Source organism: Mesorhizobium sp. B2-4-12 (assembly GCF_006441575.1).
In the GTDB taxonomy this organism is placed as follows: Bacteria; Pseudomonadota; Alphaproteobacteria; order Rhizobiales; family Rhizobiaceae; genus Mesorhizobium.
On record NZ_VFVC01000008.1, the window covers coordinates 1 to 111,906 of the forward strand.

General features: G+C 63.5%; 110 protein-coding genes, 7 pseudogenes and 1 riboswitch. Of the genes and pseudogenes, 52 read left to right on the plus strand and 65 right to left on the minus strand.

The genetic code is table 11. The features are described 5' to 3' along the window. A partial coding sequence (locus FJ934_RS07005; RefSeq protein ID WP_246671447.1) for a WYL domain-containing protein occupies positions 1-287 on the plus strand: 287 nt, incomplete at its 5' end. 62 nt (positions 288-349) lie between these two features. On the opposite strand, the gene FJ934_RS07010 is transcribed toward FJ934_RS07005, so the two are convergent. Further along, positions 350-1,042, minus strand: coding sequence for a DUF1013 domain-containing protein (locus tag FJ934_RS07010; RefSeq protein WP_140608138.1), 693 nt, complete (start codon positions 1,040-1,042; stop codon positions 350-352). A gap of 77 nt (positions 1,043-1,119) precedes the next feature. Here FJ934_RS07010 and FJ934_RS27915 point away from each other — a divergent pair, with 77 nt between their 5' ends. After that, positions 1,120-1,296, plus strand: coding sequence for a hypothetical protein (locus FJ934_RS27915; protein WP_181165541.1), 177 nt, complete (start codon positions 1,120-1,122; stop codon positions 1,294-1,296). A gap of 337 nt (positions 1,297-1,633) precedes the next feature. Here FJ934_RS27915 and FJ934_RS07015 read toward each other — a convergent pair whose 3' ends face one another. Both FJ934_RS07015 and FJ934_RS07020 read right to left on the minus strand, forming a co-directional pair. After that, a complete protein-coding gene (locus FJ934_RS07015) occupies positions 1,634-1,774 on the minus strand; it encodes a DUF1127 domain-containing protein (protein WP_064987068.1) in 141 nt (46 codons plus the stop codon). A gap of 293 nt (positions 1,775-2,067) precedes the next feature. Continuing rightward, entirely contained in the window at positions 2,068-3,078 is a 1,011-nt protein-coding gene (locus tag FJ934_RS07020) for an NAD(P)H-quinone oxidoreductase (protein WP_140608140.1), read from the minus strand. Positions 3,079-3,200: 122 nt separating this feature from the next. On the opposite strand from FJ934_RS07020, the gene FJ934_RS07025 reads away from it, so the two are divergent. The 3 genes from FJ934_RS07025 (at position 3,201) to FJ934_RS07035 (ending at position 5,025) form a co-directional block, all read left to right on the plus strand. Continuing rightward, a complete protein-coding gene (locus tag FJ934_RS07025) occupies positions 3,201-3,395 on the plus strand; it encodes a DUF1192 domain-containing protein (RefSeq protein ID WP_140608142.1) in 195 nt (64 codons plus the stop codon). Between the two features lie 87 nt (positions 3,396-3,482). Beyond that, positions 3,483-4,730: an MFS transporter gene (locus FJ934_RS07030; RefSeq protein ID WP_140608145.1), complete on the plus strand. Its 1,248-nt coding sequence runs from the start codon at positions 3,483-3,485 to the stop codon at positions 4,728-4,730. Positions 4,731-4,761: 31 nt separating this feature from the next. Next, positions 4,762-5,025, plus strand: a complete 264-nt coding sequence (locus tag FJ934_RS07035; protein WP_027031521.1) for a metalloregulator ArsR/SmtB family transcription factor — start codon at positions 4,762-4,764, stop codon at positions 5,023-5,025. 34 nt (positions 5,026-5,059) lie between these two features. Here the strand turns inward: FJ934_RS07035 and FJ934_RS07040 are convergent, their stop codons facing one another. The 5 genes from FJ934_RS07040 to FJ934_RS07060 form a co-directional block, all read right to left on the minus strand. Beyond that, positions 5,060-5,524, minus strand: coding sequence for an SRPBCC family protein (locus tag FJ934_RS07040; RefSeq protein ID WP_140608147.1), 465 nt, complete (start codon positions 5,522-5,524; stop codon positions 5,060-5,062). After that, a complete protein-coding gene (locus tag FJ934_RS07045; protein WP_226890426.1) occupies positions 5,521-5,802 on the minus strand; it encodes a hypothetical protein in 282 nt (93 codons plus the stop codon). Before FJ934_RS07045 ends, FJ934_RS07040 begins: the two co-directional genes overlap by 4 nt. Positions 5,803-5,815: 13 nt before the next feature. Next, entirely contained in the window at positions 5,816-6,151 is a 336-nt protein-coding gene (locus tag FJ934_RS07050; RefSeq protein WP_140608149.1) for a metalloregulator ArsR/SmtB family transcription factor, read from the minus strand. Between the two features lie 5 nt (positions 6,152-6,156). After that, complete coding sequence (locus tag FJ934_RS07055) at positions 6,157-6,813, minus strand: glutathione S-transferase family protein (RefSeq protein ID WP_140608151.1); 657 nt, start codon at positions 6,811-6,813, stop codon at positions 6,157-6,159. Positions 6,814-6,911: 98 nt separating this feature from the next. After that, the gene (locus tag FJ934_RS07060) at positions 6,912-7,766 is read right to left on the minus strand and encodes an alpha/beta hydrolase (protein ID WP_140608153.1); all 855 of its coding nucleotides are present in this window, start codon (positions 7,764-7,766) and stop codon (positions 6,912-6,914) included. A 91-nt stretch (positions 7,767-7,857) separates the two neighbouring features. On the opposite strand from FJ934_RS07060, the gene FJ934_RS07065 reads away from it, so the two are divergent. From FJ934_RS07065 to FJ934_RS07075, 3 genes are all read left to right on the plus strand, one after another. Beyond that, positions 7,858-8,379: a helix-turn-helix domain-containing protein gene (locus FJ934_RS07065; RefSeq protein ID WP_140608155.1), complete on the plus strand. Its 522-nt coding sequence runs from the start codon at positions 7,858-7,860 to the stop codon at positions 8,377-8,379. 77 nt (positions 8,380-8,456) lie between these two features. Further along, on the plus strand, positions 8,457-8,690 hold the full coding sequence (locus FJ934_RS07070; RefSeq protein ID WP_140608157.1) for a hypothetical protein: 234 nt from the start codon (positions 8,457-8,459) through the stop codon (positions 8,688-8,690). A gap of 194 nt (positions 8,691-8,884) precedes the next feature. Beyond that, positions 8,885-9,316 carry a heme-binding protein gene (locus FJ934_RS07075; protein ID WP_140608159.1) on the plus strand — a complete coding sequence of 144 codons (432 nt, stop codon included), beginning with the start codon at positions 8,885-8,887 and terminating at the stop codon, positions 9,314-9,316. A gap of 3 nt (positions 9,317-9,319) precedes the next feature. Here the strand turns inward: FJ934_RS07075 and FJ934_RS07080 are convergent, their stop codons facing one another. The 3 genes from FJ934_RS07080 to FJ934_RS07090 all read right to left on the minus strand — a co-directional run bounded on the left by FJ934_RS07080 (position 9,320) and on the right by FJ934_RS07090 (position 11,152). Then, positions 9,320-9,721, minus strand: coding sequence for a hypothetical protein (locus tag FJ934_RS07080; protein ID WP_140608161.1), 402 nt, complete (start codon positions 9,719-9,721; stop codon positions 9,320-9,322). A gap of 346 nt (positions 9,722-10,067) precedes the next feature. After that, positions 10,068-10,250 carry a 50S ribosomal protein L32 gene (gene rpmF / locus FJ934_RS07085; RefSeq protein ID WP_008834724.1) on the minus strand — a complete coding sequence of 61 codons (183 nt, stop codon included), beginning with the start codon at positions 10,248-10,250 and terminating at the stop codon, positions 10,068-10,070. 140 nt (positions 10,251-10,390) lie between these two features. Beyond that, complete coding sequence (locus tag FJ934_RS07090; RefSeq protein WP_140608163.1) at positions 10,391-11,152, minus strand: transglycosylase domain-containing protein; 762 nt, start codon at positions 11,150-11,152, stop codon at positions 10,391-10,393. A 220-nt stretch (positions 11,153-11,372) separates the two neighbouring features. On the opposite strand from FJ934_RS07090, the gene FJ934_RS07095 reads away from it, so the two are divergent. The 3 genes and pseudogenes from FJ934_RS07095 (at position 11,373) to FJ934_RS07105 (ending at position 15,548) form a co-directional block, all read left to right on the plus strand. Further along, positions 11,373-12,290, plus strand: a complete 918-nt coding sequence (locus FJ934_RS07095; RefSeq protein ID WP_140608165.1) for a polyprenyl synthetase family protein — start codon at positions 11,373-11,375, stop codon at positions 12,288-12,290. Between the two features lie 55 nt (positions 12,291-12,345). Then, positions 12,346-13,102: pseudogene (locus tag FJ934_RS07100) on the plus strand (SDR family oxidoreductase). Between the two features lie 109 nt (positions 13,103-13,211). Beyond that, on the plus strand, positions 13,212-15,548 hold the full coding sequence (locus FJ934_RS07105) for a response regulator (RefSeq protein ID WP_140608167.1): 2,337 nt from the start codon (positions 13,212-13,214) through the stop codon (positions 15,546-15,548). Positions 15,549-15,562: 14 nt separating this feature from the next. Here FJ934_RS07105 and FJ934_RS07110 read toward each other — a convergent pair whose 3' ends face one another. The 4 genes from FJ934_RS07110 to FJ934_RS07125 all read right to left on the minus strand — a co-directional run bounded on the left by FJ934_RS07110 (position 15,563) and on the right by FJ934_RS07125 (position 19,123). Next, positions 15,563-16,330 (minus strand): Stf0 family sulfotransferase, encoded by a 768-nt coding sequence (locus tag FJ934_RS07110; RefSeq protein WP_181165542.1) that lies wholly within the window; start codon positions 16,328-16,330, stop codon positions 15,563-15,565. Positions 16,331-16,515: 185 nt separating this feature from the next. Further along, the gene (locus tag FJ934_RS07115; protein ID WP_140608171.1) at positions 16,516-17,370 is read right to left on the minus strand and encodes a lytic transglycosylase domain-containing protein; all 855 of its coding nucleotides are present in this window, start codon (positions 17,368-17,370) and stop codon (positions 16,516-16,518) included. Positions 17,371-17,375: 5 nt separating this feature from the next. Continuing rightward, positions 17,376-18,629 carry a flavodoxin-dependent (E)-4-hydroxy-3-methylbut-2-enyl-diphosphate synthase gene (gene ispG, locus FJ934_RS07120; protein ID WP_140608173.1) on the minus strand — a complete coding sequence of 418 codons (1,254 nt, stop codon included), beginning with the start codon at positions 18,627-18,629 and terminating at the stop codon, positions 17,376-17,378. Positions 18,630-18,943: 314 nt separating this feature from the next. Continuing rightward, a complete protein-coding gene (locus FJ934_RS07125) occupies positions 18,944-19,123 on the minus strand; it encodes a YdcH family protein (RefSeq protein WP_140608175.1) in 180 nt (59 codons plus the stop codon). A gap of 240 nt (positions 19,124-19,363) precedes the next feature. Here FJ934_RS07125 and FJ934_RS07130 point away from each other — a divergent pair, with 240 nt between their 5' ends. Then, positions 19,364-19,567 (plus strand): YdcH family protein, encoded by a 204-nt coding sequence (locus FJ934_RS07130; protein WP_140550905.1) that lies wholly within the window; start codon positions 19,364-19,366, stop codon positions 19,565-19,567. Positions 19,568-19,578: 11 nt separating this feature from the next. Here FJ934_RS07130 and FJ934_RS07135 read toward each other — a convergent pair whose 3' ends face one another. Then, positions 19,579-20,367: an IclR family transcriptional regulator gene (locus tag FJ934_RS07135; RefSeq protein ID WP_140608177.1), complete on the minus strand. Its 789-nt coding sequence runs from the start codon at positions 20,365-20,367 to the stop codon at positions 19,579-19,581. Between the two features lie 169 nt (positions 20,368-20,536). On the opposite strand from FJ934_RS07135, the gene FJ934_RS07140 reads away from it, so the two are divergent. The 10 genes from FJ934_RS07140 to FJ934_RS07185 all read left to right on the plus strand — a co-directional run bounded on the left by FJ934_RS07140 (position 20,537) and on the right by FJ934_RS07185 (position 29,025). Continuing rightward, positions 20,537-21,367 carry a transporter substrate-binding domain-containing protein gene (locus FJ934_RS07140; RefSeq protein WP_181165550.1) on the plus strand — a complete coding sequence of 277 codons (831 nt, stop codon included), beginning with the start codon at positions 20,537-20,539 and terminating at the stop codon, positions 21,365-21,367. A 71-nt stretch (positions 21,368-21,438) separates the two neighbouring features. Further along, complete coding sequence (locus FJ934_RS07145; protein ID WP_140608181.1) at positions 21,439-22,104, plus strand: amino acid ABC transporter permease; 666 nt, start codon at positions 21,439-21,441, stop codon at positions 22,102-22,104. A gap of 1 nt (position 22,105) precedes the next feature. Further along, positions 22,106-22,756, plus strand: coding sequence for an amino acid ABC transporter permease (locus FJ934_RS07150; protein ID WP_140608183.1), 651 nt, complete (start codon positions 22,106-22,108; stop codon positions 22,754-22,756). Positions 22,757-22,760: 4 nt separating this feature from the next. Beyond that, positions 22,761-23,555, plus strand: a complete 795-nt coding sequence (locus FJ934_RS07155; protein ID WP_140608185.1) for an amino acid ABC transporter ATP-binding protein — start codon at positions 22,761-22,763, stop codon at positions 23,553-23,555. Between the two features lie 69 nt (positions 23,556-23,624). Then, entirely contained in the window at positions 23,625-24,086 is a 462-nt protein-coding gene (locus FJ934_RS07160; RefSeq protein WP_140608187.1) for a RidA family protein, read from the plus strand. 25 nt (positions 24,087-24,111) lie between these two features. Beyond that, positions 24,112-25,317: an aminotransferase class V-fold PLP-dependent enzyme gene (locus FJ934_RS07165; protein ID WP_140608189.1), complete on the plus strand. Its 1,206-nt coding sequence runs from the start codon at positions 24,112-24,114 to the stop codon at positions 25,315-25,317. A gap of 405 nt (positions 25,318-25,722) precedes the next feature. After that, positions 25,723-26,262, plus strand: a complete 540-nt coding sequence (locus FJ934_RS07170) for a sigma-70 family RNA polymerase sigma factor (protein WP_140608191.1) — start codon at positions 25,723-25,725, stop codon at positions 26,260-26,262. Continuing rightward, positions 26,259-27,170: an anti-sigma factor gene (locus FJ934_RS07175; protein ID WP_140608193.1), complete on the plus strand. Its 912-nt coding sequence runs from the start codon at positions 26,259-26,261 to the stop codon at positions 27,168-27,170. Before FJ934_RS07170 ends, FJ934_RS07175 begins: the two co-directional genes overlap by 4 nt. A gap of 287 nt (positions 27,171-27,457) precedes the next feature. Further along, positions 27,458-27,955, plus strand: coding sequence for a 5-(carboxyamino)imidazole ribonucleotide mutase (gene purE, locus FJ934_RS07180; RefSeq protein WP_140608195.1), 498 nt, complete (start codon positions 27,458-27,460; stop codon positions 27,953-27,955). Beyond that, the gene (locus FJ934_RS07185) at positions 27,952-29,025 is read left to right on the plus strand and encodes a 5-(carboxyamino)imidazole ribonucleotide synthase (RefSeq protein WP_140608197.1); all 1,074 of its coding nucleotides are present in this window, start codon (positions 27,952-27,954) and stop codon (positions 29,023-29,025) included. The genes purE and FJ934_RS07185 overlap by 4 nt, the downstream gene beginning before the upstream one ends. On the opposite strand, the pseudogene FJ934_RS07190 reads toward FJ934_RS07185, so the two are convergent. Next, positions 29,003-29,485 (minus strand): annotated as a pseudogene (locus FJ934_RS07190) (lysozyme inhibitor LprI family protein). The gene FJ934_RS07185 and the pseudogene FJ934_RS07190 sit on opposite strands and share 23 nt — an antisense overlap. Before the next feature lie 242 nt (positions 29,486-29,727). Here FJ934_RS07190 and ykgO point away from each other — a divergent pair. The 3 genes and pseudogenes from ykgO to FJ934_RS07205 all read left to right on the plus strand — a co-directional run bounded on the left by ykgO (position 29,728) and on the right by FJ934_RS07205 (position 31,717). Continuing rightward, entirely contained in the window at positions 29,728-29,853 is a 126-nt protein-coding gene (gene ykgO / locus FJ934_RS07195; protein ID WP_006327841.1) for a type B 50S ribosomal protein L36, read from the plus strand. A 108-nt stretch (positions 29,854-29,961) separates the two neighbouring features. Then, on the plus strand, positions 29,962-30,561 hold the full coding sequence (locus FJ934_RS07200) for a hypothetical protein (protein ID WP_140608199.1): 600 nt from the start codon (positions 29,962-29,964) through the stop codon (positions 30,559-30,561). A gap of 87 nt (positions 30,562-30,648) precedes the next feature. Continuing rightward, a pseudogene (locus FJ934_RS07205) lies at positions 30,649-31,717 on the plus strand (alpha/beta hydrolase). Positions 31,718-31,755: 38 nt separating this feature from the next. Here FJ934_RS07205 and FJ934_RS07210 read toward each other — a convergent pair. The 3 genes from FJ934_RS07210 to FJ934_RS07220 all read right to left on the minus strand — a co-directional run bounded on the left by FJ934_RS07210 (position 31,756) and on the right by FJ934_RS07220 (position 34,581). Continuing rightward, positions 31,756-32,409, minus strand: coding sequence for a L,D-transpeptidase (locus FJ934_RS07210; protein ID WP_140608402.1), 654 nt, complete (start codon positions 32,407-32,409; stop codon positions 31,756-31,758). A gap of 277 nt (positions 32,410-32,686) precedes the next feature. Then, the gene (gene pyk, locus FJ934_RS07215) at positions 32,687-34,120 is read right to left on the minus strand and encodes a pyruvate kinase (protein WP_140608201.1); all 1,434 of its coding nucleotides are present in this window, start codon (positions 34,118-34,120) and stop codon (positions 32,687-32,689) included. Continuing rightward, on the minus strand, positions 34,117-34,581 hold the full coding sequence (locus FJ934_RS07220; RefSeq protein ID WP_181165551.1) for a DUF1036 domain-containing protein: 465 nt from the start codon (positions 34,579-34,581) through the stop codon (positions 34,117-34,119). The genes pyk and FJ934_RS07220 overlap by 4 nt, the downstream gene beginning before the upstream one ends. Positions 34,582-34,850: 269 nt before the next feature. Between FJ934_RS07220 and FJ934_RS07225 the strand changes: the two genes are divergently transcribed. The 3 genes from FJ934_RS07225 (at position 34,851) to FJ934_RS07235 (ending at position 37,576) form a co-directional block, all read left to right on the plus strand. Next, the gene (locus FJ934_RS07225; protein ID WP_140608205.1) at positions 34,851-35,654 is read left to right on the plus strand and encodes an N-formylglutamate amidohydrolase; all 804 of its coding nucleotides are present in this window, start codon (positions 34,851-34,853) and stop codon (positions 35,652-35,654) included. Between the two features lie 10 nt (positions 35,655-35,664). Further along, positions 35,665-35,973, plus strand: a complete 309-nt coding sequence (locus FJ934_RS07230) for a DUF1244 domain-containing protein (protein WP_140608207.1) — start codon at positions 35,665-35,667, stop codon at positions 35,971-35,973. 427 nt (positions 35,974-36,400) lie between these two features. After that, complete coding sequence (locus FJ934_RS07235) at positions 36,401-37,576, plus strand: MFS transporter (protein ID WP_140608209.1); 1,176 nt, start codon at positions 36,401-36,403, stop codon at positions 37,574-37,576. Here FJ934_RS07235 and FJ934_RS07240 read toward each other — a convergent pair. Further along, positions 37,540-37,963: pseudogene (locus FJ934_RS07240) on the minus strand (hypothetical protein). The gene FJ934_RS07235 and the pseudogene FJ934_RS07240 sit on opposite strands and share 37 nt — an antisense overlap. Positions 37,964-38,115: 152 nt before the next feature. On the opposite strand from FJ934_RS07240, the gene FJ934_RS07245 reads away from it, so the two are divergent. Continuing rightward, positions 38,116-39,075, plus strand: coding sequence for an SDR family oxidoreductase (locus FJ934_RS07245; RefSeq protein WP_140608211.1), 960 nt, complete (start codon positions 38,116-38,118; stop codon positions 39,073-39,075). A gap of 52 nt (positions 39,076-39,127) precedes the next feature. On the opposite strand, the gene FJ934_RS07250 is transcribed toward FJ934_RS07245, so the two are convergent. The 5 genes from FJ934_RS07250 to FJ934_RS07270 all read right to left on the minus strand — a co-directional run bounded on the left by FJ934_RS07250 (position 39,128) and on the right by FJ934_RS07270 (position 47,067). Next, entirely contained in the window at positions 39,128-39,286 is a 159-nt protein-coding gene (locus FJ934_RS07250; RefSeq protein WP_140608213.1) for a DUF3309 family protein, read from the minus strand. Positions 39,287-39,406: 120 nt separating this feature from the next. Continuing rightward, positions 39,407-42,583, minus strand: coding sequence for an efflux RND transporter permease subunit (locus FJ934_RS07255; RefSeq protein WP_140608215.1), 3,177 nt, complete (start codon positions 42,581-42,583; stop codon positions 39,407-39,409). 73 nt (positions 42,584-42,656) lie between these two features. Then, a complete protein-coding gene (locus FJ934_RS07260) occupies positions 42,657-43,829 on the minus strand; it encodes an efflux RND transporter periplasmic adaptor subunit (RefSeq protein WP_140608217.1) in 1,173 nt (390 codons plus the stop codon). A gap of 809 nt (positions 43,830-44,638) precedes the next feature. Then, on the minus strand, positions 44,639-45,769 hold the full coding sequence (locus tag FJ934_RS07265; protein ID WP_140608404.1) for a patatin-like phospholipase family protein: 1,131 nt from the start codon (positions 45,767-45,769) through the stop codon (positions 44,639-44,641). A 209-nt stretch (positions 45,770-45,978) separates the two neighbouring features. Then, entirely contained in the window at positions 45,979-47,067 is a 1,089-nt protein-coding gene (locus FJ934_RS07270) for a citrate synthase/methylcitrate synthase (protein WP_140608219.1), read from the minus strand. 93 nt (positions 47,068-47,160) lie between these two features. Here FJ934_RS07270 and FJ934_RS07275 point away from each other — a divergent pair, with 93 nt between their 5' ends. Further along, complete coding sequence (locus FJ934_RS07275) at positions 47,161-48,303, plus strand: citrate synthase (RefSeq protein WP_140608221.1); 1,143 nt, start codon at positions 47,161-47,163, stop codon at positions 48,301-48,303. An 18-nt stretch (positions 48,304-48,321) separates the two neighbouring features. Here the strand turns inward: FJ934_RS07275 and phaR are convergent, their stop codons facing one another. Together phaR and FJ934_RS07285 are read right to left on the minus strand one after the other, a co-directional pair. Continuing rightward, complete coding sequence (phaR, locus tag FJ934_RS07280; protein ID WP_140608223.1) at positions 48,322-48,930, minus strand: polyhydroxyalkanoate synthesis repressor PhaR; 609 nt, start codon at positions 48,928-48,930, stop codon at positions 48,322-48,324. A gap of 81 nt (positions 48,931-49,011) precedes the next feature. Beyond that, a complete protein-coding gene (locus tag FJ934_RS07285; RefSeq protein ID WP_140608225.1) occupies positions 49,012-49,239 on the minus strand; it encodes a hypothetical protein in 228 nt (75 codons plus the stop codon). Here FJ934_RS07285 and FJ934_RS07290 point away from each other — a divergent pair. From FJ934_RS07290 to FJ934_RS07320, 7 genes are all read left to right on the plus strand, one after another. Beyond that, entirely contained in the window at positions 49,226-50,404 is a 1,179-nt protein-coding gene (locus FJ934_RS07290; protein ID WP_140608227.1) for an acetyl-CoA C-acetyltransferase, read from the plus strand. The two genes, FJ934_RS07285 and FJ934_RS07290, sit on opposite strands and share 14 nt — an antisense overlap. 89 nt (positions 50,405-50,493) lie before the next feature. Continuing rightward, positions 50,494-51,219, plus strand: a complete 726-nt coding sequence (gene phbB / locus FJ934_RS07295; RefSeq protein ID WP_140608229.1) for an acetoacetyl-CoA reductase — start codon at positions 50,494-50,496, stop codon at positions 51,217-51,219. A gap of 727 nt (positions 51,220-51,946) precedes the next feature. After that, entirely contained in the window at positions 51,947-55,450 is a 3,504-nt protein-coding gene (locus tag FJ934_RS07300) for a helicase-related protein (RefSeq protein ID WP_140608231.1), read from the plus strand. Positions 55,451-55,463: 13 nt separating this feature from the next. Next, positions 55,464-55,850, plus strand: a complete 387-nt coding sequence (locus tag FJ934_RS07305; protein WP_140608233.1) for an RNA-binding S4 domain-containing protein — start codon at positions 55,464-55,466, stop codon at positions 55,848-55,850. 236 nt (positions 55,851-56,086) lie between these two features. Continuing rightward, positions 56,087-56,425 carry a ferredoxin FdxA gene (fdxA, locus tag FJ934_RS07310; protein WP_140608235.1) on the plus strand — a complete coding sequence of 113 codons (339 nt, stop codon included), beginning with the start codon at positions 56,087-56,089 and terminating at the stop codon, positions 56,423-56,425. Between the two features lie 370 nt (positions 56,426-56,795). After that, entirely contained in the window at positions 56,796-57,377 is a 582-nt protein-coding gene (locus FJ934_RS07315; protein WP_140608237.1) for a CarD family transcriptional regulator, read from the plus strand. Between the two features lie 142 nt (positions 57,378-57,519). Then, positions 57,520-59,115, plus strand: coding sequence for a DUF262 domain-containing protein (locus FJ934_RS07320; protein WP_140608239.1), 1,596 nt, complete (start codon positions 57,520-57,522; stop codon positions 59,113-59,115). 200 nt (positions 59,116-59,315) lie between these two features. On the opposite strand, the gene FJ934_RS07325 is transcribed toward FJ934_RS07320, so the two are convergent. The 3 genes from FJ934_RS07325 to FJ934_RS07335 all read right to left on the minus strand — a co-directional run bounded on the left by FJ934_RS07325 (position 59,316) and on the right by FJ934_RS07335 (position 61,882). After that, positions 59,316-60,086: an amino acid ABC transporter ATP-binding protein gene (locus FJ934_RS07325; protein WP_140608241.1), complete on the minus strand. Its 771-nt coding sequence runs from the start codon at positions 60,084-60,086 to the stop codon at positions 59,316-59,318. Further along, the gene (locus FJ934_RS07330) at positions 60,083-60,763 is read right to left on the minus strand and encodes an amino acid ABC transporter permease (RefSeq protein WP_140608243.1); all 681 of its coding nucleotides are present in this window, start codon (positions 60,761-60,763) and stop codon (positions 60,083-60,085) included. Before FJ934_RS07330 ends, FJ934_RS07325 begins: the two co-directional genes overlap by 4 nt. Positions 60,764-61,108: 345 nt before the next feature. After that, the gene (locus FJ934_RS07335) at positions 61,109-61,882 is read right to left on the minus strand and encodes an amino acid ABC transporter substrate-binding protein (RefSeq protein WP_140608245.1); all 774 of its coding nucleotides are present in this window, start codon (positions 61,880-61,882) and stop codon (positions 61,109-61,111) included. Between the two features lie 319 nt (positions 61,883-62,201). Here FJ934_RS07335 and FJ934_RS07340 point away from each other — a divergent pair, with 319 nt between their 5' ends. Continuing rightward, positions 62,202-63,065, plus strand: coding sequence for an RNA polymerase factor sigma-32 (locus FJ934_RS07340; RefSeq protein WP_140608247.1), 864 nt, complete (start codon positions 62,202-62,204; stop codon positions 63,063-63,065). Positions 63,066-63,270: 205 nt separating this feature from the next. Here FJ934_RS07340 and FJ934_RS07345 read toward each other — a convergent pair whose 3' ends face one another. The 4 genes from FJ934_RS07345 to thiB all read right to left on the minus strand — a co-directional run bounded on the left by FJ934_RS07345 (position 63,271) and on the right by thiB (position 68,534). Then, positions 63,271-64,677 (minus strand): M48 family metalloprotease, encoded by a 1,407-nt coding sequence (locus FJ934_RS07345; RefSeq protein ID WP_246671448.1) that lies wholly within the window; start codon positions 64,675-64,677, stop codon positions 63,271-63,273. Between the two features lie 322 nt (positions 64,678-64,999). Then, the gene (gene thiQ / locus FJ934_RS07350) at positions 65,000-65,782 is read right to left on the minus strand and encodes a thiamine ABC transporter ATP-binding protein (protein ID WP_140608251.1); all 783 of its coding nucleotides are present in this window, start codon (positions 65,780-65,782) and stop codon (positions 65,000-65,002) included. Further along, on the minus strand, positions 65,775-67,397 hold the full coding sequence (gene thiP, locus FJ934_RS07355) for a thiamine/thiamine pyrophosphate ABC transporter permease (RefSeq protein WP_140608253.1): 1,623 nt from the start codon (positions 67,395-67,397) through the stop codon (positions 65,775-65,777). The genes thiQ and thiP overlap by 8 nt, the downstream gene beginning before the upstream one ends. 138 nt (positions 67,398-67,535) lie before the next feature. Then, the gene (gene thiB / locus FJ934_RS07360) at positions 67,536-68,534 is read right to left on the minus strand and encodes a thiamine ABC transporter substrate binding subunit (RefSeq protein ID WP_140608255.1); all 999 of its coding nucleotides are present in this window, start codon (positions 68,532-68,534) and stop codon (positions 67,536-67,538) included. A gap of 44 nt (positions 68,535-68,578) precedes the next feature. Next, positions 68,579-68,693, minus strand: a riboswitch (TPP riboswitch). An 87-nt stretch (positions 68,694-68,780) separates the two neighbouring features. On the opposite strand from thiB, the gene FJ934_RS07365 reads away from it, so the two are divergent. From FJ934_RS07365 to FJ934_RS07380, 4 genes are all read left to right on the plus strand, one after another. Continuing rightward, positions 68,781-69,425, plus strand: a complete 645-nt coding sequence (locus tag FJ934_RS07365) for a thiamine diphosphokinase (RefSeq protein WP_140608257.1) — start codon at positions 68,781-68,783, stop codon at positions 69,423-69,425. A 1-nt stretch (position 69,426) separates the two neighbouring features. Then, positions 69,427-71,247 carry an ABC-F family ATP-binding cassette domain-containing protein gene (locus FJ934_RS07370; RefSeq protein ID WP_140608259.1) on the plus strand — a complete coding sequence of 607 codons (1,821 nt, stop codon included), beginning with the start codon at positions 69,427-69,429 and terminating at the stop codon, positions 71,245-71,247. Positions 71,248-71,325: 78 nt separating this feature from the next. Further along, the gene (locus tag FJ934_RS07375) at positions 71,326-71,568 is read left to right on the plus strand and encodes a type II toxin-antitoxin system CcdA family antitoxin (RefSeq protein ID WP_140608261.1); all 243 of its coding nucleotides are present in this window, start codon (positions 71,326-71,328) and stop codon (positions 71,566-71,568) included. Further along, a complete protein-coding gene (locus tag FJ934_RS07380) occupies positions 71,568-71,867 on the plus strand; it encodes a CcdB family protein (protein ID WP_140608263.1) in 300 nt (99 codons plus the stop codon). The genes FJ934_RS07375 and FJ934_RS07380 overlap by 1 nt, the downstream gene beginning before the upstream one ends. Positions 71,868-71,898: 31 nt before the next feature. Here FJ934_RS07380 and FJ934_RS07385 read toward each other — a convergent pair whose 3' ends face one another. Further along, positions 71,899-73,653, minus strand: coding sequence for a hypothetical protein (locus FJ934_RS07385; protein ID WP_140608265.1), 1,755 nt, complete (start codon positions 73,651-73,653; stop codon positions 71,899-71,901). A gap of 76 nt (positions 73,654-73,729) precedes the next feature. Beyond that, positions 73,730-75,028, minus strand: coding sequence for an adenylosuccinate synthase (locus tag FJ934_RS07390; RefSeq protein ID WP_140608267.1), 1,299 nt, complete (start codon positions 75,026-75,028; stop codon positions 73,730-73,732). A gap of 213 nt (positions 75,029-75,241) precedes the next feature. Between FJ934_RS07390 and FJ934_RS07395 the strand changes: the two genes are divergently transcribed. Next, positions 75,242-76,144, plus strand: a complete 903-nt coding sequence (locus FJ934_RS07395; RefSeq protein WP_140608269.1) for a DMT family transporter — start codon at positions 75,242-75,244, stop codon at positions 76,142-76,144. A 4-nt stretch (positions 76,145-76,148) separates the two neighbouring features. Here FJ934_RS07395 and FJ934_RS07400 read toward each other — a convergent pair whose 3' ends face one another. The 8 genes and pseudogenes from FJ934_RS07400 to glmM all read right to left on the minus strand — a co-directional run bounded on the left by FJ934_RS07400 (position 76,149) and on the right by glmM (position 86,700). After that, positions 76,149-77,366, minus strand: coding sequence for a cytochrome c (locus FJ934_RS07400; protein WP_140608271.1), 1,218 nt, complete (start codon positions 77,364-77,366; stop codon positions 76,149-76,151). Continuing rightward, a pseudogene (locus tag FJ934_RS07405) lies at positions 77,363-79,082 on the minus strand (GMC family oxidoreductase). The gene FJ934_RS07400 and the pseudogene FJ934_RS07405 overlap by 4 nt, the downstream one beginning before the upstream one ends. 2 nt (positions 79,083-79,084) lie before the next feature. Next, positions 79,085-79,693: a gluconate 2-dehydrogenase subunit 3 family protein gene (locus tag FJ934_RS07410; protein WP_226890429.1), complete on the minus strand. Its 609-nt coding sequence runs from the start codon at positions 79,691-79,693 to the stop codon at positions 79,085-79,087. 536 nt (positions 79,694-80,229) lie between these two features. Continuing rightward, positions 80,230-81,831 (minus strand): phosphoglycerate dehydrogenase, encoded by a 1,602-nt coding sequence (gene serA, locus FJ934_RS07415; protein WP_140608273.1) that lies wholly within the window; start codon positions 81,829-81,831, stop codon positions 80,230-80,232. A gap of 64 nt (positions 81,832-81,895) precedes the next feature. Beyond that, positions 81,896-83,071 (minus strand): phosphoserine transaminase, encoded by a 1,176-nt coding sequence (locus FJ934_RS07420; protein WP_140608274.1) that lies wholly within the window; start codon positions 83,069-83,071, stop codon positions 81,896-81,898. A 201-nt stretch (positions 83,072-83,272) separates the two neighbouring features. Continuing rightward, the gene (locus FJ934_RS07425; protein WP_140608276.1) at positions 83,273-84,046 is read right to left on the minus strand and encodes an outer membrane protein; all 774 of its coding nucleotides are present in this window, start codon (positions 84,044-84,046) and stop codon (positions 83,273-83,275) included. Between the two features lie 195 nt (positions 84,047-84,241). Then, entirely contained in the window at positions 84,242-85,075 is an 834-nt protein-coding gene (locus FJ934_RS07430) for an outer membrane protein (protein WP_140608278.1), read from the minus strand. A gap of 272 nt (positions 85,076-85,347) precedes the next feature. After that, complete coding sequence (gene glmM / locus FJ934_RS07435; RefSeq protein ID WP_140608280.1) at positions 85,348-86,700, minus strand: phosphoglucosamine mutase; 1,353 nt, start codon at positions 86,698-86,700, stop codon at positions 85,348-85,350. Between the two features lie 366 nt (positions 86,701-87,066). On the opposite strand from glmM, the gene FJ934_RS07440 reads away from it, so the two are divergent. Continuing rightward, a complete protein-coding gene (locus FJ934_RS07440; RefSeq protein WP_140608282.1) occupies positions 87,067-87,930 on the plus strand; it encodes a hypothetical protein in 864 nt (287 codons plus the stop codon). 482 nt (positions 87,931-88,412) lie between these two features. Here the strand turns inward: FJ934_RS07440 and ftsH are convergent, their stop codons facing one another. From ftsH to ybgC, 9 genes are all read right to left on the minus strand, one after another. After that, positions 88,413-90,341, minus strand: a complete 1,929-nt coding sequence (gene ftsH, locus FJ934_RS07445) for an ATP-dependent zinc metalloprotease FtsH (RefSeq protein ID WP_140608284.1) — start codon at positions 90,339-90,341, stop codon at positions 88,413-88,415. A gap of 105 nt (positions 90,342-90,446) precedes the next feature. Next, positions 90,447-91,853, minus strand: coding sequence for a tRNA lysidine(34) synthetase TilS (gene tilS / locus FJ934_RS07450; protein WP_140608286.1), 1,407 nt, complete (start codon positions 91,851-91,853; stop codon positions 90,447-90,449). After that, positions 91,853-92,980, minus strand: a complete 1,128-nt coding sequence (gene ybgF, locus FJ934_RS07455; RefSeq protein WP_140608288.1) for a tol-pal system protein YbgF — start codon at positions 92,978-92,980, stop codon at positions 91,853-91,855. Before ybgF ends, tilS begins: the two co-directional genes overlap by 1 nt. 177 nt (positions 92,981-93,157) lie before the next feature. After that, the gene (gene pal, locus FJ934_RS07460) at positions 93,158-93,664 is read right to left on the minus strand and encodes a peptidoglycan-associated lipoprotein Pal (RefSeq protein ID WP_140608290.1); all 507 of its coding nucleotides are present in this window, start codon (positions 93,662-93,664) and stop codon (positions 93,158-93,160) included. Positions 93,665-93,909: 245 nt separating this feature from the next. After that, entirely contained in the window at positions 93,910-95,181 is a 1,272-nt protein-coding gene (gene tolB, locus FJ934_RS07465; protein ID WP_226890710.1) for a Tol-Pal system beta propeller repeat protein TolB, read from the minus strand. Between the two features lie 79 nt (positions 95,182-95,260). Beyond that, positions 95,261-96,421 (minus strand): energy transducer TonB, encoded by a 1,161-nt coding sequence (locus FJ934_RS07470; RefSeq protein ID WP_140608294.1) that lies wholly within the window; start codon positions 96,419-96,421, stop codon positions 95,261-95,263. A 7-nt stretch (positions 96,422-96,428) separates the two neighbouring features. Further along, a complete protein-coding gene (gene tolR, locus FJ934_RS07475; RefSeq protein WP_140608296.1) occupies positions 96,429-96,881 on the minus strand; it encodes a protein TolR in 453 nt (150 codons plus the stop codon). 11 nt (positions 96,882-96,892) lie between these two features. Continuing rightward, a complete protein-coding gene (gene tolQ / locus FJ934_RS07480; RefSeq protein ID WP_140608298.1) occupies positions 96,893-97,603 on the minus strand; it encodes a protein TolQ in 711 nt (236 codons plus the stop codon). Positions 97,604-97,874: 271 nt separating this feature from the next. Beyond that, positions 97,875-98,354 (minus strand): tol-pal system-associated acyl-CoA thioesterase, encoded by a 480-nt coding sequence (gene ybgC, locus FJ934_RS07485; RefSeq protein WP_140608300.1) that lies wholly within the window; start codon positions 98,352-98,354, stop codon positions 97,875-97,877. On the opposite strand from ybgC, the gene FJ934_RS07490 reads away from it, so the two are divergent. After that, positions 98,354-98,560 (plus strand): hypothetical protein, encoded by a 207-nt coding sequence (locus tag FJ934_RS07490; RefSeq protein ID WP_181165545.1) that lies wholly within the window; start codon positions 98,354-98,356, stop codon positions 98,558-98,560. The two genes, ybgC and FJ934_RS07490, sit on opposite strands and share 1 nt — an antisense overlap. A 167-nt stretch (positions 98,561-98,727) precedes the next feature. Then, a complete protein-coding gene (locus tag FJ934_RS07495) occupies positions 98,728-99,240 on the plus strand; it encodes a dihydrofolate reductase family protein (protein WP_140608302.1) in 513 nt (170 codons plus the stop codon). A 223-nt stretch (positions 99,241-99,463) separates the two neighbouring features. Here FJ934_RS07495 and FJ934_RS07500 read toward each other — a convergent pair whose 3' ends face one another. The 8 genes from FJ934_RS07500 to FJ934_RS07535 form a co-directional block, all read right to left on the minus strand. Then, positions 99,464-100,360 carry a metallophosphoesterase gene (locus FJ934_RS07500; protein WP_140608304.1) on the minus strand — a complete coding sequence of 299 codons (897 nt, stop codon included), beginning with the start codon at positions 100,358-100,360 and terminating at the stop codon, positions 99,464-99,466. A gap of 128 nt (positions 100,361-100,488) precedes the next feature. Next, the gene (gene ruvB, locus FJ934_RS07505) at positions 100,489-101,526 is read right to left on the minus strand and encodes a Holliday junction branch migration DNA helicase RuvB (RefSeq protein ID WP_140608306.1); all 1,038 of its coding nucleotides are present in this window, start codon (positions 101,524-101,526) and stop codon (positions 100,489-100,491) included. Beyond that, a complete protein-coding gene (locus tag FJ934_RS07510; RefSeq protein ID WP_140608308.1) occupies positions 101,523-101,927 on the minus strand; it encodes a type II toxin-antitoxin system VapC family toxin in 405 nt (134 codons plus the stop codon). Before FJ934_RS07510 ends, ruvB begins: the two co-directional genes overlap by 4 nt. Beyond that, a complete protein-coding gene (locus tag FJ934_RS07515) occupies positions 101,924-102,205 on the minus strand; it encodes an AbrB/MazE/SpoVT family DNA-binding domain-containing protein (RefSeq protein WP_140608310.1) in 282 nt (93 codons plus the stop codon). Before FJ934_RS07515 ends, FJ934_RS07510 begins: the two co-directional genes overlap by 4 nt. A 64-nt stretch (positions 102,206-102,269) precedes the next feature. Then, a complete protein-coding gene (ruvA, locus tag FJ934_RS07520; RefSeq protein ID WP_140608312.1) occupies positions 102,270-102,890 on the minus strand; it encodes a Holliday junction branch migration protein RuvA in 621 nt (206 codons plus the stop codon). 13 nt (positions 102,891-102,903) lie between these two features. Beyond that, positions 102,904-103,416, minus strand: coding sequence for a crossover junction endodeoxyribonuclease RuvC (ruvC, locus tag FJ934_RS07525; RefSeq protein WP_140608314.1), 513 nt, complete (start codon positions 103,414-103,416; stop codon positions 102,904-102,906). A 96-nt stretch (positions 103,417-103,512) separates the two neighbouring features. Beyond that, positions 103,513-104,046 (minus strand): DUF1465 family protein, encoded by a 534-nt coding sequence (locus FJ934_RS07530; RefSeq protein ID WP_140608316.1) that lies wholly within the window; start codon positions 104,044-104,046, stop codon positions 103,513-103,515. Positions 104,047-104,427: 381 nt separating this feature from the next. Continuing rightward, positions 104,428-104,808, minus strand: coding sequence for a hypothetical protein (locus FJ934_RS07535; RefSeq protein WP_140608318.1), 381 nt, complete (start codon positions 104,806-104,808; stop codon positions 104,428-104,430). A 337-nt stretch (positions 104,809-105,145) separates the two neighbouring features. Between FJ934_RS07535 and FJ934_RS07540 the strand changes: the two genes are divergently transcribed. Further along, positions 105,146-105,697 carry a DUF2269 family protein gene (locus FJ934_RS07540; RefSeq protein ID WP_140608320.1) on the plus strand — a complete coding sequence of 184 codons (552 nt, stop codon included), beginning with the start codon at positions 105,146-105,148 and terminating at the stop codon, positions 105,695-105,697. Positions 105,698-105,703: 6 nt separating this feature from the next. Here the strand turns inward: FJ934_RS07540 and FJ934_RS07545 are convergent, their stop codons facing one another. The 3 genes and pseudogenes from FJ934_RS07545 to FJ934_RS28310 all read right to left on the minus strand — a co-directional run. Continuing rightward, complete coding sequence (locus FJ934_RS07545) at positions 105,704-106,474, minus strand: sulfite exporter TauE/SafE family protein (protein WP_140608322.1); 771 nt, start codon at positions 106,472-106,474, stop codon at positions 105,704-105,706. A gap of 123 nt (positions 106,475-106,597) precedes the next feature. Beyond that, positions 106,598-107,321: pseudogene (locus FJ934_RS07550) on the minus strand (methyltransferase domain-containing protein). Between the two features lie 67 nt (positions 107,322-107,388). Next, positions 107,389-107,517: pseudogene (locus tag FJ934_RS28310) on the minus strand (Lrp/AsnC family transcriptional regulator); the annotation flags it as partial. A 200-nt stretch (positions 107,518-107,717) separates the two neighbouring features. On the opposite strand from FJ934_RS28310, the gene FJ934_RS07560 reads away from it, so the two are divergent. The 5 genes from FJ934_RS07560 to FJ934_RS07580 all read left to right on the plus strand — a co-directional run bounded on the left by FJ934_RS07560 (position 107,718) and on the right by FJ934_RS07580 (position 111,780). Continuing rightward, a complete protein-coding gene (locus FJ934_RS07560) occupies positions 107,718-108,365 on the plus strand; it encodes a thiamine phosphate synthase (RefSeq protein ID WP_140608324.1) in 648 nt (215 codons plus the stop codon). Position 108,366: 1 nt separating this feature from the next. Next, positions 108,367-109,407 (plus strand): tetratricopeptide repeat protein, encoded by a 1,041-nt coding sequence (locus FJ934_RS07565; RefSeq protein ID WP_140608326.1) that lies wholly within the window; start codon positions 108,367-108,369, stop codon positions 109,405-109,407. Between the two features lie 151 nt (positions 109,408-109,558). Further along, positions 109,559-110,125, plus strand: coding sequence for an elongation factor P (gene efp / locus FJ934_RS07570; RefSeq protein WP_019861758.1), 567 nt, complete (start codon positions 109,559-109,561; stop codon positions 110,123-110,125). An 86-nt stretch (positions 110,126-110,211) separates the two neighbouring features. Then, a complete protein-coding gene (locus FJ934_RS07575) occupies positions 110,212-111,012 on the plus strand; it encodes an inositol monophosphatase family protein (RefSeq protein ID WP_140608328.1) in 801 nt (266 codons plus the stop codon). A gap of 81 nt (positions 111,013-111,093) precedes the next feature. After that, the gene (locus FJ934_RS07580) at positions 111,094-111,780 is read left to right on the plus strand and encodes a hemolysin III family protein (protein ID WP_140608330.1); all 687 of its coding nucleotides are present in this window, start codon (positions 111,094-111,096) and stop codon (positions 111,778-111,780) included. The last annotated feature ends 126 nt before the right edge of the window (positions 111,781-111,906 follow it).

A 111,906-nucleotide genomic window follows, 5' to 3' on the forward strand; every position in this document is an offset into this window, starting at 1 on the left:
TCAAAGGCGGCATGACGAAACTCCTCGCCCTTGTCATTGTCGGTTTCATAGTGATCCAGATCATCAGGCCACTCGGCCTGTGGTTCTGGGGCAAGGTGTGGACGCTGGTCGCTTGGTGCGAGATGCGCGACGATTTCCGCGCCTTCCGCATCGACCGCATCGCCTCGGTGGTCATCGCCGGCCGCATCTTCAAGCCGGAGCGCGGCAAGCAGCTTGCCGATTTCTACCGCGCGGTGGAGCGCAGCGAGGACTACGGCATGGCGCCGGACCGTGCGGCGCGAAGCTGAGAAAAGGATCCCAATAAAAAAGCCCGCGCGAAGCGGGCTTTTTTCATTGGTCTATCGCAATCCTATTCGTCGTCGGTGTCCTCGTTCTTGGACTTCAGCGCCGAGAGCTTGGCGAACACGGCATTGGCGTCAAGCTCGGCATCCTCGTCCTTCGGCTTTTCTGGAGCCGGCACCAGCCGCTCGGTCAGAGCCGCCGGCAAAAGCGTGTCGCCGACCGGCTGCGCCTGTTCGCGGCCGCGCGAGGCGCGGTTGACTTCCATGTCGAGGTCGATCTGCGAGGCGAGACCCAGCGTAACCGGGTCCATCGGTTGCAGATTGGCCGAGTTCCAGTGCTTGCGTTCGCGGATCTGCTCGATCGTCGACTTGGTCGTGCCGACGAGGCGCGAAATCTGCGCGTCCTTGAGTTCGGGATGGTTGCGCACCAGCCACAGGATGGCGTTCGGCCGGTCCTGACGCTTCGAAAGCGGCGTGTAGCGCGGCCCCTTGCGCTTGGATTCGGGCACCCGCACCTTGGGGTCGGAAAGCTTCAGCCGGTGGTTCGGATCCTTCTCGGCGCGCGCGATCTCGTCGCGGGTCAGCTGGCCGGTCATGATCGGATCCATGCCCTTGATGCCTTGCGCCGACTCACCGTCGGCGATCGCCTTGACCTCGAGCGGATGCAGCCCGCAGAATTGCGCGATCTGCTCGAAGGAGAGCGCGGTGTTGTCGACCAGCCAGACGGCGGTCGCCTTGGGCATCAGCAGCGTATTGGCCATTTTAAAAAATCCTTCTCGTTCGCCCGCGTTCCCGCGCGGGCGGTGGTTTAGAGCCACCAAAATGGGAAATTCGCGGCTTGTATAACCGTTCCCTTGCTGTTTCGCAACGTTTTTGGATGCACCCACCTGAAACCACAACCGAGCGGCTACCGGGATCGCTCCGCGCTCTTGAGAAGCGCGACAAGCTGGCTCTGCTGGCGCGTTCCGGTCTTGGCGAATATGCGTTCGAGAAAGGTTCGCCGGCCTTTTGGTGATGTTGGCGCTTGCCGCGGCCTCCATCAGGGCTCGCCCCGCAAAAGAGCCGAAGCCAGCGCGCCGCGGCTGGCGCCAGGTCGAACAGCCCGCCGAACGGCGCAGCGGCAGGATGTGAGGGATTAGGGTGGCAGCCTGTGAGCGGCAGCCGGAACACAATGAACCGGACCAGGGATTCAGGTATTGCCGCGCATGGACAAAGGCCCACTGGAACAGCCATTCGCAAAAAACAAACCCGCTGGACGATGTCCAGCGGGCTCGGAACCGGAGACGACAAACGTCTGCGACAGCTCTACTTCCCGGCATGAGACCGGCCCTGCGGCCGGGTCACGCTTGAAATCAGATCGCCTGACGGGCGATCCTTTCGATGTCGGCGCGGTTGATGCCGAGGTCGCTGAGCTGACGTGCGTTGAGACGGTTCAGTTCGCGCACGGTCTCGTTGTACATGCGCCAGTTACGGAAAGCGCGGATCGGGTTCATGATAGTCCTCCAAATGGGGTGTTCGTTTCGATGCTGCACAGATAGTCATCATCGATCAGGACTTGAACGGCCGATTTTGCATAGCAATGATGCAAATGCTGCATTGCAGCATTAAGCTTCTGTTCACTTTGTAAGCAAGGACGAAACGCCGAGAACGCGTCCCGATTCAGGTCAGGCCCGAGTCGAAAACGGCAGGCTCCGAGAACCTTGAGCGCAGCGTCCTAAAAGTACCTGAACGCCGGAAGCACGGGAGACTGCCGTTTGGAGGCCGGCCTCGCCTGGATCGATGCGTCCTAGCCGACGTCGAGCACGATCTTGCCGATATGATCGCCCTCCTCGATCCGCTCATGCGCCCGCCAGGCATCGGTAAGCGGGAAGATCATATCCATGACGGGAGCAACCTTGCGGGTGCCGAGCAACGGCCAGACCTGCGCTTCCAGCGCCGCTGCGATCGCCGCCTTGAATTCGACGGTGCGCGGCCTCAGCGTCGACCCCGTATGGGTCAGCCGCTTGACCATGATCTTGGAAAAGTCGGCGGTCGCCATTGCGCCGGCCTGAACGGCGATCTGGACGATACGGCCCTCGACGGCCGCGGCCTCGTAGTTTCGCTGGACATAGTCGCCGCCGACCATGTCGAGGATGACATTGGCGCCCTTGCCGCCTGTCGCCCCTTTCACCGCCGAGACAAAATCCTCCTCCCGGTAGTTGATCGCGCGGTCGGCACCGATCTTCAGGCAGGCGTCGCACTTCTCCTTGCTGCCGGCGGTGGTGATGACATAAGCGCCGAAGGCCGAGGCAAGCTGGATCGCCGTCGTGCCGATGCCGGACGAGCCGCCATGCACCAGCAGCGTCTCGCCTTTCTTCAGGCCGCCGCGTTCGAACACATTGTGCCAGACGGTAAAATAGTTTTCCGGCACAGCGGCCGCTTCCGTGTGGGTGAAGCCGGCCGGCAGTGGCAGCACGCTGCCGGAGTGAACCTTGACATATTCGGCGTAGCCGCCACCGGGGGTAAGGGCGCAGACCCGGTCGCCGATGCGCCAGCGCGATATCCCGTCGCCAAGGGCCGCCACTTCGCCCGACACTTCGAGGCCCGGCAGATCCGATGCTCCCGGCGGAGGCGGATAGGCGCCCTTGCGCTGCTGCACATCGGGCCGGTTGACGCCGGCGGCATGCACCTTGATCAGGACTTCGCCGGGGCCGGGCTGCGGCACCTCGCGCGTTTCCGGTTTCAACACCCGTGGGCCGCCCGGCTCCGAGATCGTGATGGCCGTCATCTTCGCCGGAATTGTCTGTCCGCTCGCCATAGTATTTCCCGTCTTCCTCGCCGCTTTTCGATCGGCTGTTTGCATCGACGTCCCTGCCCTATGTATGCTCATTGCCAAATCAGGCAAATGGCCAATCTGGCGTGAGCAAGGGAGGAGCGACGATGGCGATCTTCGACGACGAACCCAGGAAGAAGGCGCGCCCGCACGAGATCGGGCAGGACCTGGCATTGCTTTCCGCCGGCGAACTGTCAGAGCGCATCGGCATCCTGCGCGACGAGATCGCCCGGCTCGAGGCCGAACTCAAGGCAAAGGACAGCACCAAATCAGCCGCTGAGGCGCTGTTCCGCCGCGGATAGGCTGCAGGTCGAAGGTCCGCCGCCGAAAAGCCCGAATGGGACTGTCTTCAGACCTGCCTCCCTCCCAGAGTCCAGCCGGATCAAAAAATGCTCGCAACCTACAGACCGATCCTTTCCCTGCTTCGCGGCACCGCATTCCTGCTGGCGGCATCCGGCCTGCACGGCCTGCTTTTGCCGCTGCGCGGCCAAGTGGAAGGCTTCTCGACTGCCTCGCTCGGCCTGATGGGCACGGCCTGGGCCGGCGGCTTCGTCACCGGCTGTTTCTTCGCACCGCGCCTGGTGCGCCGTGCAGGCCATGTCAGGGCGTTTGGCGCCTTCGCCGCGGCGGGCGCGATCATTGCGCTACTGACTGGCCTCGTCATCAATGAATCTATCTGGATCCTGCTGCGCGCCTTCACCGGCTTCACCATGGCCGGCGCCTTCATGGTCATCGAGAGCTGGCTGAACGAGAAAGCCACCAACGAGAACCGCGGCACCGTCTTCGGCCTCTATATGATGGTCACCTACGCCTCGATCATGGGCGGGCAGATGATCGTCGCCGGCGGCGACGTGAAATCGGCTTCCCTGTTCATGATCACCGGCATCCTGTTCTGCCTGTCGCTGATCCCGACCGCAGTGTCGACGGCATCGTCCCCCAAGCCATTGCAGGACGTCAAGTTGGACGTCAAAAGCCTCTATGCGAATTCGCCCGTGTCGGCGATCGCCTGCCTGCTGATCGGCATCGCCAACGGCGCCTGGGGCACGCTTGGCGCGGTTTATGGCGCCCGCATCGGCATCTCCACCGCCGAGATCGCCTTGATGATGAGCCTGGTGGTGGTTGCCGGCGCCGCCATGCAGCTTCCGGCCGGGCGCCTGTCCGACAAGACCGACCGGCGTTTCGTGCTGGCCGGTGCCGCTTTCGGCGGTGCGCTGGTTGCGGTTCTCATCTTCCTGTTCGAGCCGCGCTCCGCCAGCTTCGTCATCGTGCTGACTGCCGCCTACGGCGCTTTCGCCTATACGCTCTATTCGATCGCCGTGGCGCATGCCAACGACCACGCCAGTGCCGAGGATTTCGTCAAGGTCTCGGGCGGCCTGCTGCTGCTCTATGGTTTCGGCACCATGATTGGTCCCTTGCTGGCGGCAGCGCTGATGGGCTGGATGCGACCGGAGGGCCTGTTCCTGGCCACCGCCTTCGCGCATTTGTCTCTGGCCGGCTATACCCTGCTGCGCATCAGCCGCCGCGCTCCGGTGCCGATCGAGGATCGCGACGCCTTCAAGACGCAACCGGCAGACCGCTCCGTGACCCCGGAAGCATTGCGGCTCGATCCAAGAAGAAAAGCAGAAGCAAGCAGTTGAGATTTGAAAAACTTTGCCTCACAAATGAGGCATGATGTTTTCCGACGCCTTCATGGCGATCGCCGACCCCAATCGGCGCCATCTTCTGGAAGAACTTCGACGCGGTCCGAAGACCGTCAACGAATTGGCGGCTGGGCTACCAGTCTCGCGCCCGGCCGTATCACAGCATCTGAAAGTGCTGCTCGATGCCGGACTGGTCAACGCCAAGGCTGAAGGTACGCGGCGGGTCTACACGGTAAGCAACGCCGGCTTCCTGAAGCTCAACATCTGGCTCGATCAGTTCTGGGAAGCCTGATCCACATCGCCTGATCAGCAACGCACCTCGAAAATCAGGCTTGCCCGTCCAGGAAAGCGCCAAGCGCGTCGAGCAATTCGCCCGTTCCATGCTCGCGCGGGGCTGACGTGTCGTGGCCGTCGAGGAAGACACCCTGCTCCGTCATCACAAGCCGCGTGCCCCCGCCTTCCGCCACGAACTGGATTGTCGCCAGCGACACCGAGACGCGGGTTTCGCCGAACAGCAGCTCATAGCTGTAGACGATGCGCCGGTCTGGCACGATGTCCTGATAGACCGCGTTGAAGAAATGCATCTGCCCATCGCTCGGACAACCGGCATTGACCTCTTTGCCGCCGACGCGGAAGTCCATTTCGTGGCGGCTGGGCGTCGGGTCGTGGGGATCGACGAACCAGTGCCGCTTGGCGTCCGGATCGCTGAACGCCGAGAAGACTTTCGCCGGAGCCACCGGGTAGCTCCGCTCGACGACAAAGGTGGAATGAACAACGGATCGTTCGGTCATGGAGTGGGTCCTCGTTGGTCAACTCGACTGGTTCTGTGGAATGCAGACCCCGCCACGATAGGCAGCGCCGAAATAGACCTCGACGCTGCGCAGCCGGTCGCCGCGAAACGAGTGTCCGGCCAGCACCGGGCGAAATAGGTCGCGCGGCCGATGGCATCGTCACAGGGGCTGGTGAACGTGAAATCGTCCGCCAGTACCGTCTCGGCGACATCACGCTCATTTGCCTGGTAGATGGCAAAATAAAAGCGGATCGATTCCGCTCTGCTTTTGGCGGACATGGCCATTCCTCCTTCAGCTTTCGTCCTTGGTTTGCGCGAGGAAATCGCCGAGCCGATCCAGCCGGCGCTCCCAGGAGAGGCGACGCTCATTGATCCAGTGCTCTGCCGATCTCAGCGCCTGAGGCTCGATCTGGCACGTACGCACCCGTCCAACCTTTTGGGTGCGCACCAGGCCGCTCGCCTCCAGGAGATTGAGGTGCTGGACGACGGCCGACAGCGACATCGCCAGTGGCTCGGCCAGTTGGCTGACGGAGGCGGGGCCGCGCGACAGCCGGTCGACCATCTGCCGCCGCGCCGGATCGGCGAGCGCCTGGAACATCAGGTCGAGCTGGGCGGGATCGTGCAGCATCGCGGTCAGCCGTTGTTGTAGGGGAAGAATTTGAAGTAGGGCTGCGCCTCCTCGATCACCCTGCTGAAGGCGGGACGCTGCAACAGGCGGTCATGGTAGCGCTTGACGGCAGGATATTTGTCGCCGAACGGCTCGACCTTGTTGGCATAGAAGAGCGCGGGAGAAGCCGCGCAATCGGCCATTGTAAAGGTGTCGCCCATCGCCCAGGTCTTCGACCGCATCTCCTGCTCGATGATGGCGTAGGAGTTGCGCAATTGACCGCGCGCCTGCTCGACGCCGAACGGATCGGTCTTGTCCAGCGGCCGCAACCGATCGCCGACGATCTTCTGCATCGGCTCCTGCACATAGAAATCATAGAAGCGGTCGGCCTGGCGGACGGCCAGCGCCAGATCGATGTCGGCCGGAACGAGCTCGACCGGCCCTGGATAGTGCGCGGCCAGATATTCGACGACGATGGTCGATTCCAGCACCGTGCGGTCGCGCGCATCGTCGCGCAGCGCCGGCATCTTGCCGGTCGGCGAAATTTTCAGGAAGGCCGCGCGCGATTGCTCGTCGCCGAGATCGACGATGACCGGCACGAAAGGCGTGGCGTTCTCGTAGAGCGCGATCAACGGCTTCCAGCAGAAAGAGGCCAGGGGATGGAAATGCAGCGTCAGGGACATTCTTTACTCGTCTGTTTCCGGTTCATCGGTGGCCGGCCGGCGCTTTCGCCGGATCAACACTGAAGCATTTACTTAACTATTGCGGCGAACTTCGTCCGTCAAGACCTGCCGCCGCCTCGGTTGGCGTGGACGTGGGCGACGATTGCCGCCGATATCTTCGTCCAGTCGTCCGGATGCAGCTCATGGCCGCCGCCTTCGACACGAAGGAGTTTCGCACCGGCGACCGCCCCTGCCAGCGCCTCGCCGTGCTCGATCGGAAAGATCGGATCCGCCGTGCCGTGAATGACCAGCAGCGGCGCCCTCATCTCGTGCAGGCGGCCATTCCATCGGTCGGTGCCCTTGAGCAGGAAATGATTGGTTGCCCTCAGGAACCCGCCGGACCTGATATAATCCTGTTCGATGAAAGCGCGCGTCCGGGCCGCATCGAAGGGATGCGCAACGCTGGCGATCGCCCTGGCATCCCTGACCATGAAGTCGATCACCTGGCGGCGGTCCGACCAGTCGACATCGGCGCCCTCGGCCGAATGCTCGGTATAGGCATCGCTCGGCCGCGGCAGATGCGAGGTGTCCATTCCCATCGGCGAGCTGCTGATCGTGGTCAGCGACGCGACGCGGGAGGGATGCTTGAGCGCCGCAAGCTGCGCGATCATACCGCCCATCGACATGCCGGCGACATGGGCCTCGCCGATGCCGTGGCTGTCGAGCACACCAATCGCATCGTCCGCCATGTCGTCGAATGTGTAGGGCGGCGCGCCCGGCGGATATTTGGTCGAGCGGCCGGTATCGCGATTGTCATAGCGGATCACGTAGAGCCCGGCACCCGCGAGCTTCCGGCAAAAGGCCTCCGGCCACCACAGCATCGAAGCCATTGCGCCCATGATCAGGAGCAGCGCGGGATTTTCACGGTCGCCGAAGGCTTCCGATACGATCTCGGGGCGATCGATCGCAGTCATTTAGATCCTCCCATACTGATTGCATTTTGAAATCAGTTGCACGATAATAAAACTGATACGATAATGCAACTGGTTTTGCGGAGAGAATCGAATGAGCCTCGATCGCCGGTCCGGCTGCCCGATCAACCTGTCGCTGGAAGTGTTCGGCGACCGCTGGAGCCTGATCATCCTTCGCGACATGATTTTCGGCGGCAGGCGCCATTTTCGCGAACTGCTCAACGGATCGATGGAAGGCATCGCCTCCAACATCCTCGCCGACCGCCTGAAGCGACTGATGGAGCTTGGCATGCTGACCAAGGCCGACGACCCCAGCCACAAGCAGAAGGCGATCTACAGCCTGACCGAGATGGCCATCACGCTGGTGCCGATCCTGGCCCATCTCGGCGCCTGGGGTCGGGTCTGGCTGCCGACCAGCGATGAACTCTCGATCCGCGCCGAGCTTCTGGAAAAGGGCGGACCGCCGATGTGGGAGAAATTCATGGACGAACTGCGCCACGAGCATCTCGGCACGCCGCTCGACACACCGTCCGGCCCTTCTGTCCGCGCGACGCTGCGGGCCGCCTATGAAGCCGTGGTTGCCAGCAAGGCTCTCAGCGCCGGCCCGACCACGTGACCAACTATTTTCCCCGCTAAGAGGCCGGCTCTGCTACAACTATGGAAAATCACACGTGACGGGATTGGATAAGGCTCTTGGTTGAGAACTCTAGGGATACTGCCCGCGCGCGCGCCGATCTGCGCTTCAAGAAGCAGGAAGAGGCGGCGACAGTCCGCCAGAAAGCGATGGCGGAATACGCCGCGGAGAGTGACGCGCGCAAGGCCAAGACCGACAAGCTGAGGGCGCTGCGGCTCGCCAAGGAAGCCGAAGATCTTGCCAACACACCGGCAGTGCCCGCAAAGAAGCCCGCGCGCGCCAAGAAAAAGTAACACGCACTTCCCCGGCTGCCTCGCCAATGGCCTTGAGCCAGTGGCCGTCGACTGCATTGAGATCACGGCATCGGCGCCGTCCAGATAGGGCAGTCCTTCATCCCGCCTTCTCGCAAGAAGCATTTTCAACCCAAACCGGGATTGCGTCGTCCGGCCGGTCGCCGATGATTGTCCATTTCAAACAGGAGACTGCCATGACCGCGCTGCCGCTCGAAAAAGCCATTGAGATCATCGACGCCGCCTTCGCCAAGGGCGCCGACCTCAAGTTCAAACCGCTGGGCGTCTCCGTGCTCGATGCCGGAGGACACCTGGTCGCCTTCCAGCGCCAGGACGGCGCCTCGTTCCTGCGCCCGCAAATGTCGGCCGGCAAGGCCTATGGCGCGCTGGCCATCGGCATGGGCTCGCGCCGTGTCGAGGCCTTCGCCAAGGAGCGCCCGCATCTCATCGCTGGCATCTCCGACGTGTCGGGTGGACGCGTGCTGCCGGTGGTCGGCGGCGTCCTGATCCGCGACAAGGCCGGCACCGTCCTTGGCGCCGTCGGCATTTCCGGCGACACATCCGACAATGACGAGGCAGCGGCCATCGCTGGCATCGAGGCCGCCGGCTTCACCGCCGATCCGGGCTGAGCCTCAATTCAAATTGATGTCCCGGCTGGCTGATCGCATCGAAACCGCGAATCCGGCCAGCACATCGAACAGCGCGATGATCGTCAGCGTGAAGAAGATCGAGTGCGCGGCGCCCTTGACCAGCAGGAACTCGACCAGGAAGGCGACGAAGACCAGCGTCGAGAGAAGATGGTCCATGATCGAGGCGGTGGTCGTGCGCGCCGACTTCACCATTTCGAGGAACAGGAAGATCAGCCCGATCAGCACCATCAGGTCGCCGAGCGTCATCGAGAATACCCCGCCCGACATCATGCGGAACGAGAAGACCTCGCTCGCCCACGGATCGTCACCGCCGCCGAATATCCCGAGCAGGCCGAGATTGTAGAGCACGAAAGGCACGATCAAAAGCGGGACGGCACCGAACATCTGGCGTCTCCATATGGGGGCACCTTCTGTAGAATGCGCCACAGGCATGCCGTCAAGATTTTTCGTGCGCGGCCGCAAACACGGTCGAAGACCGGATGCAACAACCATGTCAGCCGGTTGCCCGGCCGACATGGGAGCAGCCGACAGAGACTTCGACACCTGAAATAGCCGGCGCGCACGGCGGCACCGATGACATTGAAGAGATATGGCCCGCGTCGTCGAGGCGATATCGCGTGCCGGCGCGATCTCGACGATGTCCGTGCCGACGAGACGTCCCTTGCCGACCAAACGCAAAAAGACCGGCCAGAGGCCGGTCTTTTGCAACTCAAACCTTAAAAAGCTTGTCTCAGCTTTCCTTGGGCGTCAGCACCTGGCGACCGCGATACATGCCGGTCTTCAGGTCGATGTGGTGCGGGCGGCGCATTTCGCCGGAATTCTTGTCCTCAACATAGGTCGGGGCCTTGAGGGCGTCGGCCGAGCGGCGCATGCCGCGCTTGGACGGAGAGGTTTTGCGTTTCGGAACGGCCATGGATATGCTCCACTACATGGTCAAAAGCCCCGCCCGCCCTCGTGAAAGGGCCATGTCGGGGCCTAAATCTGAGAAAGTCGGGTGCCTATACACGCCTGACATCGTTTTGGCCAGCACTGCGGTGAATTTTTTTGAGTCGGCTACTCGAGACAGCCGACATAAGCGCCGGAACGGCCGGCACGCCGCTCGATCAGATTGGCGAGTCTCCGAAGGCCCGGCCCCGGCTTTGCCGGATTGCGGGCGATCGGATTGGGCAAGGTGACGGCCAGCAGTGCCGCCTGCCGTCTGGACAACTGCTTTGCCGGAATGCCGAAATGATGCTGCGCCGCCGCCTCGATTCCATAGATGCCCGGCCCCCATTCGGCGATGTTGAGATAGATTTCCATGATGCGCCGTTTCGACATCACGGCGTCGAAATAGACGGCCAGCGGCAGTTCGACGACCTTGCGCACCGAGCCCAGCGGCCGCGACCACAGGAACAGGTTCTTCACCGTCTGCATGGTAATGGTCGAGGCCCCGCGCGTCGCCTCGCCAGCCAGCGCATCGTCGACGACGCCCCTGAGTTCGCCGAGATCGACGCCGCGATGGAAGCAGAACTGTCCGTCCTCCGACATGATGACGGAATGGGCCAGCACCGGCGCCACATCGTCGATCGACACCCAGCGCCGGTCATAGCCGGAGAAGGTCGCCAGGTCCTTCAGCATCAATGTCGAGACCGGGTGCACGAAGGGCGGCAGATAGAGGAATGTCAGCACCGCCGGGATAAGCGCCAGCACGGCGGCCACGACAATGCCGCGCCGGACCCAGCGCCTGAGACTGCGGCGGTTTATGCCGCGCGATCTCGTCGCCATGTCCAGCTTTTCGGTTTCATGATCGACGATCGGTTCCGCCAAGCCGCCCAACCCGTGCTGTGGAGCGCGTTGCGAGATCGCTCCTGTCAGTCATTCGGCGGCGTTGTCGAGAACCGGAGCCGTGCGTACAGTCGAGTACGTGAGCACCGGAAGCGCGGGAAACGCCGTCAGATGACCGTAGGATTGGAGTTTCCCAACGGGCTCTTACCGCTCCGGCATAATGGCGCTTGGCTTCTTGCGCAACGTCTGAGTGTCGGCTACCGGTCCGGCCATGACGAATGACGACGAAATGGCGTTCGAAATGGCGCTCATCAGGCGGGCCGCCGCCGTCGAGGTGCTGCTGCGGCGGTTGCTCGACGACCGACCGCTTTCGGGCGAGATCACGCGGCCCGATCGTCTGATGGCGGCGATGCGCCACGGCGTGCTGAACGGCGGCAAGCGGCTGCGCCCGTTTCTGGTCATGGAAAGCGCTGCCCTGTTTTCCGCCGATGGCGAAGCGGCGCTGCGCGTCGCGGCGGCCCTCGAATGCGTTCACTGCTACTCGCTGATCCATGACGACCTGCCGGCGATGGACGACGATGACCTGCGCCGCGGCCAGCCGACCGTGCACAAGGCGTTCGACGAAGCGACAGCCATCCTGGCCGGCGACGCATTGCTGACGCTGGCCTTCGACATCATCGCCGGCGAGGCGACCCTGCTGCCGGCCGAGCGGCGGGCCGCTTTGGTGCTGGCGCTTGCCCGCGCCGCCGGCGCCGGCGGCATGGTCGGCGGCCAGATTCTCGACCTCGAAGCCGAGCGCATCCCGCCCGACGAAACCGGCATCATAAGGCTGCAGGCGATGAAGACCGGGGCGCTGATCCGCTTCGCTTGCGAGGCGGGTGCCATCATCGCCGGCGCTTCGGCGGAAGACCGTGAGCGACTGGCCGAATTCGGCTCGGCGATCGGTCTTGCCTTCCAGCTTGCCGACGACCTGCTCGATCTGACCGCCGACATCAAGCAGATGGGCAAGGCGACCGGCAAGGACGCCGCCGCCGGCAAGGGAACGCTGGTGGCGCTGCACGGCGCCGACTGGGCGCGCGGCCAGCTGCACGGCCTTGTCGGCCAGGCGCACGCGCTGCTCGAACCCTATGGCGACAAGGCGGCCCTGCTGAGGCAAGCCGCGACCTTCGTGGCCATGCGCAACAGCTGACGGCACCACCGGCGTTCGTGGTACATGGCAAGAGGCAAACGGGAGATCAGCTTCGATGTCATCCAGTCTGTTCGATCTCAGCGGACGCCGGGCGCTCGTCACCGGCTCCTCGCAAAGGCATCGGGTTCGCCTTGGCCAAAGGCCTGGCGCAAGCCGGCGCCAGTGTGGTCCTCAACGGCCGTGACGCCGCAAAGCTTGGCGCTGCGGCGTCGCAGATTCCCGGCGCGCAAACGCTCGCCTTCGACGCCACCGATCATGAGGCGGTCCGCTCGGCGATCGACAATTTCGAGCTGTCCGGCGGTCCGATCGACATATTGGTCAACAATGCCGGCATGCAGTTCCGCACGCCGCTCGAGGACTTTCCCGCCGATGCGTTCGAGCGCCTGCTGCAGACCAATGTCGCCAGCGTCTTCCATGTCGGTCAGGCGGTCGCGCGCCATATGATCAGGCGGGGCCGCGGCAAGATCATCAACATCGCCTCCGTGCAGACGGCACTTGCCCGCCCCGGCATCGCGCCCTACACGGCAACCAAGGGCGCGGTCGGCAACCTGACCAAGGGCATGGCGACCGACTGGGCCAGACACGGCCTGCAATGCAACGCCATCGCGCCCGGCTATTTCGATACGCCGCTCAACGCGGCCCTCGTCGCCGATCCAGCCTTCAGCGCCTGGCTCGAAAAGCGCACGCCGGCCGGCCGCTGGGGCAAGGTGGAAGAGTTGGTCGGGGCCTGCGTGTTCCTCGCCTCCGATGCCTCGTCCTTCGTCAACGGCCACATCCTCTATGTCGATGGCGGCATCACCGCATCGGTCTGATCCGCGGCCGCCACAGGAAACCAGCAATCACGCCAACGAAATCTTAATGTAAATGAAGCGTAATCCGGTCATTAAAATTTAAAATAATGCGTATGTGTTGGGGTTGCGCATGCCGGAATATTCTTCCTTCATCCGGTTTGTCCGGATTCGTTATCTTTCAGGATTGCTGATTTTCGCGCTCGCTTCCACGGCCATCATGGTTGCGCTCGACCGTGTCAATGCCTTTCGCCATGACGTCGATGCGCTGAGCAGCAATCTCGTCGTCTTCACCCGCGACCTGCGCAACGCGACCAGCTTCGCCGAGACCACCGGCTCCGCCTGGCGCAACGAAACGCGCGATGCGCTGACTGCTTCGGCGCGCGCTCATTCCGAACGCCTGACCAGCGAGATCGACACACTGACCGCCCAACTCGCCGCGATACATCAGCGCCTGTCGGTCAAGACCATCGACGAACTCGAAGCCTCCTCGGTCAACGGCGACCTGTTCTGGTCGCCGCGCGACATGGTGCGCAACCTCAACCTGATGTCGGTGGCGCAGAAGGCGGATGAATGGAGCTATCGGGAAATCCGCAACCAGAACGACCTATTTGTCCAGCCGATGCTGGTGCGGGTCCGTACCGCATTGGACGAAGAGCGCCATCTGGCCGACGCTTCCAGCGACAGGCTGCTTTTGTGGGCGAGCGGCCTGCTGTTCGGCGTCCTGGCCATCGTCGCCTTCTGGATCTTCCGGCCGATGGAACAGGCGATCCGCCGCGCCTTCGCCCAATCAGCCGAATCCCTGTTCAAGGCCGAGGCCGCCGACCGCGCCAAGTCCGAATTCCTGGCCAATATGAGCCACGAGATCCGCACGCCGATGAATGGCGTGCTCGGCATGGCCGAATTGCTGGCCAAGACCGAATTGACCCCACGCCAGAAGACCTTCACCGACGTTATCGTCAAATCCGGCAATGCGCTGCTCACCATCATCAACGATATCCTCGATTTCTCCAAGATCAATGCCGGACAGCTGACGCTTGATCCCGCCCCTTTCCGTCTCTCCGAAGCGGTCGAGGATGTCGCGACACTGGTCTCGGCGCGTGTCGCCGAGAAGAACCTCGAGCTGATCGTACGTGTCGACCCGCGCCTGCCGGCCTATGTCGTCGGCGACGCCGGCCGCTTCCGCCAGATCGTCACCAATCTGGTCGGCAATGCGGTGAAGTTCACGGAAAAGGGTCATGTGCTGATCGATGTCGGCGGCGAAACCGTCAACGACGTCGTCCAGCTCAAGCTGCGCGTCGAGGACACCGGCATCGGCATCCCGGCCGAGAAACTGCAGAACGTGTTCGAGAAATTCGCCCAGGTCGATGGCTCCTCGACCCGCCGTCACGAAGGCACCGGCCTTGGGCTTGCCATCGCCGCACGCCTCATCGATCTGATGGCCGGCAAGATCGGTGTCGAGAGCGAGATCGGACGAGGCTCCGTCTTCTGGTTCGCCGTGCCGCTGCCCGTGCACCGTGCCGAGGCGCGCGACGCGATCGTGCCGGTCGACGTCACCGGCGCGCGAGTGCTGGTCATCGACGACAATCCGGTCAACCGCGAGATCCTGCTCGAGCAGCTCAGAAGCTGGAGCTTTGACTGCGCCGCCGCTGAAAGCGGCGCCGTGGGGCTGGCCTTCCTCGATCGCGCCTGCCAGTTGGGCGCCAGCGTCGACTGCATCATCCTCGACTACCAGATGCCCGGCATGAATGGTGCCGATGTCGCCCGGGCCATCGCCGCCGACAGCCGACTGTCGGCCATCCCGATCGTCATCCTGACCTCGGTCGACCAGGTCGATTTCGGCAAGATGATCATCGACTTCGGTATTGCCGCGCACCTGACCAAGCCGGCGCGCTCGGCGGTGCTGCTCGGCACGGTCATTTCGGTCATCCAGAAGGCCCGCTCGCAGGTCGGCAAGGCGCAATTCGTTCGCGAGCCGATCCAGCCACCGCCGGCGGCTCCGCCTGCGTTCACGGTCATCCGGGGGCCAGCCGTGCCGGTCGTGACAGCGCCGGAATCGACTCTCACGCCGAACGGCCCGATAGACATCCTCATTGCCGAGGACAATGACGTGAACCAGCTGGTGTTCGGCCAGATCCTCAACGGGCTCGGCCTCAGCTACCGCATTGCCGGCAACGGCCGCACGGCGGTCGAGATGTACCGGTCGCTGCATCCGAAACTGATCCTGATGGATGTCTCGATGCCCGAGATGAACGGTTACGAGGCAACCCGCGCCATCCGCGCGATCGAGGCTTCGTCGGGCGGCCGCATCCCGATCGTCGGCGTCACCGCGCACGCGCTGAAAGGCGATCGCGACAAGTGCATCGAGGCCGGTATGGATGACTATCTGCCCAAGCCCGTCTCGCCCGATCGCCTCGGCACCAAGATCGGCACATGGCTCAGCGAGACAGTGGTGGCCAAGACCGCCTGAAGCGCGTCATTGCGTCAGGCGAGTGCGTCCAGATGGTAGCGGCGCATCCAGTCCAGGCTTGTCTCGTCGGCGAGCTTTGCGACACCGGGTCTGACATCCTCGGCATTGGGGGCTCGAACGCCCAAGGCTTCGCAGATGCCCAGCAATGCCGCGGCCGGGTCGGCGGAAAGGCGTTCGTAGCCAACCCGCAGCGGCGTGATGCCTTGCTCCGCGAACCACCTGTTCCAGGCTCGATCATAGGCCTCCAACTCGGTGAGCTCAGCCTTGATGCGCTGAAAGTCATACTGCGGTTGCCCCGGAAGCCCGACTCTCTCGATCTCGGTCCCATCGGGAGCGACGTGCCAAAGACCGGTTTGCCGTGCCTTCACCAGGGAGACAGCTTGCGCGAGCTTGTTCGCGCGCGATAAATGTACGTAGAGAACACGGCCAAAGGCCTTTTCGAAACGCGCTCTGTCCGACGCAAGCCCGGGGAAAATCTGGTCGAGTATGGCTGAAAGCTCGTCCAGGTTTTCACGCATCAGGCGCAGGCCGAAGACATCCGTCCCGCCCTTGCCGGCCCTGCCCTTGCCGGCAATGATAGCCGCGTTGAGATAGGCGACGTTGAATTCAAGCTCGCCCATTGTGTCGCGACCGGGCAGCTTCCAATCCTCTACCCACTCCGACATATCCTGCCGTCGGTAGAATGAGTGAGGATCGCCGGCAGTCCGGGTGGACGCCAGTAGCTTGCACAGCAAAGTGCTGCCGGTTCTCGGCGTGCCGCAGATGATGTATGCATCGAACATCCCGCTGCCCTTGTCCTCATCGCAGGCAGGGCAACCCCGGCCAATCCACGTCCCGGTAGGCGAAATTGTTGCCGGATGCGAAGGGCGCATTACAGCGGGATGAGCAGGCTGGTGTCGACTTCCAGAGGATGTCCGGGAATTCGACTACCTATGGTTCAATGTGGGATTCGGCCGCTACAGTGTCATTACCGGTTGCGCACCACCACGCAGGCGCCGCCGACGCTCTGCAATTTCTGGCAGATGAAATTGGCGGCGGCACGGTCGTCCACCCCGATCCTGACGGCATAGATGCCGCGCCGGCCCATCGGCGTGCGCACCCGGCTGACCACCGGATCATGGCTGGCGAGCAGGGCCGGAAACCGGCTCCTCACGCGCAGCCACTGGTTGATCGCGGCGCCGCGGCGGAAATTGCCGGCAACCTGGATGCCCCAGGGCTTCACGTTGATCGAGGCCATCGCCACGGTCCGCGACATGATCACCGGCAGCTTGCGGCAGGCGACGGCGAAATCCGTCTTGGCGTCGAGCGGCTCGACCTTTCCGCCATAGGCACGGTCGGAGAACTTGTCGACCGGTTCGCCCATGATGTCGAAGACATAGCTCTCGGTCTCCATCGGCAGGAAGCCGCCCGAAGCTAGCCAGCGCGACACCCGGTTTTCGCCGGCATTGTAAGCGGCGGCGGCGAGGCCAAGATTGCCATAGCTGGTTTTCATTTCAGCCAGGTACTTCGCCGACGCCGGGATCGCCTGGGTGATGTCGAAGGAATTTTCGAGCCCCCGCATCTTGGCCGTGCCCGGCATGAACTGGGCGATGCCCTCGGCGCCGACCGGGCTGACGGCGTTAGGATCGAAACGGCTTTCCTTCCAGATCAGCCGGGCGAAGAAATCCCTGGGCAGGCCGTTCTGGTCGGCATAGGCCTGGATCAGATTGCAGACCCTGTCGATCAATCTCTGCTTGGCCGATTGCGGCGGGTCGGCCTGAACAAGCGCCGGCCAGCCCAGCCCACATAACACGATCAGCGTCGCCCAGGGGAAACGCTGCATTGGACTTACTCTGCCGCGGCCTTGCCGCCGCGACCGAACCGCTGCTCGATATAGTCGGCGACCATTTTCTCGAAATCCGCCGCGATCGAAGGGCCGCGCAGCGTCGCCGCCTTCTTGCCGTCGACGAAGACCGGCGCCGTCGGCGTCTCGCCGGTGCCGGGCAGCGAAATGCCGATATCGGCATGCTTGGATTCACCTGGCCCGTTGACGATACAGCCCATCACCGCGACCTTGAGGTTCTCGACGCCGGGATATTTCTCGCGCCACACCGGCATGTTCTTACGCAGATCCGCCTGGATGTTCTGCGCCAACTCCTGGAACACGGTGGAAGTCGTGCGGCCGCAACCGGGGCAAGCCGCGACGATTGGCACGAACTGCCGGAAGCCCATGGTCTGCAGCAATTCCTGCGAGACCTGCACCTCGCGCGTGCGGTCGCCATTGGGCTCCGGTGTCAGCGAGATGCGGATGGTGTCGCCGATCCCTTGCTGCAGGAGAATGCCCATGGCGGCGGACGAGGCGACGATACCTTTCGAGCCCATGCCGGCTTCGGTGAGCCCCAGATGCAGCGCATGGTTGGAGCGGGTAGCGAGTTCCGTGTAGACGGCGATCAAATCCTGCACGCCGCTGACCTTGGCCGACAGGATGATCTTCTCTCGGGCAAGGCCGATCTCTTCGGCCATCTCGGCCGACAGGATCGCCGACTGCACGATCGCCTCGCGCGTTACCTCCTGCGCCGTCAACGGGAAACCCTTGTCCTGGTTGTCGTCCATCAGCCGCGTCAACAGATCCTGGTCGAGCGAGCCCCAGTTGACGCCGATACGCACCGGCTTGTCGTGCTTGATCGCCATTTCGACGATCGCCGCGAACTGCCGGTCCTTCTTGTCCTTGAAGCCGACATTACCGGGGTTGATGCGGTATTTGGCCAGCGCCTCGGCGCAGGCCGGATGATCGGCCAGAAGCTTGTGGCCGATATAGTGGAAATCGCCGACCAGCGGCACATCGATGCCGAGGCGCTGAAGCCGCTCATGAATATGCGGCACGGCGGCGGCGCTCTCGTCGCGGTCGACGGTAATGCGCACGATCTCGGAGCCGGCACGGTGCAGCGCCGCCACCTGCGCCACCGTCTGGTCGACATCGGCCGTGTCGGTATTGGTCATCGACTGCACGACAACGGGCGCGCCGCCGCCGACGACCACGCCGCCGACGTCGACGCCGACCGAGGTGCGGCGGGGGAAGGGAAAGGAAAAATATCCGGTCATGCCGGCAGCCTTTTGTCTCTGAAGCGCCATGCACCCACGTGGACGCATAGGGCGCTCCGGGCCTATACGCTGAAGTCCGGGCATGAGGTGGAGGAGCAAAGATCGCTTGTCAATGGCGATAGGTCGCCACTGGCAGCAATTGAGCCTCGCGACGGACCTGAAAACAGGGCGCGACCCAGCGCGGCCGAGACATGGAACGTATGAGAGGATATCGGCTACCGGCTTGTAGCGCAGCGCTCAAAGCTCACCACGCCGGCGGCTTTTACCGCCGGCAAGCAAGACCGCAAGAGGTGAGCGGCTATATCAGGTGAGGGTCAATGCGTGGTCGGTTGCGCCCTGAGTTTCTCAATCGCATCCTTGATTGCCAGCTTGCGTCGCTTGAGATTCACGATTTCGAGGTCGTCCACCGACGGGTGGTTCATCGCGTCATCGATTTCACGTTCAATGTCGCCGTGTTTCCGCTGCAACTCATCAAGATGGGATGCAAGAGACATGATTGGTTCTCCCTTTCATGGTTTCCTCGATTGCAGCCGTCAAAGGCACGTCCACCGCAGGTCGCTTCTGTGACGGCACGGTGACACTGTGCCACCTTCGGACAGCGATGTCGAATGATCCGTGGTAGCATTCCACGACAATGTGAAATGTGGTATGGGCTGCGCGCCGGTGGCAGAAATTTGCCGCCCCCGCCCAATCAGGCCCAGTTTTGGGTGCCGCAGACGTGCAGACGGTAAAGAATGTCCGATCAGGAACAGGCCGATATTCGCCTCGAATTTTCCCGGCTGAAGCAGGAACACGCCGATTTCGACGCGGCGATCAACGCGATGATCGCCATGAATTGCGACCCGCTGCAGATCCAGCGCATGAAAAAAAAGAAGCTGGCACTGAAAGACCGGCTCATGAAGCTGGAAGACAAGATCATTCCCGACATCATCGCTTGAGGCGCGTTCGCCTATCCTGCGATCGAGAGCCTGGCCGCGCGGTCGCGCAGCAGGCCGATGAGGCTGCCGGTCCGCTCCTGCGACGTATCGATCGGGACCACCAGGCACATCGTCGCCTCGACCTTGCCTGGCGCTGAAAAGACCGGCACGGCAAGACATTTGGTGTAGGCATCGACCAGACCCGAGGTCACGCAGTAGCCGGTGACGCGCGCCTTGGCGATGTCGGCGATAAAATCGTCGAGCCGCAACTTGCGGCCGTCGGGCAGCACGAGATCGTCTTCCGATACCATGCCTTCGATCGCGGCCCTCTCCAGCCCCGCTAGAAGCAGCCGGCCGGACGCGGTCCAGGGCAGCGGTATCTGCAGGCCAGTGGCCGAGCTGATGCGGAACGGCCTGCTGCCCGGGCTTGAATGGACGATGGTGTAGCGGCCGCTCTGCAGCATGCACAATTCCGAGGTCTCGCCCGTCTCGCGTGACAGATTGTCGACCTCCTGGCGCCCGCGCCGCAGCAGGTCGTTGCCGCGCACATAATCCATTCCATAGAGATAGAGCTTCTTGCCGAAATAGACGCGGTTGCCATCGCCGGCCATTTCCAACAGGCCAGCATCGACCAGCGATCGCACCAGCGTATAGGTCGTCGAGCGGGGTGCGTTCACCCCCTTGGCAAGATCGCCGATCCCGATCGCCCTCTGCGTCGTGTGCAGAAACTCCAGAATCTCGAGCACCCGGTTGAGGCCCTTTTCACGGGAGCCCGAGATCTTCTCGCTGTCTGAAACAGCCAAGGCACTGCCATCTTGCATTGTCGATTCCTGGTGTTAGTATCTGTCTTGTACAGGATACATGCGTCTCTTGTAAGAGACAATCGGAATGATCACTGTCGCGTGTATGACCTGTGCGTAGGGGAACACAACATGAAGGGAGGTCGCCGTGAACGACACATCCGGAAGACGTGATTTTCTGAAATTGGGAATGGCGGGACTTGCGACGGCCGGCGTGCTGGCAACCGTCGATGCCCAGAAGGCCGCCGCCCAGGCCGCATCCGAAAGCCTGCTGCGCACCGTGCTCGACCGCGGCAAGCTCATCGTCGGCACCGGCAGCACCAACGCGCCCTGGCATTTCGAGAACGACGCCGGCGAATTGGTCGGCATGGACATCACCATGGGGCGGATTCTGGCCAAGGGGCTTTTCGACGACCCGACCAAGGTCGAGTTCGTCATGCAGGATCCGGCGCAGCGCATTCCCAACGTCACCACCAACAAGGTGGACATCACCATCCAGTTCATGACGATGACGGCGCAGCGCTCGCAGCTGATCAACTTCACCAGGCCATACTATGTCGAGGGCGTTGCGCTGCTGACGCTTCCCAGCGCCGAGAACAAGACCTTCGACAAGCTGCTTGCCGGCGGTTCGGCGACGCGCATTTCCATCCTGCAGAATGTCGATGCGGAGTCCTCTGTCCACTTCGCCTTGCCGCAGGCGCAGGTGATGCAGATCGACACCCAGGCCAACGTGCTGCAGGCGCTGGAATCCAAACGGGTCGACGCCGCCGCGGTCGATCTCTCCACCGTGCGCTGGCTCGCCTCGCGCAATCCGGACAAATATTTCGATGCCGGCAAGAGCTGGTATTCGATGCTCTATGGCGCCGCGGTCCGGCAAGGCGATCTGGACTGGCTGACCTTCGTCGACCAGACCTTCACCATCGCCATGTTCGGCCACGAGACGGCGCTATACGACGCCGCCTTCAAGCAATATTTCGGCCAGGAGCCGCCGCCGCGCCACCCCGGCTTCCCGGTCATCTGATCCAGCAGGCGGAAGGGGCGGCACCCTTTCCGCCTGGCTTCTTCCGACGCCCTTCACACCGAGGCGAACGCATGGGCTATGCCCTCAACTTCAACCTGATCTGGCGGCACTTCGACAAGCTGTGGGGCGGCCTGCTGCTCAGCCTCGAGCTTGCCGTGATCTCGATCGCCATCGGCATCGTCATCGGGTTGGTGCTGGCGGTCTGGTATGTCTCGGCCGGGCGCGTCGTGCGTGCGACGATCGCCGCCTATGTCGAATTCATCCGCAACGTGCCGCTGATCCTGCTCGTCTATCTCGTCTTCTACGGCCTGCCGACCGTGGTGGACCTTGCCTACAGCGCGCCGACCTCGTTTGTCCTGACGCTGTCGGTCTATAGCGGCGCCTATCTGGTCGAGGTGTTTCGCTCGGGCCTCGAGGCTGTTCCACGCGGCCAGCTCGATGCCGGCAAGGCCATCGGTCTGACGCCCTGGCAAAGGCTGCTCCACGTGCGTCTGCCGACCATGCTGCGCATCACGCTGCCGGCGCTCTCCAACACCTTCATCTCGCTGTTCAAGGACACCTCGATCGCCTCGGTCATCTCGGTGCCGGAACTCACCTACGGCGCCCAGTGGATCAACTTCAACACTTTCCGCATCGTCGAGGTCTACCTGGTCACCACGGCAATGTATCTGGTGACCGGCTATACGCTGCTTTTCGCGCTGAGACTCGTCGAGCGCCGGTTCAGGGCGGCGCGCTGAGATGCTGAGCCAGATCCTCTACGCCCTGCCCTTCCTCGCCCAAGGCTTCGCCGTGACCCTGTGGGTGTCGCTGCTGGTCGTGGTGCTCTCGCTCATCGCCGGCGTCCTGCTCGGCGTCGGCCTGGTCTATGGCCCTGCCCCGTTGCGCTGGGCGGTGCGCATCTTCTCCGATACGATCCGGGGCATTCCGATCCTGGTGCTGATGTTCTTCGTCTATTACGGTCTGCCGGCGATCGGGCTTCATCTGCCGTCCTTCTGGGCCGCGGTGCTGGCGCTCACTCTGTTCAAGACGGCGCAGGTGGTGGAATATGTGCGCGGCGCCGTCGCCTCCATTCCCAAGGGCCAGTCGGAAGCGGCGATGGCCATCGGGCTGACCTTCCCCCAGCGGCTCACCTCGGTCATCTTTCCGCAGGCCTTCAGGCGCTTCCTGCCGCCCTGGATCAACGGCGTCACTGACGCGGTCAAGGGCAGCGCGCTGGTCTCGCTGCTCGGCATCACCGACCTGATGCAGGCCATCAACCAGGTCATCGGCCGCACCTATGAGGCGATGCCGCTCTATATACTGGGCGCGCTCATCTACTTCGCGGTCAATTACGCGCTTTCGCTCGCCAGCCGGCGGCTCGAGCGGCGCTTTGCCTTCATCCGGGAATAGCACCATGTCCGACGCCACAAACGCCAGTCCCGCGCTGCTCGACGTGCGCGATGTCTCCAAGGCCTTCGGCGCCGTGGAGGTTCTGCGCTCCGTCAGTCTTCAGGTGAAGCGCGGCGAGGTGGTGACGGTCATCGGCCCCTCGGGCAGCGGCAAGACCACGCTGCTGCGCTGCGTCAACTTCCTCGAAAGCTACGACAGCGGCTCCATCCGCATCGACGGCAGGGAGGTCGGCTATCGCGAGGCTGGAACACGGCAGCGCCGCAGCGAACGCGACCTTGCCGCCATGCGCGCCGAAACCGGCATGGTGTTCCAGAGCTTCAACCTGTTTCCGCACCTGACGGCGGCCGGCAACATCATGCTTGGGCTCACCAAGGTGCGCGGAAAGAGCCAGTCCGAGGCGCGCAAGGCCGCCGAACACTGGCTCGGCCGCGTCGGCCTCGCCCACAAGGCCGACAGCTTGCCGGCGGAGCTGTCCGGCGGCCAGCAGCAGCGTGTCGGCATCGCGCGCGCCGTGGCGATGGAGCCGAAGATCCTGCTGCTCGACGAGATCACCTCCGCCCTCGACCCCGAACTGGTCGGCGAGGTGCTGGCCGTCGTGCGCAGCCTTGCCGAGGACGGCATGACCATGCTGATGGTGACGCACGAAATGGCCTTTGCCCGCGATGCTTCGAGTCGCATCGTCTTCATGGCCGATGGCGGCGTCAGCGCCGTCGGCCCGCCGAAAGAGATCCTCGCGGCGGAGACCAGCAACGAACGCCTCCGCACCTTCCTGGCGCGCTTCCGCGCCTCGCATTTCTGACATTGGACGGCCGACGCCGCTCATTTTTGAATATCGGATGGCTGAAGCCAACCAAGGGAGCCTTCTTCCATGACGCCTTATACCCGGCTTGCCGAACTCGGCCTGACGCTGCCCGAGCCGCCGATCCCCATAGCCAATTTCGTCACCCATGCCGAGAGCGGCCGGCTGATCTTCCTGTCCGGCCAAGGGCCGCTGCGCGCCGACGGCACGCTTTGCACCGGCAAAGTCGGCGAGGATGTGAGCGTCGAGCAGGCGTATGAACATGCCCGCCTGACCGGGCTCAATCTGCTTGCGGTCATGCATGCCGCCGCCGGCGATCTCGGCCGTATCGTGCGCGTCGTCAAGCTGCTCGGCTTCGTCAACGCGACGCCGACCTTCAGCGACCACCCGAAGGTGATGAATGGCTGTTCGGACCTGTTCGCCGATGTCTTCGACAAGGTCGGCGGCCACGCGCGCTCGGCGATTGGCGTCGGCTCGCTGCCTGGAAACATCACGGTCGAAATCGAGGCGGTCGTCGAGATCGCCGCCTGACCTGCCACACACGGGATCCACTCACATGAAGACCTATTCCGATAACGGCTCCAACACCACCATCCGCGAACGGCTCGGCTTGCGGCCGATCATCAATGTTTCCGGCACCATGACCACGCTCGGCGCATCCATCATCGTCCCCGAGGCGATCAGCGCCATGGCCGAAATCGCCTCGCAATGGGTGGAGATGGACGATCTGCAGCGTGCCGCGAGCACGGTTGTCGCACGCCTCACCGGCGGCGAGGCCGGTTTCATCACCGCCTGCTGCGCCAGCGGCATCACCATGGCGATCGCCGGCGCGATGACGGGAACCAGCCTGCTCGCCATCGAGCGCCTGCCCGACGACACCGGCGAGCTCAAATCGGAGGTCGTCATCCAGCTAGGCCACATCGTCAATTACGGCGCGCCGATCGACCAGTCGGTCCGCGTGGCCGGCGCCAAGGTGGTGCCTGCCGGCACTGTCAGCGTGACGCAGGACTATCACGTGCGCGAGGCGATCAACGACCACACCGCGGCGGGCCTTTACGTCGTTGCGCATCACACGGTGCAGTACGGCATGCTCTCGCTGGAGCAGTTCTGCGAGATTTGCCACGCCAGGGGCGTGCCGGTGATCGTCGATGCCGCTTCCGAATACGACCTGCGCGGTTTCCTGGCACGCGGCGCCGACATCGTCATCTACAGCGGCCACAAATTCCTGAGCGGGCCGACCAGCGGCATCGTCACCGGCCGCAAGAACCTCGTGCGTGCCGCCTATCTGCAGAACCGCGGCGTCGCGCGCGCCATGAAGGTCGGCAAGGAAAGCATAGCCGGCACCATGGCGGCACTGGAGGCCTGGGAGAAGCGCGATCACGCCGGTATCCGCCGGCGCGAGGAAGCCGTGCTCAATCTCTGGAAAGGCGCTTTGCAGGGCCTGCCGGGCATATCAGCCGAGATCATCCCCGATCCGACCGCCAATCCGCTCGACCGCTTGCAGGTCTTCGTGCGGCCGGAAAGCCGCTTCACCGCCGCCGGCCTTGCCTCGGCGCTGGCCGCGGGTTCGCAGCCGATCATCGTGCGCAACCACGAGGTCGAGCGCGGCCATTTCTTCCTCGACCCCTGCAACCTTCATCCCGGCGAAGCAGACATCGTCGCCGAACAGCTACGGGCCATACTGACCGCGAAGGATCGTCCAGCCGACGCGATGAAAGCCGCGCGCAAGGATTCATCAGGCGCTTTGCGCTGGCCGGATTGACTGCCAGACACCGACCACCGGTAAAATTCACCGGTTGCATCAGGCCGATCACGCGACTGTGAACCGGCGGCGGGAATAAATTGGGGTCGCGACAAGTCTCCTCGGCATGCGCCACTGCTGGCGCTGAGGAGATCGGCATGGCCCATCGCGCGGACGGCGGCAAATATGGTCGCGGCTTCAGCCGTCGCCATATGCTGGCGTGCATGAACGTCACCGCTCTTTCCCCTACGGCGCCCCGCCTTCACGTAGCGCTTGACACTGGTGACGCAGATGAATTCACTTTCGCCACAGCAGGCGGCGTTGCCTGTTTCGGCGGGTCTCGCCCGCGCAGGCAGGACGAAATCAGCGTCCTTGCTTGAAAGCGCACGGCCTGTTCCTCCCGGAGTATCGGATTATGGTGCTGCTTTGAGCGAGAGGGCCCTGGCGCAACGCTTCAACGAGGTGGTGCTGCCGCATCTCGGCGACGCGCTGTCACTTGCCCGCTGGCTGACCGGCAACGCCGCCGATGCCGAGGATGTCGTGCAGGATGCCTGCATCAAGGCGCATGCCGGCATATCGGGCTATGCCGGCGGCAGCGCCCGCGCCTGGCTGCTGACCATCGTGCGCAACACCTCCTACACCTGGATGTCGCGCAACCGGCCGCGCGCCATTATGGCCGTCGGCGACCTCGGCGATCTCGACGACATGGCGGCGGCCCATGGCACCAGCCTGCCGGACGAGGATGGCCCGGAGGCGAGCCTGATCGCCAGGGCCGACACGGCCGCACTAGAAGCGGCGATCGCGGCGCTGCCGCAGCCATTTCGTGAAACGCTGGTGTTGCGCGACATCAACGGCCTCAGCTACCGCGAGATATCGGCCATGCTCGACGTGCCGATGGGCACGGTGATGTCCAGGCTGGCGCGCGCCCGCGGCCTGCTTGCGTCCGACCTGGGGAGAGCGCCATGACCAGCCATGACGATGGACTGCCCAATGATCCCGAAGGTATCAGGCTTATGATCCACGCCCTTGTTGACGGAGAACTCGATGCCGCGGCCGCCCTTGCCGTGGAGCGCCGCATCGCCGCCGACCCCCGGCTTGCCGCCGAACATGCCCGTATCGTTGCCTTGCGCGCCACGGTCAGTCGTTTGCCGCGCCCCGACGTCAGCGACGCCTTCCGGGCCCGTATCGCGGCGATCGGCATGGCAGCCACCGAACAGCAGGAGCAAGCCGAGGCGACAGAGCCACAGCAGCGCGCACCGTTGGCGCCGCCGGGATCGATTGTGGGCGCCGGCGCGGGCCAGAGACGGGAAGCCGGGACACGCCCGTCCCAGACGCGGTCGTCGCCGGGGGCACGCCGCTTCGGCTCGTTCGACTGGCGCGCTCTTGCCGCGTCTATCATGATCAGCGCCGTGCTGGCCAGTGGAGCCACGCAATGGGTGATGCAGAGCGGCGCGGATGACGGCTTTGCCGCGGCCGTCGCCAGCGGCCATCGCCGCAGCCTGCTTGCCGCCAGCCCGACCGACATCGTCTCGTCCGATCGCCATACGGTCAAGCCGTGGCTCGATGCCCGCATCGGCGTGTCGCCGCCGGCGCCGGACCTTGCCCAGGACGGCTACGCGCTGATCGGAGGTCGGGTCGAGGTGATATCAGGCCGGCCGGTGCCGGCACTGGTCTACCGCCACCGCGAGCACCTGATCACGCTGGTCGCCGAACCGCAGCAGCGCGGCAGCGTGACCCAGCCCAACGACCTTTCCTCGGGCGGCTTCTCGATGGTGCAATGGAGCGACGGCGCCTTCTCCTACTGGGCGATCTCCGACATGGAGCGGCCGGAACTCGACGACTTCGTCGCCCGTTTCCGCAAGGCGGCGGTATGACCCAGTTTCAGGAAAACGGCCCAAACGATCCTTGTGGACGCGAGCATTCGCGCCGCCGACGGCTGGGAAGACCGGCGGTCGCTGGTTCGGTCGCGTGAACAGGAGCTGCCCATTCGGGCAAGAAACGTTTCATCCGGTTATTCTCGTTGCCGGCCTATGAAGCTCTCGCCAGACACTTGATGAACCGACACCGGCGCGGGTTTGCCGGGGCGCGGCCAACGCTGCTCATCCTTGCCGTCGCCTCCGATTTCCGCTAAGGCGCGCCTTTGTCGCCGGGGAGCAGAAGCTTGAACGATCAACGCGCCGACGTCGCCATCATCATGGGCAGCCAGTCCGACTGGGCGACCATGCGCCAGGCCGCTGAAACGCTGGAAGCGCTTGGCATCCCGCACAAACGGCTGATCATCTCGGCACACCGGACCCCCGACCGGCTCTATGACTTCGCCAAGGGCGCAAAGGCCGCCGGCTACAAGGTGATCATCGCCGGCGCCGGCGGCGCCGCCCACCTGCCCGGCATGACAGCCGCGATGACGCCGCTGCCGGTATTCGGCGTGCCGGTGGAATCGAAGGCGCTGTCGGGGCAGGATTCGCTGCTCTCGATCGTCCAGATGCCGGCCGGCGTTCCGGTGGGAACACTGGCCATCGGCAAGGCGGGTGCCGCCAATGCAGCCCTCTTGGCGGCCGCCGTGCTTGCGCTGAATGACGACAAGCTCGCCCAGCGGCTCGATGCCTGGCGCGCCTCGCAGACTGCCAAGGTCGCCGCCGAACCGACGGATACACCGTGAGCCTGCCCGCCGGATCGATCATCGGCATCATCGGCGGCGGCCAGCTCGGCCGCATGCTGGCGATGGCGGCCGCCCGTCTCGGCTACCGCACCATCGTGCTGGAGCCGCAGCCGGATTGCCCGGCCGGCCAGGTCGCCAACCGGCAGATAACGGCCGCCTATGACGATCCGGCCGCCCTTGCCGAACTGGCGGCGGCAAGTTCCGTTGTCACCTATGAGTTCGAGAATGTTCCGGTTGCCGCGGCACAAGCGCTCGCCGCCAGGGTCGCGGTCTATCCGCCGGCACGCGCGCTGGACGTGGCGCAAGACCGTGTGAGCGAGAAAACATTCCTGAATGGCATCGGCATTGCCACCGCCGATTTCCGGCGGGTCGACACTGACGACGAATTGACGGCGGCGCTGAAGGCATTCGGCGGCAGCGGCATCCTGAAGACGCGGCGCATGGGCTATGACGGCAAGGGCCAGCGCGTCTTCCGCAACATGGAAGCCGGCGGTTTCGCCGGCACCTGCGAGGCGATGGGCAATGTGCCGCTGATCCTGGAAAGCTTCGTGCCGTTCGAGCGCGAGATCTCGGTGATCGCGGCGCGCGGGCTGGACGGCACGGTCGCCGCCTATGATCCGGCCGAGAATGTGCACCGCAACGGCATTCTCCACACATCGACTTTGCCGGCTGCCGTCATGCCCAAAACGGCTGAGGCAGCACAGGCGGCGGCGGCGAAGATCCTGTCGGCGCTCGACTATGTCGGCGTCATCGGCGTCGAATTCTTCGTGCTGGCGGACGGTTCGCTGCTCGCCAACGAGATCGCGCCGCGTGTCCACAATTCCGGCCATTGGACCGAAGCCGCCTGCATCGTTTCGCAGTTTGAGCAGCACATCCGCGCCGTTGCCGGCCTGCCGCTCGGCAGCCCGGACCGCCATTTTGATTGCGTGATGGAAAACCTGATCGGCGACGACGTGCTGCGCGTCCCAGCCCTGCTCGCCGAGCCCGGCCTGATGCTGCATCTCTACGGCAAGGCGGAGGCAAGGCCCGGCCGCAAGATGGGTCATTTCACCCGGATCGGCCGCCGGTAAAGCCGCTCACGCACGCCCTGCAATGGCTGCCCAAGGACGGCAAACTACTCCACCTCGTCGCTGTCGTCGGGACTGGCGCAGCTCGCATCGCCCTTCTGGCAATTGGCCGAGCGGCGAGCTGCTTGATGCGCTCGTTGGTCAGCCTGGTCAGGCATTGCGAAACCTCCAGCGCATGGATGGAGCCGCCCTGACTGGCGGCCGTGGTATGCGCGCATTCGACGTCGCGGAAGGCGATCCAGGCGCGCTGTGCCGCCTGCAGCAATCTCTTGTCATCGGCATCGTCGGAGCCGATCAGGTCCTAATAAGCCTTGTTGAGCCTGGCGTCGGCCGCCTGGTAGTCCTCGCCGGCACAGATGTTCATCATCTGCTGGCTGTCGTCGGAGCGGTCGCATTCCTGGGCGCGGACGGCTGCGGTCGCCGCCAGCACGACCAGCCAGGCATACAGGAATGTTCGGCGCATGCTCGTCCCCAAATCACTTCAAATCTACGGCATCATTCCAGCCGGCCCGGAACCGTGCAATGCCGCAGGGCCGACATGGCGGATATTTGATGATAGTGGGATGCGCGGCATGCTTGCGGTTGACTTACGGTTGACATGGGCAAGCCTCCTCGTTTATGAGCCACCCACCGTTCAAAAGGCGCGTCTTCTGGCGCGCCTTAAAATTTCGACCCGGGACCGGGTCCACATCGACAGGCAAGACCATGAAGATCAAGAATTCGCTCAAGGCGCTGAAGGCGCGTCACCGCGACAACCAGCTGGTTCGCCGCAAGGGCCGCGTCTACATCATCAACAAGACCGCTCCGCGCTACAAAGCGCGCCAGGGCTGAGCTTTCGGCTGGAGGCTGACCGCCTCCGCCATTGATGCTTGTCGGCCTGCCGACCGTTTTCACGCAAAATCACTTTGATGTTCCGCCGCCCGGGACTAGAGTCGGGCGATGCGGATTCTTTTTGCATTTCTGATCGCGTTGCCTGTTTCTTTGTCCGTGCCCGCCTTGGCGGACGATCAGGCCACCGCACCGGCGGCCCCGGAAGCTCCGGCCGCGCCGCTGACGAAACAGGCCCGGCTTGACAAGCTGTTCGCCGACCTCAAGCGCGAGCGCAATGAAAAGGCCGCCGAACGCATCGCCGGCAATATCTGGAACGAATGGTTCCACTCCGGCAGCGCTTCGATCGACCTGATGATGCAGTGGTCGCAAAAGGCGATCGAGAACCAGAAATTCGACGTCGCGCTCGATTTCCTCGACCAGGTGGTGACCTTGCAGCCGACCTATGCCGAAGGCTGGAACCGGCGCGCCACGGTGCATTTCATGATGAAGAACTACAGCAAGTCGATGTCCGACATCGATCATACGCTGCAGTTGGAGCCCCGCCATTTCGGCGCGCTTGCGGGCCTGGCGCAGATCATGGCTTTGACCGGCCATAAGCAATCGGCGCTCGAAGCCTGGCAGAGGGTGCTGGCAATCTATCCGATGATGCGGAGCGCCCAGAACCAGGTCGCCACCCTTTCGGAAGAGCTCGCCGGCGAAGGAATTTGACTAGGCAGTAGCGAATGGGGATTAGGCAGTAAGCTGAGATGCCCTTTCCCCTACCGCCTACCGCCTACTGCCTACTGCAGAATCTCCATGAACCTTCTCTACACCGCCTTCGCCTTCCTTCTGGCGCTTGTCTTCGTCCTTGTCGGCGTCACCCGGATCGGCTCGTGGCTGATCGAACGCCGTAATCCGTCCATCGGTGAATTCGCCGACATCCGCGGCGCCCGTATTCACTACGTCCATATTCCCGCCCCCGCCAACGCGGACCTGCCGCCGGTCGTCTTCATTCATGGCGCCAGCGCCAATCTCAGGGATCAAATGCTGCCGCTGAGGCCGCTGCTGGAAGGCCGCGCCGAAATGCTGTTCTTCGACCGGCCGGGATTCGGCTGGTCCGGGCGCGGACCGGGCACCAATGAAGACCCGTCGGCGCAGGCCAATACCCTCGCCGCGCTGATGGATCATCTGCGCATCCGCAAGGCAGTCATCGTCGGCCATTCCTTCGGCGGCGTGGTGACATCGGCATTCGGCTGCGAACATCCCGACAAGATGCTCGGACTGATCTTCCTGGCGCCGGCGACCCATCCGTGGCCGGGCGGCGCGACATCTTGGTACTACGACCTGACCATGCTTCCGGTGATCGGCCGGCTGTTCTCCGAAACGCTGACCTATCCCGCCGGAACAGTGCGGATTGCCGATGCCACGACCTGCGTCTTCTCACCCAACAAGGTGCCGGACGACTATATCGACAAAGCGTCGATCCCGCTGGTGCTGCGGCCGGCAGCCTTCCGCGCCAATGCCAGCGATGTTGCCGGGCTCTACCGCTATGCGCTCGGCGCCGCGCCACGCTACAACGAGATCAAGGCGCCGACCGTGGTCATCTCCGGCGACCGGGACAAGGTCGTCTACGCTCACATTCCATTCCGTCGGCCTGGTGCGCGACATCGCCGGCGCCGAACTCGTCTGGGTGGGCAATCTCGGCCACAAGCCGGACTGGATCGCCCCTGACCTCGTCGTCGGCGCCATCGAAAAGGTCGCCGGCAAGGACATCGATCTTGAGGCGATGGCCAGGGCAGTGGAAAGGCGGATCGCCGGCGACGCCGACGGGGCGGGCCGATGTGCCGATATCAAGCTGCCGGAGACCGAGCTTGCACCGACCTGAGGCGGGAAGATGCCTCCTCAGGCAGGCAGCGCCACAAGTTAGATCACCAGCAGCGGCGTTTTGCCGGGAACGCGCTGGTAAAGATCCATGACGTCCTGATTGAACATGCGTACGCAGCCGGACGAAGCGGATTTGCCGATGGACTTCCAATCCGGCGACCCGTGAATGCGGTAAAGCGTGTCGACGCCATCCTTGAAGATGTAGAGAGCGCGAGATCCGAGCGGGTTGCTGACGCCGGGCTCCATGCCCTGGCGCCATTTTTCCAGCTTCCGATCCCGGCGGATCATAGCCGAAGGCGGCGTCCAGGTCGGCCATTTGCGTTTCCACTGGACGATCGCACGTCCCTTCCAGGAATAGCCCTGGCGACCCAGGCCGACGCCATAGCGCATGGCCTTGCCACCCTTGAGCACCAAGCAGAGGAACTTGTCGGTCGTATTGACCACGATCGTTCCAGGTTTCTCGCCCGTCGGATCGTCGACCATCTGTCGCAGAAACCGTTCGTCGACCTTGGTGAAGGGTATAGCCGGCAACGCATGGCCGCCATCCCCGACCGCGCTGTACATGCTCGCATAGTCGGGCGACACCGGGCCCATGATTTCAGGCGCGGCCTGTTCGATCGGCGCCTTTTCCGGTGTCGGCTCAAACGGCGCGGGATTGAAGGAACTGGCCGCGCTGATCGGCTGTCTGGGCATCTGGGCATAGGCCGAGATCGCCGAAACCCCGACAAGCGACAGCCCGGTCAGCAGCGACCGCGCGAAACGAGAGATGACATTGAAGTACACTTTCAAAATGGGAGATGCTGGCGGGTAGGGCGACTGTTAGCGCCACTCGACCGCGTCTTGTAGAGGCGATCACGGCAAGCCCGTGTCCAGACAGAGGCCAGGACCATTGTCCAAGCCTCTGTTGTATCGCTGCCACAGTGAGCTACGCACAGGGCGCGAGATATGCTTCCGTCAGGAAAGGCTGGGCTTACCGGCCGGCTGCTTCCGATCCGACATAGGCGATGCGCAGCATATTGGTCGATCCCGGCGTCCTGAGCGGCACGCCGGCGGTGATGATGACGCGATCGCCCGGCTTGCCGAATTCCTCTTCCAGCGCAATGCGGCAGGCGCGGTTGACCATGTCGTCGAGATCGGTGGCGTCGGGCGAGACGACGCAGTGCGTGCCCCACAGCAGCGACAGCCGTCTGGCCGTGTTGAGGATCGGCGACAGCGCCACGATCGGCACCTGCGGCCGTTCGCGCGCCGCCCGCAGCCCGGTGGTGCCGGACGCGGTATAGGTGATGATCGCCGACAGTTTCAGCGTTTCGGCGATTTCGCGGGCGGCCAGCGAAATCGCGTCCGCCCCGGTCGCTTCCGGCTCAGAGCGCTGGGCGTTGATGATGCCGGCATAGGTCGGGTCGGTTTCGACCTTGGTGGCGATGCGGTTCATCATCGCCACCGCTTCCACGGGATAGGCGCCCGCCGCCGATTCGGCCGACAGCATGATGGCGTCGGCACCCTCGAAGACGGCGATCGAAACGTCGGACACTTCGGCGCGGGTCGGCACCGGCGCGGTGATCATCGATTCCAGCATCTGCGTGGCGATGACCACCGGTTTGCCGGCGCGCCGCGCGGCGCGCGTGATCTGCTTCTGGATGCCGGGCACGGCTTCCAGCGGCATCTCGACGCCAAGGTCGCCACGGGCGACCATCAGCGCGTCGGACAGGTCGATGATCTCGGCCAGCCTGGCAACCGCCTGCGGCTTTTCGATCTTGGCCATGATCAGAGCCCGGCCGCGCGCGATCTTGCGCGCTTCCGCCAGATCCTCCGGCCGCTGCACGAAGGACAGCGCGACCCAGTCGACGCCCGTAGCAAGCACGGCGTCGAGATCCTTGCGGTCCTTCTCGGTCAACGCGCCGACTGGCAGGTCGGTATCGGGCAGGCTGACGCCCTTCTTGTCGGAAATCGTGGTGCCGGCGACGACAGTGCAGGTGATCGACTTGCCGTTGCTCTTCACCGCCTTCAGCTCGAGCTTGCCATCGTCGATCAAAAGGCGATCGCCAGCCTCGACCGAACTCAGGATTTCGGGGTGCGGCAGATAGACCCTGTTCGACGTACCGGGCTCGGGATTGTCGTCGAGCGTGAAGGTCTGGCCGGATGTCAGCACTTCCTTGCCATTGGCGAACTTGCCGACACGCAGCTTGGGGCCCTGCAGGTCGGCCAGGATGCCGATCGGCCGGCCAACCTTTTCCTCGACGGCGCGGATACGGCCCACCAGCGTCCGCATCAGCTCGTGATCGGTGTGGCTCATGTTGATGCGGAACACATCGGCGCCCGCTTCGAACAATTTCTTCAGCATCTCCTCGGAGGAGGAGGCGGGGCCGATTGTGGCTAGGATCTTGACCTTGCGGCTACGTCTCATTGACTATTGATTCCCGGGGTGGCTGGGGCGCCTCCCGTTGCGGGCTCATCGGTCAGCTGGACCATCCAGCTTGCCTGCTCGCCCGTGTCATATTCCTGGAATCCGGCGCGCTGGAAGCCCCGGGCGACGCAGTCGTTTACGCCGGCGATCTTGAACTCTTTTTCAGCCACACACATGTTGATCGGGCCGTCCCAGCGTCCACCACGCTCGGCGTCTTCTGCATAAAGATAGTAAAACCTTGATGACAGCGGCCCTTCGATCAACGTCTTGCAACTCGATCCTTCAATGTGCCACCAGCCCTCGGTGATCCAGCCGGCCTTGGCACGATAGCCAATGCCGACGCCGACCAGGTTCTGCGTGGCGTTGCAGACGCGGAAATCGGCGCGTGCCGGCGAAGCCATGACCATTGCCGACATGCCGACGGTCAGGATCAGGAGCGGCATGGCAAAGGCAGGGCGCATGCGCTGCCTGCCGGCGGAACCCATCCGAAAACCCCTCAAGAACCACATCTGCATCTCTCTGCGCCCTTTTCGGAAAAGTCCGAGCGCATGTCAACGCGCCGTTTTGACCAATTCCAATCGATTTAGGAAGGCTCCCGGCGCGCTTTCCGTCGCCCCTTGCCAGATTTCGGCGGAAACCTTGGCCAAACAACGGCATTGCGCACGCGTCGTCTTCGTGGAATGACGATAGCACCCTCCCCGGAAGCCAGCGAACAGACCATTTCCTGCCAATGACCCGATCCACAGTTTTCGCGCCGTTCGACCTTGTCGAGGGCGACCGCAAGCGAGGCATCGTGCTCCTGGCCGATCATGCCCGCCGCGACCTGCCCGACGACTATGGCAGCCTCGGACTGCCGGCTGCCGAGTTCGACCGCCATATCGCCTATGACATCGGCGTCGAGGCGGTGACGCGCGAACTCGCCGCCTTGCTCGACGTGCCCGCGGTGATCGCCAATTTCTCGCGGCTTTTGATCGACCCCAACCGCGGCGAGGACGATCCGACCCTCATTCGCCAGCTCTATGACGGCACGATCGTGCCGGGAAACTATCCCATGGCGCCGGAGGAACGCGAAAGACGGCTCGACCGCTTTTACCGGCCTTATCACGACGCCGTTGCCGCAATGATCGCTTCGGTCGCGCAGGCTTCCGGGCAGGCGCCGTTCATCTTTTCGGTGCATTCCTTCACGCCGGTCATGCAAGGGATCCAACGTCCTTGGCACGTCGGTATCCTGTGGGACCGGGACGACCGGGTTGCGCGGCCGCTGATCGATATGCTCGGTGAGGATAAGACCCTCGTCGTCGGCGACAATGAACCCTATGACGGCGCGCTGCGCGGCGACACCATGTTCAAGCATGCCATCGTCAACGGCTATGCCCACGCGCTCATCGAGATCCGCCAGGATCTGATATCGGACCAGAAGGGTATCCTCGCCTGGGCCGAGCGCCTGGCCCCGATCGTTGACGCCATCGACCGCCGTGCCGATATACATGTGGTCAGGCAATTCGGCTCGCGCACGGGCCGGTTTAAGCCGTAAGGAGCTTACGATGACCGAACTCAATGACGAGCAGAAGCGCGACTTCGAGGCCGCGGCCTTCCGCCGGCTGGTCGAGCACCTCAGGGACCGCAGCGATGTGCAGAACATCGACCTGATGAACCTTGCCGGCTTCTGCCGCAATTGCCTGTCGAACTGGTATCGCGAGGCGGCGAATGCCGAGGGCGTCGATCTCAGCAAGGACCAGTCGCGCGAGATCGTCTACGGCATGCCCTATGCCGACTGGCAGGCGCTCAATCAAACCGAAGCTTCGGATGCCAAAAAGGCCGAGTTCGAAGCGAGGCGTCCCAAGGACCACTAGCGAACCTTAGACGGCCACCAGCCTCCGGCACCTACTTCCGACGCGGGACGAAGTTTGCGGCTTCGTCATTCTAGGGCGAAGCAGTCGGGAAGCGACGCGGCGCAGACCCTAGAATCCATTCCGTGACGGCTGCCGAAGAGCACCGCGGTCCAGAATATGATCGTAACGGCGCAACCAGGGAACATTCTGCATCTAGCGGCGCTCCTCGGTCACGGCATGGATCCTCGGGTCTGCGCCGCGTCGCTTCGCTCCTTGCTTCGCCCGGAGAGGCGTTTCTGCCAACCTCCAACGCCGCAGCCTGCCTCGAACGAGGCCGACCCCTTGGTCGCTCCCTTTGGTCCAAACACTTCCTTTTGCGCGGTGCTTGACTGAAAATTGAATCGATCTAATTTGCCGCGCAAAGCCATTTTCTGACCGGATTCGCCTTATGAACGCGTCGAACGCCATGCAGACTGCCATTCGCGGGCGATGGGCCGTGGCCGCTGTTTTCCTCGCCAATGGCTTCCTGACCGGCAGTTGGGCGCCGCAGATCCCGGTGTTCCTGACCCGGCTGGACATTTCGAAATTCACGCTCGGCCTGCTGATCCTTTTGTTCGGCGCCGGCGCGGTCACCGCGATGACCTGGTGCGGCCACCTGATCTCCAAACACGGCTCGCGCACCGTGCTGCGCTGGTTCGGTCTCTGCGGCAGCCTCGGCCTGCTGGTCGTGGCGCTGGCGCCCAACGTGCCGCTGGCGGCCATCGCCATGTTCATCTTCGGCGGCTCGATCGGCGGCATGGATGTCGCCATGAACGCCAACGCGGTGGTCGTCGAACGAAAATTGTCCCGCGCAATCATGTCCTCCTCGCACGGCTTCTGGAGTCTCGGCGGCTTCGCCGGCGGAGCGCTTGGCGGCTTCGCCATCCAGAATTATGGCCATCTCGCCCACGCCGCCGTGGTGACGGCGCTTGCCTTCGCGGCAATCGCGGCGGCGGTGCCTCATGTCGTGGCCGAACATAAGCCGCAGGCTGCCGAGCATCACAAATTCACCTTGCCGGCGAATTCGCTCGTCTACCTGATCGGCCTGATGGCGCTGCTGACGATGATTTCCGAAGGTGCCGTGCTCGACTGGGCGGCGCTGTATCTGCGGCAGGAACTCGGCGCCGACCTTGCCGTTGCCGGTCTCGCCTACGCCGCCTTCTCCGGCGTCATGGCGATCATGCGTTTCTTCGGCGATGGCGTGCGTAACCGTTTCGGCGCGGTGACGACACTGCGCGGCTCGGCCGTTGTCGCCGCCACCGGTATGCTGGTCGCCGGCCTGTCGCCCTCGCCCTGGCTCGCCATCGCGGCCTTTGCGCTTTGCGGCTTCGGCATCGCCAACATGGTGCCGATCATCTTTTCGGCCGGCGGCAACCAGGAAGGCATGTCGTCGGGCACCGGCATGAGCGTCGTCACCACCATGGGTTATTCCGGCATTCTGGTGGCGCCGTCGGCGATCGGCTTCGTCGCCGAGCATTTCAGCTTCGGCCCGATCTTCATCGCCATGGCGGGCTTGCTGATCGTCGTGTTGCTGATGGCCGGACTGGCTCACCGGGCCGAATTCGCGCCCGCACCCGCCGAATAGCGCTTCAGTTCCTCATGGAGAAAATCCGCCACGCGGCCGATGCGCACGCTGCCGCGCACATCGCGATGCATGGCGAGCCACATTGGCAGGTTCGGCAGCGGCAGGCCGGGCAGCACCTTCTCCACCAGCGGATCCCGCTCGGCCAGCCGTTGCTGGCCGAGGCCGATACCGTTTTCCCGTCCGCAACGCTTCCCACTCGCCTGCTCGCTGACCGCCTTGCCGCGTTCGAACAGCGGGGCCGGCTTCCGTGAGCGCATAGCGTCTTCGCCCGCGCCGGGACTGCGTGACGCCAGCGCCTCCTCCAACTCCCGATCTGCCGCCAAGCGTCGGCTGAGTGGCGGATAACTTTCGCGCTGCTGCCGACAGGCTGCCGGTTTCCGCCACCATGACGAAGCTCTCGATCGGGTTCTAGTCGATATCATCCATTCAAGAATGAATATCAAGCCTACGTTCATGGCCAATTTCAATTCATCAATGAGGCACTCATATTCGCCATGCAAACAGCGATACGGACTGCAACACCAACCACGAGTACTGACATGACCAAGATCGCAATTCTCGGCGCCAACGGCCGGCTCGGCCGCGTGGTTGCCAAAGCCTTCATCGATGCCGGCTTCGACGTCCGCGCCGTCACCCGCACCGGCAAGGTGCCTGCTGAACTCAAGGGCGCCACGGCGGTTGCCGGTGATGCGCTGGACCGTCAATCGCTGATCCGCGCCACCGAGGGCGTCGATATCGTCTTCAACGGCCTCAGCCCGATCTACACCGACTGGAGCAAATGCTTGCCGATGGCGCGGAACGTCATGGCGGCCTGTTATGCGAACAACGCGCTGCATCTCTTTCCCGGTACCATCTACAATTACGGTTCGCCGATGCCGGCCGTGCTGTCGGAAGACACGCCCTTCCATCCGACGACTGAAAAGGGCCGCATCCGCTGTGCCATGGAAGAGCTGTTCCGCCATGAAGCCGAAGCAGGCCGGGTGCGCACGATTCTTCTGCGGGCCGGCGACTTCTTCGGCGGCACCGGCAGCGGCTCATGGTTCGACCTGATCGTCGCCGCCAAGATGACCAAGGGCATCTACACCGCGCCCGGCCCGGCCGACCTCATGCATGAATGGGCCTATTTGCCGGACTTCGCCGTGGGCTTCGTGGCGCTGGCGCGCAATCTCGACAAGCTCGGCTCCTACGAGGCGCTGAACTTTCCCGGCCACGCGGTCACCGATCTGGAAATCAAGGCCGCCGCCGAGAAAGCACTCGGCCGGCCGCTGAAGATGAGCGCGATGGCGTGGTGGGTGCTGCGCGCCGGCAGCCCGTTCGTGGCAATGTGGCGCGAGATCGTCTCGATGTCCTATCTGCGTTTCGAACCGCATCGGCTGGCCTCGACGCGGCTGGAGGGCATCATCGGTGAGATACCCCATACGCCGCTCGATCAGGCTATCGCCGAAGCCCTCGAGGATATCGGCATCGCCACCGCGAATGGCCATTTGCACGCCGCCTGAATGAGGTTGGCGGGCCAAGTTCGCCCACGCCTCTCCTCGAACCGAAGGCGGCTCAGAGCCGCCCCATCAAAAGCAGCACCAGAACCACCACCAGCACCACACCGACTATGCCCGAAGGTCCGTACCCCCAGGAGCGCGAATGCGGCCAGGCCGGCACCGCACCGATAAGCACAAGGATCAGGACGATGATGACAATGGTGATGATCGGCATGACGAAATCCCCGCTCTGCATTGCTCCCGAGACGATGCTTCGCATTGCTCGTGAGGACAAAATGCAAAAGGCCGCCCGGATGTTCCGTGCGGCCTTTGCCGGTCAGATCGGCAAGCCTGCTTATTCGGCGGCCTTCGGGAAGGCGATGGCCGGCTCGGTGGCCGCCTCCGCTGTCGGCGCGTCCGATGGGATCTCGCCCTTGCCGCGCCGCAACAGCCGGCTGAACCAGCCGCGCCTGGCGCCAGGCTTCACCTTGGCGCGGGTGAACACCATCAGCATCGATGGCGTCACCACCAGTGTCAGGATGGTGGCGAAGGACAGGCCGAAGACGATCGCCGAGGACAGCGATATCCACCACTGCGTCGACGGTGCGTTGATCGTCGTCTCGTGATGGAAGATTTCCAGCCCGAGGCCGAAGGCGATCGGCAGCACACCCAGGATCGCCGACACCGCGGTCAGAACCACCGGTCGCGCACGCTCGCGGCAGGTCTGCAGCACGGCATCCATCTTGTCCCAACCCTCTTCGCGCAGCCGGTCATAAGTGTCGATCAGCACAATGTTGTTGTTCACCACCACGCCGGCCAGCGCGATGACACCGATGCCCGACATGACGATGCCGAATGTCTCGCCTGTTATCAGCAGCCCGAGGAACACGCCGATAGTCGCCATGACCACGCAGGACAGCACCAGCCAGACGCTGGTGAACTTGTTGAACTGCGCCAGCAGCACCAGGAAGATCAGGAAGATCGCTGCGCCAAAAGCCTTGCTTAGGAAGGCACTGGCCTCCGCGCTGTCCTCGTTCGAGCCCGCCAGCTTCCAGCGGATGCCGCTGCCCAGACCCATGTCGGCGACGGCCTTGGTGACCTCCTGCTGTACGGCGGCGACCTGGGCGCCGGCGGCGACGTTGGCCTGCACCACCACGGTGCGCGCGCCGTCGATGCGATGGAGGACGCCGACGCTCGGCTTCGCCTTGCGGACGACGAAGTTGGAGATCGGCACCGATCCTTGCGAGGTCTGCACCCTGAGCTCGTCGAGGGTCGACAGCGTGCGCCGATCCTCCGGCAAGCGCAGGCGGATGTCGACCGCCTTGTCGGCGCCGGCGGGCCGGTATTCCGACAGCTTCAGACCGTTGGTGACGAGCTGCACAACGGTGCCAACCGAGGTCGGGCTGATGCCATACTGGGCAGCCTTGGCACGATCGACCTCGAGCGCCCAGTCGACGCCGGGCGGCGGCAAGCCGTCGGAAATGTCGATGACGCCGGGCACCTTGGCGATGCGCGCCGCCACCGCGCGCGCCTTCTCGTCCAATCCCTTCGGATCGACGGCCGAAAGCCTGATCTGGATCGGCTTGCCGGTCGGCGGGCCAGCTTCCGGCACGCGAACCTCGACGTCGACGCCGGGAATGCCGGCCATGACGCCGCGCAGATCATTCAGGATCTGGTTGGCCGATTTGCGCTCGCGCCAGTCGATGAACTCGTACTGGATGACGCCGACGACGTCCTCGGGCACATCCTGACCGCCGCCCTGGGACTTGCCGACCCGGGTGTAGACGGACTTCACACCCGGCCAGCCGAGCAGCCTGTTTTCCGCGATCTTGGTCGCCGTATCCATTTCGGCGAGCGAAAGGTTGCCGCGGGCATGCACATAGAGCAGTCCGTAATCCGGTTCGACGCTCGGGAAGAACTCGACTCCGGCGCCGTACTTCGAGTAGCCAACGAAGATGCTGGCCAGAAGAACGACGGTGAGCACAATCACCGTAATGGGGAAGCGCACCGCCTGCTTGACGACAGCCATATACCAGCCGTCGCGGCTGTCGTCCTCGTGATGCTCCGGCGCCTTGGCGAAGATCGCGCCCAGCGTCGGCGCGAAAACCAGTGCATAAAGCATCGAGGCCGAAAGCGTGACGATCAGCGTGATCGGCATATACTTCATGAAGTCGCCGATAATGCCTGGCCAGAACAGCAGCGGTGAGAAGGCGGCGATGCGCGTCATGGTCGCTGCGATGACAGGACCGGCCATGCGCTTGGCGGCAAGCGCAAAGGCTTCCTGTTTCGGCATGCCTTCGCTCATCCGTCGTTCGGCGAATTCGGTGACGATAATGGCATCGTCGACCAGCATGCCGACAGCCAGTATGAGGCTGAACAGCACGATCATGTTGATCGTGTAGCCCATCATCGCGAGCAGCAGGATACCGATGAGGAAGGACGACGGAATGGCGAGGCCAATCAGCAGCGAGGCACGGCCCGACAGCGCGTAGAGGATGACGATGAACACCAGGATCACGGCGATCATCACGTGATTCTGCAGATCGCCGAGCAGCTGGTTGACGAAGACCGACTTGTCCTGTGTGTAGGTGACGTGCATCCCCTCGGGCATCGTCTTGACGAAGGCGTCGGACACCTCCCTCACCTTGGTCAGCGTGTCGATCAGATTGGCGCCGATGCGCTTCTTGACTTCGATGGCGATGGCCGGCTTGCCATTGAGGCGCGTGATCGTCGTGGCGTCGGCGAAGGTCGAGCGGATCATCGCGATGTCCTTGGCCTGCACCACGGCATTGGGGCCGGCGACCACGGGCAGTGCCGCCACATCCTCGGGGGTTTCGATCAGCGATGGCACCTTGACGGCGTACTTACCCTGCGAACCTTCGATGTTGCCGGCGGCGACGAGGCTGTTCGAGGCGCCGACGGCGCCGATCAGCTGGTCGAGTTGCAAGCCGTAGGAAGACAGTTTCATCGGATCGATGACGACCTCGACAAGATCGTCGCGCGAGCCCTGCAGCGAGCCTTCGAGAACGCCGGGCACTTCCTCGATGCGGTCGCGCAGTTCGCGCGCCGCGGCGGCCAGCACGCGCTCGGGCAGTTCGCCGGATAGCGTGACGACGAGCACCGGGAATTCGGAAACGTTGACCTCGGTGACGACAGGTTCTTCGGCCGCTTGCGGCAGGTCGGCCTTGCCGTCCTGCACCTTGGAGCGTGTATCCTGCAGCGCCGTCGCCAGGTTGGTCTGTGGCTGGAACTCGATCAGCACATAGCCGCCGCCCTGGAAGGCGGCCGAGCGCATTTCCTTGAGGCCCTTCAGGCTTTTCAGCTTGCTTTCCATCGGGCGCAAGAGGAGCCGTTCGGAATCCTCCGGCGAAATGCCCTGGTAGACCAGGCTGACATACATCATCGGAATCGGAACGTCGGGTTCCGCTTCCTTCGGCGTCGACTGATAAGCGACCCAGCCGGCAAGCAGAAGGAAGACCAGGACCGAGATGGTCAGGCGGGCATTGTTGATTGCGAGTCTGACGATATCCATCAATTGGACCTGCTGTTTTCTTCGGAGCGGCGAACTGACCAGGCGCCGGACAAGTCGGCGCGCTGACGTCGCGCTACTGGGTACCGGCGGTGGCTTCGCCAATCAGCCTGTTGATGGTCGCCTGGTCTGCCTCGACCGGCTTGACCTCATCGCCTTCCTTCACCAGTTCCTGACCGGCAACGATGATGCGCGCATCGGCCGGGATGCCGCCAAGCACGAGGCCGGTCGGCGTGTCGTCGACCAGGTCGATCGGGAAGAACGCCACCTTGTTGTCCTTGCCCACGGCGCGGATGCCCAGATCGCCCTTGTCGCCGAGCGTCACCACCGAACGCGGCAGCATGATCGCGTCGGTCGGCAAGGCGCTGAGACCGATCTCTGCGGTCATGCCGGCGGGAACGCTGCCATCGGCATTGGGGATCGCGATTTCGACGCGGAAGGTGCGGGTCGCCGACGAGGCATCGCGGCTGATGTAGCGAACTGTGCCTTCGACGGTCTGGCCGTTGACCAACCGGACGCTGGCCTTGTCGCCGAGCTTCAAATAGCCGAGATCGCGCTCGCTGATCTCGCCACGGGCGATGATCGGATCAAGCTTGAGGATGGTTGCCACCTCGCTGCCCTGCATGACGGAGCTGCCGAGTTCCACCGGCACCCGGTCGATGACGCCGTCGAACGGCGCCTTGACTTCGTTGCGGTCGAGTTCTGCCTGCGCGGTATCGAGCTGGGACTGCGCCTGGGTGAGGTTCGAGCGAGCGGTGTCAAGCTGCAGCTTGGGCAAATTGCCGGTCTTGGCCAGCCGCTCGGCGGCATCGAGCTCTGCCTTGCGCTGCGCCACAAGCTGCTTGGCGTTGTCGACCATCGAGATCTTTTCCTCCGCCGCCAGCATCAGCACCAGATCGCCTGTCTTGACGTGCTGGCCTTGCTTCACCGGCAGCTTGTCGATAACGCCGGCGACGCGCGTTGCAAGCACCGCGCGCTTGTCGGCCTCGGTTAGCCCGGAGATACGGATGGCGCGTGCATAAGTCTTGCGCGGCGGCGTCACCACGGCGACCGTGCGAAGCGGCGCCTTCGGCTCGGCTACCGTCTTCGGCTTGCCTGCGTCCGGCGCCTTGCCCTGCTCGACTTCGGCTGCCTTGGCCTTGTTCGCCGCGACGCTGCCGACCGACGAGAACTCGCCTGTCGCCATCCAGGCTGCGAAGCCAATGAGCACAACAATGGCTGCAAGCTTGTGAAACCTGATTCTCGGCATCGTCATTTTTCCGTTGCGGGTTCGGCCAGCACCGCGCCTCCGCAGCGCGGGCGCGTCGCCGATATGGGTGCGCGCCTGACCCTGTTCAATTTGCCGTGAACGGCGAGCGCGCTTTCTACATCAAAGTCGCACCGCGATATAGTCCGAAAGTTGCAGCAGCATTGCGTAGCCGGACAAGGTGTGACCGCCGCGATACTGTTCTTGATCCGCTAAAATACCTGCTCGGCCGGCTCACGGTCCGCCCCTCATCGCCGGCCCGAATGACCGGTCTGCCATTTGCCAAACGGGGCAGCACCGCATTCCCGCGGAACCGGCGCCATCCTGCGGATTTTTTAATCGGGACGCGGATTTCGGCCGACGGGCCAGATCATTTTCGATCGGCGAACGAAATCAGATCCCGGCGGCGGCGACACCGACCAATGCATTGGAATCGTTTGCGAAATGGCAGGGCATGCCACTCAAGTTTGGATTTGCGCCAGGCCAGTCCATCGACGTTTAGCCTAACATCAAGAACGTCAGTGCACCCAGCAATGGGGTGTGTCGGATCACCGCGGCCCGGAGCCAGCGACATGGCGCTGACCACAGCGCGACTGCGGAAACTCCGTGCCATTCGCAAGCCTGGTGTCGACCGATCCGCTCATCATTTCCCGGCAGCAGTGCGTAACGGTGCGCGGCAGCATTGGCGTGTCGGTGGCAGCAGGCGTCAGCATGATGATGCGATCCTCACACGCGCTGGTTGTCACTTGCCCATTGTCCACGGACGCTACGCGGATTCCGGACGGTGGATCGCGCTCTTGGCGGCGGCGGGTTCAGGCCCGGCGGCGTTCTGCTTCCGGGGTCTTGCGTGCGGCAAGGAATTCCTTGACCCGCCGGCCGGGTGCCGGGCCGCGCACCGGCTTGAAACCGTCGTCCAGTTCGCCCGAGAGATCGAGCGTCGCATGCTTGCCGACGGCATCGTAGTTCTCCTCCAGCCAGTCGCTGGCGGCGGTGCGGCCGAGGTCGCGCAGATAGGTCAGGAACGCCCATTCGGCGTTGATCTTGGATGATGCCGACAGGTCCTTGAACGCCTCGTCGGCATCTATGCGGTGCATGCGGATGTCGCGATACTCGCCATGCGGCAGTCGACCGGCGGCGATCAATTCCTTGACAAAGGCGATCGAGCGGAATTCGCGCAGCAGCCCGGCATTGAAGGTGATCTCGTCGATCCGGTTCTGGATTTCGTTGGCGCTCTTGGGCGTCCCCTCGCGCACCACGGGGTTGATCTGCACCAGAAGCACGTCCTCGGTCGCCGCCGTCTTGAAGAACGGGTAAAGCGCCGGATTGCCGCCATAGCCGCCATCCCAATAGGGCACACCCTTGATCTCCACGGCGCGGAACAGTTGCGGCAGGCAGGCCGAGGCCATCACCGTGTCGAGGTCGATCTCGCCGTCGGAGAATACCCGCAACTGTCCTGTCTCGACATTAGTGGCGGAGATGAACAGTTCGATCGACTTGCAGGCGCGGACATTGCCGAAATCGATCTCTCGCGCCACCACGTCGCGCAGCGGATTGAGGCCGAGCGGATTGGCGACATAGGGCGAGAACACTCGAGACATGGTGTCGAAGAAGACATAGCCGGGCGTGTTCTCGATCGACCAGTTGCCCCAGGCGACATCCCAAGGCATGCGCTGCACCGGGCTGAAGCGGCCCTTCGCCGCCACCGCGCGCCAGAAATCGTCAAGCTTCTTGCGCGCGCCCTCGACCCCGCCTCTGACAAAACCATCGGCCAGCGCCACGGCATTCATGGCGCCAGCGCTGGTGCCGGACACAGCCGCGATCTCCAGCCGCCCATCCTCCAGCAGCCGGTCGAGCACGCCCCAGGAAAAAGCCCCGTGCGAGCCGCCGCCCTGAAGGGCGATGTTGATCTTCTTCTTTTCCTCCGCCTTGCCGTTCTTCGTCATGGCGTCCCTGTCATCCTGATGCTCCAGCATGCCCCAACGTCGTCGGAAGGATGCGGTTGCCGGGAGTTTATGTTGCAGTGCAGCATATAAGGATGGACCAAGGCAAGAACACGAACACGGTCGCGTGATCACATGAAATTTTCGGCCATGCGGAAAAAGCCCCTCCGCTTCAACGCGAAGAGGCGTTCCGTTCGAAACCGACATCGAGCCTAGGCGACGAGATCCGGCACCGGGCCGACATAGCGTGACTGCGGACGGATCAGGCGCCCGGTCGTCTGCTGCTCGCGCGCATGCGCGACCCAGCCGGCGACGCGCCCGGCGGCAAAGACATTGCTGAAGGCTCGCGGCGGGAAACCCGCCGCTTCCAGCACCAGCGCGGTGTAGAACTCGACATTGGTCTGCAGCGAGCGCTGCGGCTTGGCGATCCGAAGCACATCGAGCGCCGTTTGCTCGACAGTCTCGGCGAAGGCCAGCCGGCGGCCGGTTTCGCCCTCGCCGCCAAGCTGGCGAACGACCGCCTTCAGCACATCGGCGCGCGGGTCGCGCACGCGGTAGATGCGATGGCCGAAGCCCATGATGCGCTCGCCATGCGCGATCTCGTCGCGCAGCCAGACGGCCGCGTCGCCATGCGCCTGGATGGCATCGAGCATCTCGATCACCGGGCCGGGCGCGCCGCCATGCAGCGGCCCCTTCAGCGCGCCTAGGCCTGCCAGCACCGACGATGTCAGGCCGGCCAATGTCGAAGCGACGACGCGGGTGGCGAAAGTCGAGGCATTGAGGCCGTGGTCGCAGACGGTCACCAGATAGGTGTCGAGCGCCTTGGCAAGATCAGGCGAAGGATCGGAACCCCTCAGCATCCGCAGCATGTCGGCGGCATGGTCGGCCTTGCTGTCTGGAGCGATCGGCTGCTCGCCGCGTCCCAGACGCAAGAGCGCCGGCGTCAGCACTGCGGGTGCCGCGATCAGCAGCAAGGCGTCGGCCAGCGTCTCGCCATCCGGCAGCAGCGCCATGCCGGCACGCATGGCGCTGTAGACGTCAAGCGGGGCCAGCAAGGGCAGCGAAGGCAGGAGCCGGTCGAACACCTCGACGCGTGCCTTGCCCAATCTCGCCGCCAGATCGACGTCACCAGGCAAATCGTCGAAGAACCCGTCCAGCAGCAGACGCACGACCTGCGGGTAGCGCCATCGCCTAGCGAGTTCCGGCAGGGAATGGCCGCGGATCGTCAGGCGGCCGCCCAGACCATCCACGTCCGACAGCACGGTTTCAGCCGCCACCACATCATCGAGCCCATTCGCCATGGCCTTGTCTCCTTGAAGCTTTTCCCGATGGGAGATAAGGATGGGCGACATAAGCATCAATCTTGATCAATAGAATCAACATCATGGCTCGATATGTCCGAATGGCTGTCGCGGGAAGAGGCGCTGGAAAGGCTTCAGGTGAGGCCGCAGACGCTCTACGCCTATGTCAGCCGCGGGCGCATCGGCATGCGCCCGGACCGCGCCGATCCGCGCCGTAGCGAATATCGCGCCGACGATATCGCGGCGCTGGCAACCCGCCGGGCGCGCGGACGCAGCCCCTCGGCCATCGCCGAAAGCGCCATCTCCTGGGGCGAGCCGTCGATCGCAACGGCGATTTCGACCGTGTGGCACGGTCACCTCATCTATCGGGGCCGGGACGCCGTTGCGCTGTCCGACCATGCTACGCTCGAAGAGACCGCCGCCCTGCTTTGGGCCCTGCCTGAACCGGTCCGTTTCGAAGCACCGGCGCAAGACGCGTCAGGCCAGCTCGGTCGAGCCCCGGCCTTTGCGCAGCTTGCCGTGCTGGCCGGCCAGGGGCGGCCTTCGCTTGGACGCAGCGCCGCCTCGCTGTGCACGGATGCCGCGCACGCGATCGGCGTGCTGGCCGGCGCCCTCGGTGCCTCGGCGGGGCCGGATCCGGTCCATCGGCGATTGGCGCGGGGCTGGTCGGTCGATGATGGCGGCGCGGAAGCGATCCGCCGTGCCCTTGTCCTGCTCGCCGACCACGAACTCAACGCATCGACCTTTGCCACCCGCGTCGCGGCATCCACGGGGGCCTCGCCCGCCGCTTGCCTGCTGGCGGGCCTGGCGACACTGTCCGGCCCGCGCCACGGCGGCGCCGGCGAGGCGGTGATGCAACTCGCGGAAGATGCGGCACGACACGGCGCCGATGCCGCGATCCGGCGCTGGCTCGGCCATGACCGGCCGCTGCCGGGGTTCGGCCACCAGCTCTATCCCGAGGGCGACCCTCGAGCCACGGCACTGCTGGCGGCCATCGACAACACCGATGAGACATTGCGGTCGCTGGTAGGCGCCGCCATTGCCGCGACCGGCGCCCGACCGAACATCGATTTTGCCCTGGCCGTGCTGACGCGCGGCCTCGGCTTGCCGCGCGATGCACCGTTTCAGCTGTTCGCGCTCGCACGCAGCGTCGGCTGGGCCGCGCATATGGTCGAACAGATCGTGAGCGGCAGCATCATCCGACCGCGCGGCCGCTATGAGGGATTGTTGCCGTAAACGCGTGACGCTATGCGCTTACGACATCGTGTCGAGTTTGCGCTGCATGGCCGCGATCTGGTCCTTCAGCTGCTGCAAATCGTCGGGTTTTTCCGGCGCTTCCTTCCTCGCCGGTTCGGCGGGGGCCGCGGCCGGTGCCGAGCCCGCCGGCGGAAATGGCGTGAACAGCCGCATTGCGTTCTGGAACATTTCCATGTTGCGGCGCGTCTGTTCCTCCAGCGCCTTCATCGGCGTCGCCATCTTCATCACGTCCAATGGCGATTTGCCGATGGCGCCCTTCATCTGCTCGCGGAACCGCTCCTGCTCCTTGGAGAAGGCGATCATCGACTGTTCAAGGAAGCTCGGCACGATCATCTGCATCTGGTCGCCGTAGAAAGCGATCAGCTGGCGCAGGAACGGGATCGGCAGCATGTTCTGCCCCTCCTTGTTCTCCAGCTCGAAAATGATCTGGGTCAGCACCGGATGCGTGATGTCGTCCCCGGTCTTGGCGTCCTGAACGGTGAACTCCTCGCCCTTCTTGACCATCTCGGCCAGATCCTCGAGCGTCACATAGGTGCTCGTGCCCGTATTGTAGAGGCGGCGATTGGCGTATTTCTTGATAATGATCGGATCGTCTTTCGCGGCCATCTGCATCCTCCCCGGACACCGGCGCGCCTGAGTAAGCAGCCGGTAACGATTGCGCCCTTTTTGAGGATATGCGCAAAAGCCTCATAATTCCAAGCAGTTTGTGCAGTGCGGGATCACATAATGCTGCATAGCGGGCAAAATATGCTGCGCAGCAGCGGCCGGACCAACGGCGCGGCGACGCGCGCCCTGCTTGCGACGCATGGGCGCCATGCCGATTTCCGGTTTGACTTGAGATTGGGAAAGGGCAAGAAAAGTCCTCAACGACAGAACATCAGCTTGAGGTCTGGAGAACAAAATGTCCGATTCCATCGTCATTGCCAGTGCCGCGCGCACGGCCGTCGGTTCCTTCAACGGCGCTTTCGCCGCCACGCCTGCCCATGAACTGGGCGCCATCGTCATCAAGGAATTGCTGTCGCGTGCCGGCGTCGAAGCGGCCGAGGTCGACGAGGTCATCCTCGGTCAGGTGCTGACCGCCGCTCAAGGGCAGAACCCGGCCCGGCAGGCCTCGATCATCGCCGGCCTGCCCAAGGAGACCACCGCCTGGGGCCTCAACCAGGTGTGCGGCTCGGGCCTGCGCGCCATTGCACTCGGCATGCAGCAGATCGCCACCGGCGACGCCAAGGTGATCATCGCCGGCGGCCAGGAATCGATGTCACTGTCGCCGCACGCCGAGCACCTGCGCGCCGGCGTCAAGATGGGCGACTACAAGATGATCGACACCATGATCAAGGACGGGCTGTGGGACGCCTTCAACGGCTATCACATGGGCAACACCGCCGAAAACGTCGCCCGCCAGTTCCAGATCACCCGCGACGATCAGGACCAGTTCGCGCTGGCCTCGCAGAACAAGGCCGAGGCCGCGCAGAAGGCCGGCAAGTTCAAGGACGAGATCGTCGCCTTCACCATCAAGGGCAGGAAGGGCGACACCGTCGTCGACCAGGACGAATACATCCGCCACGGCGCGACGCTCGACGCCATGACCAAGCTGAAGCCGGCCTTCGACAAGGACGGCACCGTGACCGCCGCCAACGCATCCGGCATCAATGACGGTGCGGCCGGCGCGCTGCTGATGAGCGAAGCGGAAGCCGTCAAGCGCGGCATCACTCCGCTGGCGCGCATCGCGTCCTGGGCAACCGCTGGCGTCGATCCGGCGATCATGGGCACCGGACCCATTCCCGCCTCGCGCAAGGCCCTGGAAAAGGCCGGCTGGTCGGTTGGTGATCTTGACCTTGTCGAGGCCAATGAGGCTTTCGCGGCGCAGGCCTGCGCCGTCAACAAGGACATGGGCTGGGATCCCTCGATCGTCAACGTCAATGGCGGCGCTATCGCCATCGGCCATCCGATCGGCGCCTCGGGCGCCCGCATCTTCAACACCCTGGTTTACGAGATGCGCCGCAGAGGCGCCAAGAAGGGTCTTGCCACGCTGTGCATCGGCGGCGGCATGGGCGTCGCCATGTGCGTGGAGGCCCTCTGAAAAAACGATTGACGGGCGGCGCGAGCCGCCCGTTTCATATCAAGTGCCTGCCAAGCCCGACAACAGGGCGATCTGAAAAGGGGAAATGCATGACCAAGGTTGCAATCGTCACGGGCGGATCGCGCGGCATCGGCGCGGCGATCTCGATCGCTTTGAAGACCGCCGGCTATTCGGTCGCCGCCAATTATGCCGGCAACGACGACGCGGCGGCGAAATTCAAGGCCGAGACCGGCATTCCGGTCTACAAATGGTCGGTTGCCGACTATGACGGTTGCGCCGCCGGCATCAAACAGGTCGAGGCCGACCTCGGCCCGGTCTCGGTGCTGGTCAACAATGCCGGCATCACCCGCGACGCCATGTTCCACAAGATCACGCGTGAGCAGTGGAAAGAGGTGATCGACACCAATTTGTCTGGTGTCTTCAACATGACGCACCCGCTGTGGGGCGGCATGCGCGACCGCAAGTTCGGCCGCGTCATCACCATCTCCTCGATCAACGGCCAGAAGGGCCAGGCCGGTCAGGTCAATTATTCCGCCGCCAAGGCCGGCGACATTGGTTTCTCCAAGGCGCTGGCGCAGGAAGGGGCTCGCGCTGGCATCACCGTCAACGTCATCTGCCCCGGCTACATCGCCACCGAAATGGTTAAGGCGATCGACGAGAAGGTGCTCAACGAGCGCATCCTGCCGCAGATCCCCGTCGGCCGCCTCGGCGAACCGGAAGAGATCGCGCGCTGTGTCGTCTTCCTCGCTTCGGAAGAGGCCGGTTTCATCACCGGCTCGACCCTCACCGCAAACGGCGGCCAGTATTTCGTCTGACACGTCGCCGAGGTCAACGGTCTCGCACTGGCGACAAACGGATCGGGAAACCGGTCCGTTTGCGAATTGACGCTGAGGCCTGTCTTCGCCGCAGCGCAATCCCAAATCCGCAAGGTTAATGGCGGCGGGACCCTCGGTTCGAAACCGGTGGCCAAGCCTGTGGATTCGCTGTGGATTCGCTGTGGATTCCCTGTGGATAAGCTGTTTACAACACCGATATTGGCGGAACAAAAAGGGAAAATGCCGCTGGCGCTGGTTTGTCGCCGATTCGTTCCGGGTTTGAGCGGAAGTTAATGTTAATAGGGCCGGAATCGCCTGCGGTTCCTTAATGCCAGATTCAGAAAGATTAACAATTTCACAATCTTGAGCGAAGCGTGTCGCACCGCTTTCTTCGTTTCCTGGCAAAGGTTAACGGCAAAGCTCGCCTGGCATAAAATGGGCCAGTTCGACGATTCAGCATGTGGTGAGACTCATGGTCACAAAATCCATATGTAGCCGTGAACAAAAGCTGAATCTGGAAGAGTCAGCGATTCGTCGCTGATTCGTTCCAGACTCGTTCCATCCGTTAATCAGCGACCGACCGGGAGTTTCACACAGACACCTTCGAGCCGCCGGCGGAACATTCCGCTTTCGCTTCGCGCTCGAAATCCCTATGTGTCGCCTGTCATACGCGCCGTCCGAGGCACGTCCCGACAATGAGAGGCCAGAAAGCCCTATTTCCGAGCCGATGAACATCCAGCCGAAACACACCCAGCCGCTGATCCTGTCAGGCCGCGACGTGACCGCCGTGCTTGGGCCGACCAACACCGGCAAGACCCATCTCGCCATCGAGCGCATGGTGGCGCACGAAACCGGCGTCATCGGCCTGCCGCTCAGGCTGCTGGCGCGCGAGGTCTACAGCCGCGTTTGCGAAAAGGTTGGCGCCCACAAGGTCGCGCTGGTCACCGGCGAGGAGAAGATCCAGCCGCCAGGCGCCAAATACTCGGTCTGCACCGTCGAAGCCATGCCGCGCGAGACCGACGCCGCCTTCGTCGCCATCGACGAGGTGCAACTCGCCGGTGATCTCGAGCGCGGCCACATCTTCACCGACCGCATCCTGCATCTGCGCGGCCGCCAGGAAACGCTGCTCCTCGGCGCGGCCACGATGCACGGCATCCTCCAGCGCCTGCTGAAGGGCGTCTCGGTGGTGACACGCCCACGGCTGTCGCATCTGGCCTATGCCGGCTCCAAGAAGCTGACCCGCCTGCCCCGGCGCACCGCCATCGTCGCCTTCTCCGCCGACGAGGTCTATGCCATCGCCGAGTTGATCCGGCGCCAGCAGGGCGGTGCGGCCGTCGTGCTCGGCGCGCTCTCGCCCCGCACCCGCAACGCCCAGGTGGCGCTGTTCCAGTCCGGCGATGTCGACTATCTCGTCGCCACCGATGCCATCGGCATGGGCCTCAACCTCGATCTCGACCACGTCGCCTTCGCCCAGAACCGCAAATTCGACGGCTACCAGTATCGCAACCTGACGGCGGCCGAACTCGGCCAGATCGCCGGGCGCGCCGGCCGGCATCTGCGCGACGGCACTTTTGGCGTCACCGGCCAGGTCGATCCGCTTGACGAGGAACTGGTCAACAAGATCGAGAGTCATGATTTCGATCCGGTGAAGGTGCTGCAGTGGCGCACCGCGCATTTCGACTTTGCCAGCCTCGATGCGCTGAAGCGCTCGATCGAGACCAACGCGCCAGTCGAAGGCTTGACGCGCGCGCTGCCGGCGGTGGATGCCCAGGCGCTCGAATATCTGTCGCGCGACGGGGACATCCGCGCGCTAGCCACAGACGCCAAACGCGTGGCGCTGCTGTGGGAGGCCTGCGCGCTTCCCGATTACCGAAAGATCGCCCCGGCCCAGCATGCCGACCTCATTGCGTCGATCTACATGGACCTCGCCCGGCATGGCCATGTCGACGAGAATTACATGGCCGAGCAGGTGCGCCGCGCCGACACCACCGAGGGCGACATCGACACGCTGTCGCACCGCATTGCCCAGATCCGCACCTGGACATTCGTGTCGAACCGGCCCGGCTGGCTGGCCGATCAGGCACACTGGCAGGAAAAGACGCGTGAAATCGAAGACAGATTGTCGGATGCGCTGCATGAGCGGTTGACGAAACGCTTCGTAGACCGCAGGACTTCCGTCCTCATGCGGCGCCTTAGAGAAAATACCATGCCTGAAGCCGAAATTAGTCCTACCGGAACCGTCCTCGTCGAAGGCCACCATGTCGGCGAGTTGCAAGGGTTCCGCTTCACCGCCGACCAGAGCGCCGGCGGCGAAGACGCCAAGGCCGTGCGCACCGCCGCCCAGAAGGCGCTGGCCGCCGAGTTCGAGGCGCGTGCCGAACGCTTCGGCGCCTGCGCCAATGGCGACCTCGCGCTTGGCTCGGACGGCACGCTGCGCTGGATCGGCGCGCCGATCGGCACACTGGTCTCCGGCGAGGATGCGCTGAAGCCGCGCCTCGTGCTTTTGGCCGACGAACAGCTGACCGGGCCGGCGCGCGACAAGGTCGCGGCGCGTGCCGAACGTTTCGTCAATTTCCAGATCGAGTCGCTGTTGAAGCCGCTGGTCGATCTGAAGAATGCCGACCAGATTTCCGGCATCGGCCGCGGCATTGCCTTCCAGCTGGTCGAGAATTTCGGCCTCATCAACCGCCGCGACATCGCCGAGGAGATGAAGTCCCTCGACCAGGAGGGCCGAGCCGCCCTTCGCCGGCTGGGCGTGCGCTTCGGCGCCTACCATGTCTTCGTTCCGGCGCTGATCAAGCCGGCACCGGCGGGCCTGGTGACGCTGCTGTGGGCGCTGAAGAATGACGGCAAGGACAAGCCCGGCTTTGGCGACGTCGTCCACGCGCTGGCGTCGGGCCGCACCTCGGTGGTCATCGACCCGGCCTTCGACAAGGCCTTCTACAAGCTCGCCGGCTACCGCAATCTCGGCCGCCGCGCCGTACGCATCGACATATTGGAGCGGCTGGCCGATCTGATCCGCCCGGCGACCAACTGGAAGCCTGGCCTCGGCCAGCGTCCGGATGGGGCCTATGACGGCCAGTCCTTCATGGTGACACCGCCAATGATGTCGATCCTCGGCGCCACCGCCGACGACATGGAAGAGATCCTGAAAGGTTTGGGCTATCGCGCCGAGCCGAAGCCGGCGGCGGAGGTCAAGGCACGGATCGAGGCACAGGACAATGCCGTACGGGAAGCCGCCGCGGCCAAGCTCGCGGCGGAGGAAGCCGCACGCGCAAATGCCGCCGAAGGCGCGGCTACGGATGTTGCTGCGGAAGCCTCCGTCGAAGGTTCGGAACCTGCGTCTGAGATGGCCATCGCTGTGGATCCGGCATCCGAGACCCCTGCCGCCGATACCGTCGAGGCCGAACCCGCCGCGGAAGAGCCCGTGGCCGCACCAGTTGAGGCAACGCACGAAGAAGCTCCGACAGCCGAGGCCGTGGTTGAGTTGCCTGCCGAGCCCGCACAGGCAGAATCTGCGGAGATCGTAGAAAACCAGCCTGTTGCCGCCGCCGAAAGCGCCGACGCCCTTACCTCCCCCTCGATGGGGGAGGTCGCGGCGCGAAGCGACGCGGGCGGGGGTGACAGCACCGACGATGCCGGCAGTGCTGACAGCGCTGGCGCTGTCCCCACCCCGGCGCTGCGCGCCGACCCCACCCCGGCGCTGCGCGCCGACCCTCCCCAAGAGGGGGAGGGTGAGACCGCCGAGGTCGCGCCGGAAGCCGAAGCGCCCAAGCCGATCCTGCTGTGGCGGCAGGCTCGCTTCGACCAGCGCCCGCGTCATCGTGAGGGCCGCGGCAATCGCCCGCAAAATGGGCAGGCGCGGGGCCGGCGCGATGCACCGGCGAGTGCCGCCGCACAGACACCAGGCGCACCTGGCGAGCGCCCTGCCCATGAAGGGCGGCGTGACGGCGCCGGCAAGCCGCGCTTCGATCGTTCCAAGTTCAAGCCCAAGCCGCAGGGCGAAGGCGAACAGCGCCGTGACAGCCGTCCGCAGGGCGAGCGTCCCGACCGCCGCGAGGGCCGACCGGACTGGAAGGGCGGCAGGCCGGAAGGCAAGAGCGGTGCCGACGGGACCAGGGGCGGCAAGCCCGCCTTCCAGCCGAAGCCGCGCGAGGAGCGTCCGGTCCGCTTCGATCCGGACTCGCCCTTCGCCAAGCTCGCCGCCTTGCGCGACCAACTGAAGAAATAAGCTCGGCGCCGCGATGGTTGCTGAAGGTCGCCAGCGCATCGACAAATGGCTGTTCTTTTCGCGCGTGGTAAAATCGCGCTCGCTGGCGGCCAAGCTGGTCGTCGCCGGCCGCGTGCGGATCAATCGCGACAAAGCAGCGCAGGCTTCCGATCTGGTCAAGCCGGGCGACGTGCTGACCATCACGCTCGACCGGCGCATCTTCGTCTGGAAGGTGCTCGGCGCGGGTGTGCGGCGCGGCCCGGCAGAAGAGGCCCGCACCCTCTATGAGGACATGTCGCCACCGCCCGCACCGAAGGGCGAGGCGCTTCCCGACGCGATTCCGGCGCTGCGCGAGGCCGGCAGCGGCCGTCCGACCAAAAGAGAGCGCCGCCAGACCGACCGCTTGCTTGGCGAGGATTGAGGCTTGCCGCCGGGAGCGCGGTTGGCGGTTTTCGGGCGCGACGGACGCAGGACGGAACGGAACCCGGCAAACAAGACGCTCCGCGAGACGTCACCGCCCCTTGCTGTGCTCCGCAGTCTGGAATTTCATTCCGAAAACCCCGGCCCAAGCGGGTATGGCCGCCCTTGCAAGCGGCGGGCAAAGGCGTTACGTGACGGAAAAAGCCCAATAAAGCTGGGACGTTCCGGAGCCGACCGATGACCTATGTCGTGACCGACAATTGCATCAAATGCAAATACATGGATTGCATCGAGGTCTGTCCGGTCGACTGTTTCTACGAAGGCGAGAACATGCTCGTCATTCATCCCGACGAGTGTATCGACTGCGGGGTCTGCGAGCCGGAATGCCCCGCCGACGCGATCAAGCCCGACACCGAGCCCGGTCTCGACAAATGGCTGCAGATCAACACCGAATATGCCGAGAAATGGCCTAACATCACCGCCAAGAAGGAACCGCCGGTCGACGCCAAGACCTTCGACGGCGAGGCCGGCAAGTTCGAGAAATATTTCTCCGCCGAACCTGGCGAAGGCGACTGACAGCGCTACTGTTCAGACTGGTATGACGCTGCGTAAGAGGCACGGCACATGAACCGCCTTGACAGGCGGCGGTGACCTGTGGGCTTCGCTTGCGTAGCAAAACCTTGATTCTTCCGACTTTTTGTGTTACATCAGCGAACCATGCCGGTGACACAACGTCGATTTATGGCGCAGACGCCCCAAATCACTGAAAGGTGAAAATCCCAATCCGGACCAGAGCGATCTGGGCCAGGCGGTCGCAATCGTGCGGTTTGCCGGTCCCAGCCTTTCCGGTGGGTTCATCTGTTGTGCGGCTAATGATCGGGATTTCCCGGTCACACCAGTTCGGGCCGGCAGGACGCCGGTTCCACAACAAGGAGTTCAGGGCGTAATGGCAACGATCACCCCGCAGAAAAAGCCCACTGGAGCACGTCACGGTTTCAAGACCGGCGAGTACATCGTCTATCCGGCGCACGGCGTCGGCCAGATCATCTCGATCGACGAGCAGGAAGTGGCCGGGCACAAGCTGGAACTGTTCGTCATCGACTTCCAGAAGGACAAGATGCGCCTGAAGGTGCCGGTCGCCAAGGCGACCTCCATCGGCATGCGCAAGCTGTCGGAAGAGGATTATGTCGAGCGCGCGCTGAAGGTCGTGCAGGGCCGCGCCCGCGTCAAGCGCACCATGTGGTCGCGCCGCGCCCAGGAATACGATGCCAAGATCAACTCGGGCGACCTGATCTCGATCTCGGAAGTCGTGCGTGACCTCTATCGCGCCGACAATCAGCCGGAGCAGTCCTATTCCGAACGCCAGCTCTACGAGGCGGCGCTCGACCGCATGGCCCGTGAGATCGCGGCCGTCAACCGCATGTCGGAAACCGAAGCCGTCCGCCTGATCGAGGTCAATCTCAACAAGGGCCCTAAGCGCGGCGCCAAGGCCGACAATGAGGAAGCCGAGCAGGAAGAAGCTGCCTGAGCCTTTTCGCCTTTGAATTCGAAAAACCCGGCCTCGCGCCGGGTTTTTTGTTGCGGGCTTAGCGCCCTGGTGGGGGAGCTATCACCTTGGCTGAACACATAGCATTCCGTAAACTCGACCTCGCTGAGGATGGGGGATTGTAATGGCTACCCGGAACGTTGTGAATCTAGACGCTCTTATACCGCGGGAGGACTTATCGGCCCCGGCTGAATCAGGTGGGGATATCCCAGGTCTCAAGATCAGCGACCTAAAGCCGGGCCTAGTCTATAGTTGGTTACGCAAACCAGACTTCCAGCGCGAAACCGCCAACTGGACGCCGGAACAGGTTGTCGGCCTAATAGAGACTTTCGCGAATGGCAACATCATCCCAGCGATCATTCTTTGGCAGAATGGTCAGCGCGTTTTTGTCGTTGACGGCGCTCACAGGCTAAGCGCGCTTGTCGCTTGGGCAAATGACGACTACGGCGCGGGCTCGATATCCGCGAAGCACTACGGAAATGCGATCCCTGAACATCAGCGGGTCATGCACGATCTGACGCGTAAGATGGTGAAAGAACGGGTGAGGTCGTACGCAGATCATGAACTTGCCGCGCAGTATCAGAAGGCAGACGATCAGGAGTTGCTAAAACGCGCATCCCTAATCGGGTTCAAATCCATTGACACCCAGTGGATTAAAAATGCCGGAGTCGAACAGGCAAAAAGTGCGTTCTTCCGAATAAATGAAGGCGGCACCCCAATCGATGCGACCGAAACCAGAATACTGCGTGCGGGTAATTCAGCTCTAGCAATTGCATCGCGGGCTATCGCTCGCGCAGGGACAGGGCATGCCTATTGGAGGAAATTTGATCAGCCTAATCGGCAGTACGTGGAGGAGTTTGGAGCTGCTGTGAACAAGCTCCTTTTCACTCCTCCACTGCAGCTTCCAATCAAAACCCTGGAGGTGCCATTGGCGGGTTTTGGATATGGCGCATCTGTCCTGCCGTTCTGTTTCGACCTGATCACTCTCGCCAACAATCTGCACATTCCGGACTCCTCAACGAAGAGAAAGGGACTAATCGACGAACTCCCAGAGGATCCAAATGGAAGCGAGACTATTGATTATCTGAAATCTGCGAAGCGCTCGGTTGAATTCCTGCTCTCTACCGAACCACAATCCCTTGGCCTTCACCCTGCACTGTATTTCTATACATCGGCAGGAGCATTTCAGCCGGCAGCCCTTTTCAACGTCCTGTCGTGGTTGACCCAATTAGACGAGAACGGCGAGATCGTAAGATTCCTCAAGGTCCGCAGTAAATTTGAACAAATGATCATGGAACATCCTGTGCTCGGAAAGCCCGCAACGCATCGACTCGGCAGTGGCGGCCGAACGCGCCGGCGAATGATGCTCCTCTACGATAAGATGTTAAATGTCTTGAGTGCGGGAACCTCACCAGACAAAGCATGGACGCTCATCATAGATGAGTCGGAATTTTCGTTTCTTGCCAGCGAGGATTCGGAACATAAGGAGCGCCGCGGGACAGGGAAAGCGGGCGCGCGATTTTCAAGAGCCGCAAAGTCGGGGGGCTTCATCGAATCGGCTCTGCCAACCGCCCACAGGTGCGAATTGTGTGGCGGCCTTTTGCATAGCAACGCAATCGTCACTGATCACGCGGACGAGAGGTCAACGGGTGGCAGTTCAGCGGGTGCAAACGGCCGGCCAGTTCACCCAAGATGCAATAGCGAGAGGGATCACCTGTAAGTAAGCAGCCCTTACAACAATTCCCGCTTAGGAAGCCCGCAGATGCCGCGACGATGCAGTCGCCGCAGAGAGTGCATACCGCTGCAGCATTGCGTCAATTAGTCAAGGTGATAATTTCGCCCCGTTGGGAGGTCGCTGTGAAGCAGCAGGGAGAGATGGCGTGCTAGCCTCCATCCGGACCTCGCAAGGGAGATAAGGGCTCAGCCACCAGCATCCTTCTGTGCCTCTTCCTGACGCAGGGAAGCAATGAAGCGCTTCGTGCGCTCGCGCTCTGGATTGTCGAAGACCACCGAGGCCGGCCCCTTCTCAACGATGGCGCCGGCATCTAGAAACACAACCTCCTGAGCGATCTTGGAAGCCAAGCGCAAATCATGCGTCGCCATCACCATGGTCGTGCCCTCGCTGGCAAGCTTGCCGAGCACATCGACCACCTCCTGCGCCAGTTCCGGATCGAGGGCCGAGGTCGGCTCGTCGCACAGCAGCACTTTCGGCGACGGGGCCAGCGCCCGGGCGATCGCCACGCGCTGCTGCTGGCCGCCTGACAGCGTCGCCGGCCAAGCATCGGCCTTGTGCGCCATCCCCACCTTTTCCAGCAGGGCAAGTGCTCGTTCACGCGCCTGCTCGGGCGACCATTTGAGCACCGTCACCAGTCCTTCCATGACATTCTCGATGGCGGTGCGGTGCGGAAACAGCTGAAAATTCTGGAACACCATACCGGTCTGCAGGCGCAGGCGTCTTATGTCCGCGGCCGGCACCTTGACGCCCGGACGGAACGCGAGAGACTCGTCGCCGATCCGCACCGTGCCCGATGTCGGGATCTCCAGAAGGTTGATGCAGCGCAAGAGCGTGCTCTTGCCGCCGCCCGACGGGCCGACAAGCGCGGTAACGCTGCCTTCGGCGATGGCGACCGTTACCCCCTTCAGCACCAGATTGTCGCCGAAGCGCTTTTCGATGTCGGTGAGGCTGATCATGAGCGTGCCTCCAGGAAGCCGCCATAGCGGTTGAGCCGTTCTTCCAGCCGCGTCTGCAGGGCAGACAGCACCGAACTCATCGCCAAATAGAGGATCGCCGCCTCGACATAGAGGATCAGCGGCTCATAGGTGGTGGCGACGATGCGCTGCGCCGCCTGGAACATCTCCGGCACGGTGATGGCGGCGGCCAGCGAGGTATCCTTGACCAGCGAGATGAAGGTGTTGGAGAGCGGCGGTACCGCGACGCGGCCGGCTTGCGGCAGGATGGTGCGCCGCATCGCCTGGCTCCAGGTCATGCCGATCGAATAGGCGGCCTCCCACTGGCCCTTCGGCACCGAGCCGATGGCCGCGCGGATGATTTCCGACGTATAAGCGCCGATATTGAGCGTGAAGCCGATCAATGCCGCCGTGAAGGCGTCGAGCAGGATGCCGACCGACGGCAGGCCATAGAAGATCAGGAACAGCTGCACCAGAAGCGGCGTGCCGCGGAAGATCCAGACATAGAACCGCACCAGCGCGACCAGCGGCCTCGGCCCGAACAGCCGGCCGAGTGCCGCGCCGAGGCCGACTGTCAGGCCAAGGACGAAAGACAACAGCGTCAGCGGCACGGTGAAGATCAGGGCAGCCCAGAGCAGCGAAGGCAGCGACTCCAGCATCAGTTGCAGCCAGTGCAGCACGAAAGACCCTCCAGACCAGAGCAATTCCAGGAAAAGTGCGTAGCGGTTTTCCGTCCGGAATTGCGTAGAAACAAAGAGTTAGAGCGAATCAACGATTCTATCAAACGCTGAACCGCTCCAGATGCATGTCGCCCAAAAGTGACCCCAGGTTTGGGGGCCCGACATGCATATAGACAAAGACCTGAAGCGCGTCGCATGAATCCGTTTCGACGCGACGCGCTTTAGACGAGGCAGTGTGACCGAAGTGCGAATGCAGGCGCCATATCACGACAAAAGCGGCGAGCCGTCAAAGACGGCCCGCCGCGCTGGATGGGTTGCGGGACCGAACCGGCCCCGCTGCGTGATTTACTTCGAAACGTCCTGGCCGAAATAGGTGTCGGCGATCTTCTGATAGGTGCCGTCGGCCTTGATGTCGGCCAGCGCCTTATTGATGGCCGCGACCAGCTCGGGATCGCCCTTGCGCACGATGACGCCCGAATAATCGGCGTTTTCCTCTTGCGCTGCGATCTTCACATTGGCGTCGGGCTTGTGCTTCTTGAAGTCGAGGAAGGACAGGCTGTCGTTGATGGTGGCGTCGGCACGGCCGGTCAGAAGCAGCTGGATCGACTGGTCGAAGCCATCGGTGCCGACAAGCTCTGCGCCATTCGCCTCGGCCAGCTTGCCGAAATTGGAGGTCAGCGACTGCGCCGACTTCTTGCCCTTGAGATCGGCGAAAGTCTTGATGTCGGTGTTGTCGCCGCGCACGATCAGCACCGCCTTGGAGGCGATGTAGGGATCGGAGAAATCGTACTTGGCCTTGCGCGCATCGGTGATGCCGACCTCGTTGATGACGGCGTCGTAGCGCTTGACGTCGAGACCGGCGATCAGCCCGTCCCACTTACCTTCGAGGAACTCGACCTTGACTCCGAGCTTTTCCCCGATCGCCTTGGCGATTTCGACGTCGAAGCCGACCAGCGCGCCGGACGCATCATGATAGGTGAAGGGCGCATAGGTGCCTTCCGTCCCGATCTTGATGACGCCAGCCTGCTTGATCTGGTCGAGATTGGCACCGGCATGGCCCGATGCGACGGCCAGGGCCTGCAGCGTTCCAGCGACGATAAGCGACTTGAGCCATTTCATTTTTTTTTGTGATCCCATCCTTGGCCTGATGTCAGGCATGTTGTGAGGGCTGAAAAATGCCAGATGTCAGCAGAAAGAATAAGGAATCGAATTTCAAAAACAACGAATTTCCGAAACCATATTCTCCAAAATGGATTTCTTCGCGCATTCAAAAGGGCAACTGTGCTGAAATCGCGCGCGCAGGATAGCTTCGCTGCCCGCGCCAGCGGAACCTTTCTCGCGCGTGGCAGTTTTGGCTGTTGTAGGGCACGACGCAGCGATTTCAACCCGGTGCCTACAAGCAGACGTCATTCGCATCGCCTGAGCCAGGGAGCGCCTCATGATGGAAGACACGGCAGGACGGATAATGGTCCGCGCGGCAATGAAGGCTCCTTACCTCGAACGGGACGAAGAGCATCGGCTGGCCTTGCTCTGGAAGGAGGACAACGACCAGAATGCGTTGCACTGCATAACCGTGGCCCATATGCGGCTGGTCATTTCCATGGCCTCCAAATTCCGCCATTACGGCCTGCCGCTCGGCGATTTGATCCAGGAAGGGCATGTCGGCCTACTGGAAGCCGCCGCCCGCTTCGAGCCGGAACGGGAGGTGCGGTTTTCGACCTATGCGACCTGGTGGATTCGCGCCTCGATGCAGGACTACATTCTGCGCAATTGGTCGATCGTGCGTGGCGGCACGAGTTCGGCGCAAAAGGCGCTGTTCTTCAATCTCAGGCGTTTGCGTGCCCGTCTGGCAAACGGCGCCGAGCCGCTTTCCAACGAAACCCTCTATCGCGAAGTATCGGTGGCGCTCGGCGTTTCCGAAGCTGACGTGGCGATGATGGATTCGCGGCTGTCGGCACCAGATTCCTCGCTCAACGTGCCGCTTGCCGATGATGCGGGCGCCACCGAACGGATGGATTTCCTGGTCTCGGACGACCCGCTGCCCGACGAGATCGTCGGCGACAAGATCGACGTCGCGCGCCGCTCGCTCTGGCTGAAAGCCGCTCTCGCCGCCCTCAACGCCCGCGAACTGCGCATCATCGAGGAAAGGCGACTGACCGACGAGGGCGCGACGCTCGAGGCACTCGGCGAGACCCTCGGCATCTCCAAGGAACGCGTCCGCCAGATCGAGGCGCGCGCCATGGAAAAGCTCAAAGTCGCGCTGGTGAAGCAGAATCCGGAATTTCTGGCGACAGCAGCCTAGAGCCGGATGATTTCAGGTCGAGTCGACCTGAAATCTGAATCCGTCTCTAAATCAAAAAGTTAGAGCATGATGTCGTCCGAAAACCGCTTCACACTTTTCGGCATCATGCTCTAAAGCAATTCAAGGAAAAGCGCGTAGCGGTTTTCCGTTCGGAACTGCGTAGAAACCAAACGCTGAACCACTCTAAAATCCCGGCAACAACGGGCTACTTGTCGGTGACAATCTTGACCTTGTCACCGGCCGAGACCGCGGCCCCCGGCGACAACGCATTGAGCACCCTGAACAGGTCGAGCTTGCGATCGACGCCCACCATTTGCGCGGCAAGCGAGCCCATGGTCTGTCCGGGCTGCACGGTGAGCACGCGGATATGCAGCGGCTTGAGCGCCGCCTTTTCCGCGGCACTCAGGGTCCGGAACGACCCGCTGACCGACCGCGCCACCGTATCCAGCGAAGTGCTGGCCGAGGGGGCCGCTGTCAGCAGCCGATAGACCTGGCCGCCGGCACGGATCACCGCGATGTCGAACTGCCAGCCTTGCGCGCCGGCATGCGCGGTCGCGGCCTCATTGCCGTTGATCGTTTCCTGCTTGACGGTGCTGTCGTCGAGGCCAGCCACCCAGCCGCTTCTGATGTAGTCGGTCAATGAGCGGTTCTTGTCGATCGAAACGCCATCGAAGCGGATCGCTATGTCGCCTGGTCCGGTCGCCGTCACCGCCGCCGCCGAATTGTCGATGATGAACCCATCCGGCACCGTGAACGACACGCCGAGGCCCGGATGCAGGAAGGTCTCGCCCCGCACATAGCCTTCCTCCGGCGTGTCGCCGTAGAGCAGGCCGTCTATGCCGGCGAGGAAGGAATCGCGGTCGCGCGTGCCCACACCCGGTGCGCCGAACTGGCGGGCGTGGCGCTGCGCCAGGTCGATGCGCTGCGGTGTGTTGGGATGCGTGGCCAGAAAATCCAGACTGGCGTCGGTGGCACCGCTGATCGAGCGGAAATCGGTGTAGGCAGACATCGACTGCAGGAATCGGCCGGCGGCGTAAGGGTCATAGCCGGCCTCGCCGATCGACTTGATGCCGATGGCGTCTGCTTCCAGCTCCTGGTTGCGCGAGAACTGCGCCAGCCGGAGCTTGCCACGGATGAGTGCCGCCTTGGCGGTCGGGCTGTCGCCAAGCACATCCGAGACCACCTTGGTCGCCAGGCCTTCCTCGGCCTCCAGCTGCTGGCGCTGCAAGCCGTGATTGGCTGTGACATGGCCCATCTCATGGGCGATGACAGCGGCGAGCTCGGACGAATCATTAGCCAGCGCCAGCAAGCCGCGGGTGACGTAGAGATAGCCGCCCGGCAGCGCGAAGGCGTTGACGTTGGGCGAATTGAGGATGGTTATGCGATAGGTCTGGGTCGGGTTCGCCGACACCACGGTCAGATTGCCGACGACCTTGGCGACCATGCGCTCGAGCTTGGGATCGGAATATTCGCCGCCATAGGTCGCCAGGATGCGCGGATGCTGTGCCTTGGCCAGTTCGGCAAGCTTGTTGTTGGCGGCGACATTGTCGACCGTGATCGGCTTGTCGGATGGTTGGAAGCCGGATTCCTGGACTTCCGGAGGCGTGAACATCTGGCAGCTTGCCAAGGCCACGGCGAAGCCGGCCAGCGCCAGAAAGCGCGCCAGCGGATTCCTTCTTGGTCTGTCAACGCCGATCGCCAGAACGGCTTCCTTTCAGGTCCCGGCGCATGACCACGAAAATCGGAGGCGATCTTCGGAATGTGTCATGCGCAAAAAACAAACTGCTACAGCATCCGTCACGCGTCCCTCGAGGCGCGCGGCGAATACTGTAGGCAAATCACGGCGTGTGCCGGACCAGTAGGGCGGACCTAGCCACACTACTTTGACCATGGCAAGCGAGCGCCCCATCGCCCTGAGCTGGTTTGACCGTAAATTATGTCCGCTTCCGGGCAATATCTTGTGATACGGCATCCCCAGCACCTGAACCGATATAGCGTCGGAATGCGTCCGGACCAGCCCCGGCAAAGAAATCGTCCGCCTTACCGGTCGCCACAACGGCGCCATTGTCCAGAAACACCACATTCTGGCCGATACGGCGGGCATCCTGCGGCTGGTGCGTCACGAACAGCACCGTCATGCCGCGCTCGGCATGAACCCCGGCAACCAGGTCGAGCATGTCGTCGCGCAAGGCCGGCCCGAGCGAAGCGAACGGCTCGTCGAGCAGCAGCACCGGGCGATCGCGCACCAGCACGCGCGCCAGGGCAACGCGCTGCCGTTCGCCACCGGAAAGTTCGCGCGGCAACCGCTTCTCCTTGCCGGCAAGGCCGGTGCGCAGAAGCGCCTCCGCGATATCAGTGCGGTCGGCCTCGGTCAGCCGCAGCGACGGCGAGCGGCCGAGCCCGACATTCTGCTCGACCGAGAGATGAGCAAAGAGATTGTTCTCCTGGAACACCATCGACACCGGCCGAGCCGAGGGCGGCTGGGCGCTGACATCCGTCCCGCCGATCAGCACCCGGCCGGACCGGGGTGTCTCGAACCCGGCGACCAGGTTGAGCAGCGTCGACTTCCCCGAGCCGCTCGGTCCCATGATGGCGGTGATCTTTGTCGCGGCGAAATCAACATCGAAGACGAGCGGCGCTTCGCCATAGCTGAACGACACGTGGTCCAGCCGCACCGAAGCGCCTCTTTCAAGCCTGCTGGCCGCCCCGTCAGGCATCCCGGTTCTTCTCCCTGCCCATCCAGTGGGCCGCCATGACCAGAGCCAGGCAGACGAGGCCGAGCAGCAGCGCTAGGCCGGCGGCATCCTCGGTACGATAGCTGCCCATGCGCGCCAGGAGAAGGTAGGGCAAGGTCTGCACGGAATCACTGCCGAACAGCGCGATGACCCCGAGATCGCCGAGCGACAGCGCCATGGCGAAGGCAAAGGCGGTGGCGAGCGGACGCCGCAGCGATGGCCAGTCGATCAGCCGCAGCCTGGTCCAGCCGAAAATCCCAAGTTGCGCGCAGAGCCGTTCGTGGCGTTCGCTCCCCGCATCATAGGCGGGGCGGACGGCGCGCAGCGCGAAAGGCATCGCCATAACCGCATTGACGGTGACGACCATGACCGGAGCGATGGCGAAGACATCGCCGGCATGGCGCAGCAGCAGGAACCAGCCGGCGCCGATGACGATCGGCGGCACGACCAGGACAAACCCCGCGCCGGTATCCGTGGCATATTCGAGCACTGTTCTTGGTCCGGCGCGGCGATCCAGCGCCAGCGCCCGGCGCGCCATGGTCAGGGCCAGCGACAGCATCACCGAAAGCAGGGCCGACAGGAAGGCCAGCGCAGCACTGGTCAGTGTCGCCTGCCGGACAGTGGCCTCGCCGGCCAGCTGGCCGAGATCGGCGCCAAGTCCGGCGACCACGGTGGCCGCCATGGGCCCGACAACGAACAGCAGCGCCAGCGCGATGAACGCTCCATTCAGCCACGCCTCGGTGGCCTTGACCGAGACATAGCGGCGCGGCGCGACCGGCAGGTTGGTGTCGCCGACGACATTGGCGCCGAGCCGCGTCAGCGCCAGCACGATGATGAAGGTCAAGCCGATCTGCAGCAATGTCAGTGCAACGGCTCGCGCGGGATCGAAATCGAAGCGCAATGCCTGGTAGATGCCGACCTCCAGCGTCGTCGCCGCCGGTCCGCCGCCAAGCGTCAGCACGATGGTGAAGGATGTGATGCAGAGCATGAAGACCAGCCCGGCGACGCCGGGCAAGGCGGCGCGCAGCGTCGGCCATTCGATCAGCCGGAATGCCGGCCCCGCGCCCATGCCGAGCTGGTTCGCCAGCCGCCATTGGTCGGCCTGTATGGTCTGCAGCGCTTCGAGGAACAGCCGCACGCCGAGCGGCAGGTTGAAGAAGACATGGGCGACCAGAATGCCTGAGAGCCCGTAGATGCCCGGCCAGCCCTGGCCGCCGACCGCGCTGAATAGACCGGCGAAATAGCCGGCGCGGCCGTAGAGCGCCAGGATGCCGAGTGCCGCGACGATCGCCGGAAGCGCCAGCGGCACGGCGAAGAGCTGCAGGATGAAGGCGCGGCCGAAAAAGCGCGGATGCCGCGACAGCGCCCGCGCCACGAACAATGCCGGGAGGACCGAAAGAAGCGTCGAGAGGCCTGCCTGCCACAGCGTGAAGCGCACGACGCGCAGCAGATAGGGATCGAAGGCTGCCCAGGCGCCCGAAAGGTCACCGGCGCCTTCGACGAGCAGGCCGGCAAACGCGCCACCGATCAAAAGGGCGATTGCCATAAGCGCGATGACGCCGGCGGTGACGCGGGGATCAGAAGACGCGCGTTGCATGCTGGGCCGTCAGTTTTAGGATCGCGACACTTACATCGCGACACTTACAGAGAATTGCGATCCTTCGCGCCCCCCTTCTGTCCGGCAGGACAGAGGGGGGCACCGTAGAGCGGTTATCTTCGATCAGTTTGTCTCAAACTACTTGCTCACCACCGCCAGCCATTCATCCACCCAGGCCTTGCGGTTGGCGGCGACCTCCTCGGGGCTGAACAGCAAGGTCTTGGTCGGCTTGACCAGCTTGTCGAAGGCCGGGTTGAGCGGCTTGTCGGTCTTGCCGGCCGGGAACATCCAGTTGGTCTCGGGGATGGCGTCCTGGAACTTCGGCCCGATCATGAAGGCCATGAACTTTTCCGCCAGCGGGTTCTTGGCTCCGGTCGTGGTGATGCCGGCTACCTCGATCTGGAGATATTCACCCTCATCGAATGAGGCCGCCTGGTAGCGCTCGGTCTTCTCTGCGACCATGTGGTAGGCCGGCGAGGTGGTGTAGGACAGCACCATTGGCGCCTCACCCTTGGTGAACAGGCCATAGGCTTCGCTCCAGCCCGGCGTCACGGTCAACACCTTCGTCTTGAGCTTGGCCCAGGCTTCCGGCGCCTTGTCGCCATAGACCGACTTCACCCACAACAGCAGGCCGAGCCCGGGCGTCGAGGTGCGCGGATCCTGGATGACGATCTTGTCGTCGGCGCTGCCTTCGACCAGCTCCTTCAGGCTCTTGGGCGGCGTCTTGAGCTTCTGCGTGTCATAGACGACAGCGAAATAGCCGTAGTCGAACGGGACAAAAGTATCGTCGCTCCAGCCGCCAGGCACATTGATACCGGTCACCGCGCCATGTGGCGCGAACAGGCCCGAAGCCTTGGCATCGGCGGTGAGATTGGTATCGAGGCCGAGCACGATATCGGCCTTGGTGGATGCCCCTTCGAGCTTGACGCGGTTGAGCAGGGCCACGCCGTCGGCGACCGAAACGAATTCGACATCACAGCCGCATTCGGCCTCGAATTCCTTCTTCACCACCGGGCCAGGACCCCAGTCGGCTGTGAAGCTCTCATAGGTGTAGACGGTGAGCTTGTCCTTGGCCACGGCCGGGCCGGACAGCACCACAACCATGGCTGTGCAAAGAGAATATAAAAGCGTGCGCATCGGCGCCTCCTTTCGTTCACGTGACAAGGAATTGAGGCGTCGGACTGTCCGAAACGTCTAATCCCTCCGCCGGTACAAACCGGATCAGGTTCAGCGGGTTGGCGAGACTGCCTCTCAGCCGGTCCGCGAACATCGCAGCCGGCACCCCGTTAGAGCGTTTCGACACATAGGCCCGGCCGCCGAACCGCGCAAGTGGGAGTTTGCCGCCTTCCGTTTCCCGTGCCGGGCTGGTAAGGGCGACGGGATATGAGCACATTCACCATCCTGCTTGGCGGCGATCTCATCCGCACGCCCCGGCTCGACCGCCAGGTCGAAGGCTCGCGCGTCATCGCCGCCGACGCCGGCATCGGCCATGCACGGATGCTGGGCGTTGTGCCGGAACTGTGGGTAGGCGACTTCGATTCGGTTCCGGCCGATCTGCCCGCCAACCTCGCCGCTGTGACCCGCCAAACCTTCCCGGCGGAGAAGGACAAGACCGACGGCGAACTCGCGATCGCGGCGGCACTCGAGCGCGGGGCAACCCGCCTTGTGCTGGTGGGCGCCTTCGGCGGCAAGCGGGCCGATCACGCCTTCCTGCATCTGGCGCTCGGCCTACGCCTGGCCGAGGCGGGAACCGACGTGCTTTTGACCAGCGGGGCCCAGGAAGGCGTCCCCCTGCTCAACGGAGCGGCTGGCTTCGACTACGACGACGGCACGCTGTTTTCGATCCTTGGCTTTTCCGAACTGGCTGGCCTGACCGTCACCGGCGCCAAATGGCCGCTCAACCAGGTCGAAGTGGCTTTCGGATCGTCACTGACCATCTCCAACGAGGTCAACGGCCGCCTCGAAATCGCGCTTGGCCGCGGCCGAGCGCTGCTGCTCGCCCATCCCTATCCCTTGCCCGAAAGCTGACATGGCCCCGCCTCTTCTCAATCTCGACGGGATAAAACTGACCTTCGGCGGCACGCCGCTGCTCGACGGCGCCGCCTTGACCGCTTCGGCCGGCGACAAGATCGCGCTCGTCGGCCGCAATGGATCGGGTAAATCGACGCTGCTCAAGATCGCCGCCGGCCTCATTGAGCCCCAGGACGGCGAGGTTTTCCGCCAGCCTTCGGCGACTGTCCGCTATCTGCCGCAGATGCCCGACATGGAAGGTTTTGCCACCGTGCGGGCCTATGTCGAGGCCGGGCTCGGGCCTGCCGACGATCCCTACCACGCCAGCTACCTGATGGAGCATCTCGGCCTGTCGGGCGAGGAGCGGCCGGGTGACCTGTCCGGCGGCGAGGCCAGGCGCGCCGCCCTTGCCCGCGTCATGGCGCCGGTGCCCGACATTCTGCTGCTTGATGAGCCGACCAACCATCTCGATCTGTCGGTCATCGAATGGCTGGAAGAGGAACTCGTCCGCACCTCCTCGGCGCTCATCGTCATCTCGCACGACCGCCGCTTTCTCGAGCGCGTGTCGCGCGCCACTGTCTGGCTCGACCGTGGCCAGACCCGCAGGCTGGACAAGGGTTTTGGCCATTTCGAGGAATGGCGCGACCTGGTGCTGGAAGAAGAAGAGCGCGAGCAGCATAAGCTCGGCCGCCAGATCGTGCGCGAGGAACACTGGCTGCGCTATGGCGTGACGGCGCGGCGCAAGCGCAACATGCGCCGACTGGGCGAGTTGCAGACCATGCGCCAGCGCTTTCGCGGCCATCGCGGCGCCGAAGGCACCGCGACCATGGTGGCGAGCGACGCCGCCGAATCCGGCAAACTGGTCATCGAGGCGAAAAACATCGAGAAGAGCTTTGGCGATCTCACCGTGGTCAAGGGGTTCTCGACCCGCATCCAGCGCGGCGACCGCGTCGGCCTTGTCGGGCCGAACGGCGCCGGCAAGACGACGCTTCTGAAGATGCTGACCGGCGAATTGGCGCCGGATGCGGGCTCGGTACGGCTCGGCACCAATCTGGAAATCGCCACGCTCGACCAGAAGCGCGAGGCGGTCGACCCGCAGGAGACGCTGGCGCAATATCTCACTGACGGGCGCGGCGAAAACCTAGTCATCAACGGCGAACAGCGCCATGTCGTCTCCTACATGAAGGATTTCCTGTTCAAGCCGGAGCAGGCGCGCACCCCGGTGCGCGAGCTTTCCGGCGGCGAGCGGGCGCGGCTGATCCTGGCGCGCGTGCTGGCCCGGCCGGCAAACCTCCTGGTGCTCGATGAGCCGACCAACGATCTCGACATGGAGACGCTGGAACTGCTGCAGGAACTGGTCGCCGGTTTTGCCGGCACCGTCATCCTCGTCAGCCACGACCGCGATTTCCTCGACCGTACCGTCACCAGCATCATCGCGCCGGACGGCGGCGGCCGATGGGTCGAATATGCCGGCGGTTATTCCGACATGCTGGCCCAGCGCGGCGGCACCAGGCTCGACGACCGCAAGGCGCGGGCCAAGGCCGAGCCCGGCGAAGCGCCGGCACCGGGCAAGAGCGAGCCGGCAACGCCAAAGGGACCGGCGAAGAAACTGTCGTTCAAACAGAAATTCGCGCTCGACTCCTTGCCCAAGAAGATCGAGGCCGTGACCGCATCGATCTCGCGACTGGAGAACAATATTGCCGATCCGGCCTATTACGAACGTGATCCGGCATCGTTCCAGAAAACCATCGCCGCCCTCGACAAGGAGCGTGCGACGCTCGCCGCGCTCGAGGAAGAATGGCTGGAACTGGAGATGCTGCGCGAGGAGATGGAGGGCTAGGCCACCTGCAACCTAGCCCTTGATTATTGCTTCCGCACGAGAGTGCGCATAAGTTATGCGCATGTTGCGGAGGCTATTATGCGCAAGATTGCTTTGAATGCGATCCGTCAGCCAGCAAACCTGTCGATCGACTCGAACCTCATGAGGGAAGCCAAAGGGCTAGACGTGAATGTCTCGCGTGCCGCGGAAGCTGGCATCGCGGAAGCGGTGGCGGCCGAAAAAACGCGGCTGTGGAAGCTCGAGAACCGCGCCACGATTGATGCGTGGAACGATTACGTCGAAAAGCACGGCATTCCGTTGGAAGAATATCGGCAGTTCTGATGGCGCGCCATGATGTCTTTGCCGGTCGCGTCGAAGGCAGCTATTTGCTGGACGTTCAATCCGATCTGCTCGACAACTTCAAGACGCGGGCGGTCGTCCCGCTTCTCCCGGTCGCGACGGTGCCGCCACCGATGCGAAAACTTCATCCGATTTTCGAGATCAATGGCCGAAAACTGGTAATGGCGACTCACCTGATCGCCACCGTTCCAGCGAGCGAACTGGGTGAAAGTCGGATGAACCTGACAAAGCACCACGACGACATCATCGCCGCGCTCGACATGCTATTTCAGGGTTTCTGAACGAAGGCGGCGATACGTATCCCCGGCCCTCTCAACCCGCCGTCTTGGCCTGCCAAGCCTTGATCGCCTCGTCGAACACCTTCTCGCCGGGAATGCCCTTTTCCATGGTCAGCAGCGCCCGCCGTCCGGTCTTGTAGACCACCGGCACGTCGATCCAGTCCTGGCCGCGCAGCAAGGTCATGTTGGCGTCCTCGTCGGCCTTGGTGTCGTTGAGCGCGACGAGGAAGAAGCCGTCGGCGATCTTGGCCGGAATTCCGATCAGCGGACTGCCGGCGTCCTGCTCCGAACTCTTCATGGCGACGCGCAATATGTTGTCGACGCCACCACCTTCGAAGCCGTCGGGCGTCAGGAAGATCATCTCGATGATGTGACTGGCCGGCAGCGTCCGGTCGGTGTTGCGGCGGATGGTCATGCGCAACTGGATATCCTTGCCCGGGATGGTCGCCTCAGCGCGGATCGCCGGCTCGGGCGGCAGGTCGCCGCCGGGCGATTCCTGCACCAGCGACCAGACGATGCTGCCGGGTTCGGCCGAACCCTGCGCGGTGCTGGTGCGCTCCTCATAGAAGATCGCCTTCTGGCCGACCGGCACCGAGGCTTGCGCCGGAGCGGGAGCGGCAGCAGGCGCCGCTGGTGTCGTGCCCGCCGGTGCCGGCGGCGTGGCGGCGGCATTGGCCGGGGCCGCGGGTGCGGTTCCGTTGGCGGGGGATGTCGCGGGCGCGGTGCCGCCCGCAGGTGGAGTCGCGGCAGGCGTCGCCGCGGCGGGCGCGCCCGTGACCGGCGGCGGTGTTGCCGGCGGCGGTGTTGCCGGGGGCGGTGTTGCCGGCGGCGGTGTTGCCGGCGCGGTCGTCGCCGGGGGCGGCGTCGTCAGCGCGGCGACGGATTCACCCTCGCCTACGCCGCTTTGTCCTCCGGCCGGGCCAGGGTCGGTTTCGCCGCCTCCAGGCGTCAATCGTTGCGTGAATTTCGTCCCTTCGGCGCCTGTCGCGGGCGCCGGTGGCGGCGCGACGTCGGTCGCCGGCTTGGCCGGCTTGGCCGGCGCCGATTTCACCGGCTCGACCTTGGCAACAACCTTGCTGCCGCCCAGGCCCAGCATCTTGCCGAAGGCGTCCTTGTTCAGCCAGATGCCATAGCCACCGCCAGCAATGACCAGCAACGCGACGACGGCGGCGATCAGCCCGCCATAGCTGCGCTTGCGCTCGGCCGGGCGCGGACGCTGGAAGGTGTCAGCCTCCGCCGGTTCCTCGTCGTTCGGGAAGACATCGGCGTGCTCGTCGTCCTGGTCCGCGTCCAGGCCAGGCAGGGCATGGTCGGCAAGGTTCGGGTCGGCAAGGTTCGGGGCTGCTGACTGCGCCGGTAGGGACTTTTGCCAGCCTGGCTCGGCCTTGGCGGCGGGTGGTGGCGCGGGCCGCTCGGGCGGTGGCGCGGGGCGATAAGGCTCCGGCCTGGCGGCGGGCGGCGCCGGCCGGACGGGCTCCGCCTTCGCCGGCTGGCGCGTGTGACTCGGTTGATTCTTGTTGCGGTCGATGGAGGAAAAGATGTGTTCCAGCTCGGCGAGCGGGTCCGTTTCCGGCACGCTTTTGGCGTAGTCGCGTTCGACGCTCGCAATGGCGTCCTCCAGCGTGCGCTTCTGCCTGGCTATTGCCTCGGCGGCGAGCGGCGGCGAATAATCCGCAAGCTTCTTCACCAGCATGGCACGCACGCTGTCGTAGATGCGCGTGCGCTTGTCAGGCGTCTCGTCGCCGTGCCTGTCGAGCGCCTTTTTCAGAACAGCAACGAAATCTGCCATGCTTCAGTCGACCTGTATTTTTGCTCCCGCGCCGGCCCCCGCAAATCAGCCGCGATGCCCGGAAAGGCTTCAGAAACTAGTCTTGAAACGGGTCGGTCACAAGTATCGTGTCGTCCCGTTCCGGGCTGGTGGAGAGGAGTGCGACCGGCGCGCCGATCAACTCCTCGATATAACGGACATACTTGACCGCCTGGGCCGGCAGATCGTTCCAGCTGCGCGCGCCGGCGGTGGTGCCTTTCCACCCCTCCAGCGTCTCGTAGACCGGTTCGACGCGGGCCTGCGCGCCCTGGCTGGCCGGCAGATAATCGATCATCTCGCCGTCAAGCCGGTAGCCGGTGCAGACTTTGATCTCGTCCAGCCCGTCGAGCACGTCGAGCTTGGTCAGCGCGATGCCTTTGATGCCGTTGACGGCGACGGCCTGGCGCACCAGCACCGCGTCGAACCAGCCGCAGCGGCGCTTGCGCCCGGTGACGACGCCGAATTCGTGACCGCGCGTGCCGAGGAACTCGCCGATCTCGTTCTTCTGTTCGGTTGGGAACGGACCTTCGCCAACGCGCGTCGTGTAGGCCTTGGTGATGCCGAGCACATAGCCTATGGCGCTGGGCCCGACGCCGGAGCCGGCGGCCGCCTGCCCGGCCACGGTGTTGGACGAAGTGACGAAGGGATAGGTGCCGTGGTCGATATCGAGCAGCGTGCCTTGCGCACCCTCGAACAGGATGCGCTCGCCGGCGCGGCGCTTGTCGTCCAGCACTTTCCAGACACGGTCCATATAGGGCAGGATCTCGTCGGCGACCGACGTCAATTCACTCATGATCGCCTCATGCGTGACTTCGGCATGGCCGAGCCCGCGGCGCAGCGCATTGTGGTGCGTCAGCAACCTGTCGACCTTCAGGGGCAGTGTTTCCAAATCCGCCAGATCCATCACCCGAACCGCGCGTCGGCCCACCTTGTCCTCATAGGCGGGGCCGATACCGCGGCGGGTCGTGCCAATCTTCGTCCCGGAATTTGAGGCGGCGTCCTCGCGGAATCCATCTAGCTCCCGGTGCAGCGACAGGATAAGCGCTGTGTTTTCGGCTATTTTCAGGCGATCGGGCGTCACCTCGACGCCCTGTGCCTTGAGCTTGGCGACCTCGGCCACGAAAGCGTGCGGATCGAAGACCACGCCATTGCCGATGATGGACAGCTTGCCCTGCCGCACGACACCGGACGGCAACAGCGACAGCTTGTAGACCTTGCCGTCGACGACCAGCGTGTGGCCGGCATTGTGGCCGCCCTGGAAACGCACCACGACGTCAGCACGCTCCGACAGCCAGTCGACGATCTTGCCCTTGCCTTCGTCGCCCCACTGCGAGCCGACGACCACCACATTGGCCATGTTTCTTTTCCCTTGAGACGCCGCCGAGCGGCTTGGATATGGTTCGAAACGACAGGCCTCTATAGCGTCAAGACCTCGCGAGCGCGACCTTTCTTTGCCGCCGAAAATGCCCTGAGGCACAACAATTTTCGGCTTTGACATCATTTACTTGGACCGACCGGGGCAATAGGCCGACAAACACCGCGGCGCATCCGCCGCGGCCGGAATGTCGCCATGCATCGAAGCGCCTACATATTCCTGCTGCTCACCACCTTGCTGTGGGGCGGCAATTCGGTGGCCGGCAAGCTGGCTGTCGATCATGTCTCGCCGATGACGCTGGTCTTCCTGCGTTGGGTGCTGGCGGTAGCGATCCTGCTGCCGATCGGCTGGCGGACAATCCGGGAGGACTGGCCGGTGGTGCGCCGGCACTGGCTCGTCCTGGCGGCGCTGGGCGCCAGCGGCTTCACTCTGTTCAACACCATCTTCTACACGGCGCTCAACTACACGACGGCGATCAACGTCTCGATCGAACAGGCGGCGATGCCGATCCTGATCATGACAGCCAATTTCATCTTCTTCCGCCTGCGCGTAAGCTGGGCGCAGATTGCCGGCGTGGCGCTGACCATCGCCGGCGTGATCCTGACCGCCTGCCATGGTGACCCGCGCCGGCTGCTGACGCTGGAGCTCAATTTCGGCGACGCCATCATGCTGGTCGCCGTCATCCTCTACAGCGGCTATTCGGTCGGCCTGCGCCTGAAGCCGGTGATGCGTTGGCAGAGCCTGATGCTGTCCCTGTCGGTCGCGGCGCTGATCACCTCGCTGCCCTTTGTCCTGTGGGAAATAGCCGCCGGCAAGGTCATCGTGCCCGACGCGCGCGGCTGGACAGTCATCGTCTACACCGCGATCGGCGCCTCGGTCATCTCGCAGATCCTCTACATCAGGGGCAACGAGCTGATCGGCGCCAACCGCGCCGGCCTGTTCATCAATCTGGTGCCGATCTTCGGCACGCTGCTTTCGGTGCTGATCGTCGGCGAGACGTTCCAGCTCTATCAGGCATTGGCACTCGTGCTCGTGCTGGGCGGCATCGCGCTTGCCGAATATAGCGGGCGAAGGATGGCCGTGCCGGCCCGCCGGTAAAGTGCTACCGCACCAATTCCTTGCGCACCGCCGCAATATCGTCGGATGAGACCGCCGGAGCGGAATTGCCCCAGCTGCCGCGCACATAGGTCAGCACGTCGGCGACTTCCTGGTCCTTCAGGCGCCATGCGAGCGAAGGCATGGCAGGTGTCGTCGGCGCGCCGGCCGTATGGACAGCCTGGCTTCCGGCGAGAACCACCCGGGCAAGCGTTTCGGGATTGTTTTGCGCCACGATCGAGTTGCCGACGAGCGGCGGGAACAGAGCTCCGGCCCCGGCACCATCGTCACCATGGCAGGCCGAACAATTGTCATGGTAGATCGCCTCGCCCGCGGCCATCCGCGCCTCGTCCGGCTTTGGCGCTTGCGCATTGCCGGTGCCCGAGCCCAGGCTCTTGAGATAGACGGCAACAGCCTTGAGGTCCGGATCCGTCATTTTCGAGGTCGAGTTTTCGACGGCCTCGGCCATCGGAACGGACGCGATCGAATGCGCGTTGACGCCGGTCTTGAGGTAGGTAACCAGATCCTCCTGCGACCATTTCCCAAGGCCGGATTGGGCATTGTTGGTGATGTCGGGCGCAAACCAGCCCTGCAGCGACGCCCCTTGCAGAAAACCGCTGTCCTGGTCGGCTCCGAGGAAGGATTTGGGTGTATGGCAGGTGCCGCAGTGCCCCGCCCCCTGCACGATATAGGCGCCGCGGTTCCATTCCGCCGACTTGGAGGGATCCGGCGTGAAAGTGCTTTCGGTGAAGTTGAGGAGATTCCAGCCCCACATCGCCAGCCGGATGTTCAGGGGAAACGGCAGCTGGTTGGCTTCGACCTTGTTCGGCACCGGCTCGACCGTGGTGAGGTAGGCCCAGAGATCGGAAATGTCCTGCTCGTTCATCTTGGTATAGGCGGGATATGGCATGGCGGGGTAGAGCCGCACGCCATTGTGGCCGGTGCCGGTCTTCATCATGTTGCGGAAATCGTCTTCCGACCAATTGCCGATGCCCGTCTCGTGGTCGGGCGTGATGTTGGGCGCCACCAGCGTGCCGAACGGCGTTTCCAGTGGCAGGCCGCCGGCCAGGGGCTTGCCGTCCGGCCTCGTGTGACAACCCGCGCAATCGCCGAGCACGGCCTGGTACTGACCGCGTATGATCTGGTCCGCCTGGTCGGCGGCGATTGCCGGAGCGATCGCCAGGAGCGCCGCGCCGGCGGTGAGGATGGCGGTGAGCGTTCTCATGCCCGCACCAGCGGTGCGCCGGGATTGCGCAGATACTGGTTGCGGATGGCGTCGGCGGCACGGAAGGCAAGCGCGCCGACCGTTCCCGTCGGATTCTTGCCGGCGTTCTGCGGGAAGGCCGACGCGCCGATGACAAAGACGTTCGGCACATCCCAGCTTTGCAGGAAGGTGTTGACCGCGCTTCTCTTCGGGTCGGTTCCCATGATGGCGCCGCCGGTATTGTGGGTGCTCTGATAGGGGACGCTGTCCCAACCCTTCTTACGGCGGCCGACACTGTATTGCTTGCCGCCGAACGCCTTGGCGATGCCCTCCATCCGGTCGCATACATAGTTCGACATCCGGATGTCGTTGTCGGGGAAATCGAACGTCACGCGCATCAGCGGCCGGCCGAAGCGATCCTTGTAGCTCGGGTCCAGGTCGAGATAGTTGGTGCGCGTGGCGTAGCTGCTACCCTGCGAGGAATAGCCGAGCGTGCTCTTGTAGCCCTCGACGGTCGCCTTCTTCCAGGCGCTGCCCCATTTCGGCGTGCCGGGCAGCGTCGGCCTGGTGCCGATCGGGCGCCCGTTGGTGGGGATGCAGTTGATGCCCGCGCCGCCGACAAAATCCAGCGCACCGTGATCGAAAGCGTCGCCATTGAAATCGTCGATCGTCTGGCCGAGCGCGCCGGCCGCGATGAACGGATTGAAGTTCTTGTCGTCGAAGAACACCTGCACGCCGGCATTGGTCTGGTAGCAGTAATTGCGGCCGACCGTCCCCTCGCCGGTGTTGGGATCATAGATCTTGCCGATGCCGGAGAGCATCATCAGGCGGGCATTGTGCAGCCCGTAGGCGCACAGAAGCACGAGATCGGCCGGCTGGAAGAATTCCTGCCCTGACGTGTCGACATAGGTCACGCCACGCGCCGACTTGCCGCCGGCGGTAAGATCGACATGCAGCACTTCGCTGTCGGTCCGGACCTCGAAATTGGCCTTCTTCATCAGGACGGGGAGGATGGTGGTCTGGGCGCTTGATTTGGAATAATTGGCGCAGCCGAAGCGCTCGCAGAAACCGCAATAGGTGCACTGCCCCATGGTGATGCCGAGCGGATTGACATAGGTGCGAGACATGTTGGCTGACGGCGTCGGGAAAGGATGCAGCCCCATCGACCGGCCGACATCGGCGAACAAGGTCGGCGCGTAGGTCATCTCCATCGGCGGGTTCGGATAGTCCCGCGCCCTCGGATCCTCGAACGGATTGCCGCCTTCCTGCAGTTTGCCTTTGATGTTGCCGGCCTTGCCCGAAATGCCCGCCAAATATTCGAACTGGTCGTAGTAAGGCTCCATTTCGGCGCCGGTCACGCCCCAGTCCTCGACTTGGAGATCCGCGATCCTGGCCGCGCCATAGCGCTTGGTCAGGTTGGTTTTCGTCTGGAAGTCCGAATCCCAGAATCGCCAGGTGTGGCCGTTCCAGTGCACGCCGGCGCCGCCAACCCCGTTGCCGGGCAGGAAGGAACCGAAATCGCGCATCGGCAGCGCTGTCTGCGACGGGTCGTTGCGCATCGTAGCGCAATTCGTCCTGTGCATAGCCGATGTTGAAATCGGTGGCCGTGTCGCGCCATGGACCGCGTTCTATGGCCAGCACGTCGAGGCCCTGGTCCGTCAATTCATGCGCAAGGATGGACCCGGTCCAGCCGAGGCCGACGATCACGACATCCTTTCGGGGCAGTATCGTCGTCATGGTCAGCTCCTCTTGCCCAGCCATTCCGGGCTGCCTTCGATGGAGACGGGCGGCCGCGGATAGGGCTGATTGTGCTTGCTGACATGGTCCCGGTAGTCATAGCGCGCGCCGGGGAAGCCGAGCATGCGCCACGACACCATGTCCTTGTTGCCGCCATAGACCGGATCGGCAAAGAACCCTTCCATCGTGTTCTGCAGAAGAAGTCCGAAGAAGCCGGGCCCCTTGACGCCATTGGGCAGTTCGATCTTACCCGCCTCCATGGCCGTCAGGAACGCATCCTGATCGGCCGGCTGCAGTTCTGCGAATGTCTTGCCGTCGCGTTGCTTCAGGAAGGCATCGATGGCGGCGAGGCCGACGCGGTAGCGCTGGGCCGGATTGGCCTCACCCTGATATCCCTGCGTCGGCAATGCGGGCAGGAATGGCCCTTGCGTATAAAGCCGGCTCGAGGTTCCGAACGCGCCCATCAACTGCCTGTCGATATAGACGGCGCAGCCCGCCTCCTTGCCGCCCATGCTGAGATCGTCGGCGGGGATGATGCGGTCGACGATGGCTTCGACAAGAGCCGCTTCCTGCGGTGTGAAAAATTGCCAGCCGCCAGGGACCACCTGCATCGGCGGATCTGACGACAGGGGTGCCCAAGGCAGGGAGCCGGAGAAAGAGCGGGCAAGGCTTGCCGAAGTCGCCGTGACCGTAAACATCGCGACCGATGAAAGAAAAAGGCGCCGATTCAGCCTGACAGTATTGCGATGATCCATCCAAGGCACCTTGACAGCAACGAGCGCGCACCGGAAGTTGCGCGTTAAATCATGACCAAAACCGTTAAGTTCAAGCCAGGCGGGTCGATTGATGACAGCCTGCGGAAAGAAATCCGCATCGTCAAGCAGATCACAAAATCGTTAGATTAGGCCAGGCTTTATGCTTATCGGCGCCGGCTAATATATCAGGAAGTTGAAAAGTAATCCTTGGACCAGGCGCCAAGCTCGCACGGTCAATCACGGCCCGGGAAGGACCGAACTGTGCAGGAATCGGGTAAGGCAGCGTCCGCCGCGGGATGCGGTCCGCCGGCTGAAACCGAGGCTAAACGAAACGTCCCGCGTGCTTGCCCGCACACGGGACGTCTCGTGCGCCTGATTGCGACGGTGTGGGCCTAAACCGCGCTCACGTCGAACTGCAGCCGTTTGGCCGAGTCGATCGACTTGTGCGCCCGCACCTGCTCCAGCACTTTTTCCGGGAACGGCGCGTCGAGATAGAGCAGCGCGATGGCATCACCGCCCGGCCGGTTACGGCCAAGCTGGAAGTTGGCAATGTTGACGTCGTTCTCGCCGCACACGGTGCCAAGCAGGCCGATAATGCCGGGCGCATCGGCATTGGTCGTGTAGAGCATATGTTGGCCGACCTCGGCATCGAGGTTGATGCCTTTGATCTGGATGAAGCGCGGCTTGCCGTCCGAGAAGCAGGTGCCGGCGATCGAGCGCGTCATGTGCTCGGTCTTGACAGTGAGCTTGATGTAGCCGTCGAAGACGCCCGACTTGTCGCGCTTGACCTCGGCGACGATGATGCCGCGCTCCTTCACCATGATCGGCGCCGACACCATGTTGACGTCGGCGACTTGCGGCCGGATCAGGCCGGCGAGTGCGGCACTGATCAGGGCGCGTGTGTTCATCGTCGCGGTCGAGCCGTCAAACAGGATCTCGACCTCCTTGATCGGATCTTCCGTGACCTGGCCGACAAAGGCGCCGAGCACTTCGGCAAGCTTGACGAACGGCTTCAGCCGCGGTGCTTCCTCCGCCGTGATCGACGGCATGTTGATGGCGTTGGAGACGGCGCCCTTGATCAGATAGTCGGCCATCTGTTCGGCAACCTGCAGCGCGACATTTTCCTGTGCTTCCGCCGTCGAGGCGCCGAGATGCGGTGTCGCCACCACATTGTCCATGCCGAACAGGGCGTTCTGCTCCGCCGGTTCGACCTCGAAGACGTCGATGCCGGCGCCCGCCACCTTGCCGCCCTTCAGCGCCGCGACGAGGTCGGCCTCGACGATCAGCCCGCCGCGCGCGCAGTTGATGATGCGCACGCCGTTCTTCATCTTGGCGATGGCGGCGGCGTCGATGATGTTGCGCGTCTTGTCGGTCAGCGGCGTGTGCAGGGTGATGAAATCGGCGCGGGCGAAGAGCTCGTCGAGCTCGACCTTCTCGACGCCGAGCTCCTCGGCGCGGCTGTCCGACAGGAACGGATCGAAGGCGACGACATGCATCTTCAGTCCGACGCCACGTGTGGCGACGATCGAACCGATATTGCCGCAGCCGATGACGCCCAGCGTCTTGCCGGTGATCTCGACGCCCATGAAGCGGTTCTTCTCCCATTTTCCGGCATGGGTCGAGGCGTTGGCCTCCGGAATCTGGCGCGCAAGCGCGAAGATCATCGCAACGGCATGCTCGGCTGTCGTGATCGAATTGCCGAAGGGCGTGTTCATCACGATGATACCCTTGCGGCTGGCCGCCGGGATATCGACATTGTCGACGCCGATGCCGGCGCGGCCGATGACCTTGAGGTTGGTCGCGGCATTGATCAGCTTCTCGGTGACTTTGGTCGCCGAGCGGATGGCGAGACCGTCATACTGGCCGATAACTTCGAGCAGCTTTTCCTTGTCCTTGCCGAGATCGGGCAGATAGTCGACCTCGACGCCGCGATCCTTGAAGATCTGCACGGCGGTGGGAGAGAGTTTGTCGGAAACGAGAACACGGGGCGCCATGGCGGCCTCCTTGAAAATGGGATTGATCCGGGGAATGGGCGGCCCGCGGGCCGCCACCGAAATCTCAGGCAGCCGCTTTCAGCGATGCCTTCTGCGCGGCGAAGGCCCAGTCGAGCCAGGGCAATAGCGCTTCGAGGTCGGACGCCTCGACCGTCGCGCCACACCAGATGCGAAGGCCGGGAGGCGCGTCGCGGTAGGAGCCGATGTCGTAGGCGACGCCTTCCTTGTCGAGCACCGAGACGAGAGCCTTGGCGAACGCCGCCTGCCCGTCCGCGTCAAGCGCTGCGACTTGCCGGTCGGTGAAGGACAGGCATACGGACGTGTTCGACCGCGTCGCGGGCTCAACGGCGAGATGGCCGAGCCATGCGGATTTGTCGACGAAACCGTCGAGAACCGCGGCATTGGCATCCGCCCTGGCGACCAGCGCATCCAGACCGCCGATCGACTTCGCCCATTGAAGGGCATCGAGATAGTCCTCGACGCACAGCATCGACGGCGTGTTGATGGTCTCGCCCTTGAAGATGCCTTCGATCAGCTTGCCGCCCGAGGTCAGGCGGAAGATTTTCGGCAGCGGCCAGGCCGGCTTGTAGGTTTCCAGCCGCGCGACGGCGCGCGGACTGAGGATCAGCATGCCATGCGCGCCTTCGCCGCCCAGCACCTTCTGCCAGGAGAAGGTGACGACATCGAGTTTTGCGAAATCGAGTCTCTGCGCGAATGCCGCCGAGGTGGCGTCGCAAATGGTCAGGCCCTTACGGTCCGCCGGGATGAAATCGCCGTTCGGCACGCGCACGCCCGATGTGGTGCCATTCCAGGTGAAGACCACGTCGCGGTCGAAATCGATCTTGGACAGGTCCGGCAATTCGCCGTAGCCAGCTTCGATTTTGCGCACATCCGCGAGTTTCAGCTGCTTGACCACGTCGGTGACCCAGCCGGAGCCAAAACTCTCCCAGGCGACCATGTCGACGCCGCGCTCGCCGAGCAGCGACCACAGCGCCATCTCGACCGCGCCGGTGTCCGACGCCGGCACGATGCCGATGCGGTAGCCGGCAGGAACCTGGAGGATTTCCCGTGTCAGCTCGATCGCCTGTTCGAGCTTGGTCTTGCCGATCCTGGCACGGTGGGAACGCCCGAGCGCAGCGTTTTTAAGTGCCTCGACCGACCAGCCGGGGCGTTTTGCGCAAGGACCTGAGGAAAAATTGGGATTTGCCGGACGGAGTCCGGGCTTCGCGGGAGTCGTCATCGTGGTCTATCCTTCCAGATAGTGGCCCCTCGTTGGGGAGGGGTGGCCCACGGACGGCGATATGCGTTCAGGCTTCAGGCGTCAAGGGAAAAGTTTTTGTCGCTGCCAGGATACTGGCACTCTGCGATCAGGATGTCGTGACTTCAAACGCAAACGGCGGACCGCACGGATCCGCCGTCAAAGTCCTGATGCGTCCGGAGCCTACCAGAGGTCGTAGCGCAGCCCGAGCTTGACCTGGTGATTGCTGATCCCCTTGTGAACGGGAAAGGAGGTCAGGCTTGCTGCCGTCACATATTCGGCGCTGGGGGCGGAGAAGTACTGATAGCCCAGGTCGACGGAAACGTTCTTGGTCACCTGATAGGCAAGGCCCGCATTCAACGTATAGGCGAACGAATATTGGGTCTTGTCGTCGCTCTGGACGAAATCGTCGGTGGGGTCGCTATTGTTGGTGAAATAGCTCGCCGAGAGCTTGCGCGTGCTGCGCACGATGCCGACGCCGGCGCCGAGGTAGGGAGTTATCCCGACATAGGTGCCAAGATCGACATAGCCGTTGAGCATGCCCGTGAAGGCGTAATTCGTCAGGGACGCCGAAGCGACGGTCGAAGTTGCCGGCGGCGTTACGATCGCCGTATCGTCATAGCCGATGCCGATCTTGTTGCCGGGCAGATAGCCGAAATTGAGATCGGCGCGCAGATAATCGGTGAAGTGATAGCCGAAGCCGATGCTGGCAAAGACCGGATCTTCCTTGTCGTCGAAGCTGGCAGGCGTAAAGGCGAAATCCTCGTTCTTGAAGCTCTTCTGCGCCAGATACGAAACATCGCCGCGCAGATACCAGCCCGAGCCGACTTCGACCGGCACGTAATCAGGCGCCTGGTCGACATAGATCGGCGGATCGTAGTCGGCGGCGAGTGCCGGTGTCAGTGGCAAAAGGCCGAGTCCGGCAACCGCCAGCACAATACGCGATGTGAGTGTCATGGTCCCGACTCCCGGATTTGGCGCCTGCAATCACGGCGGCCGCCATCGTTTCAGGAAGCATTGTTAACCATAGTGGTTAAGTCACGGTTAAGGCTAACAGAGCGTTAGCGAATTGATTTCGAACGGAAACTTAGCGCACGAACGAAAACCGCCCGGCTGAGCCGGGCGGTTCGTAACCATCAGAGCTGGAAAGTCCTATTTGGTGTAGACCGGCTCGGGTTCGGGCTGGTAGGCCACAACAGGTGCGGCGCACCCGTTGTTGCCGCCGAACTGATAGCGCAGGCCACCGCGCACTTCATGGGTGTTGATGCCACGGTCGAAGCCAGGGCCCGAGCTGGTCACGTCCCACTCGAACATGCGGCCGCCCTGGATATGCGAGAAGCGATAGCCCGCATCGAGGATGATTTTATCGGTCAGGCAGTAGGAAGCGCCGGCCATCAGCGCATAGGCGAAGCGCCAGTTCGATGCTCCGGGATTATGCTCGGTGGTGTTCGGGTCGTAGACATCATCCCACTTGACGCGCGCGCCGCCGATGCCGGCGCCGACATAGGGCGTGATGCCGTGCCAGGTGCCGATATCGACATAGGCGTTGGCGAGCAGCAGCAAGGCGCTCATCTTCGATACTTCGGTTGAAGTCCCGTTGATATCCGAGGTACCGCCGTTGAAGTTCGACTTGAACCAGTAGTCGGCGGTCAGGTCCGTGCGGAAATGATCGTTGATCTTGTAGCCGACGCCGCCGCCGAGCGAGAAACCGCCCTTAAGCCTGCCATAGTCGAAACTCTTGCTGCCCGGCGTGACCGAACAGTTACAGGGGTCGACGGTGTAAGTCATATAGTCGATGCCGCGGACATCGGATTTGTGATAGCCGATATCGCCACGGATGTACCAGCCGCCGACATCGACCGGCTGCTCGTAGACCGGTGGCGGGGCCTCTTCGACCACCGGTTCTGGAAGGTCGGCCGCGAACACCGGCCAGGCCAGGCCCGCGAACAGCGCGGCAAACAAGGCCTTTCTTGCTGTATTGAACATGCTTGTCACCCCTCGGAACCCCGGAGCGCGATCGCGCCCGAATAAGATTGGCTTTCAGGCGTGGATAATGAATTGCAAAGGTTAAAAGCCGTTTAACCCTGTCGATTAACCACGAATCTCTGAAATCCGAGGGAATTCGACGAGGATTTCGAAGCCGGAGGCTGGTTCTCCGGCCAACGAAAAGCCCGCCGGGAGGGCGGGCTTCGATGCAAGCGGAGCGCGTGACGCACTCCGGGCGCACCGGACGCGACGTCCTTCGGGCGCGATTGGGATCAGGCGGCGCTGCGTGTTTCCGAGATCACCTCGACGATGTCGTTGACGACCGCCTCGACCAGTTGTGGATCGTCACCCTCGGCCATGACACGGATCAGCGGCTCGGTGCCGGACGGGCGGATGACCAGCCGCCCGGCCTTGCCGAGACGGTGGCGTGCATCCTCGATGACGGCCTTGACCGGGGCTTCCTCGAGCGGCTTGCCGCCGGCGATGCGGACATTCTTCAGGATCTGCGGCACCGGCTCGAACTTCTTCGACAGTTCGCTGACTGGGCGGCCCTGCCGCTTGATGCAGGCCAGCACCTGCAATGCCGACACCAGCCCGTCACCGGTGGTCGAGAAATCCGACAGCACGATGTGGCCCGACTGTTCGCCGCCGACATTGAGCCCATGCGCGCGCATATGCTCCACCACATAGCGGTCGCCGACCTTGGTGCGGTGCAATTGCAGCTTCATGTCGCCCAGGAAGCGTTCGAGGCCGAGATTGGACATGACGGTCGAGACAACGCCGCCACCGGCAAGCCGCCCGCTCTGATGCCAGGACTCCGCGATCAGCGCCATGATCTGGTCGCCATCGACGATGGCGCCGTTTTCATCGACGATGACGACGCGGTCGGCATCGCCGTCGAGCGCAATGCCGATGTCGGCGCGCACTTCATGCACTTTCTTCTGCAGTCCGGCCGAATGGGTCGAACCGCATTCCTTGTTGATGTTGAAGCCGTTGGGCTCGACATTGATGGCCACGACCTCGGCGCCGAGTTCCCACAGCGCCTCGGGCGCCACCTTGTAAGCCGCCCCATTGGCGCAATCGACGACGATCCTGAGGCCCGAAAGCGACATCGAGCGCGGCAAGGTGCGCTTGGCGAATTCGATATAACGGTCATGCACGCCATCGACACGCTTGGCGCGGCCAAGCCCGTCCGAATCGGCGAGTGCCAGTTCGATATCCTTGTCGAGCATGCTCTCGATACGTTCTTCGATCTCGTCCGAGAGCTTGTAGCCATCGGGGCCGAACAGCTTAATGCCATTGTCGTAGTAGGGATTGTGCGAAGCCGAGATCATGACGCCGATGTCGGCGCGCAGCGACCGCACCAGCATGGCGACTGCCGGCGTCGGAATCGGGCCGAGCAGGAACACATCCATGCCGGCGGCGCAAAGCCCGGCCACCATCGCATTCTCGATCATGTAGCCGGAAAGCCTGGTGTCTTTGCCCAGGACCACACGATGGCGGTGGCTGCCGCGCTGGAATGAAAGGCCGGCGGCCATGCCGACCCGCATGGCCACTTCCGCGGTCATCGGAAACTTGTTGGCGCGCCCGCGAATGCCGTCCGTTCCGAAGTAATTTCCTGCCATGCCAGTCGGTATCCCCGATTGTTCTTATCCGGCACGTCATGCCACAATTGGCCGATGCGCCATGATCACATTGTGTGATTATATGTTACGATCCTTAGAAAATCATTGTTGTGCACCGTACACAACGTGGCCGCAACGCAGTATGGCGGCCCTCCGACACCGCAATATGCCAGTTTTGCGAGCCATCCGGCGCAAATGCGCGCGGAAAACCTTGTTTCGGGCCGGTAAGGGACAATGATTTCATCACCTTATCGGGAAAACCAGCTTCCGCCGATATATACCTCACTTGGCATCTGGCGCAACCGACCGTTGAGCGCTATTGATTCGCTGGGACGTATTAATGGGCTGCAGCAACGGAGAAACGCTATGCTCATCCACCGACTTGCCACTCTGACCGGCCTTGCCGTCGTGACGTTGTTTCTGGCCGCGCCAGCCAACGCACTGACGATGGCCGAGTGCAGCACGAAGTACAACGCCGCCAAGGATGCGGGGACACTTGCCGGGCAGACCTGGAACCAATTCCGCAAGGCACAGTGCGGCACCGACGCCGCGGCGACCAAGACCGATGCCAAGGCCACCGACACCAAGGCAGCAGACACGAAGACCACCAAACCCGCCGCCGCGACCGCCGACAGCATGGCCAAGGGCCTGACCGCCAAGGAATGCAGCACCAAGTATCAGGCTGCCAAGGCCGCAGGCACCCTGAACGGCATGAAGTGGAACGACTTCCGCAAGACCGAATGCGCCGCCGGAGCATCGGCTGCCGCCGACACCAAGGCGGCCACCACCAAGGCGGCCACCACCAAGCCTGCCACCACCAAGGCTGCCGCGGCTCCCGCCGCCAGCGGTGGCAAGAGCCTGACCATGGCCGAATGCAGCACCAAGTACCAGGCTGCAAAGACGGCGAATACGCTGAAGGGCATGAAGTGGAACGACTTCCGCAAGAGCGAATGCGGTGCCGGCGCATCCGATGACGAGACCGTGCCGGCTCCCAGCGAGGCAAATTACACCAAGGAACCGGCAACGCCGACTGTCGCCGCGCCGAAGGGCGTGACTTTCCCGACCGCCATCTCGCCGAAATTCGCCACCGAGACCCCGGCCAAGGGTCGCATGCACACCTGCCTTGAACAGTACTACGCCAACAAGGATGCCAAGACGCTTGGCGGCTTGAAGTGGATCCAGAAGGGTGGCGGCTTCTACAGCCTCTGCAATGCCAAGCTGAAGAGCTGATCTCGTTTCGCAACGGTTGACGAAGGCCCGCGGACCGCAAGGTTCGCGGGCTTTTTGTTGGGCTCGAGGTCAATGGGCGCTGCAAGGAAGCGCCGTCGGCGACGCTGCCAATCTCACCCCTTTTGGAGGAGATGTCCGGCAGGACAGAGGGGGACGCGAGGGATCGCGGCTTCAATCCCGCTTGGGTTCGCCTTCGCGCAGGCGGGATAGGTGGTTCGGCGAAACCGCGATTGAGGAAGGAAACTATGCCTGGTGGAGTCCAAAGCCCGTGGGCGCAAGGCTTTCCTTGACATACCGGCGGGACAGCGCCGCTTCGGCCCTGCCGGGGCATCTCCCTACAAGGGGGGATTAGACGTCACATCGACTTTCGCAAATTGCCAACGCCGCGATGCGATTCCCGGACAGCTTTACATCTTCTCCCGTCCCCAAAAGCAAAACGCCGCGGTTTGATCCGCGGCGTTTGTCGTGGGTGTTGCTCTTCCTCAGCTTGACGGCTGCGGCTCCATGCCGCCTTCGGGCTCGGGGCCCTTCTTGCGGCGGCCGCCGGATTTCGGCACGGCCGAGCCACGGCTGGGCGGCGTGTCGTCGCCGAGGTCGCGCGCGGGCTTCTGGCCGGCGATCAGCTGCTTGATCTCGTCGCCCGACAGCGTCTCATATTCGAGCAGGCCCTGCGCCAGCGCGATCCATTCCTTCTTCTTCTTGGTCAGCACCGACTTGGCCGTCGAATAGGCGTCGTCGATCAGGCGGCGCACTTCGGCGTCGATGATCTGCGCCGTCTCTTCCGAGATGTTCTGCGTGCGCGCTACCGAATGGCCGAGGAACACTTCCTCCTGGTTGTCGCCATAGGCGACATGGCCGAGCTTGTCGGAAAAGCCCCAGCGGGTGACCATGGCGCGCGCCAGCTTGGTCGCCTGCTCGATATCGGAGGAGGCGCCGGACGTGATGTTCTCCTTGCCGAACTTGAACTCCTCGGCGACGCGGCCGCCCATCATGATGGCGAGGCGCGAGATCATGTATTTGTAGCTCATGGAGTAGCGGTCGCCTTCCGGCAACTGCATCACCATGCCCAGCGCGCGGCCGCGCGGGATGATGGTCGCCTTGTGCAGCGGGTCCGCCGACGGCACGTTGAGCGCCAGGATGGCGTGACCCGCCTCGTGATAGGCGGTCAACTCCTTCTCGGCCTGCGTCATGGCCGACGAGCGGCGCTCGGCGCCCATCATGATCTTGTCCTTGGCGTCCTCGAACTCGGCCATGGTGACGAGGCGCTTGTTGCGCCGCGCCGCCATCAGCGCGGATTCGTTGACGAGGTTCATCAGGTCGGCGCCGGAGAAGCCGGGCGTTCCGCGGGCGACGACCTTCAGGTCGACATTGGGCGCCAGCGGCACGTTGCGCACATGCACCTTGAGGATCTTCTCGCGGCCGACGATGTCGGGGTTCGGCACCACCACCTGGCGGTCGAAACGGCCCGGACGCAGCAGCGCCGGATCGAGCACGTCGGGACGGTTGGTGGCGGCGATCAGGATGATGCTTTCGTTGGATTCGAAGCCGTCCATCTCGACGAGCAGCTGGTTCAGCGTCTGCTCGCGCTCGTCATTGCCGCCGCCGAGACCGGCGCCGCGATGGCGTCCGACCGCGTCGATTTCGTCGATGAAGATGATGCAGGGCGCATTCTTCTTGGCCTGATCGAACATGTCGCGCACGCGGCTCGCGCCGACGCCGACGAACATCTCGACGAAGTCCGAACCCGAAATGGTGAAGAACGGCACGTTGGCTTCGCCGGCGACAGAGCGGGCGAGCAGCGTCTTGCCGGTGCCGGGAGGGCCGACCAGCAGCACGCCGCGCGGGATCTTGCCGCCGAGCCGCTGGAACTTCTGCGGATCGCGCAGGAACTCGACGATCTCTTCCAGGTCTTCCTTGGCCTCGTCGACGCCGGCGACGTCCTGGAAGGTGACGCGGCCATGCGCCTCGGTCAGAAGCTTGGCCTTCGACTTGCCAAAACCCATGGCGCGGCCGGATCCGGACTGCATCTGGCGCATGAAGAATATCCAGACGCCGAGAATGAGGATCATCGGCAGCCACGAGATCAGATAGCCGAACAGCGAATTGGAGCCGTCGGTCTCAGGACGCGCATTGATGGTGACGTTCTTGTCCTGCAGCCGCGAGACCAGCGAGGGATCGCCGGGCGAGTAGGTCTGGAAGCCACTGGAATTGTCGGTGTAAGTGCCGTTGATGCGGGCACCCGCAATGGTCACCGTCTTGACCCGGCCCGCCGCGACATCCTGCAGGAATTGCGAATAAGGCACATCGCTCGAAGCCCCGCGCGTCTGCGGCGTCTGGAACAGATTGAACAGGGCGATGAGCAGGACCGCTATGATCGCCCAGAGCGCGAGGTTGCGATAGTTCGGATTCATCAATTGTCCCGTTGGCGTCCGCGGGCGGACACGCATCATGAGAGGAAACTTGGGCCTAACATAGGGAGAGCACTTCCCCTTGCCAAGCATAACAGCACGTGTGGGTTAAGCTTTCGCCCATGATCGGCCTGCACTATGGCCGGCCAATGGCGGCGCTGGAACCGGTGGCGTGCCGATCAGCAAGGCCGCGGCCCGCGCCGGCGCCAGATCGAAAGACGGCAGGAAGCGCGCAAAGGGAGCAATGACCGGCCGCGCCTCAAACCGTGGCGATACCGGCCAGTCCGGCGCCGAACCAGGATTCTCAACGGCTTGCCGCGCTGCGGGCTCGGCCGCCAACGCCGCGCGTATCAGGCTTTGCGGTGTCTCGCCCTCGCCGGTCGCCAGCCGTTTCGCCGCTGCTGCCCCAAGCGGCGCGATCAACAATGCGCCGTTGCCGTCGTGCAACGTGATCTGGCGACGGCCATCCCAGATGGCGGCGTCAAGGACGGTGGCTGCCGGCGGCAAGCCGCGCATCTCGCGGTGCAGGAAGATGCCAGCACGACGGAAATCGACGACGGTCCGCGACAATGTGGCGCAAAGAAATCCAGCCCTAAGCCGGCCGAACAACGCCTCGCTGCGGGCCTTGTCCGGCAGGAAGGCAATCCCGCCTGACGCCGCCAGGAGAATGCGCAAGGCATAAACGGCCGCACGGTCGTCGCCGGCGCACAGCAGAGCCGGATCGAGCCTGATGAGCCCCGTTGCTGGCTGGCTGGCAAAGCGAAGGATGACCTCGGCGGCGGCCAGACCAAGCTGCGTGCGGTCCAAGGCCGCCCGCGCCGCCAGTGCCAGGGCGCCATCCATGCGTTGCGCGCCGGCACCCCTGTCAAGTGCCGCGCGCAGACGCGGCCGTTCGTAGGTCTCGTCGGCATTGGTCGGATCGTCGGCCCAGCCGACATTCTGGCGCCTGAGGAAGTCGCGAAGCGCCGCGCGCCGCGTGCCCAGAAGCGGCCGCACGATCCATTCGCGCCAGTCGTGAAGGGTGGCCGGCGCCATGCCGGCAAGGCCACGGCCCTCCTCGCGGCCCGCTCCCTCTTCACGGGCCAGCCCCTCTTCGCGGGCTTCCCGCATCAGCACTGTCTCGGCCTGGTCGTCGGCGGTATGGCCGGTCACCATCAGGTCGATGCCTTCCCTTCGCGCCGCTTCCGCCAGCAGCCGGTAACGCGCTTCCCGCGCCGCGGCGGGCAGGCCGGTCGATGGCTTGCGCCCGGACCAGACCAGGGTTCGGTGGGCGATGCCGCGTTCCGCGCAAAGCTTCGCCACGGCTTGCGCCTCGGCAGCCGAACCCTGCCGCAGGCCATGGTCGACCGTCACCGCAAGCAGCCTGGCGGACGGCGCGGTTCGGTCGAGATACTGTTTGAGGAGGAGAAGCAGGGCGGTCGAGTCGCTGCCGCCGGACACGGCCGCAACGGCGCCGCTGGTAAAATCGATATGCGAAAGAAGTCTTGTCGAAAGATCAGGCTCCGGATCGAGCATCAGCAGGCAGCCAGGGCCTTCTCCTGCTTGACGCGGTCCTTGAGCGCATTCGAGATATCGGGGTAGCGCTTGCCGACTTCGCTGAAGGTGGCGCAGGCAACATCGTGCTGCTTGAGGCCAACCAGCGACACGCCGAGCTTCAACAGCATGTCGGGAGCCTTTTTGGCCTTGGGATAATCCTTGCTGGCGGCGAGGAAGACCTCGGCGGCGTCACGGTATTTCTGCTGGCCGAGCAGGGATTCACCCAGCCAGTAATGCGCGTCCGCCGTCTTGGCGTCCTTGGGGAAACGAGAGATATGGTCGCGGAACCCCTGCTCGGCGGTGCTGTAATCGCCCGACAGGATAAACTGGTAGGAATTGCGGTAGAGCTCTTCCGGATCTTTTGTCGAAGGCAGTGCGGCAACCACCGTGCCGTTGGGCTTGCCGGACTTGGCCGGAGCGTTGGGGACCGGAGCGCTGGTGGCCGGAGCGGCATCCTGCGCAGGCGCGGTCGCCTGGGTGCTGCCGCCGGCATCGACCACATTGCCGTTCTTGTCGACCGTGATGGTGCCGAAATTCTTTTCCGGCGCGCCCTTTCCAGGGATCACCTTGCCCGGGTCGCCATCGGAGGATTCGACGATGACGTCTTCGACGCTTTGGCCGCCGGACGACTGGCTGGCGGCCCGGTTGCCGGTATCGACCGGCGCCTGCGTGGCCGGTGCCTCGGCCACGCTGTTGTCGCCATTGGCGGGTGCAGCCTGCGACTTCTTCTGTCCGGCCGGCTGCCCGCCTTGCGCGCCGCCTTCGAGCTGCTGGAAGCGGAACTCGTTGTCTTCCTGCTGCTTGCGGATCTGCTCCTGCATCTGCAGAATCTGGAAATTGAGCTCTTCGATCTTGCCGTTCATCTGGCGCAGTTGGTCCTCGAGGCCGGTCGCGCCCGCGCCGTTCGACTGTTGCGCGAGCTGAACCTGGTCCTGCTGCTTCTTCTCGCCGAAGAGGCTGGGCAGTTCGATGCTGGGCAGATGGAAGGAAAAGCCGCTGTCGGTCGATTGCGCCTTGCCATCAGCCCCCAGGCCGCTAGCCAGGGCGGTGACGCCTGATAGGAGTAGCGCCGCAAGCGTGCCGCTCAGAACCGATCTCAAATGCATGTGCCTCTCGCGTGTGTCGTTAGTCTGTTCGCGCCTTCCAATCGGGGTGGGACCAGCCAAGCGCCCTCGGCTCATAGCAGGGCGCGAGACTTCGGCCAAATTTTGTTTCCGCGGCCCCGATATGAAAAAGGCGGCCTCCCGGCCGCCTTTCCCAAACCTGTGTTGTATTTTTGCCGATCAGGAACCGGCACCGCTGAGCGTGGTGACCGCGCGGCGGTTCTGCGACCAGCAGGAGATGTCGTCGCACACCGCGACCGGACGTTCCTTGCCGTAGGAAATGGTCTTCAGGCGGCTGGCGGAAACGCCCTTGGAAACCAGGAAGTCGCGGGTGGCGGCGGCGCGGCGGGCACCGAGCGCCAGATTGTATTCGCGCGTGCCGCGTTCGTCGGCGTGACCTTCGACGACGATGGCATACTGCTTGTACTGGTTCAGCCACTGCGCCTGGCGGGCAAGCGTCGTCTGCGCGTCGGCGCGGATCGAGGACGAGTCCGTATCGAAGAAGATGCGGTCGCCGATGTTGACGGTGAAGTCCTGCGCCGAGCCGGGCGTTGCGGCGCCGGCGCCGTTGAGGCCGAGGTCAGCCGCGCTGTTGGGCGTCTTCTTCGAGGCGCAACCGGCGATGGCGAGCATCGCCACAAGCGCGATCATGACGGGATTTCTGGTCAGTGCTGCGATACGGCCCATGCCGCCTCTCCTTCGCATTCGAGTGATTTCGTTGATCACCCAGTAACCACGTTTGGGTTAACCGGCATTCAAGAAACACGGTTAAAATTTGGTTTAGGCCGCCGTCCGCGACCGTTACGCCCAACGCTGAACCAGGGGCGACATTGCGCGCGGACCCTAGGCCGAAATGCGGCCAAAACGCGACCAAGGCGTGAAAAAGGGGCCTTGAAGCCCCTTTTCGACAATGCAGTGTTTCTCTGTGCAACTCATTCCAGCAGCGGCGACCAGGCCGGATCGGACGCGAAGTTCGAGGTCGGGATCGGCTGCTCGTTGCGACCGGTGAGATCGACCGAAACCAGCTTCGGGCCGCCATTGGAGTCGCGGAAGAACATCAAGACGCGGCCGTTCGGCGCCCAGGTCGGCCCTTCCTGCTGGAAGCCGGAGGACAGGATGCGTTCGCCCGAACCGTCGGTCTTCATGACGCCGATCTGGAATTCGCCGCCGGTCTGCTTGGTGAAGGCGATGAGGTCGCCGCGCGGCGACCACACCGGCGTCGAGTAGACGCCGTCGCCGAAGGAGATGCGAGTCTGGCCCGACCCGTCGGCGCCCATCACATAGATCTGTGCGCGGCCGCCACGGTCGGAGGTGAACACCACCTTGCTGCCATCGGGCGAATAGGACGGCGAGGTGTCGATGGCCGTCGAATTGGTCAGCCTTGTCGTCGAGCGGCTGCGCAGATCCATGGCGAAGATATTGGAATTGCCGTCGTCGCGCAGCAGGCTCATGATCACCTTCTGGCCGTCGGGCGAGAAGCGCGGCGCGAAGGTCATGCCGGGGAAGTTGCCGACCAGTTCGCGCTGCCCGGTCTCGATCTGCAGGAGATAGACCCGCGGCTGGCCGCTTTCATAGGACATGTAGGTGATTTCCTGCCGGTTCGGCGAGAAGCGCGGCGTCAGCACGATCGACCTGCCGTCCGAGAGGTAGCGCACGTTGGCGCCGTCCTGATCCATGATGGCAAGCCGTTTCTTGCGTGCGTTCTTGGCGCCGGACTCGTCGATGAACACCACACGCGTGTCGAAATAGCCCTTCTCGCCGGTCAGCCGCTCATAGATGGCGTCGGCGATGATGTGGGCGACGCGCCGCTGATTGGCATCATTGGCGAAGAACTGCTCGCCGGCCATCTGCTGGCCGGCGAAGGTGTCCCACAGCCGATACTGGGCGCGGATGCGGCCATCGGCCTCCTTGCTGACGCTGCCGGTGACCAGCGCCTGCGCGTTGATCACCTTCCAGTCGTCGAAGCGGGGGGCCGCGTCCGGGTTGGAAATCTTTTCGATGAAGGCGCTCTTGTCGATCGGTGCGAACAGGCCCGAGCGCTTCAGGTCAGCAGTGACGATCTGGGAAATCTGGGCGCCAAGCGCATCGCCGCCCTGGAAATCCGTGACTGCGATCGGCAGCGGCTCGACATTGCCCTTGTTGACATTGAGCTCGACGAGCGCCCATGCCGGCATGGGAACGACAGCCGTCATGCCCAGCGCCATCGCTGCAATCGTCAGGAGCGGCTTGAGGAAAGATCTCATATCTTCTCGCTTCTCTTCTTTGACTGTGTGGACGCCGGGCCTAGAGGCCGAGCATTTCCCTTGGGTCGAAGGTGACCCTGATGTCTGACCAGATGTCTTGTTTGCCGGCGGGCACCTGCAGGCCGGCCATGTCGCATTTCTGGACCGCGCGCACCGCGCTTTCGTCGAACTGCCGGTTGCCGCTCGATTTCTCGACGGCAGGACGGCCATTGAGCTTGCCGGAAGTGTCCAGGTTGAAACGGACGATGACGACGAAATTCTCCGAACCTTCCAGCCCGGCCGGCAAGGTCCAGCAGCCACCCAACTGACTTTCCAAAGCGCCCTGCTCCGACTTCGACAGCTTCTGACCCTGATCCTTGTCGCCGCCGAGCGAGGCCTGCTGGGTCGAGCGCTTGGCGCCGCCGCCGGAGGGCTTCTGCTTGTCCAGCAGGGCCGAGATTTCATTGGCATTGAACTGCTTGTCGTCGGACTTCGGCTTGGATGACGCTTCCTTGACCGGCTTTTCGGCATCCTTGCGTTCTGGCGCCTTGGCGCTTTCGGCCTGGCTCGGCTGCGGTTGCGGCTTCGGCCGCGCCTGCGGCGCGGGCGCGGAGTCCGGAAGCTGGGCGTCGTCGGGCTGGTCCTTGGCGATCGCCTGGGCGACGGCATCAGGCTTGACCGCGGGCGTCGGCTCGATGGCCGCGGTCTTGTCCGGCGGCGGCGTCGGGGTCGGCTCCTTGGCAGGCGACGGCTTGGGCTCCGTCTGCCTGACGGGCTCGGGCTTCACCTCTTCCTTGGGCTGCGGCGCCGGCGCCACTTCCGTCGCCGGTATCGGCTTGGGCTTCTCCTGCGGCTTCGGCATATCCTCCGGCTTCGGCTTTTCGGTCGGAGTCGGGGCGGGCGGCGGAGCCGAGGTCATGTCGACGGGCTTCGGCTTGGCTTCGGGCGTTATCGGCTTGTCGGTATCGACGCTGTTTTCGCCGACCTTCTGCGCGTTCGGCACGATGTCCGGACGCTGCGTCGGCAGCGGCGCCGGCTTTTCATGCATCACGGCCTTCTTGTCGCCCTGCAAGGTCTGCGCGATGGCCTCCATCGGCACGATATCGACCGCGACCGACTCGACGTCCGCCGACGGAAGCGCGGCTGGTGCCGACAGCGTGAACAGGCCGAAGGCCAGCACCGCGGCATGCAAGATCACCGATGTGGTGAGGCCGGTCCTCATCGCGCGTCTATTGGTCCTGTTCCTGCAATGAAACCAGGCCCATGTTCTTGTAGCCGGCCGCATTGATACGAGCCATGACCTTCATGGCGGTGCCATAGTCCGTCGACTTGTCGCCGCGGATAAAGATGCGCTCATCATAGCCGGTCTTGGAGATCGCCTGCAGCTTGGCCACCAGATCGTCCATCGGGATTTCGGTATTCTGAAGGTAGATCTTGCCCGCGGCATCGATCGAGACGGTGATCGGCTGCGTGTCGGCATTCATCGCCTTGGCCTGCGTGTCCGGCAGGTCGACCGGCACGCCGACCGTCAGCATCGGCGCCGCGACCATGAAGATGATCAGCAGCACCAGCATGACGTCAACCATCGGCGTGACGTTGATCTCCGACATCAGCCCATGGTGACGGCCGCGCCGCCGGTGGCCGCGCCCGCCGCGCCCTGCCATGCCTACGGACATACCCATCTTTGTGCTCCTCAGGCCTTCGGCGCGACTTTTTCATCGATTTGGCGCGAGAGTATGGCGGAGAACTCGTCGGAGAACCCTTCCATGCGCACCGCGAGCTTGCTCGCATCCGATGACAGCTTGTTGTAGGCGATGACGGCCGGAATGGCGGCGAGCAGGCCGATGGCCGTCGCCAGCAGCGCCTCGGCGATGCCGGGCGCGACCACCGCAAGGCTGGTGTTCTTGGAACCGGCGATCGCCTGGAACGAGGTCATGATGCCGATGACCGTGCCGAACAGGCCGATGAACGGGGCGGCCGAGCCGGTGGTGGCGAGAAAGCCAAGGCGCCCCTCGAGCTTCTCCATCTCGCGGGTCAGCGCCAGATCCATCGCCTTGTCGATGCGGGTCTGCAGGCCGAGCGGCGACTTGGCGCCTTTCTCGAAGCTCTTTTTCCATTCGCGCATCGCCGCGACGAAAATCGCGCCCATGCCTGACGTCTTGCGGTCGGCAAGCGTGCGGTAGAGCTCTTCCAGCGATTGCCCCGACCAGAAGATCTGCTCGAAGCGGTTCAGCGCCAGCCGCATGCGGCCATAGGCAACCAGCTTGTCGACGATGATCGCCCAGGTCCAGACCGAGGCGCAGAGCAGCCCGATCATGACCAGCTTGACCACCCAGCTGGCCTGCATGAACAGCGCCCAAATCGACAATTGCGCGCCCGGTTCGGCGAGTGCGATATTTTCCATCGTAACGTCCTTAAGATTTTCCGGGCGAAGCTGCCGGCTGGCCCCTGGCATCCCTTGTGGTCGGTTCGCACGAAGCTACCGGACACCCCAAACCGTGCCTTTCCCGGCCTTTTCGGGGCAAATATTGGTGAAAGGAAGGCGCCGGATAGCGTCAATCTTCACCACTCTCTTCATGAACCGTTATGGTTAAGGATGGGTTAGTATATAAGGCGCGGCGCATTGCCGCGCCCCAGGGGCAAGGCACTGGCAGTTGTCCGGCCTATCCGCCTGTTCACCTGTCGGAAACCGCCTTGGGCATGAAGGCCGCGACCCATTCCCTGGGAAAGCGCCTCGGGCGGCCGTTCTCGCCGATGATCGCCGCCTCGACCTTGGCCTCGACCAGCACCTCGTCGCCGCGTTTGAGTTGCTGCGCCATGAAGATGCGCGCGCCGGAAATGGCCTCCGTGCGGGTGTCGATGGTCAGAATGTCGTCGATGCGGGCAGGGATGCGGAAATCGATCTCCATGCGGCGCACCACCCACACGATCTTCTCGCCATGCTTGCCGTCGGCAAGTTCCGTGTGATGCACGCCGGTGAGCCTGAGATAATCGGAGCGGCCACGCTCGAGGAATTCGAGATAGCGTGCGTGGTAGACGACACCGGAGAAATCGGTGTCGGCGTAATAGACCCGCGCCAGCAGCCGGTGGCCGAATGCCGTCAGCGCACCGGAAAGGCCGGCCAGCAGCGTCGCCGATTCACCATGATCGCCCATTGCGCTTCCTTTTTCAGTCGCGGCAAGGCACCTGTTCCGCGCGCGACACGGCATCGGATGGCACTGTTGAGGGCGATGATCAAGACTTTGATACCGCGCTACTCGTGCTGCTGGCCTTGGCCTCGCCGAGCCACGCGGCGACCCTCTCGATGAAGCGCGGCCTCAATCTCGACCTGTGGGTTCCCTGGCCCGGCGAGGGCCAGTGAGGCGACGCCAGTTCGATTCCGTGCTTGGCATCAGCAACCTCTAATTATATCTTCAATCCAGGCAACACATTCGTTCAAGGCTGACGTCTTGACGTGATGGCACGAGGCTTTCGGATCGACCTGTCGCGATAGTTCGGAGCCGTCGTGTTCAAGAAGAGGTGCCCGTCATGACTGTAACGCTGTGGATGGCCGTCTCGCTTAACGGGATGGCCGCGCGCGAGGATCAATCAGAAGACTTCCTGTCGAAGACCGATTGGGAGATGTTTCTCGAGCTGGCTGGCGCCTGTGATGGCATCATTTGGGGCCGCGTAACACACCAGCTTTTCGAACAATCCGTACGCCGTCAGTTTGCGGAACTGCCATTGGTGGTCGTGACGCGGGATAGCATGTTCGCCACCCAGCCGGGTTCGATCCGCGCATCGTCGCCGCAGGAAGCGGTTGCATTTCTCATGCGGTCTGGATCGAACAGAATTTTGCTCGCTGGTGGTTCGCAGCTTAACGCCGCATTCGCTCAGGAGGGGCTAATCGACGAAGTGATCCTGGCACTCGAACCTGTTGTCATTGCGAAAGGGATTCCGATGGTAGCGCCGAACGCATCCGATCTTCGTTTGAGTCTCTTGGGAGTAGACGACAGGCGTAGTCCAACGCTGCGCCTGCACTACCGTGTCTTAAAAAGCTGATTCGATTTCGATATCGTCCGTTTCATTTTGCCAAGCACGAATGGCCTTATGACTGGGGAAGTCTCATCGATAGGAGTTGAGGGAGCGATCTGCGTCTGACAAGCGCCAGTCTAAAACGCGTCGGTGCCAACGGATTCATGCGACGCGCGTTAGATTCTTTGTTTTTATGCATGTCGTTTTCCCAAAACCGAGGTCACTTTTGGGCGACATGCATTAAGGAACGTCAACCGAGATCGATCTGCAGGATTTCCGGCCGCACGCCGAACCGGACCGGCAATATGCTGAAGCCGAGCCCGCCCGAGACGATCAGGTTGCGGTCGTTCTCGACGACATGGCCATAAGCATAGCGGTTGCCGAAATCTGACGGCACGACAGGCGAATAGCCGAACAGCCGCACCTGCCCGCCATGGGTATGACCCGACAGGGTCAGCGAAACCCGCCAGGGAACGATCGGAAAAATATCCGGCTCGTGGGCGAGAAGGATGATCGGAGAACTATCCGCGACCTTGGCCAGCGTGCCGTCGAGATCGTCGAGCCCCTTGAACCCGTCGCCCTTCTTGGCGGGCAGCAGCGCCAGTTGATCGGCGAGACCCGCGATCCAGACGCCAAGTCCGTCCTTCTCCAGGCGCACAACATCGTTCTCGAGCACCGGGATGCCGACCTTCTCCAAGGCCTTGCGCGCGATCGTCGGGCCGGCCCCGGCGCGCTGCGCGAAGCCATCGCTCCACCAGTCGTGATTGCCAAGGATCGACAGCACGCCGAGCGGCGCCTTGAGACCCGACAGCGCTGACGCCCATTGCGAGGGCGTCACCGGTCCCGTCACCAGCGGCATGCCGGCGATGTAGTCGCCAAGCAGCACGATCAGATCCGGCTGCAATGCATTCGCATCGCCGACGAGCGAGGCAATTCGTTCCTGCGTCATCCAGGGTCGACAGGCATGGATGTCAGCGAGCGCGACGATCCGCAGCTTCAGCCCCGCCGGCCAGTGCGGCGGCGTCAGCGCGTAGCGCTTCACATGTGTCAGCAGCATCGGCTCGATGCCGACCGCATAAGCGCCGAGCGCGGCCGCGGTCAGGAACGACCCGCCGATTAAGCGCAGAAACCCGCGTCTGGTTATCATTCTAAGGCCCCGGCGCCTGGATTGAAGCGAGATAATTCAAGATTGCGCCGGCAAATCGACGAGGACGCGTAGATTTTGCGCAGGAACGTTCACGGATGCTTGATCCCGGCCTGAAAACCCGCCGGAGCCTATTCTTCCTGGAACAGGTTGATCTGCTGCTGTGTCAGGTCCTTCGGCGCCTCGAGGCCGAGATGGCGCCAGGCATTGGCCGTCAGCATGCGTCCGCGCGGCGTGCGCTGGATGAAGCCCTGCTGGATCAGGTAGGGCTCGATGATGTCCTCGATGGCGTCGCGCGGCTCGGACAGGCCGGCGGCGATCGTCTCGATGCCGACCGGTCCGCCGCCGAAATTGCGCGCGATCATAGACAGATACCGGCGGTCGAGCGCGTCGAGGCCGAGCGCGTCGACCTCGAGCCGTGTCAGCGCCTCGTCGGCGATCAGGCGGTCGACATGGCCATCGCCGGCCACCGAAGCGAAATCGCGCACGCGGCGTAGCAGCCGGCCGGCGATGCGTGGCGTGCCGCGCGCCCGCCGCGCGATTTCAAGCGCGCCGTCGTCGCCGAGCGGCATCTGCAGGATGCGGGCGCCGCGCCGCACGATCTGCTCCAGTTCCTCAACCGTATAAAAATTGAGCCGCACCGGAATGCCGAAACGGTCGCGCAGCGGATTGGTGAGCAGGCCAAGCCGCGTGGTGGCGGCGACCAGGGTGAAGCGCGCAAGGTCGATCTTGACCGAGCGCGCCGCGGGGCCCTCGCCAATGATCAGGTCGAGCTGGAAGTCCTCCATCGCCGGATAGAGGATCTCTTCCACCGCCGGGTTCAACCGATGGATTTCGTCGATGAACAGGACATCGCCTTCCTCGAGATTGGTCAGCAGCGCGGCGAGATCGCCGGCCTTGGCGATGACCGGCCCGGAGGTCGAGCGGAAATTGACGCCGAGTTCGCGCGCCATGATCTGCGCCAGCGTCGTCTTGCCGAGACCCGGCGGCCCGACGAACAGCACATGGTCGAGCGCCTCCTTGCGGCCCTTGGCGGCCTCGATGAACACTTTGAGGTTGGCCCGCACCGCGGCCTGCCCGACAAAGTCGTCGAGCGTCTGTGGGCGCAGCGTCTGGTCGGCATCCTCGCCGCGTTTTTCCGGAGCAATGAGACGGGGGGAAAGGCTCATCCCAGCAGCTCCATGCTCGCGATGGATCCTGCAGCCCGCGGATCGAACGTGACCATGTGAGAGCAGCCCAGATTCCGGTTGTGCTCGGCGATCAGCGCATCGGCAAAGTCCACCTGGGGCATGTTGGATCTCTCGAGTGCGACCACGATGGCATCGAAGTCCTCGAAAACCAGTGTCCTGATCTTTAGCAGCCTTTGGATCGCAGTCAGAACTTGCTCTTTGGGCAGCTTGTAGCGTGAAATCAACGACCAGTTGAACTCGACAAGGACGATCAGGCTGACAAAACCCGGATTGTCTTCATTGAGACCGTTGCCGAAAACGAGAGCTTTCGCCCTTTGCTCAGCGTCATCGTTCAGCACCATTCGCAGCAAAACGTTGGTATCGATACCTATCGACGTCACGCGCCCTCATTCCCGCCCTTCGGCTCATCTCCAACAACGTGCCGTCCGACAGCCTCGCGCACCGCGGCATCGATTTCTTCGAGCGATGCCGGGCCACCTGGCGGATCCCCCAGGAATCCGGCGAGGTCGGCAAAGTCGAGATTGCGCGGCGTTCCGATCAGATAGCCGTCCATGACCGTCCAAGCGATCATGTCACCCGTCTTGAGCGACAGAGCGTCACGGATATCCTTTGGAATGGTAAGCTGGCCTTTCGATGTCAGGCTTGCATACGCGCCCATTTTTCTTACTTTCCGAGAAACTACTTACCAAATGCGTTCTAGCTGGAATTTGCCTTTCAAGCAATCACCGCGCCAGTTCCTTCAGCCCGAAGCGGATCAGCTTGGATGCGTCCGCACCCTCGCCCGCCGTCTTCAGTGCCGCCGATACCGCATTGGCTGCGATGTCACGGGAATAGCCGAGATTGACCAGCGCGGAAACCGCGTCGGTGATCGGCGCTGGCGCCACGCCTTCGCCGAGTTCCTGCTTCAGGCCGATCGTGCCCGAGGCGGCACCTGTAAAAGCGGGCGTCTTGGTCTTCAATTCGGTGACGATGCGTTCCGCCACCTTCTTGCCGACGCCGGGCGCGCGACTGACCATGGCGATGTCGCGCAGGGCGATCGCATTGGCGAGATCGGCAGGTGTCAGCGTCGAGAGGATGGCAAGCGCCACCTTGGCGCCGACGCCCTGCACATTGTTCATCAGGAGCCGGAACCACTCGCGCTCCAGCGCCGACTGGAAACCATAAAGCCGGATCATGTCTTCTCGCACATAGGTCTCGATGAACAGCACCACGGCTTCGCCGGGCGGAGGCAGCGTGGCCAGCGTGCGCGCCGAACAATAGGCGACATAGCCGACCCCATGCACGTCGACGAGGCAGTGGTCCTCGTCGATCTCATCGAGCGTCCCCTTGAGCTTGCCGATCATTGGCCATGGCCTCTCATGATGCCAATGCCGCCAATCGGTAGGCGGCACTCTGCCGGTGATGCGCATGGCAGATGGCGATGGCCAGCGCGTCGGCAGCATGTTCGGTATCGAAGATAGCCTTCGGCAGCAGCACTTTCACCATCACATGGATCTGCTTCTTGTCGCCATGGCCGACGCCGATGACAGCCTTCTTCACCGCATTGGGCGCATATTCGGCGACGACAAGGCCGGCCCGTGCCGGCACCAGCATGGCGATGCCGCGCGCCTGGCCGAGCTTAAGCGTCGCTACCGCATCCTTGTTGACGAAGGTTTGTTCGACTGCCGCCTCGTGCGGCATGGTCTGGTGCAGGATCTCGGCAAGCCCGTCATGCAGCTGGCAGAGCCGCGTCGCCAGCGCCGCCTTGTCTTCGGACCGCACGGTGCCGGACGCGACGAAGCGCAACGAATTGCCGAGGCTCTCGACGATGCCCCAGCCGGTGCGCCTGAGCCCCGGATCGATACCGATGATGCGAATCGCGTCCCCCATCCGACCAATCTACCCCTTGGGCGGACAGCGATGCCAGCGAAATGTGAACAAACCGGAAACGGCAACCAAAGTGTAGAGACTGTTTCCGGAGATGTATCAGTTGCGCGCGAAGGCGGTGTTGAGCAGGCTGATCTGGTCCGAAACCGGATTGGGCCGGCGAGCCATTGGCTGCATGTCGATCACGGCGCCCGCGCCATAGATTTCATCATCCATGCGGCGCACCAGCGCCTGCAGGCGCAGCGACCGGTTGACGAGGTCGAGGAAATCCTTGGGCAATTCGGCCCAGCCGGCTGCTTCGTCGTGGGCGGAAGCCGTGTCGAGGCGCACCTTGGACTTTTCCGAAGCGACCTGGTCGCGGGTCATCTCACCGGAATTGGCCGCGCGCTGCAAAAGCAGCCACGAGGCAACCTGCATCAGCCTCGTGGTCAGCCGAATCGATTCGGCCGCGTAGAGCGTAGCAGCCAGCCTCGACAGTTTCTTGGCCTCGACGCGACCCTTGCCGTCGAGATATTCCGCCGCCTGTTCGACCAGCCCCATGCCTTCCTGGTAGAGCGGTTTGAAGGAGTGCGAAAAAACCCGGCGCTCCGCCAGCTTCACGGTTTTCGCGCTGCCCTTCGAAGGCTCGTTCATTGATACGCCCCTGCACTTGCAACCGGCCGATACGGCTCACTGCCGATACACCCGGGACCCTATATGACTGAAGCTTGAAAATGCGCTTCACCGGGGGTGAAGGCAAGCACATGTTTAACAGAAGGTTAACAGTGATCGGCCGCGCTGGGTGCCGCCGGACGGCGGACAAAAAAAGAGCCGCGGATAAGGCGGCTCTCAGGAGTTTAACAGGGAGGCGTCAAACAAAGTGGCTCCAACCACTCGGTAAGAATCCAGATCACTGGATGCTCATAGTAAACGCCTGTAAAGCTTAATGAACCTTTAACGGCACTGATGTTTTTTGAGCGAATGCCTGGTTCCTGTGCCGTAACAGCACAATTCCAAGGCTCCGCCAGGCACCGGTCAGGCCTTCTTCCAGACCACCGGCAAGGCGATGAAGGCAAACAGCAGCATGCCCGCATAGAAGCCGATCGAGGCGATTCCCAGCAGCGGCTCGATTCCCGGATTTCCGGCAAGCAGGATGTAAAGGCCGATCATCAGCCCGATGCCACTGATCGCGGTCAGCCAGAAATGGACGATGGCGATCGTCTTTTGCCCGGCTGCCGGAAACAGATGATAGAAGAACGCGAAGACCGCCGACATCAGCCAGCCGGCCACCATCACATGGGCGTGGGTCGGCATCTGGCCATGGTCCTCGCTGATCGCCATGTGGATGCCAAGCGCCATGCCGCACAGCGCATAGATGACGGCCAGCGTGAAGAAATTCCGTGCTACCCCTTGCATTTAGTCCCCCGAATTGCCTTTTCCCGAGCTGGGAATGAGTTGATCGTCAGGCGACTTCTGTCGCCACCGGGCTGCCGGCATCGGCGCATTAGCATCGGCAATGTTTCTGGACGATGTCGCGCCTACCCCTCCCGATGCTTCTCACAATAACAGAAAGCGGGCGGCATGTTCGCCCTATCGGCGCTTCTTACGTTGCCGAAGCTGAAACAGAGCCAGTTTTTTCACGACATCGTTCCGAAACAGGCGCGGCGCTAAACGCTTGGCCATCGGGGGCGGCGGACGAGCGCGGTGGCGCGCGGCGCCCTTTACCATTGCATTTGCACCGGGGAGAAAAATCATGGACTGGTATTCCATCGTCAAATTGCTGCACATTGTTTCGGCGACCCTGTGGGTCGGGGGCGGCTTCACGCTGATGGTGCTGGCGACGCTGGCGGATCGGGCGGGAAACATCCAGGGAACGCTGCAGGCGATGCGCGCCACGGGCGAGTTGGGCAACCGCTTCTTCGCGCCGATGTCGATGCTGACGCTGGCCTTCGGATTGACCATGTGCGGGTTCTGGGTCGGCTTCTCCGAACTGTGGATCCTGATCGGCCTTGCCGGCTACGCCGCGACCTTCTGCATCGGCATGTTCGTCTTCAAGCCGACAGCCGACCGCATGGCCGCGATGATCGCCAGGGATGGCGTGACGCCGGCAGCACTTGCCCATGGCCAACGCATCCTGCGGGCGGCGCGCTTCGACTACGCTGTGATGCTGGTCATCATCGCCGACATGGTGCTGAAGCCGACCTTGCACGACTTCGCCGTCCTGGCCGGCATGGTGCTCATCCTTGCCGGCGGCGGCGCCCTGGCGCTTGGCCGGTCACGGCGCATGGTGCCCAGCGCCGCCTGACCCTGTTCAAAGAAGGCCGGCGATCCCGTCCCACAAAAGCTTCAAAGCCACGACCGCCACCGTCGCGTAGGTGAAGGGATAAAATATCTCCGGCCGCATGCGCCGCACCAGCCAGGCACCGGCGATCGTCGACAGCGGCGCCAACGGCATCAGGACGGCCGACGCCGTCAGATTGGCGGTATCGAACTGGCCGAGCGCGAAATAGGGGATGAGCTTCAGTGCATTGGTGGCGGCAAAGAAGATCGCGGCGGTACCCGACAGGACCTTGGGATCGAGCCGGATCGGCAAGGCATAGACCTGGAAGGGCGGACCGCCGACATGGGCGACGAAGCTGGTGAAGCCGGCGACCGTCCCCCATAGAGCGGCGGCCACCCGGTTGGGTTCGGCCGCATGGTCGGCACCATGGCGAAACTGCAGATATAGCCAGCGCAGCACGAAGATGATGGCGACGCCGCCGACGATGAGCCGCACCGCCTCCTCGGTGACGAGTGCGGCCGTCAGCCAGCCGAGCCCGATGCCGATGACGGCGCCCGGCATCATGTCGACCAGCATCTTGCGGTCATAGACGCCCCACCATGTCCACACCGAGACGATGTCCATCAGGCACAGGATCGGCAAGAGGATGGCGGCCGCCTGCACCGGCGGCATGGTCAGCGCCATCAAGGGCACGCCGACGAAACCGACAGCGCCGCCGAAGCCGCCCTTGGACAGGCCGACCAGAATGACCGCCGGAATGGCGGCCGCGTAGAACCACGGATCGAGAAGCAGGCCTGACATGGGAGGGACTGGTCTGGAGGGAAGGCGCGTCAACGCCTGAATAGCCGAGAATTTTGAGCCGGGCGACCGCAAATGCAAGTAGCGGCCCGCCGGACCGGTGACGCCCTTATGCTTCCGACCGTCCTATCGGCGAGCCGACACCAGCAGGAACATCGGCCGCTCCAGCTCTTCCATCAACTCCGGCCTTGCCGCGGTCTGCGCGTCCGTCGGGCGGAATTCCTCGACATGCGCGATCGTGAATCCGGCCCGGATCAGCGTGTTGAGCGTGGTGCCGATGGTGCGATGATGTTTCACGACGCCTTTGGCCAGCCAGTCGGTCTCGCGAGGGCCTTCGACCAGATACCGGTCGACAGGCCACGTCTTGCGGCCTTCGGCATCGATCGACCAACCGGGATTGGTCGGAGCCATGAAGATCGGGTGTTCGGTCGAAAAGCCGAAATGGCCGCCGGGCGACAGGGCCTGATGCACCGTGCCGAACAGGCGTGCAACGTCCTCGACATAGTGCAGGGCAAGCGAGCTGTAGATCGAAGCCGTCTTGTGGCAGGCTGAGCTGGTCGAGGTCGGCCCTCGCATAGGTGATGCCGACATCCGGGCCGGCCACCCTCGCCCGGGCCAGCATCTTTTCCGACAGGTCCAGCCCCAGGACCTCCTTGGCTCCATGCTCGTGCGCCCAGCGGCAGAACCAGCCGAAGCCGCAGCCGAGGTCGACGACCCGCAGGCCGCCGACGTCAGGTAGCATCGCGCGCAGCGCCGGCCATTCCGCCGCGCCGTCCAGGCCTTCGACCGACCGGCCAAGCTGGCTGTAGCCCGCGAAGAAATCCGGCTGGTCGTAGATATTCTGCGCCATGTCTCCCTCGTTCTTCAGACAATCATCTGATGGACCTGTCGCCCATTTCCACCACGGCCGTGCGGAGTCAAGACCGCGAGGCCGATGCCGCCTCAAGCGGCGGCCGCCGCCGGATCGGCTGCGCCTTGATGATGGCGGTGCTGGTCTCCTCGTCGGCGATACGATCGAAAATGCCGTCGAGGTCGCCGATCGAGCGCGAACAGCCGCGCGACCCTGAGGGGCTTCGAAACCGTCCACCTCGATCCCGGGGGCCGGCCAAGTAAGGCGCTGCGCCGGCTGCCCGGCGGACCAAAGATCGCGATCCTGACTGTCCGCCTGTTCAAAGCGGGCAGTTTGCTCTATGCCGCAATCCAACCATCTTCGCCCGGCATAGGCGAAACCCGGGATCGAAGAACCATGAACGAAGCAACGCCCCCAAATCGCTGTCGTATCGTGCTGATCGCGCCGCCCGGCGTGGCGGCCGCGCGCGTTGCAGCCGCATTCGAGGGCGGTGACGTCGCCTCGCTGATCCTGCCCGAAAATAGCATGGACGAAGCCTCCTTCCAGGCCCTCGCCGAACAGATCGTGCCGGCGGCACAGGCCGCGGGCGTGGCCGTAATCATCGCCGGCGATACCCGCATCGCCGGCCGTGTCCAGGCCGATGGCATCCATGTCGAGGTCTCCAAGGCCGAGCTTGCCGAGACGATCGGGCATTTCCAGGCGAAGATGATGGTCGGCGCCGGCGGCGCCAAGACGCGCGACGACGCGCTCGAGCTCGGCGAAGCCAGGCCCGACTACATCTTCTTCGGCCGCTTCGGCTACGACAACAAGCCGGAGCCGCATCCGCGCAACCTGTCACTGGGCGAGTGGTGGGCGCAAATGATCCAGATCCCCTGCATCGTCATGGCCGGGTCCGACCTTGCGTCGGTCGCGACCGTGGCAGCCACCGGCGCCGAGTTCGTCGCTTTGTCGAGCGCGGTGTTCGCCGAAGGCGTCGATCCGAAAGCGGCGATCGCCGAAGCCAATGCGCTGCTCGACGAAACCGCGCCGCGCTTCGAGGATTAATGTGGCCCAGGCAAGGCTTTCCCTTCAGGCCCTGCTTGCGGCGGTCATGATCCAGGCCGCCGCCGCCGAAACGATTCCCTTGCCGCAGCCCAAGCCTGATACCGGCGTGCACACCGACAAGCCGATCGAAAAGCAGCTGCCGCAGCCCGCCACCACGGCGGAGCCCGCACCGCTGCCCTCGGCCGACAGCATCAATCCCGACCGTTTCGGGGCGAAGCCCGCGGACGCGGCCTATGGCGCTTTCCAGCGCGGGCTCTACAAGACCGCTTACAATCTGGCGCTGACGCGGGCGCAGAACGGCGATCCGGCGGCACAGACGCTGGTGGCCGAGATCCTGTCGCGGGGCCTGGGTGTCCCGCTGAACGCGGCCGAAGCCGCGAAATGGTATGCGCGCGCCGCCGAGCAGGGCGTGCCGGAATCGCAGTTCCAATATGCGCTGATGCTGCTCGACGGCCGCTACGTTAAGAAGGACACGAAGGAGGCCTATGCGCTGATGCAGGCGGCGGCCGAAGCCGGCAACCAGCTGGCGCAGTTCAATTTCGCGCAGATGCTGGTGCAGCAGGATCCCGGCGATGCTGGCTTGACCAAGGCGGTCTCCTATTATGAACGCGCCGCCGCGACCGGCCTCGCCGATGCCCAATATGCCATGTCCCAGGTCTATGCCAACGGCGTCGGCGGCAAGCCGCACGACGACGCCCAGGCAAGGCGCCTGCTGGCGCAGGCCGCGCGGCAGAACTACGATACCGCGCAGATCGATCTCGCCGCCTGGATGATCGAGGGCCGCGGCGGCCCGCGCGACCTGAAGTCTGCCTTCGGCTGGACCAAGCAGGCCGCCGAGGGCGGCAATGTCGCCGCCCAGAACCGCCTGGCGAAACTCTACATGCAAGGCATCGGCACCGATCCTGATCTGGTGCTGGCCGGCGCTTGGTACATCGTCGCCCGCCGCGCCGGCCTCATCGATTCCGAGATGGACGATTTCCTGCAAGGCTTGGACGACGACCAGACCAAGCAGGCGCTGCAGAAGGCAAATCGCCTGCCCTGACGGCCCGTGCACCGCACGGCGCCGCTCCCTGCCCGCTCGCTCCCTTGCCTCTTCGGGTGTTTTGTGGTCTTGGGAGCCCGAAATCGCTTTTCCCAGCGACCCATCCCATACCAACGGTCTGGCCGTTGGTAGCATCCCGGATCATCCCATCATGGCCAAGATCAATGGCAACGAAATCCGTCCCGGCTACGTCATCGAGCACGATGGCGGACTCTGGGTGGCGGTCAGGACCAACACCGTCAAGCCCGGCAAGGGCGGCGCCTACAACCAGGTCGAGCTGAAGAATCTCATCAACGGCACCAAGCTTAACGAGCGCTTCCGCTCAGCCGAGACGGTCGAGCAGATCCGGCTTGATCTCAAGGATTTTTCCTTCCTCTACGAGCAGGACGACGCGCTGGTGTTCATGGACACCCAAAGCTACGAACAGCTCGAGCTGAACAAGGACTTCGTCGGCGACCGCGCCGCGTTCCTGCAGGACGGCATGATGGTGACGGTGCAGCTCTACGAGGAGAGGCCGATCGGCATTTCGCTTCCCGACTATGTAACGCTGACCATCACCGAGGCCGATCCCGTGGTGAAGGGCCAGACGGCGGCATCCTCCTACAAGCCAGCGGTGCTGGAAAACGGCATCCGCGTTCTGGTGCCGCCCTTCATCGGCGCCGGCGAACGCATCATCGTCGACACCAACGAAATCACTTACGTGCGCCGCGCCGACTGATGCATGTCGCCCAAAAGTGGCCCCGGTTTTGGGTCACCGACATGCATCAGGACAAAGTTTAAAGCGCGGCAGCAGGAAGAAACTCTATGGCACGCTCAGCCCTTCTCAACGTCATGGTCCAGGCCGCAATGAAGGCCGGCCGCTCGCTGTCGCGCGACTTCGGCGAGGTCCAGAACCTGCAGGTCTCGATGAAGGGTCCGGGCGACTATGTCAGCCAGGCCGACCGCAAGGCCGAGGACATCGTTTTCGCCGAATTGTCGAAGGCGCGCCCGGGCTATGGCTTCCTGATGGAAGAGCGTGGCACGGTCGCCGGCGAAGACAGTCAGCACCGCTGGATCGTCGATCCGCTCGACGGCACCACCAATTTCCTGCACGGCATTCCGCTTTTCGCCGTCTCGATCGCGCTGGAGCGCCAGGGCCAGATCGTTGCCGGCGTCATCTACAATCCGGCCATGGACGAGCTCTATACGACCGAACGCGGCGGCGGCGCCTTCCTGAATGACCGCCGCCTGCGCGTCGCCGGCCGCGCCAAGCTGGTCGACGCCGTGATCGGCTGCGGCGTGCCGCATCTGGGGCGCGGCCAGCACGGCAATTTCCTGATTGAATTGCGCCACGTCATGGCCGAGGTCTCCGGTGTCAGGCGCCTTGGTTCAGCCTCGCTCGATCTCGCCTATGTCGCCGCCGGCCGTATGGACGGCTTCTGGGAAACCGGCCTGTCGGCCTGGGATATCGCCGCCGGCCTGCTGCTGATCCGCGAGGCGGGCGGCTTCGTCTCCGACATGGATGGCGGGCAGGACATGCTGGACAACGGTTCGGTCGTCGCCGGCAACGAGATCATCCAGCGCGCGCTGCTGAAGACGGTGAAAAAGCCGCTGCCGCCGCGTTGAAGCGCCGCAGTCGCAAAACCGCAACAAAGCTTGAAATACTGTCCGGCGGTTTCCCAGATACGGGGTGACACAGGACGTGAGATGACCAACACACCGCCGCAACCCGATATTCCGTTCATCGGACGCTGGCACTATTCGCGCGCCGAGATGATCGCCGACGGCATCGTCCACGCTGTCGGCATCGTGCTGGCGATCGCGGCCGGCTCGGCACTGCTGGCGCTGGCGGCGTTTCGGGTCGGGCCGGGCGAATACATCGCCGCCGCCTTCTATGTCGTTTCGCTGCTCACCGTTCTGTCGGTGTCGCTGATCTACAATCTGTGGCCGGTGTCCTCACCGGTCAAATGGGTCCTGCGGCGCTTCGATCACGCTGCGATATATCTTCTGATCGCCGCCACCTACACGCCTTTTCTGGCCCAGCTCGGTGGCTCGCCGCTGGCCAGCGGGATGATCGCGCTGGTCTGGATCGCGGCGGCGACAGGCATCGCCATAAAGGTGTTTTTCCCCGGCCGCTTCGACCGGCTGGCGATCGGCTTCTATCTCGCCATCGGCTGGAGCGGCATCATTCTGGTCAAGCCACTGGTCGAAACGTTGCCAGCCACGTCGATCGTGCTCATCGCCGCCGGCGGCGTCGTCTATTCCTGCGGCGTCATTTTCTTCGCCTGGAAAGGGCTACGCTTCCACAACGCGTTGTGGCACGGCTTCGTCGTCACCGGCGCCGGCCTGCATCTGGCGGCCATGGTCGACTGTCTGGTCATCAACCGCCTTTGATCCTGGAAACCAAATTCGGTTTCCGAGCTGCAAACTTGCGCCAAGGCAATATTGCCAAGCGCCATTCAATTTGGTCACAATTCCGTTTAGAGTCGCGAACTACGTGATCGGCGGCAGCGGCATCGG

Coding starts and splice junctions, on each gene's coding strand:
- FJ934_RS07010 (WP_140608138.1), bottom strand. CDS start 1,042: ATGGCCAATACGCTGCTGATGCCCAAGGCGACCGCCGTCTGGCTGGTC.
- FJ934_RS07015 (WP_064987068.1), bottom strand. CDS start 1,774: ATGAACCCGATCCGCGCTTTCCGTAACTGGCGCATGTACAACGAGACC.
- FJ934_RS07020 (WP_140608140.1), bottom strand. CDS start 3,078: ATGGCGAGCGGACAGACAATTCCGGCGAAGATGACGGCCATCACGATC.
- FJ934_RS07025 (WP_140608142.1), top strand. CDS start 3,201: ATGGCGATCTTCGACGACGAACCCAGGAAGAAGGCGCGCCCGCACGAG.
- FJ934_RS07030 (WP_140608145.1), top strand. CDS start 3,483: ATGCTCGCAACCTACAGACCGATCCTTTCCCTGCTTCGCGGCACCGCA.
- FJ934_RS07035 (WP_027031521.1), top strand. CDS start 4,762: ATGATGTTTTCCGACGCCTTCATGGCGATCGCCGACCCCAATCGGCGC.
- FJ934_RS07040 (WP_140608147.1), bottom strand. CDS start 5,524: ATGACCGAACGATCCGTTGTTCATTCCACCTTTGTCGTCGAGCGGAGC.
- FJ934_RS07045 (WP_226890426.1), bottom strand. CDS start 5,802: ATGTCCGCCAAAAGCAGAGCGGAATCGATCCGCTTTTATTTTGCCATC.
- FJ934_RS07050 (WP_140608149.1), bottom strand. CDS start 6,151: ATGCTGCACGATCCCGCCCAGCTCGACCTGATGTTCCAGGCGCTCGCC.
- FJ934_RS07055 (WP_140608151.1), bottom strand. CDS start 6,813: ATGTCCCTGACGCTGCATTTCCATCCCCTGGCCTCTTTCTGCTGGAAG.
- FJ934_RS07060 (WP_140608153.1), bottom strand. CDS start 7,766: ATGACTGCGATCGATCGCCCCGAGATCGTATCGGAAGCCTTCGGCGAC.
- FJ934_RS07065 (WP_140608155.1), top strand. CDS start 7,858: ATGAGCCTCGATCGCCGGTCCGGCTGCCCGATCAACCTGTCGCTGGAA.
- FJ934_RS07075 (WP_140608159.1), top strand. CDS start 8,885: ATGACCGCGCTGCCGCTCGAAAAAGCCATTGAGATCATCGACGCCGCC.
- FJ934_RS07080 (WP_140608161.1), bottom strand. CDS start 9,721: ATGTTCGGTGCCGTCCCGCTTTTGATCGTGCCTTTCGTGCTCTACAAT.
- rpmF (WP_008834724.1), bottom strand. CDS start 10,250: ATGGCCGTTCCGAAACGCAAAACCTCTCCGTCCAAGCGCGGCATGCGC.
- FJ934_RS07095 (WP_140608165.1), top strand. CDS start 11,373: ATGACGAATGACGACGAAATGGCGTTCGAAATGGCGCTCATCAGGCGG.
- FJ934_RS07105 (WP_140608167.1), top strand. CDS start 13,212: ATGCCGGAATATTCTTCCTTCATCCGGTTTGTCCGGATTCGTTATCTT.
- FJ934_RS07110 (WP_181165542.1), bottom strand. CDS start 16,330: ATGTTCGATGCATACATCATCTGCGGCACGCCGAGAACCGGCAGCACT.
- FJ934_RS07115 (WP_140608171.1), bottom strand. CDS start 17,370: ATGCAGCGTTTCCCCTGGGCGACGCTGATCGTGTTATGTGGGCTGGGC.
- ispG (WP_140608173.1), bottom strand. CDS start 18,629: ATGACCGGATATTTTTCCTTTCCCTTCCCCCGCCGCACCTCGGTCGGC.
- FJ934_RS07125 (WP_140608175.1), bottom strand. CDS start 19,123: ATGTCTCTTGCATCCCATCTTGATGAGTTGCAGCGGAAACACGGCGAC.
- FJ934_RS07130 (WP_140550905.1), top strand. CDS start 19,364: ATGTCCGATCAGGAACAGGCCGATATTCGCCTCGAATTTTCCCGGCTG.
- FJ934_RS07135 (WP_140608177.1), bottom strand. CDS start 20,367: ATGCAAGATGGCAGTGCCTTGGCTGTTTCAGACAGCGAGAAGATCTCG.
- FJ934_RS07140 (WP_181165550.1), top strand. CDS start 20,537: ATGGCGGGACTTGCGACGGCCGGCGTGCTGGCAACCGTCGATGCCCAG.
- FJ934_RS07145 (WP_140608181.1), top strand. CDS start 21,439: ATGGGCTATGCCCTCAACTTCAACCTGATCTGGCGGCACTTCGACAAG.
- FJ934_RS07150 (WP_140608183.1), top strand. CDS start 22,106: ATGCTGAGCCAGATCCTCTACGCCCTGCCCTTCCTCGCCCAAGGCTTC.
- FJ934_RS07155 (WP_140608185.1), top strand. CDS start 22,761: ATGTCCGACGCCACAAACGCCAGTCCCGCGCTGCTCGACGTGCGCGAT.
- FJ934_RS07160 (WP_140608187.1), top strand. CDS start 23,625: ATGACGCCTTATACCCGGCTTGCCGAACTCGGCCTGACGCTGCCCGAG.
- FJ934_RS07165 (WP_140608189.1), top strand. CDS start 24,112: ATGAAGACCTATTCCGATAACGGCTCCAACACCACCATCCGCGAACGG.
- FJ934_RS07175 (WP_140608193.1), top strand. CDS start 26,259: ATGACCAGCCATGACGATGGACTGCCCAATGATCCCGAAGGTATCAGG.
- ykgO (WP_006327841.1), top strand. CDS start 29,728: ATGAAGATCAAGAATTCGCTCAAGGCGCTGAAGGCGCGTCACCGCGAC.
- FJ934_RS07200 (WP_140608199.1), top strand. CDS start 29,962: ATGCGGATTCTTTTTGCATTTCTGATCGCGTTGCCTGTTTCTTTGTCC.
- FJ934_RS07210 (WP_140608402.1), bottom strand. CDS start 32,409: ATGCCCAGACAGCCGATCAGCGCGGCCAGTTCCTTCAATCCCGCGCCG.
- pyk (WP_140608201.1), bottom strand. CDS start 34,120: ATGAGACGTAGCCGCAAGGTCAAGATCCTAGCCACAATCGGCCCCGCC.
- FJ934_RS07220 (WP_181165551.1), bottom strand. CDS start 34,581: ATGCGCCCTGCCTTTGCCATGCCGCTCCTGATCCTGACCGTCGGCATG.
- FJ934_RS07225 (WP_140608205.1), top strand. CDS start 34,851: ATGACCCGATCCACAGTTTTCGCGCCGTTCGACCTTGTCGAGGGCGAC.
- FJ934_RS07230 (WP_140608207.1), top strand. CDS start 35,665: ATGACCGAACTCAATGACGAGCAGAAGCGCGACTTCGAGGCCGCGGCC.
- FJ934_RS07235 (WP_140608209.1), top strand. CDS start 36,401: ATGAACGCGTCGAACGCCATGCAGACTGCCATTCGCGGGCGATGGGCC.
- FJ934_RS07245 (WP_140608211.1), top strand. CDS start 38,116: ATGACCAAGATCGCAATTCTCGGCGCCAACGGCCGGCTCGGCCGCGTG.
- FJ934_RS07250 (WP_140608213.1), bottom strand. CDS start 39,286: ATGCCGATCATCACCATTGTCATCATCGTCCTGATCCTTGTGCTTATC.
- FJ934_RS07255 (WP_140608215.1), bottom strand. CDS start 42,583: ATGGATATCGTCAGACTCGCAATCAACAATGCCCGCCTGACCATCTCG.
- FJ934_RS07260 (WP_140608217.1), bottom strand. CDS start 43,829: ATGCCGAGAATCAGGTTTCACAAGCTTGCAGCCATTGTTGTGCTCATT.
- FJ934_RS07265 (WP_140608404.1), bottom strand. CDS start 45,769: ATGACGAAGAACGGCAAGGCGGAGGAAAAGAAGAAGATCAACATCGCC.
- FJ934_RS07270 (WP_140608219.1), bottom strand. CDS start 47,067: ATGGCGAATGGGCTCGATGATGTGGTGGCGGCTGAAACCGTGCTGTCG.
- FJ934_RS07275 (WP_140608221.1), top strand. CDS start 47,161: ATGTCCGAATGGCTGTCGCGGGAAGAGGCGCTGGAAAGGCTTCAGGTG.
- phaR (WP_140608223.1), bottom strand. CDS start 48,930: ATGGCCGCGAAAGACGATCCGATCATTATCAAGAAATACGCCAATCGC.
- FJ934_RS07290 (WP_140608227.1), top strand. CDS start 49,226: ATGTCCGATTCCATCGTCATTGCCAGTGCCGCGCGCACGGCCGTCGGT.
- FJ934_RS07285 (WP_140608225.1), bottom strand. CDS start 49,239: ATGGAATCGGACATTTTGTTCTCCAGACCTCAAGCTGATGTTCTGTCG.
- phbB (WP_140608229.1), top strand. CDS start 50,494: ATGACCAAGGTTGCAATCGTCACGGGCGGATCGCGCGGCATCGGCGCG.
- FJ934_RS07300 (WP_140608231.1), top strand. CDS start 51,947: ATGAACATCCAGCCGAAACACACCCAGCCGCTGATCCTGTCAGGCCGC.
- FJ934_RS07305 (WP_140608233.1), top strand. CDS start 55,464: ATGGTTGCTGAAGGTCGCCAGCGCATCGACAAATGGCTGTTCTTTTCG.
- fdxA (WP_140608235.1), top strand. CDS start 56,087: ATGACCTATGTCGTGACCGACAATTGCATCAAATGCAAATACATGGAT.
- FJ934_RS07315 (WP_140608237.1), top strand. CDS start 56,796: ATGGCAACGATCACCCCGCAGAAAAAGCCCACTGGAGCACGTCACGGT.
- FJ934_RS07320 (WP_140608239.1), top strand. CDS start 57,520: ATGGCTACCCGGAACGTTGTGAATCTAGACGCTCTTATACCGCGGGAG.
- FJ934_RS07325 (WP_140608241.1), bottom strand. CDS start 60,086: ATGATCAGCCTCACCGACATCGAAAAGCGCTTCGGCGACAATCTGGTG.
- FJ934_RS07335 (WP_140608245.1), bottom strand. CDS start 61,882: ATGAAATGGCTCAAGTCGCTTATCGTCGCTGGAACGCTGCAGGCCCTG.
- FJ934_RS07340 (WP_140608247.1), top strand. CDS start 62,202: ATGATGGAAGACACGGCAGGACGGATAATGGTCCGCGCGGCAATGAAG.
- FJ934_RS07345 (WP_246671448.1), bottom strand. CDS start 64,677: ATGTTCACGCCTCCGGAAGTCCAGGAATCCGGCTTCCAACCATCCGAC.
- thiQ (WP_140608251.1), bottom strand. CDS start 65,782: ATGCCTGACGGGGCGGCCAGCAGGCTTGAAAGAGGCGCTTCGGTGCGG.
- thiP (WP_140608253.1), bottom strand. CDS start 67,397: ATGCAACGCGCGTCTTCTGATCCCCGCGTCACCGCCGGCGTCATCGCG.
- thiB (WP_140608255.1), bottom strand. CDS start 68,534: ATGCGCACGCTTTTATATTCTCTTTGCACAGCCATGGTTGTGGTGCTG.
- FJ934_RS07365 (WP_140608257.1), top strand. CDS start 68,781: ATGAGCACATTCACCATCCTGCTTGGCGGCGATCTCATCCGCACGCCC.
- FJ934_RS07370 (WP_140608259.1), top strand. CDS start 69,427: ATGGCCCCGCCTCTTCTCAATCTCGACGGGATAAAACTGACCTTCGGC.
- FJ934_RS07375 (WP_140608261.1), top strand. CDS start 71,326: ATGCGCAAGATTGCTTTGAATGCGATCCGTCAGCCAGCAAACCTGTCG.
- FJ934_RS07380 (WP_140608263.1), top strand. CDS start 71,568: ATGGCGCGCCATGATGTCTTTGCCGGTCGCGTCGAAGGCAGCTATTTG.
- FJ934_RS07385 (WP_140608265.1), bottom strand. CDS start 73,653: ATGGCAGATTTCGTTGCTGTTCTGAAAAAGGCGCTCGACAGGCACGGC.
- FJ934_RS07390 (WP_140608267.1), bottom strand. CDS start 75,028: ATGGCCAATGTGGTGGTCGTCGGCTCGCAGTGGGGCGACGAAGGCAAG.
- FJ934_RS07395 (WP_140608269.1), top strand. CDS start 75,242: ATGCATCGAAGCGCCTACATATTCCTGCTGCTCACCACCTTGCTGTGG.
- FJ934_RS07400 (WP_140608271.1), bottom strand. CDS start 77,366: ATGAGAACGCTCACCGCCATCCTCACCGCCGGCGCGGCGCTCCTGGCG.
- FJ934_RS07410 (WP_226890429.1), bottom strand. CDS start 79,693: ATGCAGGTGGTCCCTGGCGGCTGGCAATTTTTCACACCGCAGGAAGCG.
- serA (WP_140608273.1), bottom strand. CDS start 81,831: ATGGCGCCCCGTGTTCTCGTTTCCGACAAACTCTCTCCCACCGCCGTG.
- FJ934_RS07420 (WP_140608274.1), bottom strand. CDS start 83,071: ATGACGACTCCCGCGAAGCCCGGACTCCGTCCGGCAAATCCCAATTTT.
- FJ934_RS07425 (WP_140608276.1), bottom strand. CDS start 84,046: ATGACACTCACATCGCGTATTGTGCTGGCGGTTGCCGGACTCGGCCTT.
- FJ934_RS07430 (WP_140608278.1), bottom strand. CDS start 85,075: ATGTTCAATACAGCAAGAAAGGCCTTGTTTGCCGCGCTGTTCGCGGGC.
- glmM (WP_140608280.1), bottom strand. CDS start 86,700: ATGGCAGGAAATTACTTCGGAACGGACGGCATTCGCGGGCGCGCCAAC.
- FJ934_RS07440 (WP_140608282.1), top strand. CDS start 87,067: ATGCTCATCCACCGACTTGCCACTCTGACCGGCCTTGCCGTCGTGACG.
- ftsH (WP_140608284.1), bottom strand. CDS start 90,341: ATGAATCCGAACTATCGCAACCTCGCGCTCTGGGCGATCATAGCGGTC.
- tilS (WP_140608286.1), bottom strand. CDS start 91,853: ATGCTCGATCCGGAGCCTGATCTTTCGACAAGACTTCTTTCGCATATC.
- ybgF (WP_140608288.1), bottom strand. CDS start 92,980: ATGCATTTGAGATCGGTTCTGAGCGGCACGCTTGCGGCGCTACTCCTA.
- pal (WP_140608290.1), bottom strand. CDS start 93,664: ATGGGCCGTATCGCAGCACTGACCAGAAATCCCGTCATGATCGCGCTT.
- tolB (WP_226890710.1), bottom strand. CDS start 95,181: ATGGCGCTGGGCATGACGGCTGTCGTTCCCATGCCGGCATGGGCGCTC.
- FJ934_RS07470 (WP_140608294.1), bottom strand. CDS start 96,421: ATGAGGACCGGCCTCACCACATCGGTGATCTTGCATGCCGCGGTGCTG.
- tolR (WP_140608296.1), bottom strand. CDS start 96,881: ATGGGTATGTCCGTAGGCATGGCAGGGCGCGGCGGGCGCGGCCACCGG.
- tolQ (WP_140608298.1), bottom strand. CDS start 97,603: ATGGAAAATATCGCACTCGCCGAACCGGGCGCGCAATTGTCGATTTGG.
- ybgC (WP_140608300.1), bottom strand. CDS start 98,354: ATGGGCGATCATGGTGAATCGGCGACGCTGCTGGCCGGCCTTTCCGGT.
- FJ934_RS07495 (WP_140608302.1), top strand. CDS start 98,728: ATGACTGTAACGCTGTGGATGGCCGTCTCGCTTAACGGGATGGCCGCG.
- FJ934_RS07500 (WP_140608304.1), bottom strand. CDS start 100,360: ATGATAACCAGACGCGGGTTTCTGCGCTTAATCGGCGGGTCGTTCCTG.
- ruvB (WP_140608306.1), bottom strand. CDS start 101,526: ATGAGCCTTTCCCCCCGTCTCATTGCTCCGGAAAAACGCGGCGAGGAT.
- FJ934_RS07515 (WP_140608310.1), bottom strand. CDS start 102,205: ATGGGCGCGTATGCAAGCCTGACATCGAAAGGCCAGCTTACCATTCCA.
- ruvA (WP_140608312.1), bottom strand. CDS start 102,890: ATGATCGGCAAGCTCAAGGGGACGCTCGATGAGATCGACGAGGACCAC.
- ruvC (WP_140608314.1), bottom strand. CDS start 103,416: ATGGGGGACGCGATTCGCATCATCGGTATCGATCCGGGGCTCAGGCGC.
- FJ934_RS07530 (WP_140608316.1), bottom strand. CDS start 104,046: ATGAACGAGCCTTCGAAGGGCAGCGCGAAAACCGTGAAGCTGGCGGAG.
- FJ934_RS07535 (WP_140608318.1), bottom strand. CDS start 104,808: ATGCAAGGGGTAGCACGGAATTTCTTCACGCTGGCCGTCATCTATGCG.
- FJ934_RS07540 (WP_140608320.1), top strand. CDS start 105,146: ATGGACTGGTATTCCATCGTCAAATTGCTGCACATTGTTTCGGCGACC.
- FJ934_RS07545 (WP_140608322.1), bottom strand. CDS start 106,474: ATGTCAGGCCTGCTTCTCGATCCGTGGTTCTACGCGGCCGCCATTCCG.
- FJ934_RS07560 (WP_140608324.1), top strand. CDS start 107,718: ATGAACGAAGCAACGCCCCCAAATCGCTGTCGTATCGTGCTGATCGCG.
- efp (WP_019861758.1), top strand. CDS start 109,559: ATGGCCAAGATCAATGGCAACGAAATCCGTCCCGGCTACGTCATCGAG.
- FJ934_RS07575 (WP_140608328.1), top strand. CDS start 110,212: ATGGCACGCTCAGCCCTTCTCAACGTCATGGTCCAGGCCGCAATGAAG.
- FJ934_RS07580 (WP_140608330.1), top strand. CDS start 111,094: ATGACCAACACACCGCCGCAACCCGATATTCCGTTCATCGGACGCTGG.